Source organism: Croceibacter sp., from assembly GCF_002716225.1.
Classification (GTDB): domain Bacteria; phylum Bacteroidota; class Bacteroidia; order Flavobacteriales; family Flavobacteriaceae; genus Croceibacter; species Croceibacter atlanticus.
On record NZ_PAZX01000013.1, the window covers coordinates 461371 to 550766 of the forward strand.

Consider the following 89396-nt stretch of genomic DNA (forward strand, 5'->3'; position numbering starts at 1 on the left):
CTGAATATATTAAAACGTATTTTGAACGTGTTAAGGATATTAGAAACACGCCAGATGAAATCATAAAACCTTTTCAGAAGTTTTTAATTGAAGATTTTGAGGCAAAAACAACCGAAGACATTCAAACTTGGTCTACAAACCAAGCCTATCTTGCTATGGGCAATCTATTAACCATTTGTGCTTTAGAAGAGATTGATGCTTGCCCTATGGAAGGTTTTAAGCCTGAAGAATATGATAAGATTTTAGGACTAGACAAACAGAACTTAAAATCTGTTTTAGTGATGCCAATTGGGTATCGTGCAAAAGATGATATGTTTGCGAGCTTTAAGAAAGTGCGTCGCCCAATGGAAGAAACAATTATCGAAATAATAAAATAAACACTTAATTACAAGGTAAACAGGCGTGAATAAGTTTACCTTAAAATGAAATATACTTATGCCAGGATTTGAAGTTTTTGGAGAAGAAGAACGCAAACATGTTCAAGATGTATTAGACAGCGGTATTCTTATGCGCTATGGTTTTGATGGTATGCGTAACGGCCATTATAAAGCCCAAGAATTTGAGCAAAAGTTTGCAAAGCTTATGGGTGCAGAATTTTGCCAGATGACCTCTAGCGGTACGTCTGCATTAACAGTTGCCTTGGCTAGCGCTGGTATTGGAGCTGGAGATGAAGTTATCATACCTACGTTTACTTTTGTTGCCACTTTTGAATCTATAATTGCTTTAGGTGCTGTGCCTGTTCTTTGTGACATAGACGATACGCTTTGTTTAAATCCAGAAGCTGTAAAACAAAAAATTACCCAAAATACGCGTGCCATAATGCCTGTACATATGTGTGGCTCTATGGCAGACTTAAATCCACTTAAAACAATTTGCGAGGAGAACAACCTCATCTTGCTCGAAGATGCTTGCCAAGCAATTGGCGGCACATATAATGGCAAACAATTAGGAACAATAGGAGATTTAGGCTGTTTTTCTTTCGACTTTGTAAAAACTATTACTTGTGGTGAAGGTGGCGCTGTGGTTACCAACTCTAGAAGCTATGCTGAAAATGCAGACAAGTATCAAGATCACGGTCACGATCACGTAGGGAATGATCGCGGAGCAGAAACACATCCATTTTTAGGATACAATTACCGTATTTCAGAACTTCACGCTGCAGTAGGCTTAGGCCAATTAGAAAAATTTGATGATGTACTTAAAAAACAAAAACAGTATTATACAATCTTAAGAGAAGAACTACGTAGTATTCCAGAAGTAACATTTAGACGCGTACCTCAAGATGGTGAAGAAAGTCACGCTTTTTTAAACTTTTTCTTACCAGACGAAGACACTACCAGAAAAGCCCATAAAGCAATCTCTAATGCTGGCGTAGATGCCTGTTTTTATTGGTTTGATAACAATTGGCATTATTATAAAAAATGGGAACACTTAACAGAACAAAAAACTTTAGGAAGATTACCATCTGATGTAAGAGCTAATTTACAAGATTTTAAAACCACAGACTTTTCTGCAAGTGATGCCTGGATGAGTAGAACAATTTCATCTTTAATTAAAGTAGGCTGGACCGAAGATGAAATGAAACACCGAGCACAACAACTAAAGCAAGTAATTTTATCTGTATTATAACGACCTTTTAGTACGTTACATAATCTAAAATTTCTAGACCATAGCCTATCATACCAACACGTTTTTGTTGGGTGCTGTTAGACAGTAAGTTTATTTTATGAATACCAAGATCGTGAAGAATTTGCGCTCCAATACCAAAATCACGCTGATCCATCTGTATTGGAGGCGCCTTAACTTCTCCTTCTTTTTGGCGCGCTTTTAACTCAGACAATCTATTAAGTAAATTAAGCGCTTGAGATTCTTGATTTATAAAGACAATAGCTCCTTTTCCAGCTTTGTTAACAGCCTTAAACATATCATCTAACTTCTTGTCTGCATTATTTGTAAGCGTTCCTAAAATATCATTATTAACTAATGTAGAGTTTACTCTTACTAATACAGGTTCATTTTCTTCCCAAGTTCCCTTAGTTAACGCTAAGTGCAACTGGTCGTTTGTAGTTTGTTTATACGCTCTTAATCTGTAAGACCCAAAACGGGTTTCTATCTCAAAATCTTCTTTCTTTTCAATTAAAGAATCGTGTAGCATTCTATATGCAACAAGATCTTCAATAGACACTAGTTTTAAATCGAAACGTTTGGCTACCTCAACAAGTTGTGGTAACCTAGCCATAGTACCGTCTTCATTCATTATTTCAACAATCACACCTGCTGGTTGAAATCCTGCAAGCCTCGCAAAATCTATAGCTGCTTCTGTGTGACCGGTACGTCTTAAAACACCGCCTTCTTTTGCTTTTAATGGAAAAATATGGCCTGGTCTGCTAAGGTCATAAGGTTTAGTTTCACTTTTAATTAAAGCCTGAACTGTTTTAGCTCTATCTGATGCTGAAATTCCAGTAGTTACACCTTGTCCTTTTAAATCTACAGAAATAGTAAAAGCTGTTTCCATAGGATCTGTATTGTTCCCAACCATCATATTAAGGTTAAGTTCACTACAGCGTTCTTCAGATAGTGGTGCACAAATTAAACCTCTTCCGTGCGTTGCCATGAAGTTTATCATTTCTGGAGTTACCGCTTCGGCAGCTGCTAGAAAATCGCCTTCATTTTCACGATCTTGATCATCTACCACAATAATAACTTTGCCCGCTTTTACATCTGCAATAGCTTCTTCAATAGTATTAAGGGTAATGGTTTGTGAAAGTGTATCTGTCTCGCTCATGACTTCGTTTAAATTAAGCCACAAAGATAAGAATACTAGTCTTGAACTTGTTTCTTAGAGAAGTTTTTCTTGAAGAATGCCACAACTGGATGAAAAAATGTACCGATACTAAATAAGCCTTGGTCGGTTGTAGCTCTGTATGTGAAGTAAACTCCCAACGGAAGCATTATTATGGTAGATAACCAAGTAGCAATAAATGGACTAATACTACCATCTTCTGCACTATTCTTGGCAAAAATACCTATAAAGTGATATGTTAAAAATAATAATATAGCAATAACCATAGGTAATCCCATACCACCTTTTCTAATAATTGCGCCTAAAGGTGCGCCTACAAAAAAGAGTATAAAACAAGCAAATGCCAACACATATTTTTCATGTAAGGCAATCTCGTATTTGTTAAGTTTTATGTTTATCTGCTTTAAGCTGTTTTCTCTTGTATCAATTAAATTTCCTACGTTGGTCATATTATTAAATGCCAAAGTAACTACTCTTAGCTTACCTTCTAAATCGTATTCATCTAAAATTGTATTGCCTACTAAAGCTCTAACTTCTGTGGTATCTTTTTCTAACTCTAAAAAGGTATTCACGCCTGCTCTACTTGTTACATCTTGTCTTAAGACCTCTAAGTTTTTATTATAATTAACAGATACAGAGTCTAAGGTATATTGCAGCTCAGATATTTTAAGCATGTTACTACCACCAGTGTAATTTCTGTCTTCCATATCAACATTATTTAACGTTGATAAATCTACATTTATAGCATACTCCTTAAAGTAACTCTTAGCAAAAGGTTTTTTCTGAATTTCTTTAGGATCGTTAGATTGTATTTCATCATAATAATTACCATCTCTTAAGACCAAGCTTAACACATCTGAACCTTCACTACTAATTAACTCACCTTTATTGGCTTTAATAACGGTATAATTTCCAGCGCGTTTTTCGTTTTTCTTATGTATGATGACATCGGTTAAGTATTGTCCTCTATCTCCAGATTTTTCACCAACCTTTATATTTATATCGCCTATTTCATTAAACATACCTTCAGAAATTGCAGCTGCAGGTTTAAGCTTTGCAATATTCTTTCTTAGGTTAACAAATTCAAACTCTGCTCTGGGTATAACGTTATTAGCAAAGAAAAATGCAGTAATACTTAGTGCTGCAATAAATATAATTAAACCACGCATAGCTCTCTGAAGAGAAATTCCAGAAGATTTCATTGCAGCAAATTCATAATTTTCTGCAAAATTACCAAAGGTCATTATACTCGTAACCAAAATGGTTAGTGGTAAGACCAATGGTATTAATTTAGGCGCGACAAAACTTAAAAGCTTAAGTATGATAAAGCCATCTAATTCTCGACCAGCAAGTTCAGAAATATAAAGCCACACACTTTGTAATATCATAATGAACATCAAAATGACAAATACGACCACAAAGGTCTTTATGTAGCTGGAAAGTATGTACCGATCAAGTATCTTCAACCTAGTCTAGCCTATTGATATAATAATTTGAGTATTTAGACTCATCAAAAGTAAATAAAGTCTGTGATAACGGCTGGTTAACTTTAAAACTGTTTACAGTAATTGTAATCTTAGTTCCGTTATCTTGTGTTTGTATAAGATTGTAAATATTTTTTGTTTGCTTGTCTATACCTAAAAGGATAGATTTTACATCTGCATCACTATCAATAGGTGTTAACTTAATATATTGTATTTGTCTCCCTTTTACGTTTTGTGTGATATCCCATTTGTAAGTGTAACCTTCTTTATAAAACGTCATCATTTTAGAAGGTGTGATAGCGTTGTCATCTTCTTCAACATAAGTTGAAATATTAATCTCTTCGTCTTCTGGAATAATGGTATAAATTTTCTTACCGTCAAACATTTGCGTTGTTCCCATTAAGTTAAGAACATACTTATCTCCTAAAAGACTAGCATCACCACGCGTATCTTGTCTTATATTTTCTGCCGTATTTTCTAAAGAATATTTAAAATCTAGGACAATATTATCATAGGACTGCACTTTAGCAGAAACCTCATTTAATAGTGTTTTAGCTTTTTGACTGTCTTGTGCGCTCAATGTGAACATTGAAATAAATAATGCGCTAATTACTGTTAGTGTTTTCATAGTTATGTTATGATTCTTCATCGTTTAAATGTCTCTCTAATGACTGCAAGTCTGAAATTAAAACCTGTCTAGCTTTGCTTCCCTCAAAAGGACCTACAATATCCGCAGCTTCCAATTGATCTATTATACGACCTGCTCTATTGTAACCTATTTTTAACTTTCGTTGCAACAGAGACGCAGACCCTTGTTGCGCTGTTACCAATACCTCAGCGGCTTGATTAAACAGCGAGTCGCGTTCACTTATATCTATATCAAGACTTGTGCCACTATCCTCACTAATATACTCAGGAAGCTTGTGTGCGTCTGGATATGCTTTTTGGCTACCAATGTATTCACAAATCTTATCTACTTCTGGCGTATCAACAAAAGCACATTGTATTCTTATAAGCTCGTTTCCTTGTGTGTACAGCATATCTCCACGCCCAATAAGTTGGTCTGCACCACCATTATCTAATATGGTGCGAGAATCTATCTTACTCATAACCCTAAATGCAATACGTGCTGGAAAGTTTGCCTTTATCATACCTGTAATCACGTTTACAGATGGTCTTTGTGTGGCTATAATTAAATGTATACCTATGGCACGCGCTAATTGCGCTAATCTTGCTATAGGCGTCTCTACTTCTTTACCTGCAGTCATTATAAGGTCTGCAAATTCATCGACTACTAAGACAATATATGGTAAGAATTTGTGTCCGTTTTCAGGATTTAGCTTTCGTGCTTTAAACTTGGCGTTATATTCTTTAATGTTTCTTACATAAGCATCTTTAAGTAATTCATAACGCTCATCCATCTCTATACAAAGAGAGTTTAGCGTGTTTATTACCTTGGAGTTATCTGTAATTATAGCATCTTCACTATCTGGCAATTTTGCTAAGTAGTGTCGTTCAATTTTGTTAAACAACGTAAGCTCCACTTTCTTAGGATCTACTAAAACAAATTTTACCTCAGCAGGATGCTTTTTGTATAATAAAGAGGTAAGAATTGCATTTAAACCTACAGATTTTCCTTGCCCTGTTGCACCTGCCATTAGTAGGTGAGGCATTTTTGCAAGATCTACAACCAAGGTTTCATTACTAATGGTTTTACCAAAAGCAATTGGCAGTTCCATTTCTGCATTTTGAAACTTAGGAGATGCAATAGTACTACGCATAGAAACTATACGTGGATTTTTATTTGGAACCTCTATACCAACAGTTCCTTTTCCAGGAATTGGCGCAATAATACGTATTCCCAAAGCCGCTAAAGACAATGCAATATCATCCTCTAGGTTCTTTATCTTAGATATCCTGATACCTGCTTCTGGTATTATTTCATATAGTGTAACGGTAGGACCTACCGTTGCTTTAATATGATCTATACCTATCTTATAATTTTTAAGAGTTTCAACAATTTTATTTTTGTTTTCCTCTAATTCTTCTTGGTTTATGGTAATACCACCACTATTACTGTAGTCTTTTAAAAGCTCGATTGTAGGGAACTTATAATTACTAAGTTCAAGTTTAGGATCAAACTCTCCAAAATCTTCAACCAATTTATTTGCTTTAGTTTCTGAAACCTCTTCCTCTTCTGTTGTTTCTACTTCCATAGAGATATCATCCTCATTTGAAGCTTCAATAGTTGTTGAAGTAATCTTAGGCTCATCAACAATTGGCTCTAGTTGCTGTTCAATTACAACTTCTTCTGTAATAGTATTGTCTGAAGAATCTGGAACTATATCTTGTTTAACTGAAGCCTTCTCGTTAGCCATTGTATTAATAGGTGCTTCTTCATCTGAAGCAAACTCCTCTTTAATGTCTGAAGAGGCTTTCTTAAAGTAAACAGAAATACGTTCAGGCGTTATTTTAAGTCTAAAAACCAAATAAACTATTGCCAAGAAAAACATTAATAAAATGGTTCCTATTAACCCTAAGTAATCTTGCAGATAGTCATTTGTCTCAAACCCAACAGTACCGCCTAGCATAGCATTTTTCTCTGCAAAAAAACCAAAGAACACAGATAACCAAACCATTAACAACACACCCCAAAACCAGTAGGCCTTTAAACGTTGGAAGTTGAAGTTTAAAAAAAGATAAAACCCTGTAAGAAATGTAAGAATTGCCAATGAAAACGATGCAACTCCAAAGCCTTTATATATAAAGAAATTACTAATTCCTGCGCCAAAAGAACTTAACCAGTTTCTTGTCTGTACATTCCTATCACTTAATTGAGAAAGTTCACTTTGGTCTATTTGCCAATTGATTAGGAAGGATGAAAATGCAATTAATAATGCAAAACCAAAAAGCATAAGGAAACTACCTAAAACTACCTTTTGTTTTCTGGATAGCTTTAAACTAGGAAGTTTTACTTGTTTTTTAGGAGCCTTGCTCTTGGAAGGTCTTTTTTTGGTTTTCTTTCTGGCCATTAAGTAGTATTGGTCTCGCGCAAAAATACAAAACTCTAACGGACGAGAAGACTAAAAATTTTATGTGATTTTAGGAATATATATGATTCCTGCAATAATCACAGCAATTACAGCAGATATAAACACTGCTCCAGCGGCAACATCTTTAATGCGGCCTATTTTATTATGGTAATCTGGATGTATAAAGTCTGCAATATCTTCCACAGCAGTGTTTAGACCTTCTACACTCATTACTAATCCTATAGCTAACAGTTGCACCAACCATTCTGTACTGGATATATTGAAGTAAAAACCAGCCACAGTTACTAAAATTGCTATGCAAAATTGTACTTGTATGCTGGCTTCTGTCTTTAATAAAATTACTGCGCCTTTAAAGGCATAGCCAAAACCTCTAATACGTTTGACTATAAAAGTTTTCATTATGCCAATGCATTTAATGCGGCATCATAATCTGGCTCATTAGAAATGTCTTGCACACGTTCTGAATGTAGGATTACACCTTTTTCATCTAATACAATCACAGCTCTTGAGAGTAATCCCTCAAAAGGACCATCCATCATTTCTAGACCATAATCTTTTCCCATTGTACGTTCTCTAAAATCTGAAAGATTGGTAACGTTTGTTATACCTTCATCATCAATAAAACGCTTTAATGCAAAAGGTAGATCTCTAGAGATACAAAGCACCTCTGTGTTTTTTAATTTTTTAGCACGCTCATTAAATGTTCGTACAGAAGTTGCACACGTATTAGTGTCTATGCTAGGAAAGATATTTAAGATAAGTCTCTTTCCCTCAAAATCTTTTAACCTTCCTACAGAAAGGTCTGATTTTAATAATTCGAAATGTGGAGCCTTTTCTCCTATTTCTGGAAGCTCTCCATAAGTATTTACAGTATTTCCGCCTAATATTACTTGGGCCATAGTTTTAGTTTTTCAGTTAGTGTAAAAATAAAAGAAGCTATTTTTTAGTCCTGCCAAAATTTTCATAAATAAAAAAAGCCAACCCGAATAATCAGGTTGGCTCTTAATTTTTAATAGAGAATCCTCTATTTATCTATAGATCCTAAAACTTTTTTCACAAAGTTATTAGCAGCATCACGCTCTGGCATACCATCATCAATCATTTTGTGTACTTCGATAGCACCGCACATATTGGTGATTAGCTCGCCAATTACATCCATCTCTTCATCTGTAACAGAACGGTATTCTGTAAAAGACTCTAAAACAGACACTGCTTTTTCTAAAGCTTCAGCATCATTATTTTTCTGAAAATGTCTAATTACCGGTAACTTCATTTACTAGATCTTTTAGCACATCAAATTTATTTGTCTGTACTTGGTTCTTAAATGTTCCATTTTGAAATGTTGCAAATGTTGGTAAATTATCCACAGTTGCAAGCTTTCTAGATTCTGGAAATTTCTCTGCATCTACTATCACAAATTCAGCATTCTCGTTTTCAGTAGCCAATTTTTTAAATTTTGGCTTCATTACACGGCAGTTCCCACACCATCCTGCAGAAAACTGCACGATTACATTGTTGTGTTGAGACACTACATCTGCTAAATTATCTTGATCTAACTCCTTAATCATAATTATGCGTTTGTTTTAAGGTATTCTGCAACACCATCGCGATTAGCATTCATAGCATCCTTACCTTCTTCCCAATTTGCAGGACAAACCTCACCTTTTTCTTGTACGTGAGTATATGCATCTACCAATCTTAAGAATTCAGATACGTTTCTTCCTAAAGGCATATGGTTTACACCTTCGTGAAATACTGTTCCTTCTTCATCTATAAGGTATGTAGCTCTGTAAGTTACGTTATCACCATCTACAGTAATATCTCCTGTTTCTTCATCATAACGCTCGTTTGTTAAGTCTAAGATCCCTAAGCGAGAAGCTAAGTTTCTGTTAGTGTCTGCTAATAAAGGGTAAGTTACACCTTCTATACCACCATTATCTTTAGCTGTGTTTAACCACGCAAAGTGAACTTCAGCAGAATCACAAGATGCACCAACAACTAAAGTGTTACGTTTTTCAAACTCACCTAAAGCTGCTTGAAATGCGTGTAATTCAGTTGGGCAAACAAATGTAAAATCTTTCGGGTACCAAAATAAAAGGATTTTCTTTCCTTTAGATTTTGCTTCCTCTAAGATGTTTAATTTAAAAGTATCGCCCATATCGTTCATAGCGTTTACGTCTAAATTTGGGAATTGTTTTCCTACTAATGTCATATCTTTTTATTTTGATTTTTAAATTTGGTGCAAAAGTAATCATCTACTTCACGTTTAACTACCCAAGGCAATTACATCTTATTATTTTTTAATAGATAAAGTCGATACCTAACCAGCGTTTCTATAAACACCTTGCATAACGTTATTTTTCTTTGGAAAGCCAAAAAATTAGTCCTAATGCGGTTAGTCCTCTTAATATTCGTATTTTTGCAGTCTTAAATTAACTTTCTGAAATTACAATTATGAGCAAATTTGATGTTGCTGTTATAGGTTCTGGACCTGGTGGTTATGTAGCAGCTATACGTTGTGCACAACTAGGCCTTAAAACCGCTATTATAGAAAAATATTCAACACTTGGAGGCACCTGTCTTAATGTAGGCTGCATACCAAGTAAAGCACTTTTAGATTCTTCACACCATTATCATGATGCTGTTGCTCATTTTGAGGAGCACGGTATTGAAATCTCTGGAGATGTAAAAGTAAACCTAGAGCAAATGATGTCTCGCAAGGAAAAGGTTGTAAACCAAACTTGTGATGGTGTTAAGTTCCTTATGGACAAAAATAAAATTGAAGTATTTCAAGGTGTAGGTTCTTTTAAAGATACTACGCACATAAATATTGAAGATTCTGAAGGTAAGACTCAAACTATTGAAGCTGCAAAAACTATAATTGCAACGGGATCTAAACCATCTAGCCTTCCGTTTATAGATTTAGATAAAGAGCGCATTATAACCTCAACAGAAGCATTAAAACTGAAAGAAATACCTAAACATCTTATCGTAATTGGTGGTGGCGTTATAGGTTTAGAACTTGGTCAAGTTTATAAAAGACTAGGTGCAGATGTTACTGTGGTGGAATATATGGATCGTATAATTCCAACTATGGATAGCGCTTGTAGCAAAGAGTTAACTAAAATATTAAAGAAGCAAAAAGTAAAAATTGCAACATCTCATAAAGTAAGTGCTGTTACTAGAGATGGCGATAAAATTACAGTTAAAGCTACAGACAAAAAGGATAAAGAAGTTTCTTTTGAAGGTGATTATGTTCTTGTTTCTGTAGGAAGAAAAGCATATACAGACGGCTTAAATCTTGATGCTGTTAAGATTAAAGCAGATGACAGAGGACGTGTTGAAGTAAACGAACACCTGCAAACCAATGTAGAAAATATTTATGCTATTGGTGATGTTGTTAAAGGTGCAATGCTTGCTCATAAAGCCGAAGAAGAAGGTGTTTTTGTTGCTGAAACAATAGCTGGACAAAAGCCACATATAAATTACAACCTAATTCCTGGTGTTGTATACACTTGGCCAGAAGTTGCTGCAGTTGGTAAAACTGAAGAAGAGCTTAAAGAAGAAGGTATAAAATATAAGTCTGGACAGTTCCCAATGCGTGCTTTAGGACGTTCTCGTGCTAGTGGTGATATAGATGGTTTGGTAAAAATACTTGCTGACGAAACTACAGACGAAGTTCTTGGAGTACACATGGTTGGTGCTCGTGTTGCAGATCTTATAGCAGAAGCTGTAACTGCAATGGAGTTTAGAGCCAGTGCAGAAGACATTGCTCGTATGAGTCACGCTCACCCAACTTATGCCGAAGCTGTTAAAGAAGCGGCACTTGCTGCAACTGAAGATAGACCATTACACATTTAAGTAATTATTAGTAGATAATAAGCATAAAAAAACCAGCTCTAAGAGCTGGTTTTTTTATGCTTAGTCTTTTTTGTCATTCCGTAGTTGACACGGAAGCTATTACAAATATGAAATTCTAAATCGAGGTTAGAATAGCAAAAACAGATTAAATACCTGTATAACTTTGTGGAGTTATTACACGTAACTCCTTCTTAATATCTTCAGATACATCTAATGTTTCAATAAAATCTGCAATACTATCTGCAGTGATAGCTGTATTTGTTCTCGTTAAGCCCTTAAGAGCTTCATAAGGATTAGGGTAAGCTTCACGCCTTAATATTGTTTGAATTGCCTCTGCAACTACAGCCCAATTTTGTTCTAGGTCTTGTTGTAGTTTAGACTCATTCAGCAATAATTTATTTAAACCTTTTAGTGTAGACTTAAATGCAATTAAAGTATGGCCAAAAGGCACTCCTACATTTCTCAAAACAGTACTGTCTGTTAAATCACGTTGCAATCTACTTACAGGTAGTTTAGCAGATAAGTGCTCAAAAATAGCATTGGCAATGCCTATATTACCTTCGCTGTTTTCAAAATCTATTGGGTTCACCTTGTGTGGCATTGCAGAAGAACCTATCTCGCCTTTTTTAATTTTCTGCTTAAAGTAATCCATAGAAACATATGTCCACATATCTCGATCCAAATCTAAAACTATAGTGTTAATTCGTTTTAAACCATCAAACAAGGCAGCCATATGATCATAATGCTCTATCTGAGTTGTAGGAAATGAGTGTTGTAGCTCTAGTTTACCTTCTACAAAGTTCTTTCCAAATTCTTTCCAATCTATTTCTGGATACGCAACATGATGAGCATTAAAGTTTCCAGTTGCACCACCAAATTTTGCAGCACTAGGGATGTCATTCAATAAATCTAATTGTTCATTTAACCTAACCACAAAAACTTCTACTTCTTTTCCTAAACGTGTAGGCGATGCAGGTTGACCGTGTGTTCTTGCCAACATTGGTATGTTAGCCCAATCTTTAGACAATTCAGTCAAGCGCTCTTTAAGCTCAATAAACAAAGGAACATATACATTATTCATAGCATCCTTTATACTTAAAGGTACTGCTGTATTATTTATATCCTGAGAGGTTAACCCAAAATGGATAAACTCCTTGTAATCTGAAAGCCCTAATCCATCAAACTTTTTCTTAATGAAATACTCAACAGCTTTTACATCGTGATTGGTTGTCTTTTCAATTTCTTTAATTTCAGAAGCATCTATTGTTGTAAACTCTTCATAGATAGCTCTTAATTTCCCAAAATTATCTTGAGACACGTCTTTTAATTGCGGTAATGGCAATTCACAGAGTGCTATAAAATATTCAACCTCTACTTTAACACGGTACTTAATTAAAGCCTCTTCGCTAAAATAATTAGCAAGTTGTTCTGTCTTTCCGGCATAACGGCCGTCTATTGGAGAAATAGCACGTAAAGCGCTCATAATTTAGGTTTTGGAATTAAGGCAACAAATATAAGATTCTATGTTATAAGAACGCACATTACGAGAAGAAGTCTTTTTGTTTTAATACCTATATTCGTGAAATAATATTTACAACATATGACCAACTTAGAAACAGCTATAAAAAATTCTGAAACTCGATTTTTCAAAGCTGTGTTTCCAAATACTACAAACCACTACGATACACTTTTTGGCGGCCAAACGTTACATATGATGGATGAAGCTTCTTTTATATGTGCTACTCGTTTTAGCAGAAAAAAGGTAGTAACCGTATCTTCAGATCGTGTGGATTTTAATAAACCTATTCCACAAGGCTCTATAGTAGAGTTAATTGCCAACGTTACTAGAGTTGGCAAAACAAGCTGTACAGTTACTGTTGAAGTTTTTATGGAAGACATGTACAACTACAACAGAGAGAAGGTTGTTAATGGCAGCTTTACATTTGTAGCTATTGGAGAAGACAAACAACCAATTCCTATTTTTGATGGCGAAGATTAGAACTTACCTTAAATATATAGTAATTATTTGTGTAGCCATTTACACGGTTGTACTCTTTGTAAACTGGCGCGTTAACTCAATTGGAAAGCCCTTAATGTATAATGATATAAACAAGGCACCATCAAGCTATACTGTTATTGTATTAGGCGCAAGTGTATATGCAAACGGAAACTTATCTCCTATACTAAAAGACAGAGTTGACACTGCTCATGAACTTTACAAGTCCGGAAAAGCACAGCGATTTTTACTGAGTGGTGATCACGGTCAAGATAATTACGATGAAGTTAACGCCATGAAAGATTATCTAAACGCCAAAGGTGTTCCAGATGAAGTTATTTTCTTAGACCATGCAGGTTTTGATACCTATGACTCAATGTATAGAGCAAAACATATTTTTAAAGTAGATTCTGCAATTGTGGTAACACAGCAATTTCATTTACCTAGAGCTTTATACATTGCTAATGCGCTAAACCTTAATTACAAAGGTGTTACTGCAGATAAAAGAACATACCAATATTTAGAGAGTTTAGAACGCCGCGAAAAAATAGCTAACATTAAAGCTTATTGGGAAGTTCTTATAAACAAAAAGCCCACCTATTTAGGTGAGCCTGTTCCAATTACTGGAGATAGTAAGTTAAGTTATTAATTTACTATCAGTTTCTTTACCCAACTTGCTGTTTCATTATACAAAACAACAGTATAAATACCTGTATCCAGCGTTAATTGCAAAGACTGGTTAGGCGCTATGCTATTCTCCATAACCTTTTGTCCTAAAGTATTGAAAATAGTAATATTTGCAATTTGCTCTAAGCCCGCAACATTAAGTGTTCCATTACTAGGGTTAGGATGCATTACTAGTTGCTCGCTATCAAAGGTATTTATAGACAATGGTGCCTCATAGGGCATACCTTGCATGTTTCCCCAAATATGTTCTACCAATATCGGATCATCAATAAAAGGGTTTCTATTACGCTGCCAAGTATACACAACATTATTTCTGTTTAACTCAAAATCATCTGGAGGATCATTTCGGTGCCAATCTAACAATACGGTTAAGTCTCCTAATTGGAAATCTGTACTATCATCTGGATCACCTTCAACTAAAGTTAATGCGTCATAGCGTACCGCTAAAAACATAACCGCTCGAGCAACATCACCTTGCCAGCTACCTGCATTTCCTGTTGGACCACTATATTGCCCGTAATCTTGGTTACCTCTACTACTATTTTCTGGACCATCTGCAGCTCTTAAACCGTGACCATCAGAAAATGCGTGCCTTAAAGAATCTGGAGCAGTTTGTATAAATACATCCATTCCATCTGCAACTTCATCTACATCTTCAAGCTCTCCAAAATTTCCACGAGACTGAGGATATGTATGCTCTCTATTCCAAAGACCTACACTACTTCCTCCTTGATTTTGAAATTTAATTTTCTTACGTCCTTGCTCTGTGTACAACAACCAAACCTCATTAGAGTTTGCTGGATTTTGGTCTGCATCTTTTAATATGTTTACAATATCGGCATAAGTTTGAGTTCTTACTGTGTTTGGATCTGCTACTATGTCTTGCATTGCTTGTCTTAAAGCATCATCTGCCAAGCCTTCTAATGTATCATAATAACCATCTGGCTGTGTGCTCTGTACCATCCCAAATGTAGGAACTAGAGGAGTTCCCCAAGCAGCCATAGTAAAGTTTACGTCGTTTACAAGTACTTCAACGTTATCAATTAAACGATTATAACCTTCTGGAATAGCGCCTAAATCTATTTCAGCAAACTCATCGCCATCATTAGTATCATCATCTATAAGTTCTATACTTACAGTTGCAGAACTCTCACCTGTAGGAATAGTAAATGATGTTGTTCCTGTAAAATCATTACTATTAAAAGTGCCATTAATTAAGGTGAAATCTAAATTTAAATCATTGTCAACAGGAAATTCTGTTGTAAAAGTGATAACCATTGTCTCTCCTTCTTCATAATCTTCTTGATTGGTAGAAAAAGAAATTCCGTTAAAATCAAAACCACTACCATCGTTTAATGCGCCAGGAGTTGGTGTTGTTACTGTATATGTAGCATTTTCAAAAGTATCACGTTGAATAGACTCAGTTTCATCATTGCCGTTTTCATCTTCATTTATTTGAATACCTATCCCTAATAATGCCATTAATCCAGCATCATCTGCATCATTAGTATCATAAATAAGGGCATCTATTAAGTTTTCAGAAGTAGCTTGAGTTTGATCCGGAAAATCTGTATCGTCTCCTAAATAAACTGCAACGGCATCTGCTCCATTTTGAATAAATGCAGGTGGCACAATTACATCTGGAATAGGTGAAACACCGGTACTTCCTATTAAAAGTAAACCGTTTATATCTGTTGTAGTGCCATCTAAATCAAGTGTAAAATAGCTTCTGTCATCTCCGCTTGCTGAACCATTAAAGAATACCAGCACGTAACCATCTAATGGCGTGTTTGGCATTTCGCTACGTAATTCTACAAACTCCTCATAATCTTGTCCTGGTGTTTGTGTGTCAAATTCGTTTATCACGATAGTCTGAGAAAAACCTAAGACAGATAAAAATAGTGTAAGTACTAAAAGTAAATTTGTTTTCATGGGCTAATTTTTAACTTTGCAAAACTACCATTTACAACCCGTTATCTCGAAAAAAAGCCTACATATAACATAAATTTAATAGTTAAAAATCATAACTATATCATTTCGTTGAAATCCTGTTCATAACCACTAATTTTTCAAGCGAAAAATCTTTAGAAATAGCGTAAATTTGAACTTTGAAAATAACGCGTAACAACTTCCTGATGATTCAGTATTTTCCGACTTCCACAATGACCGTATATGCGGTACAGACTACAAAACAACTTTCTGCAGAAACACTTTCTAAACTACATTGGCTATTTGCAACCAAGCAGCCTGACAGCACCTTGCCTAAAGACTCTCTTACAGGAACTTTTATAGGTCCTAGAGCTGCAATGGTAACACCTTGGAGTACGAATGCTGTTGAAATCACCCAAAACATGGGCATTGAAGGTTTGGTGAGAATTGAGGAATTACTTCATGTAGATTCAAATTACTCAGATTTTGACCCAATGATTTCTCAACGTTTTGAAAATCCTGGACAAGATATTTTTACAGTAAATATCACTCCAGAATCTATCAAGAATATTGAAGATATCGCAAGTTATAATCAACATGAAGGCTTAGCATTAAACGCTGAGGAAGTCACATATCTAGAAAATTTATCTAAAAAACTAGGAAGACCGCTTACAGATGCAGAGGTTTTTGGATTTTCTCAAGTAAACAGTGAACACTGTAGACACAAAATATTTAATGGCACTTTTATCATAGATGGTGAAGAAAAACCATCGTCACTATTTAAGCTTATAAAAAAGACATCTGCAGAGTTTCCTAATGATATTGTTTCTGCATATAAGGATAATGTAGCTTTTATAAAAGGACCTAAGGCAGAACAATTTGCACCGAAATCTCCTGAAAAACCAGATTATTATCAAACTTCAGATTACAATTCTGTTATTTCATTAAAAGCAGAAACACATAATTTCCCAACAACCGTAGAGCCATTTAATGGAGCTGCAACTGGAAGTGGTGGAGAAATAAGAGACAGGCTTGCCGGCGGAAAAGGCTCATTGCCGTTAGCAGGAACTGCTGTTTATATGACATCTTACTCAAGATTAGCAGAGCAAAGACCTTGGGAACAAGGTATGGAAGAGCGCCAATGGTTATACCAAACACCAATGGATATCTTAATGAAGGCCTCAAATGGTGCATCAGATTTTGGAAATAAGTTCGGGCAACCACTTATTGCAGGATCTCTTTTAACTTTTGAACATACAGAAGAAGAACGTGCACTAGGATTTGATAAAGTAATTATGCTTGCTGGTGGTATAGGATACGGTAAAGCAGAGCAAGCTCTGAAAGACACCCCACAAAAAGGAGACAAGATTGTAATCCTAGGTGGTGATAATTATAGAATTGGAATGGGTGGCGCTGCAGTTTCTTCTGCCGATACTGGTGAGTTTGAAAGCGGTATTGAGCTAAATGCCATACAACGCTCTAACCCAGAAATGCAAAAGCGAGCAGCTAATGCCATTCGAGGCATGGTAGAAAGCGAAGAAAACCCTATTGTATCAATTCATGATCACGGCGCAGGTGGTCACCTAAATTGTTTATCTGAATTAGTTGAAGATACTGGCGGTAAAATTGACCTAGACAAACTTCCTGTTGGAGATCCAACACTTTCTGCTAAAGAAATTATTGGTAATGAATCCCAAGAACGTATGGGACTAGTTATAGGACAAAAGCATATTGAAAAACTGCAAAAAATAGCAGAACGTGAACGTTCACCAATGTATACTGTTGGAGATGTAGATGGTAGCCATCAATTTACTTTTGAAAGCAAAACTACTGGCCAAAAACCAATGGATTTAGCTTTGGAAGATATGTTTGGCAGCTCTCCTAAAACTATCATGAAGGATACTACTATTAATAGAAAGTACCATAGTATTGAATACCATTCTGCAGAAGTTACACATTATTTAGAACAAGTGCTTCAGCTAGAAGCCGTAGCTTGTAAAGATTGGCTTACTAACAAAGCAGACCGTTGTGTTACTGGTCGTGTAGCCACACAACAATGTGTTGGCCCACTACAGCTACCATTAGCCAATTGTGGTGTTATGGCTTTAGATTATAAAAACCATCAAGGTGTAGCTACATCTATAGGTCACTCTCCTATTAGTGGTTTAATAGATCCTAAGGCAGGTTCTAAAAACTCAATTGCAGAGGCTCTTACAAATATTGTCTGGGCACCATTAGAAAAAGGATTAACCTCTATTTCTCTGTCTGCAAACTGGATGTGGCCTTGCAATAATCCAGGCGAAGACGCACGTCTTTATGAAGCTGTTGAAGCCGTTTCAGAATTCGCTATCAATCTTGGTATAAATGTTCCTACAGGTAAAGATTCTTTATCTATGAAACAAAAATACAAAGACAGTGAAGTTATCTCTCCAGGTACAGTTATCATTTCTGCAGCAGGACATTGTAATGACATTAGAAAAACAGTTGTTCCTGTATTTAAGAAAGATGCAGGCTCAATTTATTATATAAACTTTTCTCAAGACGACTTTAAATTAGGTGGCTCTTCATTTGGGCAAATCTTGAATAAAGTAGGAAGCAACACGCCTACTATAACTGATGATGCTTTCTTTAAAAATGCGTTCAACACAGTTCAAGATTTGATAAAACAAGATCTTATTGTTGCCGGACATGATGTTGCTTCTGGCGGTTTAATAACTACTCTTTTAGAACTTTGTTTTGCAGACCAAGATCTTTCAGCTAATATAGATTTGACCAATTTAGCTGAAGCAGACGCCATTAAGGTTTTATTTTCTGAAAATGCTGGAATAGTATTTCAAGCTAAAGACAACTCAGTTGAAACAATTTTAAAATCAAATAACATACAGTTTAACACAATAGGATCTGTAATTTCTGGAAATACTATGACCGTTACAAATCATAGTGAAGAATTTAGTTTCGACATTCCAAAACTAAGAGATATTTGGTATAAAACTTCTTATCTTCATGACCAACGCCAAAGTGGTGGCGAGCGTGCTGGTGAACGTTATAGAAATTACAAAAATCAACCTCTTCAATTTAAATTTCCTGAACACTTTACTGGAAAATTACCAAGTATAGATAATTCTAAACCAAGACCTAAAGCTGCTATTATTAGAGAAAAAGGCAGCAATAGTGAGCGTGAAATGGCTAATGCTATGTATTTGGCAGGATTTGATGTTAAAGATGTTCATATGACAGATTTAATTAGTGGTCGCGAAGACCTAAAGGACATTAATTTTATTGCAGCTGTTGGCGGATTTTCAAACTCAGATGTTTTAGGTAGCGCAAAAGGTTGGGCTGGCGCATTTTTATATAATGACAAAGCCAACAAAGCACTTAAAGATTTTTTTAATAGAGAAGACACATTGTCTTTAGGAGTTTGTAATGGTTGCCAATTATTTATAGAACTAGGCTTAATAAACCCAGAAGATGTTCAAAAACCGAGCATGCTTCACAATGAATCGGGTAAGTTTGAGTGCACATTTACATCTGTTACCATTCAAAAGAACAATTCTATAATGCTAAGCAACTTTGAAGGATCTACTCTAGGAATTTGGGCTGCACACGGTGAAGGAAAATTTAGTTTTCCAAATCAAGAATCACACTACAACATTGTAGGTAAATATGGTTATGAAGGCTATCCAGCCAATCCAAATGGTAGTCATTTTAATGCTGCAATGCTTACAGATAAAAGCGGAAGGCATTTAGTAATGATGCCTCACTTAGAAAGAAGTACTTTTTCTTGGAACTGGGCACACTACCCTAACACTAGGAAAGATGAAGTATCTCCTTGGCTAGACGCTTTTATAAATGCAAAAAATTGGGTAGAAAAAAATTAAATTCACATTTAGGTAGGCAAATAATCTTAAAATATTCATAATATTTTCATAATTTGCCATTCGTAAATTATTGAACATACTATGACAGACATCAAAAGACTTTTTGACTTTCCATACTATACTTTAAAAAAATACAATCTTGAAAAAGCACTTGTAACAAAGTATGATGGTAAATGGGTAGCAACATCTTCTCAGGAATTTGTTGACAAAGGAAACCAATTAAGCCGCGGCCTATTAAAGCTTGGCGTAAAACCTAACGACAAGATTGCCATCATTTCTACAAACAATAGAACAGAATGGAATATTGTAGATATGGGTGTTTTACAAATTGGAGCGCAAGACGTTCCTATATATCCTACAATTTCTGAAGAAGATTATGAGTATGTTCTAAATCATAGCGAAAGCACCTATTGCTTTGTGTCTGATGAGGAAGTATTAAATAAAGTAAATAAAATTAAAGCAAATGTACCTTCTTTAAAAGAAGTGTACACTTTCGACTCTATTAATGGCGCTAAAAATTGGGATGAAGTTTTAAAACTTGGGGAAGACAAAGCCAATCAAGAAGAAGTTGAAACGCTAATGGCCAATGTTAAAGAAGACGATTTAGCTACTTTAATATACACTTCCGGAACAACAGGGAGACCAAAAGGTGTAATGCTATCTCACAAAAATATTGTTAGCAATGCATTAGCAAGTGCTACAAGACTACCTCTTAATCAAGGTAATGAAAAAGCATTAAGTTTTCTTCCCGTATGTCATATATACGAGCGCATGTTACAATACCTATATCAATACAAAGGTGTTAACATTTATTTTGCTGAATCTTTAGAAACTATAAGCGACAACTTAAAAGAAGTTCAGCCTCAAGTAATGTCTGCTGTACCAAGACTTCTTGAGAAAGTTTACGATAAGATTATAGCTAAAGGAACAGATTTAACTGGCGTCAAAAAAGCATTATTTTTCTGGGCTGTTGAGCTTGGTCTAAAATATGAACCTTACGGCCAGAACGGTTGGTGGTATGAGCAAAAATTAAAAGTAGCCCGCAAACTTATCTTTAGCAAATGGCAAGAAGCTCTTGGTGGAAATTTAAAAGCCATAGCCTCTGGAAGTGCTGCTTTACAACCAAGATTAGCAAGAGTCTTTAACGCCGGCGGTGTTCCTGTTATGGAAGGATACGGATTAACAGAAACAAGTCCCGTAGTATCTGTAAACGATATGCGTGATGGCGGTCTTAGGATTGGGACAGTAGGTAAACTTTTACCAGATGTTGAAGTTAAAATTGCAGACGATGGTGAAATATTAGTAAAAGGTCCTAATGTGATGTTAGGATATTATAAGGACACAGAAAAAACTGATGAAGTTTTAAAAGACGGTTATTTTCATACAGGTGATATAGGTGAGGTAGATAAAGATGGCTTCCTTAAAATTACCGATCGTAAAAAAGAAATGTTTAAAACCTCTGGCGGAAAATATATTGCACCACAATTGCTAGAAAACAAAATGAAACAATCGCGTTTTATAGAGCAAATTATGGTTGTGGGTGAAGGCGAAAAAATGCCAGCAGCTTTAATTCAACCTAATTTTGAATTCTTAGAAGATTGGGCTAAAAAGAAACATTTTAATATTGGTAGTACCAATAAGGAAATTGCAGAAAATGAAGAAGTTGTAAAACGCATTCAAGAAGAAGTAGATTTTTACAACCAAAGCTTTGGTCATTGGGAAAAAATTAAACGTTTTGAACTTACACCAGACGTTTGGAGTATAGAAGAAGAACACCTCACTCCTACTATGAAATTAAAACGTAGAGTTGTAAAGGAAAAGTACTTAGATCTTTATAACAAAATTTACGATCATAAATAACATAAAATATCACAAAAACAAAAAAACGCTTCTTATCTTTAAAGAAGCGTTTTTAGTTTTTCGCCAAAGTGTTAAATTATATAATTAAAATAAATTTTATTATGCACGCATAGTATAATTTGTTATATTTACATATTCAGAACAATATGAGAGAAAAAACTATTGATTACGTATTAAGAGCTACCTGGATGGCAGTTTCTAAAATGTATAATGAGCAAGCAAGTAAGGTAGATAGTACCATGGCTACAGGGTTTACACTTATAAGTATAGATCCAGATGAAGGCACACCATCAACATCTCTTGGGCCTAAAATGGGAATGGAAGCTACCAGCTTGTCTCGAACATTAAAATCTATGGAACAACGTGGTCTTATAGAGCGTAAAAAAAACCCACTAGATGGTCGCAGTGTCATCATAACGCTTACAGACTATGGTCATGAAATGCGCGAGTATTCTAAAAGCGTTGTCCTAAGTTTTGATGAGGCTATCAATAAAAATATTTCAGATGAAGATTTAGCAACGTTTAAAAAGGTAGCCAATAAAATGCTAGACCTCATCTCTTCAAAAAAAATTTACAACTAAAAACAGCTATTACTAATGGCAAAACGTAGAATAAATAAAATTGCAGTTATAGGATCAGGTATTATGGGAAGCGGTATAGCTTGCCATTTTGCTAATATCGGAGTAGAAGTTTTACTTCTGGATATTGTACCTAGAGAACTAAATGACAAGGAAAAAGCTAAAGGACTAACCCTTGAAGATAAGGTTGTGAGAAACCGTATTGTAAATGATGCATTACAATCTTCAATAAAATCTAAACCAGCTCCATTATATCATAAAGATTTTGCAAGTAGAATTTCTACTGGAAATCTTGAAGATGATATTGCTAAAGTAAAAGATGTAGATTGGATTATTGAGGTTGTTGTCGAGCGTCTTGATATTAAGAAACAAGTCTTCGAAAACTTAGAAAAACACAGAACAGAAGGAACTTTAATTACATCTAACACTTCAGGAATACCTATAAACTTAATGAGTGAAGGTAGAAGTGAAGATTTTCAAAAACATTTCTGTGGGACACATTTCTTTAACCCACCAAGATATTTAGAGTTATTTGAAATTATTCCAGGTCCTAAAACTTCACCAGAAGTATTAGATTTCCTAAATGGATATGGCGAAAAGTTTTTAGGAAAAACATCTATCGTAGCTAAAGACACACCTGCATTTATAGGAAACCGAGTTGGTATCTTTAGTATCATGAGCCTTTTCCACATGGTTAAGGAATTAGACATGACTGTTGAAGAAGTAGATAAGTTAACAGGACCTGTAATAGGAAGACCAAAATCTGCCACATTTAGAACAGTTGATGTTGTTGGCCTAGACACGTTAGTACATGTTGCCAATGGTATATATGACAAATGTGAAGAAGACGAGCGTCATGATCTATTTAAGCTTCCAGAGTTCATAGATACTATGATGACCAATAAATGGTTAGGAAGTAAAACCGGACAAGGTTTTTATAAAAAAGTAAAAAAAGACGATGGTTCAAGTGAAATCCTTTCTTTGGATTTAGATACTATGGACTACCGCAAGAAAAAAAGTGCATCTTTTGCAACGTTAGAGTTAACAAAATCTATAGACAATGTTGCAGATCGCTTTAAAGTTCTAGCAAATGGAAAAGATAAAGCAGGTGAATTTTATAGAAAGAATTTCTCTGCACTTTTTGCATACGCTTCAAATAGAATTCCAGAAATCTCTGATGAATTATATAAGATAGATGATGCTATGAAAGCAGGTTTTGGATGGGAACATGGTCCATTTGAAATTTGGGATGCTATTGGTGTTGAAAAAGGAATAGAATTAATGAAAGCAGAAGGTTATGAACCAGCTGCTTGGGTTAATGAAATGTTAGACAAAGGTGTAAAAGAATTTTACGATGTAAGAGACGGCAACACCTATTACTATGGCATTCCTGAGAAAACACATGTAAAAATACCAGGTCAAGACAGCTTTATCATATTAGATAACATTAGGAAGAACAAAGAAGTCTTTAAAAATTCAGGTTGTGTTGTAGAAGATCTTGGTGATGGTATCTTAAACTTAGAGTTTAGAAGTAAAATGAATACTATTGGTGGAGACGTTCTTAATGGACTTAACCGAGCAATAGATATTGCCGAAAAAGATTTTGATGGTCTTGTAGTTGCCAACCAAGGCAAAAACTTTTCTGTTGGTGCAAATATCGGGATGATTTTTATGATGGCTGTAGAGCAAGAATATGATGAGCTAAACGCTGCAGTGAAATACTTCCAAGACTCTGTTATGCGCTTACGCTACTCTTCTATCCCAACAATTGTTTGCCCTCAAGCAATGACATTAGGTGGTGGTTGCGAAATGACACTTCACGCAGATAAAGTTGTAGCAGCAGCAGAAAGTTATATTGGTTTAGTAGAGTTTGGAGTTGGTGTAATTCCTGGTGGTGGTGGCTCAAAAGAAATGGCGCTAAGAGCAGCAGATACTTTTGAGAAAAACGATGTAGAGCTTAACAGACTTCAAGAATACTTCTTAGCAATAGGAATGGCAAAAGTTTCAACATCTGCTTATGAAGCTTATGATACAGGTATCTTAAAACATGGTAAAGATATAGTTGTGGTTAATAAGAAACGTCAAATTGCAATTGCTAAGCAACAAGCAAGAATGATGGCAGACTTAGGTTACACACAACCTGTAAAGAGAACCGATGTAAAAGTACTAGGTAAACAAGCAATGGGAATGTTCTTAGTAGGAACAGACTCTATGGAAGCCGGTAAATATATAAGCGAACATGATAAGAAAATTGCCAACAAATTAGCTTACGTTATGGCTGGTGGTGATTTATCTGAACCTAACTACGTAAGTGAGCAATACCTATTAGACTTAGAGCGCGAAGCATTCTTAAGTCTTGCCGGAGAACGCAAAACATTAGAACGATTACAACACATGATTCAAAAAGGAAAACCTTTAAGAAACTAAAAAGGTCCTATTAAATTAAGAATCAAAACAAAATCAAACTAAAAGATGAATACAGCATATATTGTACAAGCATATAGAACAGCAGTAGGAAAAGCACCTAGAGGCGTTTTTAGATTTAAACGCCCAGATGAGCTTGCTGCAGAAACCATTCAGTTCATGATGGATAAATTACCAGACTTTGACAAGCATCGTATAGATGACGTTATAGTTGGTAACGCAATGCCAGAAGCAGAACAAGGTTTAAATATGGCACGCCTTATTTCTTTAATGGGGTTAAAAATAGAAGATGTACCAGGCGTAACTGTTAATAGGTATTGTGCTTCAGGAGTAGAAACTATTGCTATGGCAACAGCTAAGATTCAATCTGGTATGGCAGATTGTATTATTGCAGGTGGTGCAGAAAGCATGAGTTATATACCAATGGGAGGTTATAAACCAGTACCAGATTATAAACTAGCGCACAAAGGTCACGAAGATTATTATTGGGGAATGGGATTAACAGCAGAAGCTGTTGCAAATGAATTTAAAGTATCTCGAGAAGATCAAGATGAGTTTGCGTATAATTCTCATATGAAAGCCTTAAAAGCTCAAGAAGAAAATCGTTTTCAAGACCAGATTGTACCTATTGATGTTGAAGAAACTTTTGTAGGTGATAATGGTAAGAAACAAACCAAAACATACACAGTTAATAAAGACGAAGGTCCGAGAAAAGGAACTAACAAAGAAGCTTTAGCAAAACTAAGACCTGTATTTGCAGATGGCGGTAGTGTAACTGCTGGAAACTCTTCACAAATGAGTGATGGTGCTGCATTTGTAATGGTAATGAGTGAAGCTATGGTTAAAGAACTAAATCTTGAACCTATTGCAAGAATGGTAAACTTTGCAGCAGCAGGCGTACCTCCTAGAATAATGGGTATAGGTCCTATTAAAGCTATTCCTAAAGCTTTAAAACAAGCAGGATTAATACAAGACGATTTAGATTTAATTGAACTTAATGAAGCGTTTGCATCACAATCTCTAGCAGTTATAAGAGAGCTAGGCCTCAATAAAGATATTGTAAACGTAAATGGTGGTGCCATTGCACTTGGGCATCCACTAGGATGCACAGGAGCTAAATTAAGTGTACAGTTATTCGACGAGATGCGTAAACGCAATATGAAAGGAAAATATGGCGCCGTAACTATGTGCGTAGGTACAGGACAAGGTGCTTGTGGTATATATGAATTTTTAAATTAATAAACCATCTAGGTTTATTCTTAACAATCTTAATTAAATATGGAATCAAAAGAATTAAATAAAGATATGCTTCGTGGTGGGCAATTTTTAGTAAAAGAAACACCTTGCGAAAATATTTTTACTCCAGAAGACTTCTCTGAGGAGCAAAAAATGATGCGCGACTCTGTTAAAGAATTTGTAGACAGAGAAATTTGGCCAAATAAAGAGCGTTTTGAGAAAAAAGACTACGCACTTACAGAAGAAATCATGCGCAAAGCTGGTGAACTTGGTTTATTAGGTGTTGCTGTTCCAGAAGAGTATGATGGTTTAGGTATGGGCTTTGTAACTACAATGTTAGTATGTGATTATATTTCTGGCGCAACAGGATCTATAGCTACTGCGTTTGGTGCACATACTGGTATTGGTACAATGCCAATTACGTTATATGGTAATGAAGAGCAGAAGAAAAAATATGTACCGAAATTAGCTACTGGTGAGTGGTTTGGTGCCTATTGTTTAACTGAACCTGGTGCAGGTAGTGATGCCAATTCTGGAAAAACTAAAGCTGTTCTTTCTGAAGATGGTACACATTATAAGATTACTGGTCAAAAAATGTGGATTAGTAATGCAGGTTTCTGTAATCTATTTGTAGTTTTTGCTCGAATAGAAGATGACAAAAACATTACTGGTTTTATCGTAGAGAACAACTCTGAAAATGGTATCTCTATGGGTGAAGAAGAAAAGAAGCTAGGTATACACTCTTCTTCAACAAGACAAGTATTCTTTAATGATACTGAAGTCCCTGTTGAGAATATGTTATCTGAGCGTGGCAACGGATTTAAAATTGCAATGAATGCTTTAAACGTTGGCCGTATTAAGCTTGCTGCTGCGTGTTTAGATGCACAGCGTCGTGTGATAGACAGTGCAGTTAAGTATGCAAATGACCGTATACAGTTTAAAACTCCTATTTCTCAATTTGGAGCTATACAACAAAAATTAGCTGAAATGGCTACTGCTGCTTATGTAGGTGAAAGTGCTTCTTACAGAGCTGCTAAAAATATTGAAGACCGTATCGCTATTCGTATGGCAGATGGTGCATCTCACAGTGAGGCAGAACTTAAAGGTGTTGAGGAATATGCAATTGAATGTTCAATTCTTAAAGTTGCCGTATCTGAAGATATTCAAAACTGTTCTGATGAAGGTATTCAAATTTACGGTGGAATGGGCTTTAGCGCAGACACACCAATGGAATCTGCTTGGAGAGACGCTCGTATTTCTCGTATATACGAAGGAACCAATGAAATTAACAGAATGCTTGCCGTAGGTATGCTTGTAAAGAAAGCAATGAAAGGTCAAGTAGATCTTTTAGGACCTGCAACTGCAGTTGGCCAAGAGTTAACCGGTATTCCTTCTTTTGATACTCCAGATTTTTCTGAAGTTCTTTCTGAAGAAAAAGATATGATTGCTCGTTTAAAGAAAGTATTTTTAATGGTAGCTGGTAGCGCCGTTCAAAAATATGGGCCACAATTAGAAGACCACCAACAATTACTTATGAGCGCTTCTAATATTCTAATAAAAGTATATATGGCAGAATCTGCTATATTAAGAACCGAAAAGAACATTAAGAGATTTGGTGAAGACTCTCAAAAAGAACAACTAGCTATGAGTAAGCTTAATCTTTATCACGCAGTTGATGATATTGTTAAGAATGCTAAAGAGGCTATCGTATCTTTTGCTGAAGGAGACGAACAACGTATGATGTTAATGGGACTTAAGCGTTTTACTAAATACCAAAATCAACCTAACGTGGTTGCTTTACGTAAAACAATCGCTACAACCTTAACAGAAGCTAACACCTACTGTTACTAATAACATCTCTTACAGTGTAAAAAAAAACCCAATCTTTTTAAGATTGGGTTTTTTATTTTTTATAAGCTTTAAAATATTACTCTTCTTCAGAGCTAGCTTCGGTTTCAGAAAAATCTGTAACATTATTTTTAACTAGGAGGTTATACCATTGTATCACCTTTTTTATATCACTTATGTATACTCTATCCTCATCATATTCTGGTAATACTTCAGAGAAAAGGTTTTCTAATTCCTTTTTAGAAGACTTGTGAGAAATAGTTTCTTTAGCATCTTCTTTTTCTGCAATTTTCTGAAACACTTCTCTAAGTGGAACTTCTTCAGAATATGTATAAATAGCTATCTCACTTAACATACTTACATTGTTGTGAGCACCTACTGCCATTTTCTTACCATCTACTAAACTTTCTGCAACGAAACCTGCTCTTGTACGTGCCTTTAACTCATATAAACCTGGCTTACCAGAAATTGAAAGAATTTTATCTAAACTCATAAAGTTTTATTTTTTTGGATCGCAAATGTATAATAATAACTGTTATCTCCCTTTCTTAAGATTTGGAAATTTCATTCTGTAATCTACATCTACTTTACCCTTACTAATATTATTAAGTTTTCCTTTTATTAAACGTTTTTTTAATGACGATAGTTTATCTGTAAATAAAATACCTTCAATATGATCATATTCGTGTTGAATAACTCTTGCTGCAATTCCTGTATACGTTTCAGAATGTGCTTTAAAGTTTTCATCTACATACTCAATTGTAATATCTGGTTGTCTAAACACATCTTCCCTAACATCTGGAATACTTAAACAACCTTCACTAAAGGCCCATTCATCTCCAGTTTCTTCAGTAATAACAGGATTAATAAATAGCCTTTTTAAACCGGTTAATTGTTTACGTTCTTCTTCAGTTAACTCTTCATCATCTGCAAAGGGAGAAGGATCTATTACAAATAAACGTATAGGCAATCCCACTTGAGGAGCAGCCAAGCCAACGCCGTGTGCACCATACATAGTTTCCCACATATTCTCAATAAGTTCATCAAGCTTTGGGTAGTCTTTTGTAATGTCCTTAGCCTTTTTCTTTAAAACCGGATTTCCGTAAGCTACTATAGGTAAAATCATAACATTTAAATTCTTGCTTTACAACTTCTATTATCTGTAAAGATAGGTTTGTAAAATAATGGTAGCACTAATTTCGTCTACAAGTGCTTTATTTTGTCGTTGCTTTTTTTTCAAGCCACTATCAATCATAGTCTGGAATGCCATTTTTGAAGTAAATCTTTCATCTACTCGCTCAAACTGCATTGTAGGGAAAACTTTTTTAAACCTGTTTATAAAATGAATGATACGTTCCTCGTTTTCAGAATGGGTACCATCTACTTGTTTAGGCTCTCCAATAAGTACAAGCTCTACCTTTTCTTTTTCAAAATAGTCTTTTAAAAAACTCTCGAGGTCGTGTGTTCTTACAGTTGTAAGTCCAGAGGCTATTAGCTTAAGCTCGTCTGTAACCGCTATTCCTGTACGTTTAGCTCCATAGTCTATTGCTAAAATGCGCGCCATTACTATAATTTCGGCAAATGTAAGGTTTATTGATAAGGGTTGCAATCTTTAGATATTGCTTCCTATCTTTGTTTAAAAATAGACTACTTATGACCAATCTTCAGCAAATAATAGAGCACGCTTGGGATAACAGAGATGCCTTGACCACTACAGAAACACAGGACGCTATAAGAACTGTGGTAAACAAATTAGATTTAGGAGAACTACGCTGTGCAGAGCCAACAGTAAATGGTTGGCAAGTAAATGAATGGGTAAAGAAAGCTGTTGTGCTTTATTTTCCTATTCAGAAAATGGAAACTATGGAAGCTGGTATATTTGAATACCACGATAAAATTCCACTAAAAAAAGGGTATAAAGAAAAAGGTATTAGAGTTGTACCTCATGCTGTAGCAAGACATGGTGCATACCTATCTAAAGGCGTTGTTATGATGCCTAGCTATGTAAATATTGGAGCTTACGTAGATGAAGGCACAATGGTAGATACTTGGGCAACAGTAGGAAGCTGTGCTCAAATTGGTAAAAATGTACACCTTAGCGGTGGCGTTGGTATTGGCGGTGTTTTAGAGCCACTACAAGCCGCTCCAGTAATTATTGAAGATAACGCATTTATAGGGTCTCGTTGTATTGTGGTTGAAGGTGTTAGAGTAGAAAAAGAAGCTGTACTTGGTGCAAACGTAGTATTAACAGCATCTACTAAAATTATCGATGTTACCGGAGATACTCCTAAAGAAACTAAGGGCTTAGTACCTGCAAGATCTGTAGTGATTCCTGGAAGTTATACCAAAAAATTTCCAGCAGGAGAGTTTCAGGTTCCTTGCGCATTAATTATTGGAACAAGAAAAGAGAGCACTAACAAAAAGACATCTTTAAACGATGCTCTACGTGAATATAATGTAGCTGTTTAGAGCACAACCAGATTATGAAAGTTTTAATCATCCAAAAGAAAATGATTGGAGATGTTTTAACAACATCTATTCTTTTTGAAGCTCTCAAAAAAGAGTTTCCTAAAGCACAACTTCATTACTTAGTGATGAAACATACAACTCCAGTAATAAAAAACAATCCTTTTATAGATAGAGTCTTTATTATAGATAATGATAAAGACTCATCTATTACCAAAATTTTAAAAGCTGAAGGTTACGACATTATTGTTGACTCTTATTCTAAGGTTGCAACAGGACTCTTATCTTTAAAAATAGGCGCTAAAAAAAGAATTGGGTACAAAAAATGGTATTCTTGGTTAACCTATAATCTAGCCTATTCGCCTATACCTAAAAGTAAAAATGGTGTTGCACTGGCTATAGAAAATAGGTTTCAGCTTATTAGCTCTTTTGCTGAACAGATTGATTACTCAATAACACCTAAGATCTATATAACAGAAGAGGAAAAGCAAGCCGTGCGAAAGAAAATGGAAGCTTCAGATTTAGACTTTAACAAACCTATCTTTATGCTTAACGTATTAGGTAGTTCTGAAGATAAAACTTATCCTCTACACTATTTTGCAGAGCTAACAGATACAATTGTAAAACACACACCACACGCACAATTACTGTTTAACTATATTCCTAGTCAGCTAGAAAGTGCGAATGCTATTTACGACAAGTGTAAGCCAGAAACACAACAACAAATATTTTTTGATTTGTATGGCAACAGCTTAAGAGAGTTTATAATTCTTACTTCTTTTTGCACAGCACTTATTGGGAATGAAGGTGGCGCAGTAAATATGGCCAAGGCAGTAAACGTGCCTACATTTGCAATATTTTCTCCTTGGGTTCGTACAGAGACTTGGGCAATAGAGAAAGAACACACTACTAATAAAGCCATACACTTAAAACAATTCTTCCCAGAATTATTTACAGATTATAAAAGGAAGGCTTTTCATAAAAGACAAGCAGAATTATACAAGAAATTTACACCAGATTTAATTTCACCTAAACTCAATTCATTTCTAGACAACCTTAAATAGCTAAAAGGTTTTGTATTTTATTTAATTCCGAAATCTGTCTTTGTTTTATTATTTTTTTTAGTCTCAATACGTATTTTCATATTTAAATCGAAAGCATCTTGTGTTACTTTAGAGTTTATAGGAGATAGTTTTAAACACGTAGCGGAATACCTAATTTGTTTAGATTTAATACCATTATTAATTAAACGCTCACCCATTTCCCTTCCTTGATCACCATTAACCATACGTTCATCTACGCCGTTAATTGCTAATAGGTCTTTTTTCCATCCGCTAGAATTATGTACATTCCAAGTGGCGTTTGTAGGAACTACTTTGTTTAATATCTTAGCCTGAATTCCTCTAGCAGTAAGTTTTTGTGTCTTAAAAAATCGCTTTAAGCCTTTAGTTCTCAACCACTTTTTATCAAAACAATTTTGAGTTAGTATATCTTCTTTGGTAATTTCTGCTGAAATATTTTTAGGTAATTTAAACGTTCCTCCAGAAAGAAAATAACCTTCTTTTCTTAGCGCCATATGCTGCTCAACAAAATCTGATTTTGCCACACAATAACCCTCAACCATAATGATATAGTTAGATTGACTATTTACAATAGCTGCATTTAAAACCTGAGAAGCCAAAAGTTTTTTTGATGGCACTATCTGTTTTAAAGCAATATCACTTTCCTTTTTAAACTGAAGTATAAGATTTTCAATTTCAGAAGAAAGACTAAAAGAGTTAGCAATAATTATTTCAAAATCTTTATACGTTTGGCAGCTATAACTCCACAATGTTTTTTCCAACCAGGACATATCGTGGTGAGCATTAATTAAAACCGTAGCACTGTAAGGATGTTTCTTCATAAAGTTTTAATCTGTTGTGCTAACTGTTTATACCGTATTTGGTTTTAATAATTCGTTGTTTTTTGGTCTGGCTTCGTATTAGCAAGTTTGCTTTAAAAGCTTCATCATTCTTATAGGGACGATCGTGATGAAGATGAACGCAAACAAGGCTATATCTAGCCTGTATTGGTTGCACTCCATAATTTACCAATCGCTCACCCAACTCTCTATCTTCACCACCATATTGCATACGCTCATCAAAACCATTAACCGCTAAAATATCTTTTTTCCAACCAGAAACATTACAGCCATCCCAAGTTGCTTTTGTAGTAGTGAAGGTATTTAAAAACCATTCCTTAAATCCAAAAGACGTAAGTTTATTTATTTTAAAGGTCACATCTTGCCCTTTACTTTTTAACCATTTTGCATTAAAACAAGCCTGTTCTTTTATTATAGGAATTGTAATAGTTTCTGAGACTTGTTCATTAAGCTTATAATAACTTCCAGATAAAAAGTGATTATCTCTTCTCAACTCAATATGTTTTTTAACAAGGTCTTTTCTTGGTATACAATCACCATCTGTAAATAGCAGATAGTTTGAGTTTGACTGCAGTATAGCTTTATTTAAAATTTTAGTTTTCTGAAATCCTTGGTCCTTATGCCAAACGTGATTAATCTTAATATTATGCTTTTTAGAAAATTTAGCTAGCATTTGCTGTGTCTCTTCTGTGGAGCCATCATCTGCTATTATGATTTCAAAATCTTTTTCAGTTTGTTCTAAATAACCGTGTAGCACTAAAGAAAGATCTCTTGGCTTATTATAGGTACTTATGATTACTGAAAGCTTGGGTATTGTCATCATTCAAAAATAACTATTTTTACATAGAGAGCTTCAGGGAAATGTTAATCCATTTTTAAATTTTGATGCTAAATAACTTACAACTTCAACAGTCTTGATGATTAAACTTTCTGCAGTCATAATTACATTTAACGAGGCGCTTAATATTGAGCGTTGCTTAAAATCTCTTATTCCTGTAATTGATGAAATTGTGGTTGTAGATTCTTTCTCAACAGATAATACTAAAGAGATTTGTTTAAACTACAATGTTACCTTTATTGAGCAAGAGTTTTTAGGATACATACAACAAAAGAATTTTGCGCTTACTAAAACCTCTTCAAACTATGTGGTGTCTTTAGATGGTGATGAGGCATTGTCTGATACTCTTCAAAAATCAATATTAAAATTAAAATCTAACTGGCAGAAAGATGGTTATTACATTAAGCGTTACAACAATTTTTGTGGGCAATGGATTAATCATTCTGGTTGGTACCCAGATAAGAAACTAAGGGTTTTTGACAAAACTAAAGGTTCTTGGCAAGGTATAAATCCTCACGATTCTTATAAACTTTCTGCTAATTGTAGTTCAGGAAGTTTAGATGGAGACATATTACATTGGAACTATAAAACATACTCCGAATTTAATCTAAGTACAGAGAAATTTTCTACAATTTCTGCATCTTCATACTTCGAGTTAGGAAAAAAAGCACCGTTGTGGAAAATCATACTTAAGCCTACTTGGGCGTTTTTTAATGCCTATATAATTAGACTCGGAATTCTAGATGGCTTTAACGGTTTTGTAATCGCTGTACAAACAGCAAACATCACATTCCTTAAGTACATTAAATTGAGGGAACTCATCAAATTAAAACAATAGTTTACTCTCTATTTTGCCAGAATAAGAAACGCTTCTTTAAACGTCTTTTTCTATAAAACTTCATTTGAAAATCACTAGTTAACTCCCAAAGCGTCTTAAATATTCGGTCTTCTAATTCTCCAGAAAGCTTAGCATACTCATTAGCCATAATGGCAACCATTTCTTTTTTTGGTGTAAGACGTTTCATGTTTTCCATACGATCTTGAAAACTTAGCTTACCAAAAGTCATTCTATTAAGATCTACCAAATAAAATTTGTAATCGCCATTATTTACTGTGATTAATGTATTTCCTGGAGAGTGATCTTTAAAAAACACACCTGACTCATGCAGTTTAAACGTAAATGCAGTAAATGCTCTAAGTATAGCTTCGTGTTGAGGAAAATCTGGCTGCTCAACTAGCTCCCTATAAGTTAGGTCATAGTTAATATGTTTGCATATATAATAGCTATCTAAAAAAGATAACGCATTGCTATTCTGCATATAAGCAACAGGAAATGGCGTCCCAATATTTAAAGACAATAAAATATGGGCATGCTCAAAAGAACGTTGTGCCTTATTTTTTCTGAAGTAGTTATAAACTATACGATTAACAACGTTTGGCGTTTTAAAGGCCTTTACCGTTACCTTTTCACCTTCTAAGTCGAAAGTTTTAAGTGTGTTACGATCACCTCCATAAATTTTATGCCCTTGAGACCTAAAATTAGTAATGAAGTTAAGCAAGGTTGCTTTCTTAGATTGATATGCTTCTGAAACTACTGTTTTCACGACACAAAAATACAACTTTAGTCTGCATAGAAAATAATAAGAGAAACTGTTTCCTAAGATTTAAATAGTATAAAATTCAGCTACATCATACTTAAGGCTTTCAATCTTAATTAAATCCTTAAATTTGACCACACAAACTACTATACTATGCGACATGTTGGGTTAATACCGTTAAAAACGCATTCGGCTACCATTCCAAATAAGAACAGAAAGAAAATGTTGGGCAGACCACTTTTCTGCTGGATTCTTACTGAAGCTATTTACTCCAAATTAGACCTTGTTGTTGTGGCCACAAATGATGAGTGGATTACAAATTTTATAGCAACTCACTACAAATGGACAGATAAAGTAAAAGTTATAAACAGAAGTAAAGCTAGTGAAGAAGGTTCTTTAGAGAATGCTGCAATAGAGTTTCTTGAAAATACTTCTGAGCAGTTTGATAGTTTAAGCCTTTTACTTGCCACTAACCCATTTACAAGATCTAAGGACATTAATAAATGTTTAGAAGCAATTGTAGACGGGAATTCTTCAGCAGTAACCGTTGCTAATACTTTAAACTCAATATGGAACTCTAATGGAGAAGCTTTAAATGACAATGAAGGCTTTCAAGTTGAAAACTCGGGTGTATTCTCAACTACTGTAAACAACCTGAAAAACAACAAATCTCTTTTAACAGGTACTGTTGCTACAGTAGAAATGCCTAAACACGCAACAGCTACACTTTCTAACTTTAATGATTGGCAATTGGCAGAGCTTAGTCTTGCTAATTTATTAATTTCTAATAAAGAAAATAAAAAGATTAAATACCTTGTTTTAGATGTAGATGGTGTTTTTACAGATGGCGGTGTTTACTATGATGAAAATGGAGAAATGGCAAAACGATTTGATATGCGAGATGGTATGGGATTAGAGATAATGAGAGAACAAAATATTCAAGTTGTCATTATGACTAGCGAAGACTCTAAACTTGTAAGAAAGCGTATGGAGAAATTAAAACTTAAACATCTCTTTTTAGGTGCAAAAGACAAATACTCTTTATTAGAAAATTTTATACAAACACAACAAATAAGCAGATCTGAGATAGCTTATGTAGGAGATGATGTAAACGATCTAGCAAACCTTTGTTCTGTAGGCTGGTCTTTTGCACCTAAAAATGCAACAAACCAAGTATTACCTTTGGTAGATGTTGTCCTTTCTAAAGATTCTGGAAACGGTGCAATTAGAGAAGCTACAGAATTTTTATTACAATATAACAACCGTCAATTTAAAGCCTAAAGGCCCAACTATGAAAGAAGAACTAAATAAATGCCTTAACGTATTAAAAAAAGGAGGACTTATACTTTATCCTACAGATACTATTTGGGGAATTGGTTGCGATGCTACTAACTACGATGCTGTTCAAAAAGTGTTTGAACTAAAAAAGCGCGCAGAAAGCAAGGCTTTAGTATGTCTGGTTCATGACTATAAAATGCTTAACCAGTATATTGAGAATATTCCAGAAGTGGCTTATGACATTTTAAAATATGCTCAAAAGCCGACTACCATAATTTATGACAAAGCTAAATTAGTTGCAGAAAATGTTGTGGGAGAAGATGAAAGTTTAGCAGTAAGAGTTGCAAAAGATAAGTTTTGTAATGATTTGGTTAAAAAATTTAAACGCCCACTAGTATCTACTTCTGCAAATATTAGCGGCAAACCATCTCCAAAAAACTTTAAAGAGATAAGCGATGAAATTTTAAAAGGCGTTGACTATGTCGTAAATTTGCATCAGAATAAAAATATGGCGAAACCTTCTGCTATCATTAAGCTTGGTAGTGATGGTATGGTAAAAGTTTTACGTAAATAAGCTTTTCAAATTGCTATATGAATAGCTTGACTTAATGCCTGATACACTTCAAAAAAATTATAAAGACGCCTTAACACATCCCGTTTTTAAAACTATTGCAACAGCTTCTGAAGAATTGGGGCTTTCCTCTTACGTTATTGGAGGATTTGTAAGAGATTTTCTTTTAAAACGAGGTAATGCAAAAGATATAGATGTTGTAACCATTGGTAACGGCATAGCATTAGCTAAAAAAGTAGCTAACCTGCTACCCAACAAACCTAAGGTAAAAGTCTTTAAAACTTACGGTACCGCTATGTTAGAAACTGGCGATATAGAAGTTGAATTTGTTGGCGCAAGGAAAGAAAGTTATTCTGAAGATAGTAGAAATCCAAGTGTTGAGCCTGGCACTCTAGAAGACGACCAGAACCGAAGAGATTTTACCATAAACGCCTTGGCCTTAAGTTTAAACAAAGAAAACTTTGGTGACATTCTAGACCCATTTAATGGTATTGAAGATCTTGCTAATGGCATTATTAAAACACCGTTAAATCCAGACATTACATATAGTGACGATCCTTTACGAATGTTACGAGCTATTAGGTTTGCCTCACAGTTAGACTTTTTTATTCAAGAAGACTCTTTAAATGCAATTACCAGAAATAATGAGCGTATAAAAATAATTACCAAAGAACGTGTTGTTACTGAGATTAATAAAATATTATTATCCACCACACCTTCTAAAGGTTTTGCTCTTCTTAGAAAAACAGAATTGCTACCGCATATACTTCCTGAGCTAACAGCGTTACAAGGTATAGATGAGAAAGAAGGCCAACGCCATAAAGATAATTTTTGGCACACCTTGGAAGTTGTAGACAATATTGCTAAAAATACCGACAATCTTTGGTTACGTTGGGCTGCTTTACTGCACGATATAGGAAAAGCACCTACAAAGAAATTTCATAAGAAAATTGGATGGACATTTCACGGTCACGAGTTTGTAGGCAGTAAAATGGTATACAAACTATTTAAGCGCTTAAAGATGCCATTAAATGACAAAATGAAATTTGTCCAGAAAATGGTATTAATGAGCTCTCGTCCTATAGTAATTTCTGAAGACCATGTTACAGACAGTGCTGTTAGGCGTTTAATTTTTGATGCAGGAGACTACATTGAAGATTTAATGACATTATGTGAAGCAGATATTACAACCAAAAACCCAAAACGCTACAGGCGTTATCATAGGAATTTTGAAGTTGTTCGAACTAAAATAAAAGAAGTAGAAGAGCGTGACCATATTCGTAATTTTCAGCCTCCTGTTTCTGGAGAAGAAATTATGGAAACCTTTAATATTAAGCCAGGTCGCGAAATAGGACAGATCAAGGAATCTATAAAGCAAGCCATTTTAGATGGTAAAATTCCTAATGAATATGAAGCTGCTAAAGCTTATATGATTGAAAAAGGCGAAAGCTTAGGACTTAAGGCACACTAGTAGCTATGTACAGAACATTTCTCAAAATATCACTTATTCTTGTTTACCTTGTAATTATTGCTGGAGCAGTAGTTCGTATGACTGGAAGCGGAATGGGCTGCCCAGATTGGCCAAAATGCTTTGGATATTATATACCACCAACTGAAGAGGCAGAACTTCAGTTTCAACCAAACAGACTATACGAAGAAGGTCAGGTTATAATTGTCGATGAAAGCTTAAGGGTTGCCAGCTCAGATTTCACATCTGGAACTACTTACAACGAGGAGAACTGGTCTACATACGATCGTCATGACTATGCTATTTTTAATCCTTGGCACACATGGATAGAGTATGTAAATCGACTTTTAGGTGCATTAGCAGGTCTTGCAATGCTTATTATGACTGCTTTATCCTTTAAATATTGGAAATCTGAAAAGCACATTACCATAGTTACCATAGTATCACTAATCCTAATGTGCATACAAGGTTATTTAGGAGCAAAAGTTGTTTACTCATTATTAGCTCCAGTAAAAATTACCATCCATATGGTTATGGCATTAGTAATTGTTGCTGTTCTTAATTACTTGGTACACGCTACAAGCACTAAACGCATTGCTCATTTTAAAAGACCGTTTTTTCAAAATTTACTAATTATTAGTATTGTATTCACTTTAATCCAAATCATCCTAGGCACACAAGTAAGACAATTTGTTGACAACCAAATAGACATAGTTGGCTATACAGCAAAGGGACTTTGGCTAAAAGATCCTACTGTTAGTTTTTATATACATCGTACATTTTCTATTCTTGTAGTTCTTGTAAATGGTATGTTATGGTGGCAAAATAGAAAACTAGGTTATGGTTTTCAAAAACTAAACTGGGTATTGATTTTAATTGGGATTGAGATTATATCTGGAATTGCAATGTATTATATAGATTTTCCATTTGGAACTCAGCCATTACACTTAATTATAGCAACTGTATTATTTGGAGTACAGAGTTATATCCTAATGGAGTCTTTAAAAGCCACTAAGCTTCCTAAGATTGCAAAGTCTTAAATACCTAAAAGACTAAAAAAGGTTTAAAATCTTAATATAAGTTTTAGGCTTTCAATTTATTAATGATTTAAAAAAGGTTTAATTTTACTAAAAATTACAAACTGACTATGAGCACAAAAACTGAAAAAACAATTTTGTTGTCTGATATGATTCGCTTTAGAAAAAGTAAAGAAGCATTAGACGATTTAGACTTTACGTTTTTTGAAGATGTTGCAGAAGCACTAGAAATCTCTAAAGACGAATTAGAAGTTATATACGAAGGCACAAACTCTCCTACTCACCGTAAGGTATCAACAGAGCGTATCACACATTTTCATAGACTTTTATTAGCTATGGATATAGACAAAGAACCATCTACTAAAGATCTTGAAAAAGCTAAGAACTTTGGTTTTAGAATGGGCTTCCACGAATCTGCTATCGAACTTGTGATGGATAGTATGGGAGATTACCCAAATAAAGTACATACGCCAGGTGCGTTTCTTGAGATTTTCTCAGATTATTATGACAACGAGGAAGAGGAATAGTCTTTCTTTAAAAAAAACAAAAAGCCTCCAAAATTGGAGGCTTTTTGTTTTATGATTTAAATTTTTCTGCAAGTTTATTTAAATGTGCAATATCTCGTTCATTAATAATAGCACGTTGGGAGTCTTCCAATAGCGTTAAAGCTTCTTTATTAATAATATCATCATAATCCTTATGTGGTGTTGGCTGAATTTTTAAATACTCAAACATTAAAAATAGCTTTTGCACTACAGTAATATCTTGTTTGCAATACGTTCTTATAGATGCCATAACTTGATATAACAACTCTTCTAAATCAATAGTATTTAACTTTACGAGTGGTGTTTCATCTTTTGTTATTATTGTTTCATCTCGCTTTCGCATACGTAATGCAAACAACTCAGTAAGATAATCTATAGCATTAAGTGCTGTTCCAGGATCATTAATTCCAGGAGACATTGCTTTTACAATAATCTCTGTAATTTGTTTAAACGCCAAGGCATAATTATCTGCAATTAACTCTCCTCTAGAAAAATTAAAATTCGCTCTTATATCATCTGCCTCCTCATCGGTAAGTTCATTTTTACTTTTAAAAGCTGGAATGTTATTTAACACAAAAATACCTTTAACAGGAAGAATATGAAGACGGTTATCGTTCTCTTCACAGTGATCTAGTAGATTATTCATTGCTATGTTTTGAAAATAACCACTTTCCTTAATATTATATTCATACCAGTCTTCTGTGTCTTCAAAATCTGGTAGTTCCCCTTTATCATGTTCTGCATCAATCAGTTTTAATATTCTGCCTTTAGCTAGGATGAAGATGTTTTCAAGTATATTATTTATTTGAATACTTTGAGAGATATTGTGAATAAAGAAGATAAATGCGCAGATACAAACAATGGTAAATATGATGGACAACAAAATAGCTATTCCAGGCAAATCATATTTATCTCCAGAAGGCTCTATGGCAAACAAAATAAAGATGCTATATAGAATGGTTGCTAAGTAAATACCTAAAATTATCTGATGAACTTTATCTGAGATTAGTCCTGGCAATAAACGTGGCGAAAAATTACTAGAAGCCTGACTAAGCAAAAGCATAACCATTGAAAAGCTAAACACCATCATAGAAATTAATCCACCAATACACGCACTTATAATAGTTAATGCGGTATCTCCATCTTCAACTAATAACTGTGGGATTTTCTCAATTAGTGTTCTTGAAATTCCTTTCTTTTCAAGGAATAACATTAGGAAGGCAAAGTTAAAACCAAAGAAGGCTAACAATGTGGGATAAAAAGCAATCTTACTTTCAATAGTATTAAAGAAAGAAATTAGCCGGTTAAAGAGTTGTTTCATTCTTTAAATGTCTCACTATATACATAGAAAACGAAACACATTAACCTTTTTACAACAATTTTAGACAAAATGTCACCTTGTTTGTATTTAAAACTGCCGTAATGTCATAATAATTGAGTTGGTATCTATATTGCTATATACCTACTGAATTTAGATTACAAATTTTTAAAACACATATATTATGACACTTACAAAAAGAACAGTAGACAACAATTGGTTACCATCTATGATAGATGATATGTTTAAAACAGATTGGCTAGGTGGCACAAGCAATGTAAATAACATTGGTGTAAGCATTCCTGCAGTAAACATTATGGAGAGCGATGACGACTTCTCTGTATTAGTTGCTGCGCCAGGAAAAACTAAGGAAGATTTTAATATTGAGTTAGATAATGATGTTCTAACCATTTCTTCTGAAGCCAAAGAAGTTAAAGACAACACTAGTGAAGATGGTAAGTTTACCAGAAAAGAATTTAGCTACAACAGCTTTAAAAGAGCATTTAGCCTACCAGAGACTATAAATAATCAAAACATCTCTGCTACTTACGAGCAAGGCGTTTTAACGATTACATTACCTAAAAAAGAGGAGTCTAAGGTACAGGCAAAACGTATGATAGAGATATCATAAGTTAAAAAGCTTCCCAATTATGCGAGCCGTTTCATCTCGCGGGAAGAATTGGTTTAGTTAGTTACGAGAACGGCATCAAATAATTTGGTGCCGTTCTTTTTTTATTTAACGGTTACCAAGTGGGCTCCAAACATAAATGAGTCCTGCAAGCGCTCTAGCTTGTCATGAAATAGAGTTGAACTCATAATATATTGACATTTGGGAATACTTTCTGGTATGCGGTTTACCAAAGACAATTGAGTTCCTCTTGTCAAGAACTCAGCATCATCTATAATGTACATTTGCAATTGCGTAACATTTATTCCAGTTCTCTGAAAAAGCTCTGTTAGTCTTTTTGGAGTAGCAATAACAATATCTACACCATCATAAATTTCATCTTTTTGATGATCAAAACGCTGCTCATCATAAGCCAAATACAATCTTAAATCTGTTGGTTTTAAAAAAGGAAGAAATTGTGATTCTAGCTCTAAAGCTTTCTCTTTGTTCTCCACAATTATTAATGCTCTAGGCGCATCTTCAAAAGCTGATTTTAGTTTTTGAATAACTCCTATAATTAATGCAGTGGTTTTACCGCAACCTTCTGGACCAATTCCAAACAGATTTACACCACTTTTAATTTTAGAAATAGCTTGTTTCTGAAATTTTGTAGGCGCTATAAATTCCTTTTCTGTAAGGACTTGCTTAATTGAAGGTTCTAATTTTTTAAATGACAAGTTGTATGTTTTAATGAGTAAGGTACAAACCTAAACTTTTTGATTCTCTTTTTTCTGCTGCAGCATTTTAATTTCATCTCTAAACCTAGCGGCTTCAATAAAATCTAATTCTTTAGCAGCTTTTTCCATTGCTTTCCTAACCTCTCTTATGCGCTTGTCTAGCTGATCTTCTGTAAAGTAAGCCACTTCTTCTTCCGCAGCTTTTAAAGTCGGTGCTTTTTCAAATTTATAAGGTTCTACTTTTTTACCTGCCAATGCACTATCTATACCTTTTTTAAGAGCAGTTGGTGTAATGTTGTGCTTGGTGTTGTAGTTTATTTGTTTGGTTCTGCGGTATTCGGTTTCATCTATTGTTTTTTGCATACTGTCTGTAATCTTATCTGCATACATAATAGCTTTACCTTCTAAGTGTCTTGCAGCACGACCAATAGTTTGGGTAAGCGATCTGTTGCTACGCAAAAACCCTTCTTTGTCTGCATCTAAAATTGCTACTAAAGACACTTCTGGCAAGTCTAATCCTTCTCTAAGAAGATTAACACCTACAAGAACATCAAAAATACCCTTTCGTAAATCCTGCATTATTTCTACTCGCTCCAAGGTATCTACATCACTATGTATATACCTGCAGCGTATATCTATTCGAGTTAAATATTTCACTAACTCTTCTGCCATACGCTTAGTAAGCGTGGTTACTAATGTACGCTGATCTTTATCTACACGAGTTTGAATCTCCTCTATTAAATCATCTATTTGATTTAAGCTTGGGCGCACTTCAATAATTGGATCTAATAATCCTGTTGGCCTAATAACTTGCTCAACATAAACACCATCTGTTTTCTGTAGTTCATAATCTGCTGGCGTAGCACTCACATATATCACCTGATTTTGTAATGCTTCAAACTCTTCAAATTTTAAAGGTCTGTTATCCAAAGCAGCAGGCAACCTAAAACCATAATCTACTAAGTTTTCCTTTCGACTACGATCACCTCCATACATTGCATGTACTTGCGGAATAGTAACGTGACTTTCATCTACAACCATTAAATAATCTTCCGGAAAATAATCTAACAAACAGAATGGTCGTGTTCCGGGTTCTCTGCCATCTAAATACCTCGAATAATTTTCTATACCAGAGCAGTAACCTAATTCCTTAATCATTTCAAGATCAAAATTAGTACGTTCCTCAAGACGTTTTGCCTCTAGGTGTTTCCCTATGTCTTTAAAATATTCGGTTTGTTTTCCTAAGTCTAACGCTATGTTGTCTATTGCTTTATGTAAAACATCTGGCGAGGTCACAAACATATTGGCAGGATATATATTTAAGCGCTCATACTTTTCTATAACAGTATTTGTCTGCACATCAAACTGCTCAATATCTTCTATTTCATCTCCAAAGAAATGTATTCGAAACGCATCATCTGCGTAACTTGGATAAACATCTAATGTGTCTCCTTTAATTCTGAAGTTACCGTGATTAAATTCTCCAGTTGTTCTACTATAAAGACTTTGTACTAACTTCTTGAGCAATTCTGTTCTAGAAATTTGCTGATCTCTTTTAATAGAAATAACATTTTTCTGAAACTCAACCGGATTACCAATACCATACAGACAAGAAACTGAAGCTACCACAAGCACATCTCTCCTGCCAGATAATAATGAAGAGGTTGTACTTAGTCTTAACTTTTCAATTTCTTCATTAATTGAAAGGTCTTTTTCTATATACGTTCCAGATGTTGGTATAAAAGCTTCTGGTTGGTAGTAATCATAATACGAAACAAAGTACTCAATTGCATTATGCGGAAAAAAGCTTTTAAACTCTGAATATAATTGTGCTGCCAATGTCTTATTGTGCGCCAAAACTAATGTTGGGCGTTGCACTTCCTTTATAACATTTGCAACGGTAAATGTTTTACCCGAACCTGTTACACCAAGCAATGTAGAATATTGTTCATTTTCTTCAATATTAGACACTAATTGTTTTATTGCACCAGGTTGATCTCCTGTTGGCTTGTACTCAGATTCTATTGTAAACTTCATATCTTAAAATTACAGAAAAGATTATCTAATCAAGCTAAAATGACTGCGGTATTGGAAGCCATCTATAAATTCTGCTAAAAACCAGTAATCTGAAGCAGGCAAAGCCTTGCCATTAAACGTACCGTCCCAAGCAGATGCTGCAGAGTTTAGGGTAGTTAACAATTTACCATATCTATCAAAAATATAGATATGCTTCACTACTGGATTATTTCTATCTGCATTTAGCACACTCCATACATCGTTAAAACCATCACCATTTGGCGAGAAGAATTTTGGAAAATTAAGCACTCCAAAAGTAAACGGTGTGGTTCCACAAAACTCACTTCTCACAAATACGGTATGTTGTCCAGGTTCAACATTTTCAAAAACATTAGATTCCTGATACGGTCCACTACTATTATCCAATGCATAGGTATAATTTCCTTGCCCTTGTGCGTTAACCGTCACCGTTTGATTAGGGAAACCTCCACTTAAAGAAATTGAGATTTGTGCAGTAGAACCTTCTACAACTGATATTGTACGCGTTGCAGCACAACTTAATCCACTAGCATATGTATTTGTTACCGTAACAGTATAATCTCCAGCATCTGTTACAGATATCGTTGGTGTTGTAGCACCGTTAGACCATTTGTATGTTGCGTTTGCATTTGCCTGTACAACTCCAGCATCCAACATTACACTTGGTGTTTGACCGTCTGCACATAACGGCAAAATTTCATCATCTATTAAGATAGGTGTATCTCTTGAGAATAAAGTGACTTGTGAATTTTCGTAACACTCACTTGCATTTTCTATTACAACAATTAAAGTTTGCTGGTTTGCAGTTTCATTTATAAATGTTGTCGTAGTTATCTCGTTTGTACCACTTGCAGCATCATCTGTCGTCCTAAAATAACTATAGGTAGTGTTTGGCATTGTTTCGGCATCAAACAACGCGTCTATCTCGGATATCTGAAACTCAGAAAAACCGTTTTCTCCACATACTTCATAGTCTTGTGGCGGCACTGTTGTTGCTGGTGTTGTGGTTAGTAATACTTCTGCAATAGACACACAACCAGATTGATTTCTTACACGAGCATATACAATTTCGTTTGGTGTAGAGTTTTCGTATTGTGACGGATTTGTAATTTGACCACTATTCATTTCTGCAGTTTCCAATGTTGGAAAAAACATTGTGATTTGAAGGCTATTATCTCCATTTATAACTTGTGGCTCTGAGCTAAACAAACTGTATACAGCAATACCATTTGCATTAACATCACACTCTGTAAGTGTAGCATTTTCAACGTTTGGAGGCGTATCATACTCGACTATAATTTCGTCTTCTTGTGAACACCCATTACCAATACTAACCTCAACACGATAGGTACCAGGTTGCGATACTAAAAATTCATTAGAGACTTCTGGTTGTAATATATTATCCTGAAACCATCTGTATGTATAAGTTTCTCCAGGTGGCGCCTCAATAGCAGTTAAAGTTGTTTCTTCATCTGTACACAATGCCATATTGTTAGAAATTAACAAGTCTGGTCCTAAATTTACGTTTAACCCAAAGCTGTTAGCTTCAAGAAATACAGCAGAATCAAACCTAAAATTACCTTCGTCTGCAATTACTAATTTTATGTGGTATTGTGTATTTGGCACAACATCTGTTTCTGCAGTAAGTACAGCTGTTTGTCCATTAAAATTTATAGGTGCATTGTTGCCGTTAAAACTTCCAAAAAACTGTTCATTAATTGCAGGACAGGCTTGTTCTCCATTTTCTATAATCTCTGGCCTTACAGTAGTCACTAGGACAGGTGTGTTTGTTCCAGGAATTAACGCAATGTTTTCATATTGACCGCCAACAGGTCTTATTAAGAATCCGAAAGCATCTGAAAAATTACATGTTGATGAATTGTTTGCCCTGTATTCTTCTGAAGCAAAAATATACCTAAAGCTTAAGCTACTTGACAATGGCGTAAAGTCAAACTCTATTACAGTGGCATTAATTGTATTATTAATGTTAAGGGCATCTTCAAGATCTTGATCACCATTCCAGCCGTTTGCGTCATCATCGCTTAATGTGGTATTTGGACCTGGCACATTATTTAACCTGCCTGTACTTAAAACTACACCTTCCTCAAAAGGAAAACTGCCACCATTATTTTGAAAATAACCGTAGCTTAAATCTTGTGAAAATTGACCACTTACCGTATTGGTTACCTGAACATTTTCCACACAACCCATACCTACCAACACATCTTCAATTAACTGTTGCGATGTAAAAGACTGAGCATCTACACTAATATTTTGCGCATTGGCATAACCTAGACACCAAATGGCACAAATAAAAAGAAATAATTTATTGGGCACTTTCAATTTTTTTTTGCAAAAATACAACCTAGAATGTAGATTCTATGCAATTTAACAGGAGATTATAATCATTAATCATCGGGTTAAATACACCCAACCAACTTTAGTATCTGTTTTTTCTGGGTCTAATTGTAGCCAATAAAAATAGGTGCCAACTGGTAAACTCTTTTTACCTATTGAAGGCTGATTGCTAAAGCCGTCCCAATCTGCTGTGCTTTTATTTCCTTTATACACCAGCGTTCCCCAACGGTTATAAATTCTTAGCTCATAGTTTTCGTAGAAATTGTCTAATCCGGCTATCGTAAACGTATCATTGGTTTGGTCTCCATTTGGCGAAAATCCTGTAGGCACATCTATATCGCAGTTTTCTGTAGTAACCCTAAAAGTTTCAATAACAGAGCAATTCTCAAAACTAGGATTAGTAATGTTAACATATACTGTACGTGGTAATGTTTCTGTTTGAAACGTTGGATTAAGACCTATAGCATTTTCTTCCTGTTCTGCATCTTCTAGTGAAGTATAAAAAGACACAACTGCATTGGGATTATCATTCTCTATTTGCATTTGAATTGCACTAAAATTAAAAGCCACACTATTAACATTCTCAAAATCACAACTTGTTACATCTTGTATTGCAACAGGTACTGGTGGCTCCACAACAGACACTTGAAAGCTTGAAGTAATGGCACACGTTGGGTCACTAACAGAAAAAACACTATAGAAAATGGTTTGCAAAGATTCTGTTATTTCGAAATCTGAAGGGTTTAAAATAGCATTAGTAGAAGCTTCAGCATCTTCTAAAGTTAAATAATAAGTTACCTCAACATTGCTTTGATTTCCTATCACATCTATTTCTTGTTGTGTAATATCTAAAAACACGGTTTGTCCTGAATCACATAACTCTACATCTAATGCTTCTGTAACTATTGCAGGTAGCAATAACTCATAAGGTGCTTCATCTATATTATTTAGCTCATTACTTTCTGTAACTGTACCTTCACCAAAACCATTATCATCAACAGATGCAATTACAGTAGCAGTGTTTGGGGTATTTTCAGGAATCATAACAGAAATTGAATATGTTTCACTACCACCAATAGGAATGTTATTTTGGGTTTCAGATGTTGCCACCAACTCATCTTCTATATAAAAAGCAATTGGTGTGAAGGCAGGCAGAACATCTGTACTATTGCTATTAAAAACCGTGTAATTAAGATTCACAACTCTAGAAAAACAGTCTCGACTAATAGTATTTATTGCTATTGTAGCTTCTGGCAGCTGACTGTTTAATACTGTAATAACATTATTAATCATCACAAAATCTTGACCACTAGTAAGAGAAATCTCAGCACTTTGATCCCCTATTTCTATATTGTTCTGCAGGTCATATACATCTATATCCATATTATATAGATCTTGGTTTCCCGTAAAACTATTTGTGCCATTAAAAGCATTTGTACTAGGGTTTAGTGGTGGATTACCTATTACATTTCCATTTATCCTTAAAGATTCATTTACCGCTAAAGCCGAGTCACCTTCCCAAGCTACAAAACCTATTTTTGCACCTTCGTTATCTAAAACATTTAAATTATTAAGTGTTATGGTGAGCTCATCTGGGACACTTTGTAATCCGTCATAAATATTTACTTGATTTAATGGCAATACATCATTTTCATACACCACAACTATTGCCCAACCAGCAAAATTTGTTCCTGAGGAACAGTATGGTCCTATAGCATCAGTAAGATCTAATTGACTTAAAGTATAGTTTCCTGTTCCCGTATTAATTATTTGATCTGATACATCTGCAAATGCAGCAAAAAACTCCCGAGTAGCATCTAGGGAATCACTAAACGTACGTTCTGCAGTTATCTCAATATCGTTAAGCATTACGTTAAAATCACCACTACCAGAACCAGCCCAATATAAGTACGCCGCTATTATTTGAGAAGAATCATTTATTGTTAGAGTTGCAGAAGATTCTGTATTAATAACACAAACACCATTAGCACCATTTTCAAATTGGTTCATGGTATTTCCTATAGCTAAATAGTCATAACGCCCATTAAGTTGCTGCAACAAGGATATATCTTGCGCATTGGACATTAAAGAAACTAATACTAAGAAAGTTAAGATGTACCTCATAGACCAAATTGGTCTATAAAGTTAACGTTTTAGAGTAAAATTAGATCTGTATTGTGTACCATCTTCTAAAATAATTTGAAACCAATAATCTCCGGATGGCATAGGATTACCATTAAAATTACCGTTCCAGGAACCTGTTCCTGCAGCAAAAGATTTTAGCAATTTACCGTAGCGATCAAAAATATTTACTCTGGCATTGGCTTCGCGTTGTCTTGATACACCTACTAGTCTCCACACATCATTAAAACCATCTGCATTAGGCGTAAAGAATGTCATAAAACCTAGAACACCTATATCTAACCGAGCGCTAACACCACAACCATTTTTATCTCTCACAAAGATGTCATAAAAACCTGGTGGCACATTTGTAAATGTTGGGTCATCTTGAAATGGACCACTTTCAGAGTTTAGTGCAAACTCATAGTCTCCTACACTTTCTGTTCCCAAGTTGACCATAATTGTATTTTGCTCACTAAAGTCTGAAATCTCGAACGTGATGTTTTGCGCTTGGTTTGAAGCGGTAATAGTAAATGTTTTTTCATAACTACAACCAGTAATCGTGTTTGTGATTGTAACTGTATGAGTTACCAACTCTGTTGTAGAAATAGAAGGTGTTGTTTCATTACTTGGCTGCCATACAAATGAATAATCTTGTATCTCGGAAACTGGTATACCAGAGTTAAGTTGCACTGGTTCTGGTAAATCTTCTAAACAATAGATTATCTCTTCGTCATCTCCAAACTGAGAAATTGAGAATAGTTCAATTTCAAAACTTGTAGTATCAAAACAGTTTCTGTTATTAGTGTTTTCTACTCTTGCATAAATAGTTTGCAAGCTTTCTGATACTGTATAATTTGTATTAATAGGGTTTAAACCATTTTCTGCATCTGCTTGATTACTGTGGTAGGTCACCAAGAAGTTAGGATTTGTTTGTCCCGTTAAAATCTCTGCATTTTGAGCACCTAAATTATATTGTTCCTGGCCATCATTATCCTCATCACACAAACTTATACCCATAGGCATAGTAGCTTCAGGAGTTTCATAATAGGTAACTTCTGCAACACCAAACAATGGGCAATCGCCATTGTTTAAGTCTATCTCTAATCTGTAATTTTCTGTATAAGGTAAGGTTTCGCCATTATTTGGTCTGGAAATTTGCAAAGTATTATCTGTCTCTCCAGCAATTAAAACATCGTCTTTATACCAGACATAATTAACACCAGGAATATTTTCTGTTACAAGTGTGTAGTTATCACTTTCACATAACTCTAAATGCTCCTCAGTATCATCTGTTGAGGCTGTGTTGTTAATTATATTTACTTTGCTCGTTAAAAAAGACTGTATAAACGGTGGCAGTCCTAGCCTAGCTTCACCTCCTTGAAGGTTAATTGCGCCACCAGACACATCTGTTGCAAAATTTACATCGTTCCCTAATTCTTCAGGGTTATTAATAACCATTAAATTGTTTGAGCCGAATGAAGACACATAAATTTTCCCATTTGGCGCTAATTGCATAGAAAATAAAGAACCACCACCAGAAGGTCCAAACAACTCAACTCTTGAATTCGGAATATTAGAAGCTGTTAAATCCCATTGGTGTAAGGTTGAAAATAATTCTGGTGAGCTCATTGAGGCAAAAAGTCGTTCTGAGTTTGCTGAAAACTCAACTCCATATGCTGAAGCACCTTGATATAACTCCTGATTATTAGAAACTACACCTGTATTTCTATCAAAATCATATAAATACACACCACCATCACCTTCATCTGAAACATTTGGAGGAAAATAAGTAAATGTATTATGCGCAACTGCTATACGGTTTCCATCTGGAGAAGCTTTCATATAACCCAAAGCTGCTCTTCTGTAATTTGATGTTGTAACAGCTGGACCTACTTCTGAAATTACTGGAGTAGTATCCAGACCACTTGAGTCTACCTTAAAAGCGTAAAACTTATTTATAAAATGTGTAATTACCCAAACTTCACCACAAACTGCACCTCTTACAGCAGTGACTTTTTCTGAACATTTAAATTTGGCTTGATTATTAAAATTTGGATTGAAGGTTTCTAACTGAATATTTTTTTCTGAAGCTACAACATCTCCCAATCCATTATTTAAAGACATATCTACTACAGAATATGTAAATCCATTATTAAACCCATCATCTATATTTGGAACACCATCATTTACATCTGTATAATTACCGTCTCCAGTAGGGTTACCATTTTGGAGTGCTGGACCTTGTCCTGGAAATGCAGCTGCGTTGTCGTGATGAGGCTCATCTACAGCAAAAATGTAATAAATACCATCTAAACCTGGATGCGGTACTATTAAGGCACTCGAAGTACTAGAAGGATCTCCTAATAAACCTTGTCCAGTGTTGTAGTCTCCATTAGACATCTTTTGGTGGTTTCTGTTCCATACAGAACGCCCATCAGAATAAAATTGAAGATTTCCATTAACATCTGATATGGTTGAGCACCCTTCGGTGGTTACCAATCTTCCATCTGTTAGTGCACTTGGTGGTGTAGTATTAAATGTAACTCCAGCATTACCACCAAAGTACCAGTTATTTGCCTCACCTTGGGCATGCAGAGTTACCCCTAAAAATAAGGAGCATAAAATTAAGATATATTTTTTCATAGCAAGTTTCCAAATATATCAAATAATTACGTTTATAGGTCTCGCTTTTTAAGTAATCCTAAAGACATCCATACAAATAAGAATATCCAAACAGATACTATAATAATTTGATACCAGTGAATATCATAATCTTTGGTAAACGCTTCTCCTAACTGGTTGGCTGCAGATTGAACTGCTCCTAGTCTCGAGAATGGCTCTTTTATTAGATTAGACATTGCCTCTAAAGGAAAAAACTGAACTATAGACTCTGCTGTGTTTGAACCTTTAAAAACCTGAAATTTCAATAAAGCATAGATAATACTTTCTGCTATCCACCACACGAAAAGAAATCCTAATGCAAAAGCAGAACGCTTAACCAATACGCCTAAAAACATACAAAAAGAAAAGAATGCAGTGAGCTTAAAGAAATATGCCAGTAGGTAATCCATATCTCTTATAATGATGCTAAACTCTGTATAGTCTGAAAAGAAAGTTCCTAAAACAACAGATACCAAGAATACAAATACAGTTGAAATTAAGGCAAACACCAATACTGTATAAAATTTAGACAGCACAAATTCCTTTTTGCTCAACCCATCAATAAGGTTTTGTTTTAAGGTACGGTTACTATACTCATTACTCATCATAGATACAATTACAATTGCTAAAAACAATTTGAGCAATGCAGCTATGTAAGTGTTAAAATGCCATATAAATGGAAAATTGAAAATTCCTTGATCTGCAATTCTAAAATTTACATTTCCGAAATTAAACTCAATTGAAGCTATTAATGCTATAAAGGTGATTAATATAAAATAGATGATACTTAAGACACGTGCACTTTTGCTATATCTTAATTTTTGAAATTCAATATTTAAAAGTCGTAACATGTGGTTTAGCTAATTTGGTTTGTCAATTGTAGGAATTGTTCTTCTAGGCTTTCTTTTCTTTTATTTAAGTGAGATAACACTATACCATTCTCAAAGCATAATTTATTAAACTCAAAAGACTCCATCGGTTCATTTAGGAATGCTATAAGCAATCCTTCTTCTTTCTTTATTGAGCCGAAAGCTGTGTTAGTTTTTAAGAAAGTTTCAAGCTTTGTAGTATCTTCTGCTTTAAGTTCGAAAAATCCGTGACTTGCATTCATTTCATCTACTCGTCCAGAGTAAAGTTTTACGCCTTTTCTAATTATAACCACGTGAGAGCATACTTTTTCAACCTCATCTAATAAATGAGACGCCAGTAAAATGGTAGTGCCCATAGATGCTATTTTTCTTATAATCTCTCGTATTTGATGAATTCCTTGAGGATCTAATCCATTAGTTGGCTCATCTAAAATTAAAATTTCAGGATTATTTAATAACGCAGATGCAATTGCAAGACGTTGTTTCATACCTAAAGAAAAGGTGCTAAACTTACTGTTTTTTCTGTCTAGAAGGCCAACAATTTCAAGCTTCTCATCAATATTTGCGTGCTCTACATTTTTAATCTTACAAACCAGTTCTAAATTTTGTTTTGCAGTCATGTAAGGGTAAAAGTTAGGACGTTCTATAATTGCTCCAACTTTCTTCAAGGCATTATGTGTTGTCATGTTACCATCAAACCACTGAAACTCTCCAGAAGTCTTATTAACAACATTTAGCACGATACCCAAAGTAGTAGATTTTCCGCTTCCGTTTGGGCCTAGTATACCATACACATTACCTTTTTCAATTGTAAAAGATAAATCGTTTACTGCTTTTACAGGTCCAAAATGCTTGGTGAGATTGTTAAGTTTAAGAATTGTTTCCAAAATAATATAGGTTGGTTTAACTGTATGACGTCCTACTTGTTAAATTGTTACAAGTAAGGTTTTAGGTAAAACTACAAGAAATTATAACGCCTCAGCAAAATTATAATAAGAGATTCCGTACAAGATTATTAGCATTAGTTTATTATTTAAGTATTGATATTTAAAAGAATTAATCGTATTATTTCAAGATGGTAGAGGAAAAATTAATGTCTAAGAAAAAGCCTACGTTTCCTATAAACGAAAAGCTACAGGCGTATTTAGAAAAGTATAGCAGAAGCATAAAGATTCCTGTGTTTTATGATGATCTTTTAAGGTTTCAAGGGAGTGTTGTTGTCTATGACCAACACGACGAAGACACCTATTGGGTACGTTGCTATTACGCAGATTATGAACGTGATAGCATAGATGAAAGTTTAAAGAAAATTTACACCATCTTACATTCTGATGGTAGTGACGACTCCTTTCAATATTTAAATATCGATGCTATAGATTATTGTACGTTTGGAAACTCTAAGCCATTTAGAATTAAGATTAGAAATGTTTTAAATGATAGTTTTACATACTTTTATGTAAAGAAGGCAGATGCCTCTAGAATTTACGGGCTAGAGTTTGAACACCTTCTNTCTCCTCATCGAATTACATTTTTAGTNTATAAGGANACCTTAATTGAAGAACACATTGCAGGAATTCCTGGAGATGTTTTTATACAGAATGAGCTTCCGGAATGTGATGATCGCGCAAAAACACAAATTGCAAAACAGTTTGTAAAATTTAATGAGCGCTGCATGATTAGGTTGCTTGGCGATATGAGAAGTTATAATTATGTAATTGTACCAACTCACGATTTTGATCACGTAGAATACCAAATTCGCGCTATAGATTTTGACCAACAATGCTTTGAAGGCAAACTTAAAGTGTATAGACCACAGTTTTTCAAAGAAAATTTCACAATGGTTGAACTGGTGACAGACCATCTTGAAAACACCTCTATAGAGCAATATATTAAGGAAGAACGTTCCCTTATAGCAAAACGAATCATCTTATCTAAAGGCCGCTATAGAGAGCTTATGAGATGTATAAACAGTGATAACATTTCTAACAAAGAACATGTACATAAACTTAGAAAAGAGCTTTTAGATTTCACAAAGGATGTTAAGTTTAAACGNGCAAGATCTATGGGGCAAATATTAAAAACAGCTTTAGAGTTTGTGAAACGCAATTACGAAGATGTAAATATGCGCACTAAAATAAATTAATAGTNTAAGCTAATCTGCTTTTAAAATAGCATCACAGATAATAACGTTATCTTTACCGCTTCAAAAAATAAAACACAATACATGATTGCTTCCCAAATTACCTGGAATCCTTCTGAAGGTATCGACCTTGGTTTCTTCGTTATACGCTACTATAGCTTAATGTTTGTTATTGCCTTTACTATTGGCTGGTACTTAATGAAACGTATATATAACAGAGAAAATGTATCTCAAGAAAAACTAGACTCTATATTTATATATACAGTAATAGCCACCTTAATTGGTGCTCGATTAGGACATGTTTTATTTTACCAAACAGAATTACTTTGGGAAGACCCTTTAGCAGTTATACTACCAATACAAACACAACCTGAGTTTAGCTTTACAGGCTTTAGAGGCTTAGCAAGTCACGGTGCAGCCATTGCGGTAATTATAGCTATGTATTTTTATGCTAAGAACGTTCTTAAAAAACATGTGTTATGGGTGTTAGACCGTATTGTTATGCCTGTAGCAATTGGTGGTGTTTTTGTTAGATTAGGAAACTTCTTTAATTCAGAAATGATNGGTAAGCCAACCAATGGCGATTATGGTGTTATATTTGCTAAGTATGGTGAAACCTTTGCGCGTCATCCAGGTCAACTATATGAAGCAGCTGGCTATGTTATTGTGTTCATCATTCTAATGTTAGTGTATTGGAAAACAGAAAAGCGCAAGCAAACTGGTTTTATCTTTGGTCTCTTTTTAACCTTACTTTGGTCTGTAAGATTTATTGTTGAATATATAAAAGTAGAACAAGTTACAGGTCGTGAAGATTGGGTCTTAGGATTAAANACTGGCCAACTNTTAAGTATACCATTTATAATTGCTGGTATTTATTTTATGTTTTTNTATACNCCTAAACACAAAACTACGGTCTAATGAAGTTTGCATANATATGCNTTTTAAGCTTAGTNNTTATAGCTTGCAAAGATGAGCCAAAACCAAGTATAAGTGTTGAAGAACCACAATTTAAAAAAGAAGCTGAAGCATATTTAGTAAAAGCTACAGGTGATACNCTTACATCTNTAGATCTTGAGNTTGCAGATGATGANTACCAACGCCAAACTGGCTTAATGTANAGAAACTCGATGCAAGACAACCAAGGTATGCTCTTTGTTTTTCCTGATGAACAGTTGCGCAGCTTTTATATGAAGAANACACGNATACCTCTTGATTTACTTTTTCTAGATGAAGACTATAAAATTGTAGATTTTCAGGAAGATGTAAAACCTATGAGTGAAGCTTCATTACCGTCTAAAGTTCCTGCTAAGTTTGTTTTAGAGTTAAATGCAAAACAATCTGAAGCATTACAACTAGAAATTGGAGATTATCTTTTATTGAAAGATTAAACGCCCTGTAAAAAACTCTTCAACCTCAACAATAGGTGGTTGGTTTACAGAAATAACATCTCCTGTACTTCGTATTTCTCCACGTATAGACTGTTGTGGGTTTACAATAAATTTATTTGTACCTCGATGCAGNACACTTAAGTCTTGCACTATAAGATTTGGTGCATCTANACGACCATCGCCGCCATAAAAATTGGCCTGCATAGTATTAACAGTTCCAGACAGAAAGTAGTTTGTAATATTGTTGTTAACAAGTATGACTGTATCAGATTCAAGCTGNAGTATAAAATCGCCATCTGTATTAAATTCATCTTCATTGTTACCATCTTCAGANAACAAGACAAGNTTAGGGTAATCTANAACACCTATNCTTTCTAATGCATAACCACTACCGTTTCTAATACTTACTAAATTTGGAGAGGTTACAATAATTTTAACCTGCTCAAAATCTCTGAAAATATTACAACCATTTTCATTTTCTAAAAACAAAGTATTATCTACAACACTAACTTTTACATCATCAATTAAGTTTTCTCCAGTTTGAATTAAAACCTGTTGTTCTGGCCCGCTTTTCACAAAGACTTTAGTTCTGCTATTAGAAATAAGTTTGTCAAAAAACGGCACTTCGACTATTTGCTCAACAGCATCACCTTCAGACTTAAGACAATCATCTATATTCTTAGGGTTACACCCNAAAACAGTAATTGCTATAATAATTAATAGGAAGTGTTTTTTCATAATCTGTANCCTATTGAAAATTCTGCTGCTTCAGCTTTAGCACCATGAGAGTGTACACTTACACCNGCAAAAATGTGTTTTCCAAATTCACGCTGTAACCCTAATCTATTATAAACTCTGCCTTCAAAATCNTAAGGNTAATAAGCATANTATCCTAATTGAGATATAAATGACACTTTATTAAATGTTAGTAAGTGTCCTACAAAAACACCTACTCTATTGGAGTCTTCATCTCCTTGAACACCTAGTTCTGGATAAGCTACAGATCTAAATTTTATTAAACTTTTAAGCATAGGAGATATAAATACTTCTGCTCCTGCTTGAAATGTACTTTTTCTATTAATCTTTTTATCTGCATAAGCAGAAATAGTGTAATGCATAAATTGGCCTAAACCTATAACATCACTAGAGTTTACACCAGTCCTAAATGCAAGGTTATAATGTATAGGCTCTGTATATTTTTCTTTTTCACCTTGTGGTATGTATTCCGGAAGCTCTTCGTAATCTAAATTGTAATTAGCACCTACATTAAANACCCAAGTATTTGTGCTGTTATTTGGCGCCTTAAGATTAGCGTTTGAATAATGAATTATTGAAAACCCTGCTTGTAGTCCTAAGCCTTTATAAATGTTTTCCTTTTTATAGTTACCCATGATGTAGGTAGAGCTTAAAATAGATGATCCGTAGGCATTATTCCTAAAGTTAGATTCTTGGTCGTACGGGTTTGTGTTATAAGCAGCACCTTGACCAATACGCATCATTAAATGCCTATTAAAAAAATAAAAGTTAAAGTGTGCGTACACACCGTAGCTTTCTCCTAAAAACGTGTTTCCTAAATCTTGATAAATAAATGAGTAACCGTAATCTGGACTGTTATAACGTCTAGACCAATCCTCTAAACCAAATGTTTTAGTGTTATAACTTAAAATAACACCTTTTTGATGCTCTGTAATAAGATGTTGAATATCCGGATTATGCTCTAAGATTGTACCGTAAAAATAATTTACATCAAAAGAATGGTACTTTTTTGGNGTGTCTTGTGCATTTACAAAACTTACACAAAACAACACGATTACTAAAAGATACCTATACTGCATAATTGGGTTTACTCTAACAGTTACGAAGAAACAAAAATTAGGGTTTTAACCAACTGAGATTTCTGTATTTATTTTAACTAGTCTATAAAAATTACACGACCGGTATACAGTTCCTGTATATCCTGAATATCTGGACTATTATAACTATACACATTACCACTACCTCTTAACTCGGCTGTTAAGCTTTCCTGAGGGTTTATGTACATATGATTGCTGCTTACATGTCTTATCGAAACATTTTGAGCTATTAAATCTCTAGCTTCGAGTCTTGGCAACTCATCTGAGAAGCTAACATTTAAATTAGAAGTGGTTCCGTTTAAATAAAATACACTTGANCCGTTTGCGACAATAGAGACATNTTGNGCATTAAGTGTTANATGAAAATCTCCATTCTTACGAAGATCAAATCCTGGTATTACTAAACTTNTTAAACGTAGTGTTGGNTAATTTAATATGCCTTCACTTCTTATTTCATAAGAGGATCCATTTATAATGTCCTCAATATTTGGAGAAGTTACTATGAGTTTGGTAATTCCATAATCTCTAAATAAATTACACCCATTATTATCTCTAGCCACTAAAGTTTCATTATCTAAAAACACCTCAACGTCTGANCTNAGATTTNCTCCTGTTTCTAAAATAACCTGTTGAGANTGCCCNTGTCTTAGCAATAATTGTACACCTTCTTCTATCCTAATTTTATTAAATCCTGCCAGAATAATTTCCTCTTGTNGCAATTGTCCTTCGGTNTGAAAACAATCATTTGCATCTTCAGAACTACAACTATTTAATAAAACAGTTGATGAGCCTAGTATTATAAATGATATTAAGTATTTTACGATCTGCTTCATAATCTATATCCTAAACTAAATTCTAATGCTTCTGCTTTTGCACCGTGAGATTTTACAGAGATAACACCAAATATGTGTTTGCCAAATGTTCGCTTTAAGCCTAACCTGAAATAAACTGGACCTTCAAAATCATATGGGTAATAATAGTAATATCCTGCATGTGTAATTGCAGAATACCGCGCAAATTTTAATTCGTGACCAATAAATACGCCTGCACGTTTATAATCTTCATCTCCTGTTGCTTGGTTTGGAAATGCTATAGATTGGTATTTAATTTCCTCTTCTAAAAATTTAGAAATAAAGAGTTCTGTACCTAAAACCAGCCTACTTTTTCTATTTAAAACTTTATCTACATATGCAGAAAAAATATAAAACGGATAGGTGCCGTGACCAACTTCGTCTCCTTCATTAAATCCGGTTCTAAACGCAAAATTTAGCTTTAGAGGTTCTGTATATTTCTCTTTAACCTTAGGCACAAAGTTTGGCACGTCTTCTTCATTAAACGTATATGTTGCCCCAACATTAAAAGTTAATGAATTTGTGCTTGTATTTGGTGATTTTATTGAAGCATTAGAATAGTGAATTACTGCTATTCCCGATTGTATACCAAAACCGCCCCAAAATGGTTTTGACTTATAATTGAGCATTAAATATGTTGAACTTAATAAATGAGACCCATAAGCTCTATTTCTAAAATTATCTTCTAAATTAAAGGGATTAGTATTATAGGCTATTCCTTGCCCTACCCTAAGCATGAGGTTACGTTTTAAAAAGTAAAAGTTATAATGACCATATACTCCAAAATTATTACCAAGCTCTTCACTTTTCATATCTTGATAAGCAAATGAAAATCCCCAATCTGGATAGTTGTAACGTGACTCCCAAGAATTAGCTCCAAAAGTCTTTCTATTATAACTTAATATTACGCCTGTAGGATGACCTTTTATAAGATGACTTATATCTTTATTGTGCAGAAGTATTGAGCCATAAAACACATTTGCATCAATCTCATGTACAGGTTTGTCCTGAGAAAAAACGTGGAACCCACAAATAAGAAACACTAAAAGTAAAAGATTTTTCACGTGACAAAAGTAACGCAAAATGATGGTATGTTTAGAAGGAGTTACTCTATAAAACCAACTGCTGCAGTATTATTTGTATGTTGATCTATTAATATAAACGCACCATTTTGTTTGTGTTCTGTGTAAGCATCACTATAAATAGGCTTATTTAACTGAAGACTAACTGAAGCTAAATCATTCATTTTTAAAGATTTCACTGTATTATCTTGGCCAGAAAAATCTGGTTCAATTTTATGGTTTATTTGTTTCACCTTAGCAAGTACTTTATTTACACCATGTTGTAACACATACTTAGAACCTTCTTGTAATGTATTGGCATCCATCCAAGAAAGTGTTGCGCTTAACTGCTTTTCAACCTTCGGCGCTTTATTTACTTTTACTAACATATCTCCTCGACTAATATTAATATCGTCCAGAAGTGTTATAGAAACAGATGCTCCAGATAAAGCCTCTTCATATTGAGTATCATATTGATTTATGCCTTCTATTTTAGAAATTGTTCCTGAAGGCATGACCATAACAGAATCTCCTACCCTAAAAGATCCACCTTTTACTTTTCCTGCATAACCTCTATAATCATGATAGGCTTCTGTTTTTGGTCTAATAACGTACTGAACTGGAAAACGAGGTTGAACATGAGAACCTTCATTATTAGGCTGTAATTTCTCTAAGGCATTTAAAACAGTTTCACCTTTATACCAAGACATAGCCTCTGAAGGTTTAGCGACATTATCTCCTTTTAAAGCACTTATAGGCACAAAATTAATTTGCTGACTTTTAAAACTACTTTTCTCAATTATATCATTAAAAGATTGTTTAATCTCTGTAAAAACAGACTCAGAATAATTTACTAAATCCATTTTATTAACTGCTACAATAACATTAGAAACCCTAAGTAAATTATTAATGAAGAAATGCCTGTATGTTTGTTCACTCACACCATGTCTAGCATCTATAAGTATTATTGAAGCTTGAGAAGTAGAAGCACCAGTAACCATATTTCTAGTATACTCAATATGTCCAGGTGTATCTGCTATAATGTAACTTCGGTTTTCTGTTGAAAAATAAATATGAGCAACATCTATAGTAATACCTTGTTCTCGTTCTGCAACCAAACCATCTGTAGCAAGAGAGAAGTCTAAATAATCGTAACCATTTGTTTTACTTTTTTCCTCGATGGCCGCTAGCTTGTCTGTTGTAAGAGATTTTGTGTCGTATAACAACCTACCTATTAACGTACTCTTACCATCATCTACACTTCCTGCTGTTGCTATTTTTAATACATCCATAGTATGTTGGCTCATTACTAATGAGTTTTTCTTTTAAAGTTGATTTGATTTTTTTTTTAGAAGTAACCTTGCTGCTTGCGTTTTTCCATTGCAGCTTCAGAACGTTTATCATCTATTCTAGCGCCACGTTCTGAAATTGTTGACGCTTTTATCTCTTCAATAACAGAAGTTATAGTTGTAGCCTCAGAAGCTACTGCTGCCGTACAGCTCATATCGCCTACAGTTCTAAAGCGAACCATACGTTTCTCTACTGTTTCATCTTTATCTCGAAAAACAACATCATCATCAACAGACCAAATAAGGCCGTCTCTAACAAATGTTTCTCGCATATGTGCAAAGTAAATAGTAGGAATGTCTATTTGTTCTTTAGCTATGTAGTTCCACACATCTAACTCTGTCCAATTTGAAATAGGAAATACACGTACATTTTGACCATGGTCTATCTGTCCATTAAGCATATCAAACACTTCAGGTCTTTGGTTTTTTTCATCCCATTGTCCAAAATCATCTCTCACAGAAAATATACGTTCTTTAGCTCTTGCTTTTTCTTCATCTCGCCTTGCGCCACCAATACATGCATCAAATTTATAGTCATCAATAGCTTCTAAAAGAGTATTGGTTTGCAAGCTGTTTCTACTAGCATAACGGCCTTGTTCTTCTTTTACTTTTCCTGCGTCTATATCATCTTGAACATGCCTTACTATTAGTTCGACACCTAGTTCTTTAACAAGGTTATCTCTAAATGTTATGGTCTCTGGGAAGTTATGACCCGTATCTATATGCATTAATGGAAATGGAATTTTCCCAGGATAAAATGCTTTTTGAGCTAATCTTACTAAAGTAATACTGTCTTTACCTCCAGAAAACAACAGTACAGGTTTTTCAAACTGCGCAACCACTTCTCTAAAAATATAAATGGCTTCGTTTTCTAAAGGGTTTATTTGCGATGTATCTTTTATCATCTCTTAAAATTATTTATGAAGACCACATTCTCTATTTTCCAAAACCTTTGTAGGATCGTAATAAATGTGTTCATTGGGTAGATTGTGAAGATTTAAATAAGTGTCTAAATCTTCATCAGAAGAATTATAAAATGGACTCACTTTTACAATACCATTTGCATCTTGAGACACCATATCTATACTGTCTCTAAATGCTGTTTGACCTTTTCGTAAGTTGGTAAACCAAACATCTGGCTGGTGTTCTTGCATTGCTCTTGTAAAAGGCTCTAGCTTAACTTGCTGCGTAAAAAGCTTATGATTAGGGTCTGAAATATCTGGAATTCCCATAACTATATTTCTATAGCCAACTGTTTGTTTAGGAACATAAAGCTTGATATTTAGGTTTAACCTATTTATTAAATAATCTGCGTGCCTATATGTGTCTGGAGTATTATAACCCGTATCACACCATATAACATTAATATCTGGCTTTACAGTTGTTACAGCATGTAATATAGCAACCTCATATGGTCTAAAATTGGTTGTAATTACTGGGTTTCTTGAGTTACCTATAACGTAAGAAATAATTTCTTCTGTAGTTTTCCCTATTAAAAACTCATTTATTTCTTCAATAGTCTTATTCATTTTTTCCCCATTTTATTTGATTCCACGCACGTTCATGAAAGAAATACAACACCAGTTTAGAGATTAACTCTATGCCTCCTATTGAAAATGCAAGAGCTAATGTTCCTGTAATTATATAGGAAACCACAACCGTAGTTATAGTTCCTAGAGCACGCCAACTAAATGTTTTTAAAATACTTCGTTTTATATTTTCCTTTGGTAAGCTAGAAGCGTTTTCTACTTCATAAACATCTGCTTCTCCTGTTGTATAGTCTACAGTTTGACTCATTTTAATCTATTTTTACTATTACCCTATAGGATTAGTAGAGTATTATGCAAACTTAGTATTTTTATGTAGAACAGAAAACAAATGACTCTCTTTAAACTATTAGGTCTGCTAAAGATTTATTGTTGAAGATATCTAGAGTACTATCTCTAACTTCAATCATGAGTTTATGTACAGAACACGCGTGTTCATCTGGGCAATCATCACATTTTTCATAATAATTTAAGCTTACACAAGGCACCATTGCTATTGGACCTTCTAACACTCTCATTACATTCACCATAGATATATCTTTGGCTTCTTTAAGTAAATAATAACCGCCACCTTTTCCTTTTTTTGAGCTTAGGATGCCGTTTTTCTTTAAGGTAAGTAATATACTTTCTAAAAATTTCTGAGAAATATTTTCTGCTTCAGAAATAGTAGCGATTTGAACTGGCGCCTGATTTTCTTGTTTTGCCAAGTGTGTTAGCGCCTTTATCCCATATTTAGTTTTCTTAGAAAGCATATTACAAAAGTACACAATTCTTACACTAAGCTTCAACCAATTTAAAAGTGTTAAGCTGCTTAGCTATTTTTAATATATCTGTTAAGATACCTCTAGCTGTAACGGCACTTCCAGCGCCAGCACCTTGTATAACTAATGGTTGTTCTTTATAAGATTCAGAATAAATTTCGATGGCTGCATCTGCTTCTCTTAGTTGTCCAATTGCACTTGTTTTTGGCTCTAATACAAGTTTGGTTTGCAAGGTGCCATTTAAAACATCTAACTCTCCAATATATCTAAAGACATGGTTTGCTGATTTTTTTATTTTTAAATCTGAATAGTAACTATCTAATTCATTCAGCTTTAAATTGAAGTCATCCAAATAGTGAATTTCTTCTAATGAAGAAGGTAACAGAGACTCAACACCTATGTCTGAAAGTTCCTTTTGTAGTCCTATTTCCCTAGCTAAGATTAGTAATTTTCTGGCTACATCTTTTCCAGAAAGATCTTCCCTAATGTCTGGTTCTGTAAAGCCTTTTTGCTGTGCGCTTTGCAGCACCTCAGAAAACAACAGTTGCTTCTCTGAAAATGTATTGAATATATAACTTAACGATCCAGAAAACACACCTCTTATTTTATGGATTTGCTCGCCACTGTCTGAAAGCCTTCTTAAGGTTTCGATTATAGGCAAACCTGCACCAACATTAGTTTCATAATTAAAATGCGTCCAATTATTTAAGATTGTTGTCCTAAGAGAATTGTAATAGTCTAATGATAATGTATTAGCAATTTTGTTTGCAGTTACAATATGATAGCCTTGTTGAAAAAATGATTTGTAATGTTTTACAAATTTTCTGCTTGCTGTAGCATCTACAATTATAATATTACCAAGCTCCTCTTTTTGGATATAGCGTATAATATCATTTATTTTATAAGGAAAACCAAAAATCTCAAAATCGGTTTGCCAATTGTTTTTAATGCCATTTGTTTTAAAAAAAGCTGTGGTAGAGTTTGCTATAATTGGAATCTCTAAATTTAATCCTTGCTTTAAAGATATAGTAGCGTTTGTAGCTAGAACTTGCTTAATTAAAGTGCTACCAACATTACCTATTCCAAACAATATGATGTTTATGGTTGTGTTCATGAGTTTTAGTTTCAAAAATTGGTTTTAATATGTTTTGAAGTTGTGCTGTTTCAATTAAAAATGCATCGTGACCGTGAATGCTCTTTATTTCAGAAATAAACACATTATCCTTCTCTGTACAGAGATCTATATAGGTTTCCCAAATGTCTTCTGCCAAGAAAAACAAATCAGAATCTACACTTACAAGATGAATATCTGCTGAAATAACTTGCGATAAATCTTTAATAGAAGTGTAATTTCTAAGCACATTAGCGGTAGTTAACAGGTGATTCATTAATTTGTAACTGGCTAGTTGAAATCGGTTTTGCAATAGGTTTCCATGATACGAGAGCCAATTCTCTACTTTAAAAATTGAATCTTCATCTCTTTCTCTTTCAAACTTTTGTTTTAACGATCTTGGTGTTCTATAAAGTGTCATAGCATGCAACCGAGCATCATAAATTGGATTGGTTGAGTTATTAAGAATACTGTCTTGTATCTTACAATTTGCAAGCAACCAATCTGTGGCTTTCCAATCTGTTGCTATAGGTATTATATGCGCAATTTTTATTGCTTTTAAAGCTGCTAGCTCCCAAACCAGTTGGCCTCCTAAAGAACCACCAACCACTGCAAACAACTCATTAACACCTAAATGCTCTAAAATCCTAACTTGTATTTTAGCAACATCTACAAGTTGCCAATCCTTATAGTTTTTTATAGCATAATCACTGTTTACATTAAAGCCATTACCTGGAACATCTATACTTAAAATGGTAAACCTTTGTGTGTCTATAACTTTGTTATCACCCACTATTGCAGACCACCAACCTTTTGCTCCTGTTACATTTGAGTTGCCTGTTAATGCATGATTAATTAATACAATAGGTGCTGTTCCTAAAGCTTTACCAAATTGTTGATAGGTGGTTTTCACTAAAGTTTTCGACCCAGATGTAAGCTTAAAATCTTCTATTATAAATTCTGATATCATTTTCCTAGAGTTTCAAAAATTGTAAAGCAACCTCAACCACCACAAATGATGGTTGAGGCATTTATAGCTTTAAAGAATTTTAAATTAAATGGTATTGTTAGTCTTAATGTCCATTTAGACTAAATGCTTCAGCAGAAACCTTGGTGTCTAATTTTTGAAAAGCTTGAATTAAATCAGATTTCAAATCATCTAAATGCTCTAAACCTACACTTAATCTTATTAGATCTTTTGTAACTCCAGTAGATTCTTGCTCTTCATCTGTTAGCTGTTGATGAGTAGTGCTTGCAGGATGTATTATTAAAGATTTAGAGTCGCCAATATTAGCTAACAATGAAAATATTTCAGTTTCATTTGCTATAATTTTAGCACTGTTATAACCACCTTTTACTCCAAAAGTTACAACGCCACTTTGGCCATCTGGNAAATATTTTTTTGCTAACGAATTGTATTTGCTAGACTTAAGTCCTGGATAGTTAACCCAAGTTACCTCTTCCTGTTCTTGAAGCCAAGTTGCAAGATTTAGTGCATTTTTGCTATGCTTTTCAAGCCTTATCTCTAAAGTTTCTAATCCTTGTAAAATTTGAAAAGCGTTAAATGGACTTAATGCTGCACCGTGATCACGCAAACCTTCTATTCTTACTTTTGCTATAAATGCTGCTTCCTGCAATGCATCGTGATACACCAAACCGTGATAACCTGGTGATGGCTCTGTAAACTCTGGAAACTTCCCACTAGACCAGTCAAAAGTTCCGGCATCTATAATAACGCCTCCTAATGCAGTACCATTTCCGTTTATGTATTTTGTAAGCGAGTGAATAACAATATTAGCACCATAATTTATAGGGTTTAATAATGCTGGAGTTGCCACAGTGTTATCTACAATTAGTGGNACTTTATAAGCTTTTGCTTNAATAGAAATTGCTTCAATATCTAAAACATCTAGTTTTGGATTTCCTAAAGATTCAATAAAATAAGCTCGTGTGTTTTCCTTGGAAGCTTTCTTAAAATTCTCAGGATTTTGGGGATCTACAAAAGTTGTCGTGATACCAAATCTTGGCAAGGTGACTTTAAGTAAATTGTAAGTGCCGCCGTATAACGAATTTGAAGCTACAATATGATCTCCAGCTTTTAAAAGTGTAAGCAATGTTGTATTAATTGCTGCTGTACCAGATGCTGTGGAGACTGCAGCAATACCACCTTCAATATCTGCTAGTCGTTTTTCAAGAATNTCATTTGTCGGGTTATTTATACGTGTATAAATAAAGCCTTCTTCAGATAGGTTNAACAAATTTGCAGCGTGGTNTGCATCTTTAAAAACATAACTTGAAGATTGGTAAATAGGAACCGCACGAGTGTTTCCGTTTGTTGNTGTGTCGTGCCCNGCGTGCAACGCTTTGGTTGCTAAAGATTGTGTACTCATTTTTCTAATTTTTGAGTTAAAAATAAATTGAACCCAAAGCCAAAAAGCTCTCGAGAGCGCCTTGATAGAAAAATGTTAAAAAGAAAAAATAGCCACATCCCAGAAAGGGATTGGTTGTGGGTTATCTATCTGTACAAACCAGAAATGATTGGCTGTACTGTAGAATGTAGCACCTTCTTTCTAAGTGAAAGGGTTGCTAAGGCTTCATAGGGTCTATTCCCTCAGCCTTTCTTGATAACATCTTCAATAAAAGTTTGAACTTTGAGCTACAAAGATGAAACGCAAACACGACATAACAAAATTTTTTTGAACTTATTTTCATTTTTGAANATNTATATACTACGTATATAAAGTTTAANTTTANNNGAGAAGNCTTATAACTATCGCTGCATCATTCATTTCTATTAAGACAATTAAAGAGATTAAATCTTATTTCATACTTTTGCATCTCAAAACGAGGAAAGATTTGACTGATTGCAACCTCGATTTCTGTTTTCAAAAACAGTAACACTTTGATTTTTAAGTGTTTTAAAATGCTAAAGCAGTATACTTCAAAATCCTATTAAATTAATAGGATTTACTGTAAACTCCTTACGGCAATCTCGTCAAATCTTCTGTAATATAATTTAAAACTAAGATTACGTTTATGGCGTATTTATTTACTTCAGAAAGTGTTTCTGAAGGACACCCAGATAAAGTGGCAGACCAGATTAGTGATGCCTTATTAGATAATTTTTTAGCTTTTGATCCAGACTCTAAAGTAGCTTGNGAAACCNTAGTTACAACAGGGCAAGTTGTACTTGCTGGCGAAGTAAAAAGCGANACCTACTTAGATGTGCANCATATTGCACGTGAGGTTNTTAACAATATTGGTTACACCAAAGGTGCATATCAATTTAGCGGTGACTCTTGTGGCGTTATCTCATTAATACACGAACAATCTCAAGANATTAATCAAGGTGTNGATAGAGCTAACAAAGANGAGCAAGGTGCAGGTGACCAAGGAATGATGTTTGGTTATGCTACCAAGGAAACAGAAAACTACATGCCNTTAGCATTAGATATTTCTCATAAAATCCTTATTGAACTTGCAGCACTAAGACGTGAAGGAAAAGACATTACTTACCTAAGACCAGATGCAAAATCTCAGGTTACTATTGAGTACAGTGATGATAATATTCCGCAACGTATTGATGCTATTGTTGTTTCTACACAGCACGATCAATTTGATGAAGATGAAGTAATGCTTTCTAAAATAAAGGAAGACATTNTAAACATCTTAATACCTAGAGTTAAAGCTCAAATGCCAGAATATGTGCAACAGCTTTTTAATGATGATATNACNTACCANATTAACCCTACTGGAAAGTTTGTAATAGGTGGTCCTCACGGAGATAGTGGCCTAACAGGTCGTAAAATTATTGTAGACACGTATGGTGGTAAAGGTGCTCACGGTGGTGGTGCTTTTTCTGGGAAAGATCCTAGTAAAGTAGACCGAAGTGCAGCTTACGCAGCAAGACATATTGCTAAAAACCTTGTGGCTGCAGGCGTTGCAGATGAAATACTCGTACAAGTTTCTTATGCTATTGGTGTTGTAGAACCAACATCTATTTATGTTGATACTTATGGCTCTAAAAATGTAGCGCTTACAGATGGTGAGATTGCCAAGAAAGCTGCCGAAATATTTGATATGCGTCCAGCTGCAATCGAAAAACGTTTAAAACTTCGTAATCCTATTTATTTAGAAACTGCAGCTTACGGTCATATGGGTAAAGAACCAAAAACTGTAACNAAAGTATTTGAGTCTCCTTACTCTGGAAAAATTACTAAAGAAGTAGAGTTATTTACTTGGGAAAAATTGGATTTTGTTGATAACGTAAAGAAAGCGTTTAACCTTTAAGTTCAATTTTATTTAGACTTTTAAAAACCATCTGTATAAACAGATGGTTTTTTCTATTTTTATACAAATCATTTATCATGAAATTTACCTACTCATTTTTNTTACTATCAACATTCTTCTTAATTATTTCTTGTAAAACAAATTCTGAAGAAAAAGAGCAAGAAATACTTTGGACAGCCTATGATGAAACTTTAGAGCTTGAGATGCAACAGGAGCACCAAAACAGCCGCATGCAGTTTGAGTTGATACAATCAAAAGTTTTAGATAAAAATGAAGTATACCAACCGCTAAACAAGGAAGTTTCATCATTTACTAATGAAAGATATGAAGCCTTAAAGCCACTAATTTTAGAACAGGACATTCCTACAATTCAAANCCATATTAAAGANANGTCTTTAACTTATGANGAGCTTACACTGTTTTACCTAAAACGTATTTATAAATTCGAATTGGATTCAACCAAAACNTTAAATGCAATAATTGCTTTAAACGATGAGGTATTAAATGANGCCAGAGCTAAAGATAAAGACACTACNACCAACAAGCATCCTATATTCGGAATGCCAATTTTATTAAAAGATAATATAAATACTAAAGGAATGGCCACTACTGCTGGTGCGGTAGCTTTAAAAGATAATTACACAACAGAAGATGCCAAGTTAGTTGAAAATTTAAAAGCAAACGGTGCTTTAATTTTAGGAAAATTAAACCTGAGTGAATGGGCATATTATTTTTGCGATGGCTGTCCTCTGGGCTATAGTGCAATTGGAGGNCAAACACTTAACCCTTACGGAAGAAAAGCATTTGAAACTGGCGGAAGTAGCGCAGGAAGTGGTGTTGCAACTGCTGCTAATTATGCGGTTGCCNCAGTTGGTTCTGAAACTGCAGGATCTATCATATCACCTAGTAGCCAAAACTCTGTAGTAGGTTTAAAACCCACAATAGGCGTAATTTCTGGAGATGGTATTATCCCTATTTCACATACTTTGGACACTGCAGGACCTATGACCAAAAACGTAACTGATAATGCTATTGTTTTAGATGCTATGACCTCTGTTAATTANAAAAGNATTNTAGAGGAAAACGTNTCCCTAACNACTAAAACATTTGGAGTATACAAACGCTTACTAAATGATTCAATTTATAAATCTACAGTTAAATTTTTAGAAGATAGTGGCGCAACTATTGTCGAACTTGATGAACCAGAGCTTCCATTAGATGGATTCCTAACTCTACTCAACCTTGAAATGAAANATGATGTTCCTACTTACTTAAGTTCATATGCATCTAAAGATGTTACTGTTTCATCTCTTGAGGATGTTATGGCGTTTAATAAGAAAGATAGTGTTTTATATATGCCATACAACCAAGAACTTTTTGATGGTATTATAGCAGACTCTACTTCTGTAGAAGAATTTGAAGCAATNAAATCTACTCTTTTAAGTAATGGGAACGCGTTTTTTCAAGATGATATGAAAGCACATCAACTAGATGCAATTCTATCTATTAATAATTACCATTCTGCTTATGCAGCTGTAGGATTTCATCCTTGTTTGGCAATGCCTATGGGTTATAAAGATACTGGAGAACCTATTGCATTAACTTTTATAGGAGCGCCAAATACAGAGCGAGAGTTATTAAAAATGGGCCTTGCATTTGAAACTGCAAGACCCATTAGAGTACTTCCTGAAAATTACAAGGACTAGTTAGTCGCTGAAATTGCTAAATTATTCAAGGCGTTAGTAATATCTTCTAATGTGCTGTTTTGAGAATTAGAAATTAAGTGTCTAGATTTTAAAAAGTTNGGNTTGTTGTANGAAACTTTTACCTCTCCATTTTCATCTTCCCACACTAAGAATTTTTGTGGCAAATCTAATGCTGTAGTTTGAGAATCTTGCATTAGTGGTGTTCCTAAATTTGGGTTGCCAAAAACTATAACNCTTGTAGGCCTTAAGCTTAACCCTGCATTTTGGGCATTCTCTTGGTGGTTAAGTTCAAAAACCAATGATAAATTGGTATTATCTATGATNGAGTTTCTCAAATTATTATACGTGGTAGAAAAATTGTTTTGACTTACCAATGTAATAACACCTTGACCACTNTTTATACTNGCACTGGAGTTAGTAAGTACTTCATTTTGCGTAGTTGTATTAACAANACTCTCTAANGCAGATTCAATTTGTGGTAAAGTATTAGCACTTTGCACTCCATATCTTGTAGATAAATAATTAACAGAGTTATATGANGCAATAACCTCACTACTCGCATTTTCATACACTAAAATATGTTGAGGCAGATCTAAACCTGCTAATTGGTTTTCTTGCATTACTGGTGTACCTAAGGAAGGATTCCCGAAAAAGATAATTCTTGTATTACGCAATGACTGGTTAACGCTTTGTGCATTTGCTGTATGGTTAACTTCTGCTAAAACAGAAATATTACTATTACTTTGTAACGTGGCTCTTATACCATTGTAAGTAGTAATAAAATCGCTTTGACTGTTAGAATATGACAAGCCAGCAGTTGTGGGCTCATTAAATGCATTAGGATCTCCATTATCGTCATCTCCACCACAGGAAACAAGNACAAAACAAAGACTTAAAATAGATAGGATTGATTTCATTTTTTTATTTAAATTTTGGATAAATGTAACGGAGTAGTTACTACTTTTAATAGTATTTAACCGCCTTTAACAAGCCGATGTTAAGGAACTATAAAATATCATTAAAGTATTGGCCTAGAATTTGTATTTTCAACTCCTATATGAGACTATTTATTCTATTATTTTTAGCGTTTTGCTTTTCNACTTATGCTCAAGACATTGCTGTAAAAGCAATTAGCAAAACTACNGTAGAGACAGATACTTTTGTTGGTGTNGATGAGTACAANAGTTTATACCACATTAAGGATAATATTTTTTACAAAAAAGAAAGCGGAAAAACATACCAGTTTAATGATTTTCAATTGGGTGATCTTACACACGCAGATATATTAAACCCTCTTAAAATTGTATTGTTTTATGAGGATACAAACACCGCTGTAATTTTAGACAATACACTGTCTGAAATTAAACGAATTAATTTTAATCAGATTAATGAATTTAGAAACATACAATTTGCAACAACAGGCATAGATAGAAATCTATGGGTATTTAATCTTGACTTACAACAATTAGAACTTTATGATTATAATAGAGATGAAGTTGTAGCTAATACACAACCAATTTCTGAAACTATAGAACTTCAAAAATCTAATTATAATTTTTGCTGGTTACTCACAAAATCTGGAATCCAGAAATATAACATTTATGGCAGCTTGATGAGCGATTTTAAATTGCAGGACGTTATCACCTTTANTGAAAAAAATGGAAACCTAGTAATTGCAAATACTACGTCTTTATATTATCTAAAAAAAGGGAACACAGAATTTCAGCTCATAAAGCTCCCAAAAATTGATGTTAAACAGTTGTTTTTGGATATTGAAAACCTCTATCTTTACGATGGTGAAACACTTCATCATTACCAATTACAACTACCAAAAAACTAGACCATTATGCACGTTGCCATTGCCGGAAACATTGGTGCTGGAAAGACCACGCTCACAAAACTACTTGCCAAACACTATAATTGGGAACCAGAGTTTGAAGATGTTTTAGACAATCCTTACTTAGAGGATTTTTATAACAAAATGGCCAGATGGTCTTTTAACCTTCAGGTCTATTTTTTAAACAGTAGGTTTAGACAGGTTTTAGATATAAGAAAACATGGTAAAGATGTAATTCAGGATCGTACAATTTATGAAGACGCTTACATTTTTGCTCCCAACTTACATGCCATGGGATTAATGACAAATCGTGATTTTGAAAACTACAAATCACTTTTTGAGTTAATGGAGAGTGTTACAAAGGCACCAGATTTATTAATTTATCTGCGTAGTAGCATCCCTAATTTAGTAGGTCAAATACATAAACGTGGTCGTGATTACGAGAACACCATTTCAATAGACTATCTAAGCAGACTCAATGAGCGCTATGAAGCTTGGATACACGATTATGACAAAGGGAACCTACTTGTTATAGATGTAGATGATATTGACTTTGTTAATAGTCCTGAAGATTTAGGTGGCATCATAAATAANATAGACGCACAAATTAATGGCTTATTTTAAACAATAGACACAAATGAAATATTTTATAAGCCTTATATTAATTTGCAGTAGCTTTTTTGTAAGTTCTCAAACCATTGAGGATGCATTATCAACTGAAACTAAATTTTATAATGCTGTTGATAAATGGGTAGCTTTTCCTAGCCAAAAGAATGATTCTACCGCTGTATATGGNTTTATATATATTGATGAGCATGCAGGGTTTACTTTTAGGATGATTGGGGATTTTAAGATTGTAGACGGCGACTTCAAAAATATCCCAAATGATATTTATAAAACTACAATCTTTGCATCTAGACTATCTAAAAACTCCCGTTTATTTGCTCTTTTAAATGAAGAACAACAAAATCAGTTAAATTTACCTGTAACTCCAGACTGGCTCTCAGTATATAAATTACAAGCAGGTGATGTTTCATATCTCACAAATATTGGCAATAAATATAACGCAGTTGGAGCATCTCAAAATGCACTTGAGCCACTATTAAAAGCCTATGCCATAGAACCACATTTTGAAGGTTTAGAATTTGAACTTGGTTATGCTTATAATGCTTTATTCCAGTTCGAAAAATCAATTCCTATTTTAGAAAAAGCAATACAGTATGATACTAGTAATGAGTTATTATACAAAGAACTCGGTTTTGCATTTTTAAATCTAGAAGATATTGAAAAGGCTAAAGATGTTTATGTTAAAGGCATTTCAATTGCTTTAAGTGAAAATAACAAAATAGAAATGGCCTTTAATCTTACTTATGGCTACTATAAACAAATGGATAAAAGCAATTTTAATTTATGGGCGAAGAAAGTAAGGGAGATGGTCAAACAAGATTCACCATATATTGCATATTTAGTTCAAATGGAAGAACAATGGCCGGAATAACATTGATAACTAGAAAAATAAAAACATAGTTGATTACAAGCTTAACAAATTAACCTCAATTTCCTTGCGTGCTCTAATACTTCTTCTGAATCTTTAAACAAGAGTACTGGTACGTTAGTGTAATCTTTAATTAGACGNTGTATACGCAACATTCNTTTTTTNTGATTTACNGTTCTTATATAAATNGNTTTTATNCTATNTGGANANTGCTTGACAANATCTAGGTAAATATCNATNTCNTGNTCNCCAGCNTCACCNATTAANACAAACTNNNTNTTAGGATANGTNTTAATNATNTTTTTNATNTCNTGTTCTTTATGAGATNCTTTNCGTTTTTTAGTTTTATCNAAAGGTGTTCTAAAATCTCTTAAAAGTATTGGCCCTTTAGGGAAGTTATTATGCTTTAAGAAATACTCTAAATACCTATAAAGATTCCAAGGGCTGTTACTTACATAAAAAATTGGGTTTGCCTCTTCTCCACTTATACCTTGATGTAGTTTAGAATAAATAGTAGCTGCGCCAGCAAATGCCATACGGTTTTCTGCGTGCTTAAATAGTGAATTTACAAGCACTTTCCATTTTAACTTTGAAACTACACCAGTTTCTAACAGTGTATCATCTATATCACTTATAACACCAAATTTTGATGATTCAGAAGGTATGAGCATCTCTCCTGGAAATCTATTTTCAAGATTAATGAGCTTATCCTTAAACACATCATACGCTATTTCATAGTTTAACCAACCTTCTTCATTAATGCTATCTGTAAGATCATTTGTCTGCTCATCTACCAAATAATAACCTTCGCTATTGGTATCTGAGTACAACACCTGTTCATTTGGTAGTTGAATTTTTAATGTCTCATGCCTTACCTCATCAGTTTCAAAACGTTTCCATGTATTTCTTAAGAGACTTAAAAATCCTTTTTTAGATAAATCTATTGATTCGTCTTCGAGTGCTCTTCCTCTTAAATATAAATGAGTTTTAGTACCGTAACTCTGAAACGCTATAATTTGAAGTGGGTCTTTTTTAAACATGCAATGAAGATAGTTAGTCTATAGCATTACCAGCGAGTCTTTAAGAAAGCTATAATACAACTTTGATAAATTTTTTACATTTTACTACTAAAAAAACCGGTTGTTACATATAGTAACAACCGGCTATTTATTTAATTATAGTGTGTAACTACTCTTTATCTTTCACTTTAATCTTAATACCATCTACATCTTTTAACTGAGAGCGTACTTCTTCTTCTGTACCTCTAAAAGACTTCTCTTCGATAGTTGTTTCGCCATTTACTGTTCTTCTAATTTCAACGTTAGCAACAACTTCTCCGGTAGCGTCATTTTTTACCATCTCCACTACAGTTTCAGTTTTGTTATTAAGGTCTTGAGTGCCTTCAATAATAACGTTTTCACTAACCTCAATAGTTTCAACTTCATCTATATCAGTTTCAGCTGAATGACCACCTAATATAGGTGCTATCACTAATCCAATAAGACATGTTAGCTTTATTAATATGTTCATTGAAGGACCAGAAGTATCTTTGAAAGGATCTCCAACAGTATCTCCAGTAACTGCTGCTTTATGAGCATCACTCCCTTTATAGGTCATTTTTCCATTAATCATCACACCAGCTTCAAAAGATTTCTTAGCATTATCCCAAGCACCACCAGCATTGTTTTGGAAAATTGCCCAAAGCACGCCACTAACTGTAACACCTGCCATATAACCTCCAAGCATTTCTGCAATTGCTAAAGTGCTCATTCCAAAAAGCATTGGCACAAAAGCAATAATAAGTGGAAAGCCAATAGTTAATAAACCTGGCAACATCATTTCTTTTAAAGAAGCCTGAGTAGAAATTTCGACACATTTATCATATTGTGGTTTTCCTGTACCTTCCATAATTCCTGGAATATCTCTAAACTGTCTGCGTACTTCTTGTACCATTTGCATAGCTGCTTTTCCTACGGCATTCATAGCCAAGGCAGAAAATACAACTGGAACCATACCTCCTACAAACAACATTGCTAAAACCGGAGCTTTAAAAATGTTTATGCCATCTATTCCTGTAAAAGTAACATAGGCTGCAAAAAGTGCTAGTGAAGTTAATGCTGCAGAAGCAATAGCAAAACCTTTTCCTGTTGCTGCCGTTGTATTACCAACAGAGTCTAAAATGTCTGTACGCTCACGTACTATTGGTTCTTGTTCACTCATCTCTGCAATACCACCAGCATTATCTGATATTGGTCCAAATGCATCAATAGCTAACTGCATAGCCGTTGTTGCCATCATTGCTGAAGCGGCTAATGCCACACCATAAAATCCTGCAAATGCATATGACGCCCAAATGGCACCAGCAAATAACAATACAGATGGGAATGTAGAAATCATACCCGTTGCTAATCCTGCAATAATATTTGTTCCTGCACCTGTGCTAGACTGTTGTACTATTTTTAATATTGGTTTTTTACCAAGACCTGTATAAAATTCGGTTACAGAAGAGATAACTGCACCTACGAAAAGACCTACTAAGGTTGCATAAAACACACGCATAGACGAAATATCTTGAAGACCTTCACCAAAGAATTCCATTTTCATAGTTTCTGGCAACATCCAAGTCACTAATGCAAAACAAGAAATAGCTACCAATATAATTGACACCCAATTTCCTAAGTTTAACGCACCCATAACTTTATCTTCTTTAGCCTCATTGCTGTTAATTTTAACTAGCATAGTACCAATGATAGAAATGATAATACCAACACCTGCAATTGCCATTGGTAAGAGAATTGGGCCAATACCGCCAAAAGCATCTGTAATAGCGCCACCCATATCTTTTATCACATAGTTACCAAGAACCATTGCAGCTAGAACTGTTGCTACGTAAGACCCAAATAAATCTGCTCCCATTCCTGCAACATCTCCAACATTATCTCCAACGTTATCTGCTATTGTAGCAGGATTACGAGGATCATCTTCTGGAATACCAGCTTCTACCTTACCAACTAAATCTGCACCAACATCTGCTGCTTTAGTATAGATACCGCCACCAACACGAGCAAAAAGTGCAATAGATTCTGCTCCTAATGAAAATCCTGCTAAGGTTTCTAATACTATTGTCATATCCATAGTATTGGTCCAAGAAGCGCCCATAAACGTATGGAAGAAAATGATAAAAAATGCTGTTAATCCTAACACTGCTAAACCGGCTACACCTAATCCCATTACAGTACCACCACCAAAAGATATCTTAAGAGCTTGAGGCAAACTTGTTTTTGCTGCCTGCGTAGTTCTTACATTGGTTTTAGTAGCGATTTTCATACCTATATTTCCTGCGAAAGCAGAAAAGACTGCTCCAAATATAAATGCAACTACAATTAACCAATGGGTAGTAGGTACAACAATTGAAACTATAGCGAGCAGAAAACTTACTACAACAACAAAAATTGTAAGTAATTTGTACTCTGCGCTAAGAAATGCTAGTGCACCTTCGTAGATATGGTCTGAGATTTCTTTCATCTTACCATCTCCAGCGTTTTGTTTCATTACCCAAGATTGTTTAACCCACATGTAGATTAAACCTAAAACTGCCATTGCAATTGGCATGTAAATCATAAATGACTCCATAATATATTTGATTAGTTATTTTTAAGAAAATCAAATGTAAGACAATGACATAAATAAAAAAAGCAATAATTTTTTGAGAATTATTGCTTTTTTTAACCGGTAATAAATGAATTATTTATTTTATACTAACTTCCTCTGCAGGAATATCACTTTCTTGATATCTTATGATACATTTAGAAACAATTTCTTTTGCTTCATTAACGTCTCCCCAACCACCAACATCTACTTTCTTCTCTTCTAAATCTTTATATACTTGGAAAAAATGCTCAATCTCCTTTATTAAGTGAGGATTAAGTTCATTTAGATCATTTACATTGTTTGCAATAGGATCACTTATTGGAACACAGATAACTTTCTCATCTGGTCCTTTTTCATCTGCCATATGAAAAACTCCAATTGGCTTAACCTCTATAACACAACCAGGAAATGTTGGCTCTGTTACAAGCACCAATACATCTAAAGGATCTCCATCTAATGCTAATGTTTCTGGCATAAAACCGTAATCTGCAGGATACATCATAGATGAAAATATCATACGATCGTAACGAATTTTCTTTAATTGAAAATCGTATTCATATTTGTTTCTGCTTCCTTTTGGAATTTCGATAAGCACATCGAAAGTTTTAATCTTACTTGCTGTCATTATGTTTTGTTTATAAACTTCGTCATTTTTGGGGGTGCAAAAATACGCATTTGTTTCAGAAGTAAAATCATACTTACACTTTATTATTAGGTTAAATAATATCTAAGTTGCAGTATGGCAAGTGTATTGAGATGTTTTAGTTATGAAACTTCATATAATTTAGAAGACAATGCAAAGTTTATAAGTTCAGACATTGTATTCATATGTAGTTTCTTTTTAATATTCTTTTTATGAACCTCAACTGTATGAGCAGAGATATTTAGATTATCTCCTGTTTCTTTTGCAGTTTTCCCAGACGCTAATACAATTAGCACTTGTTTTTCTCGCTTGGTAAGCTCCTCTATTTGTTCTGAATAACGAGCCACTTCCTCAATGCCTTCGACTTCTTTCTTGTAATTGAGCATAGCAAGATCTATGGTTACTTTTAGCTGTACCTCATCAAACGGTTTAAGAAGGTATGCGAATGGCAGTACTTTTTTTGCTTTATTTATAATGTCCTGATCGCTATATGCTGTTAGAAACACCACAGGTATACTTTTTATTTCTTTTAGTTGTGATGCCACATCTATTCCATCTTTCTCCTCATTCAAGTTTATATCTGTAAGTAAAAGTTGATAGTCGTTTACAGAGAACAACTCATAGGCTTCCTTAAAATTCTTAGCAGTATCTACTTTAATCTTGGCGTACTTCTCTAAGGTTATCTTAATATCCTTTGCTATAATAAACTCATCTTCAACCAGAAGAATTCTTTTAATGTTTTCCATTATTTACAATCTATTTTAATGCTATTTACAACACCGTTATCGGTATTGGTTTCTAGGGCTCCATCCAATTGCGATACCATATCTGAAACCAATCCTACGCCCAAAGAGCTCGATTTAATTTCATCTAAGGTATATCCGCAACCATTATCTTCTAGTGTAATGAGTAATGTATGGTTTATTTTTTCACAAGAAATTTTCAAGTAGTTATCCTTATTATATGTTTTAAAGGCATATTTAAAGGTATTTGTAACCAGCTCGTTGAGTATTAACCCCAATAAGGTGGTATTAACTTCACAAAATCCTGTTCGCTTTAAGTTATAAATTATTTCGAACTTCATCAAACCGTCATCTGCTAAAAGCTGAAGTATTCTTGGCACAAACTCTTCAATAAACTTTTTAACGTTTATCTTTTTCTGGTCTATTTGAATTTCATTCTGAATATAAGCAATAGCTAAAATTCTATTTTTGGCTATTAACAAACTATCCTTTGCCTGACTATCAACCGTGGCAGATTGTATATTTAACAAACTGGAAATTATCTGAAGATTGTTTTTTACTCTATGATTTAGCTCCTTCATAAGAAAGCTAATATTATCCTTTTGTTGAGAAGTTTTTTTATTGGCTTTTTCTAAAGCTTTATTTTTAAGCAATAAGTCTTGAGTGCGCTGATCTACCAACCTAGAAAGTTTTTCCTTATCTCTCTTTAAAGCATTAGTTTCTCTTAATACTATATACACACCCATTGCAAAAATGCATAANACAAGCAGTATTTTAAAAACTATNGTTTGGTACCATAATGGCTTAANAACTATGTTTAACACCTTAGGNTCGCTCCATTGCCCTGTCATTTGTGAAGCAGANACATAAAANGTATANTCTCCAGGATTTAANTTTGTATANGTAGCGTTTTGACGNTGTGTAGACGGACTCCAACTTTCATNAAAATNNTNAAGNTTGTACCTGTAANANGTTTTTTCTGGNTTTAAATAACTTAATGATGAANANTTAAGTGTNATTACATTTTCATCACTTTTAAAATATAANGTGTCATTATTTCGCAGAGTAGATTCTATTGGAGNGTTAAACAACTCGACAGATTCAAAATANACTTTAGGTTGGTATGGATAATCCTTAATTTGAGATGGCTGAAACTTATTAAAACCATCTATACCTCCAAAGTAAAAATAGCCGTCTTTATCCTTATAGCCAGACTTCCCATTAAACTCATTATTTTGCAAACCATCTTCACTCGTATAGTTTTTAAACTCTTTAGTTTTGGAGTTTAAAACTGATATTCCCTTATTAGTAGAAACCCAAACATTATTAGCCTCATCGATTAATAAGCTATAAACAAAATCATTAGGAAATCCTTTTTGCTTTATAAACTTTTCTGTCTGTAAGGTGNTTGTGTTTAACTTAGTGATTCCAGAACTGGTACCTATCCAAATAAAACCGTNATTATCTTCATTAATTGCAAANATTCTATTACTAGTCAAGCTCTTTTCCTTAGCAGCAGTTTCGGTAAAATGATGCTCAAACTCTAAGCTACTATTTAATTTATAAAGACCTTCATCTGTNCCTAACCATAAATTACCTTTACTATCNTTAAGTGAAATTCTTGCTCTGTTTATTCGCTTACCATTTATTAATATAGGTGTAAATNTTTCTGTCTCCGTATTAAATTCAGAAATTCCGCCAGTCCAGGTACATANCCATAACTTGTTANCTGGCATTGGTATTATTTCTAATACCTCATTATCGGGCAACGTGTTTTCTTTATAAGGATGTTTTAAATACTGCTTAAACCTATCTTCTGAAGGTATGTACTTTAAAAGTCCATCAAAAATACCTCCAGCCCAAAGTGTATTACTTTCATCTTTGGCAAACGCATAAATTATATTTGCATTTTTATGTTTATATAATTTATAAGTGTTCTTGTAGGTGTTATGTTTTACAACTCCAAATGAGCTTCCCAACCATAATANTGAATCTGTATCCTTATAAAAAGGAAAAATATTAATGTTAGTAGACTTTAATACATCATTTAAACGAACTCTATTGGTTTCAAATTTTTTCTGAAAACTATTATAATGTACTACACCATCTCCTTCTGTACCAAACCAAGTATTTCCATTTTCATCTGAAACAATCTCATTGGCTGTAAAAGGCTTATAAATCTTTTTTGAAGTGTCTTTTACGATATAGGAAGTTACGCCATCACCTACATTGAACTCTAACAACTTAACTTGAGTTGCAATAAAAAATGTGCCTTCAGATTTTTTCGAGATATGGTTTACAGAAACACCATCTACATATTTCTTTAGTGATTTAAATTGCTTGTCTACTGTATAAATTCCCGTTATGGTACCAATTAAAAAACCNTCGGCTAGGGCTTCAATTTGAGTGATAAGTTCTAAACCTTCAATTTTAAATGGTTTAACAATACCTGTTTTTATATTAAATACCAGTGGACCAGAAGCCGATGTCGTAAANATGTACTCTGTCTCNTTAATAGCATCTACATCTAGTACTCGACTTTCTCNNGANTTAGTTGGCAGCTTTACTATTACCTCGCGTTTAGTTTTAGTATTGTAAACAGTTGCATAATTTTTAAATGAAAACAGTAAGAAGTCTTCATTTAACGGAAAGATACCATAGCTTATACCTAGGTTAAGGTTTTTATTATTTTTCTTTAAAGCAAAGAATGTATTTTTTGAGAGTTGGTATCCTAAAATACCTTTNGTGTTAGAGGCTATCCAAAGCGTATCTCCTTTTGCGTATAAACCTCTTATGTGATCGTCTTGAATAGAGTTAGAATCATTAGGGCTTGCAGTGAACAGTTTAAATTCATAGCCATTAAATCTATGAAGACCATCTTCTGTTCCTACCCATAAAAATCCNTTTTCATCTTGAGTAAGTGCGTTAGCATTTAATTGCACCAGGCCTTTATCTTGACCTAAGTGATTAACCATTAANGTATCACTTAATATTTGAGAGACTCCTGTTTGGCAATGCATAAAAACACAAAGGCCANCTACAATTATTTTAAATATGCTGTAAGGAAACTTCAACTAAATTAAGGTAATGCTTAACATCATCGCTAATATAGTTGATTTATAAGTAATTATCTTCTAAATGCAGAAATTATAGCCCTATATAAGGCCTCTGTGGCGCTCTCTTGCTAAAAGAGTGTTTTTCAGCAACATAGCGATTGTCATTGGCCCTACACCACCAGGAACAGGTGTAATAAAGCTTGCTTTTTTGCTAACATTTTCAAAATCTACATCGCCAGTAAGGTAATATCCACGTTTTTTTGTTTCATCTGGAACACGTGTAATCCCTACATCAATTACCACAGCATCGTCTTTTACCATTTCTGCTTTTAAGAAGCCAGGCACGCCTAATGCTGTAATTATGATATCTGCTTGAGATGTAATTTGAGTAATATTTTTTGTGCGGCTATGTGTTAATGTTACAGTTGAGTTTCCTGGAAATCCTTTTCTACCCATTANGATACTCATAGGTCTTCCAACAATATGACTACGACCAATAACAACGGTATGTTTTCCGCTTGTCTCTACCTCATAACGCTCTAANAGCTCTAAGATACCAAATGGCGTTGCAGGAATAAACGTTGTCATATCCAGCGCCATACGNCCAAAGTTTGTAGGGTGAAAACCATCTACATCTTTATCTGGATCTACCGCCATTAGCACTTTTTGTGTNTCTATTTGTTTTGGTAACGGTAATTGCACTATAAACCCATCTATATCTGAGTTTTCGTTAAGTTCTTTTATCTTTTTAAGCAATTCTGTCTCACTAGTTGTGGACGGCATTCTTACCATTGTTGACTCAAANCCTACACGCTCACAAGATTTTACCTTGCTATTTACATACGTTAAACTTGCACCATCGTTACCAACAATAATAGCTGCCAAATGAGGNACTTTCTCATTATTAGCCTTCATTTTATTAACTTCTTCAGTTATCTCTAACTTAATTTTTTCTGAAGTTGCTTTACCGTCTAGTATGGTCATTATATTTGGTTTATGTAGTAACTATGTGTGAACTATAACTCTTATTAATAGTACTTATTTAGGTTATTAATGAAACAACTGTAGGACAAGCTTAACGCATTTTGCCCATCATTTGCATCATTTTCTTTCCGCCACCACCTTGCATCATCTTCATCATTTTACTCATTTGAGTAAACTGCTTTAACAGTTGATTTACTTCCTGAACACTAGTTCCCGAACCTTTAGCAACACGCTTTTTTCTACTAGAGTTTATAATACTTGGGTTTGAGCGTTCTTCAGGTGTCATAGAATGTATTATAGCTTCAATACCTTTAAAAGCATCATCATCTATATCNATATCCTTCATCATTTTTCCAGCTCCAGGAATCATTCCCATAAGATCTTTCATAGACCCCATTTTCTTAACCTGTTGTATTTGCTTTAGGAAATCATCAAATCCAAATTGATTTTTAGCAATTTTCTTCTGTAGCTTNCTAGCTTCTTCTTCGTCATATTGTTCTTGTGCACGCTCAACAAGAGACACAACATCTCCCATTCCCAAGATACGATCTGCCATACGAGATGGATAGAAAACATCGATAGCATCCATCTTTTCTCCTGTACCAATAAATTTTATTGGTTTATCTACAACAGATTTAATTGANATTGCAGCACCACCACGNGTATCACCATCTAATTTAGTAAGGATTACACCATCAAAATTTAAGGTATCATTAAACNCTTTTGCAGTATTTACAGCATCTTGACCTGTCATAGAGTCGACCACAAATAATGTTTCTTGTGGCTGTATNGCTTTATGAATGTTAGAGATNTCTGTCATCATCGCTTCATCTACAGCTAAACGACCTGCGGTATCAATAATCACAACATTATGACCATTTTGTTTAGCGTGCGCTATTGCAGCTTTAGAAATGGCAACAGGATCTTGGTTTCCTTCATCACTAAACACCTCAACACCAATTTGCTCACCTACGACGTGTAATTGATTTATTGCTGCTGGACGATAAATATCACAAGCAACTAATAAAGGTTTCTTTGTCTTTTTATTCTTAAGGAAGTTTGCTAGCTTACCGGAAAANGTGGTTTTACCAGAACCTTGTAAACCAGACATAAGAATTATGCTTGGATTACCAGAAAGGTTTATACCTTCTACCTCACCACCCATAAGTTCAGTTAGCTCATCTTTTACAAGCTTAACCATTAATTGGCCTGGCTTAAGGTCTTTTAATACACCTTGTCCTAATGCCTTTTCTTTTACNGTAGAGGTAAATTCTTTGGCTATTTTATAGTTAACATCGGCATCAACTAAAGCACGACGTACTTCTTTTAATGTTTCTGCAACGTTTACTTCTGTAATTTGGCCGTGTCCTTTTAGGACGTGAAGGGCTTTATCTAACTTATCACTTAAACTATCGAACATATTCGGTCTTCCTTGAAATTTTTAGAGTGCAAATTTAGGGAAACCCATTAAGATTGTAAAGTTTTTAAGTCGTCATATTATTGACAAACATTAAACTATAGCCATTTAATTGAAAAATTAATATGCTTTAGCAAAAGTTACCAATTCTTAAACCTTTTTAACTTGAAATAAACTAATAAAAAAAGGAGACTACATTCTTACAGGAACCTGTATTCCCAATAAGCTAAAAGCATCTTTAATTAGTTCAGAAACTTTAAAAGACAATGCTACCCTAAAGGTTTTTAGCACCTCATCATCTGTTCCTAAAATTGTAACATTTTGATAGAAGGAATTAAACTCCTTAACCAAATCATAAGTGTAATTTGCAATTAATGCAGGACTGTGTTGTTGCGCCGCCTGCTGAATAACTTCAGGGAATTGTAACATTATTTTTAACAACTCCTTTTCCTTTGGGTGTAAACTCTTAGGAGTTTCTGCAACAGGAGCGTTTGTATCTAACTTAGATTTTCTTAGGATAGATTGTATTCTGGCATAGGTGTATTGTATAAACGGACCTGTATTACCTTGAAAATCGACTGATTCTTCTGGGTTAAATAAAATTCGTTTTTTTGGATCTACCTTTAAGATGTAATATTTTAATGCACCTAAGCCTATTGTTTTATAAAGTTCTTCTTTTTCTTCTGTAGAGTAACCATCTAGCTTTCCTAAATCTTCAGATAAGGTTTTAGCAGTTTGCGTCATATCTACCATAAGATCATCTGCATCCACCACAGTACCTTCACGAGATTTCATCTTTCCGCTAGGCAAATCGACCATACCATAACTTAGGTGGTACAGATACTCTGCCCAAGAATATCCTAATTTCTGTAAGATTAAAAAGAGAACCTTAAAGTGATAATCTTGCTCATTACCTACTGTATAAATCATACCTCCTACATCTGGGTAATCTTTAACACGCTGTACTGCTGTTCCCAAGTCTTGAGTCATATAAACTGCAGTACCATCACTTCGTAACACTAGCTTTTCATCTAAACCATCTTCCGTAAGGTCACACCATACAGAACCATCTTCTTTCTTAAAAAACACACCTTTCTCTAAGCCTGTTTCTATAATATCTTTACCTAAAAGGTAAGTGTCACTTTCATAATAATACGTGTCAAAATCTACACCTAAATTAGTATAGGTTTCCTCGAAGCCTTTGTAAACCCAACCGTTCATCATTTTCCAAAGATTTACTACATCTTCATCTCCTGCTTCCCATTGTTTAAGCATAGCTTGTGCTTCCAACAACAACGGTGCTTGTGTTTTCGCTTCTTTTTCTTCTGTGCCAGTTGCTACAATCTCAGCTACTTGTTTCTTATATTCTTTATCAAACCTCACATAATAATTTCCAACTAACTTATCTCCCTTAAGGCCTGTACTTTCTGGCGTTTCTCCTTCTCCAAATTTCTGCCAAGCCAACATACTTTTACAAATGTGTATGCCACGATCGTTTATAATTTGAGTTTTATAAACGTTCTTACCTGAGGCTTTTAATATTTCAGAAACAGAATATCCTAACAGATTATTTCTTATGTGCCCTAAATGAAGTGGTTTATTTGTGTTAGGTGAAGAATACTCAACCATTACAGCATCTCCTTCAGCTTTCTTAAATCCAAAATGTTTTTCTGAAAGTATCTCTTGAAAAGCAGCATTGTAATATAAATCTGATATTACAATATTTAAAAACCCTTTTACAACATTGAATGCTGAAACCTCTTCAACGTGTTCAACTAAATAGTCTCCAATTTGATTACCAATTTGGACAGGATTGCCTTTTACAACACGTAACATAGGAAACACCACAACAGTAATATCGCCTTCAAACTCCTTTCTGGTAGCCTGAAATTCAACTGATTCTAATGTTGCATCATATAAAGATGATACTGCGTTTTTAACGTGAAGGTCTAAAGTCTCTTGAAGTGTCATTTACTTAGGGTTTTTCCGTTTGCAAAGATAGTATTTTCAGAAGGTTGAAAATATAAAGCTTAAACAGATTTTAAGAATTGGTAGATAATAGAAACTTTAGTTCAACTTTAAAATTTGTTTCATCATAATTAACGTGTTACTAATTATCTTTACTAGACTATGCTAAGAAACATTTCGTATAACAATCCTAAGATTAAAAAGGAAATTGAAGCTGCTATTGGTAAACCATTTACATTATCACAACGCTTTAAAATGAACGGCATAGGTTCTTCTAAGCTATGGATTACAGCGACCAGCATTGAAATTCACAACTTACTCATTTTAGACAAATACAATAATGTATGTAATATAGAGATGAGACCTAACGGAATTATTATTGGATTTAGAAGCTTGTTAGAATCTTACGGCTTAATTATACCGTATTGGAAACTTAAGATTTACAAAGGCAAAGCAGAAGAATATAGTTTATACTGCGACAAACATTTTATAAAAATTAGAGCCAAGAAGGGCGACAAAAGCACCCATAAGTTTATTAAGAAAGTCATTAACTACAAAGCAGATCACCTACCTTCACAAATAGACGATTTATAGTTAGCGTTTTCTAAATGCAATGCCACCTATTAGTGCTAAAATACCTAAGCCAATCATAGCATAAGATTGTGTATTATCTCCTTGTGCCTGAACTTGCAATGGACCAGCATCTAAAGAAACTTCTGGAGTTATGGCTGTATATAAACCGTATCCTATTAAAACGACTCCAGCAATTAAAAGCACAAATTTAAGCGTATTATTCATTATAAAAATCTTAGGTATTGTTTTATACCAAGATACGTATTTATTGTGTAACTTCTTTTAAAATTATCACTATGAAAATATTATTAACAGGCGCCAACGGCTACATTGGTATGCGATTGCTACCTCTACTCTTAGAAAAAGGACATGATATTACGTGTGCCGTAAGAGACAAAAGCAGGTTGTCTGTTGATAAAGAGACGCTTAAACAAATTAAGATTGTAGAAGTAGATTTTTTAGAAGAGGTTAACACGTCAGAATTTCCACAAAATTTTGATGCTGCCTACTATTTAATACACTCTATGTCTGCCTCTACCTCAGATTTTGATGAACAAGAAGCTAAATCTGCAGAGCATTTTAATGCATATATGGCTTACGCAAATGTTACGCAAGTAATTTATTTAAGTGGAATTGTTAATGAGGAAAACTTATCCAAACACCTAGAGTCTAGAAAACAGGTTGAAAATACATTATATAAAGGTGATTTTAACCTAACTGTTTTGAGAGCTGCAATTATTGTTGGCTCAGGTAGTTCTTCGTTTGAGATTATAAGAGATTTATGTGAAAAACTTCCTCTAATGGTAACACCTAGTTGGGTAAAAACTAAAACGCAACCTATTGCTATTAGAGATGTACTTTCATTTTTAACTGGTGTTTTAGGCAATACTAAATGCTATAATGATTCTTTTGATATTGGCGGTCCAGATGTGTTGACTTACAAAACCATGATGAAACAATACACAGAAGTAAGAGGACTTAGCCTTACTATTATAGACACACCGTTTTTATCTCCAAAACTATCATCATATTGGCTATACTTTGTCACCTCTACATCTTATAAACTAGCTTTAAACCTAGTAGATAGTATGAAAATAGAAGTTATTACTAAAGACACAAGATTACAGGAACTATTAGATATACAGCCTATAAATTACAAAGAAGCTATACGCCTTGCTTTTGAAAAGATTGAACAAAATCAGGTTGTTTCTAGCTGGAAAGACTCTATGATTAGCGGTAGATTTTCTAAAAACTTAAATAAATATGTACAGGTTCCTAAATACGGTTGCCTTAAGGATGCCCAGCAACAAGAAACAGATCATCCAGAAAGAGCATTAGAACGAATCTGGTCTATAGGTGGAAAAACGGGTTGGTATTACGGCAATTGGCTTTGGAAAGTAAGAGGATATATAGACAAGCTTTTTGGAGGTGTTGGTTTAAGGCGTGGACGTACTCACGACACTCAAATATTTACTGGTGACTCATTAGATTTTTGGCGAGTACTTTTTGCAGATAAAGACGAGAAACGTTTATTACTATTTGCCGAAATGAAAATACCTGGAGAAGCTTGGCTAGAATTCTGTATAGATGAAAATAACATAGTACACCAAACTGCGACATTTAGACCAAAAGGCCTTTGGGGCAGATTATATTGGTATGCTATGTTACCTTTTCATTTTTTTATCTTCAAAAATATGCTGAATAAGATCGTGAGGTAAATTAAGCTTTAGGCAAGAATACTTCTGCCATCATACAACGCGCACTTCCACCACCACACGTTTCTATTGTTGTTAAGTCGCTACTTAAAATTTGGCAGTGAGCTTCTATTTTTGAAATTTGATCTGCATTTAAACTATCATGAGCAGCTTTACTCATTACTAAGTACTTAGCATCCTTACCTTGTACTTGTAACATATTACCAGCAAACTGATGCATTTGAGCTTCTGAAATAGCAATGACTTCTTTACCGTCTTTTCTTAAGTGATCTAACACATTTTTACGCTCCTTCTTATCATCAATAGTATCTAAACATATAACTGAAAAGTTTTCAGCAAGACACATCATTACGTTGGTATGGTAAATTGCTTTTCGCTCACCATCTACAGTTTGGTTAGCAGTAAATATTACTGGAAATAATTCAAAATCTTCACAAAACTCTATTACTAAATTTTCATCTGCTCTATCTGAAAGAGCACAGTATACTTTCTCATTAACACGATCTATTAATAGGCTTCCTGTACCTTCTAAGTAAAGCGCTTCGTCTTCTGCAGAAGTATAGTCTACAATATTGTTAATCTTAAACCCTTCAGACTCTAATCGCGCAATAATATCTTCGCGACGTTCTCTACGTCTATTTTCAGCAAACATTGGGTAAAGTGCAACATCTCCGTTTTTATGAAATGACACCCAATTGTTAGGAAAAATTGAATCTGGTGTATCTAACTCTAATTTATCATCTTCAACAATAACATTTACACCTACAGCTCTTAATTTTTCTGCAAAAGCATCAAACTCGTCTTGAGCTTTTTTATTTATTTCAGCATTCTTAATGTCTAAGCTTTCCTGAAAGTAATTGTTTACTGCAGTCTCTTCATTCATCCTAAATTGAACAGGACGAATCATTAATATAGTATTGGTAATTTGTGACATAGTCTTTTATTTAATCTCTTATTAATGGCATTGTACTACAACGTAACAAACCTTCTTGTTTTGCTATTTCTGCATAGGGCACTTCTTCAACAGTAATTCCTTGTGCTCTTAGCCATGTGTTTAACCTTGTGAAGTTTTTTTCTGAAATAACTACATCTTCTGAAATACTGAAAATATTACTATTCATGTGATACATTTCTTCTTTTGTAATTTCGAAGACATTGTCTTTACCAAA

Annotated in this window: 77 protein-coding genes, 1 pseudogene and 1 riboswitch (1 of these 79 running past the window's edge); of the genes and pseudogenes, 29 read left to right on the plus strand and 49 right to left on the minus strand. The window is 34.2% G+C overall.

Annotation, left to right across the window (positions count from 1 at the left end; translation table 11 throughout):
* Both CL818_RS11935 and CL818_RS11940 read left to right on the plus strand, forming a co-directional pair.
* Window positions 1–377, plus strand: partial view of an NAD(P)H-dependent oxidoreductase gene (locus CL818_RS11935; RefSeq protein WP_272973449.1) — the 3' portion only. The gene continues 268 nt to the left of window position 1, outside the view; 377 of the gene's 645 nt are visible here — the last part of the coding sequence; its start codon lies off the left edge, out of view; it ends in the stop codon at window positions 375–377.
* 58 nt (window positions 378–435) lie between these two features.
* Entirely contained in the window at window positions 436–1629 is a 1194-nt protein-coding gene (locus CL818_RS11940) for a DegT/DnrJ/EryC1/StrS family aminotransferase (protein WP_286973154.1), read from the plus strand.
* 7 nt (window positions 1630–1636) lie between these two features.
* Here the strand turns inward: CL818_RS11940 and ribB are convergent, their stop codons facing one another.
* The 9 genes from ribB to CL818_RS11985 form a co-directional block, all read right to left on the minus strand.
* Window positions 1637–2785 carry a 3,4-dihydroxy-2-butanone-4-phosphate synthase gene (gene ribB, locus CL818_RS11945; protein WP_013187013.1) on the minus strand — a complete coding sequence of 383 codons (1149 nt, stop codon included), beginning with the start codon at window positions 2783–2785 and terminating at the stop codon, window positions 1637–1639.
* Between the two features lie 35 nt (window positions 2786–2820).
* On the minus strand, window positions 2821–4269 hold the full coding sequence (locus CL818_RS11950) for an LptF/LptG family permease (protein ID WP_219359690.1): 1449 nt from the start codon (window positions 4267–4269) through the stop codon (window positions 2821–2823).
* Between the two features lies 1 nt (window position 4270).
* On the minus strand, window positions 4271–4915 hold the full coding sequence (lolA1, locus tag CL818_RS11955; protein WP_041241137.1) for an outer membrane lipoprotein periplasmic chaperone LolA1: 645 nt from the start codon (window positions 4913–4915) through the stop codon (window positions 4271–4273).
* A 7-nt stretch (window positions 4916–4922) separates the two neighbouring features.
* Window positions 4923–7319 carry a DNA translocase FtsK gene (locus CL818_RS11960; protein WP_272973447.1) on the minus strand — a complete coding sequence of 799 codons (2397 nt, stop codon included), beginning with the start codon at window positions 7317–7319 and terminating at the stop codon, window positions 4923–4925.
* 60 nt (window positions 7320–7379) lie between these two features.
* A complete protein-coding gene (locus tag CL818_RS11965; RefSeq protein WP_013187009.1) occupies window positions 7380–7739 on the minus strand; it encodes a diacylglycerol kinase in 360 nt (119 codons plus the stop codon).
* Window positions 7739–8239: a thiol peroxidase gene (tpx, locus tag CL818_RS11970; protein ID WP_013187008.1), complete on the minus strand. Its 501-nt coding sequence runs from the start codon at window positions 8237–8239 to the stop codon at window positions 7739–7741. The genes CL818_RS11965 and tpx overlap by 1 nt, the downstream gene beginning before the upstream one ends.
* A gap of 125 nt (window positions 8240–8364) precedes the next feature.
* Complete coding sequence (locus CL818_RS11975) at window positions 8365–8613, minus strand: DUF6952 family protein (RefSeq protein ID WP_013187007.1); 249 nt, start codon at window positions 8611–8613, stop codon at window positions 8365–8367.
* Complete coding sequence (locus tag CL818_RS11980) at window positions 8594–8908, minus strand: thioredoxin family protein (RefSeq protein ID WP_272973446.1); 315 nt, start codon at window positions 8906–8908, stop codon at window positions 8594–8596. Before CL818_RS11980 ends, CL818_RS11975 begins: the two co-directional genes overlap by 20 nt.
* A 2-nt stretch (window positions 8909–8910) precedes the next feature.
* Complete coding sequence (locus tag CL818_RS11985) at window positions 8911–9552, minus strand: peroxiredoxin (RefSeq protein ID WP_013187005.1); 642 nt, start codon at window positions 9550–9552, stop codon at window positions 8911–8913.
* A 242-nt stretch (window positions 9553–9794) separates the two neighbouring features.
* Here CL818_RS11985 and lpdA point away from each other — a divergent pair, with 242 nt between their 5' ends.
* Window positions 9795–11201 carry a dihydrolipoyl dehydrogenase gene (gene lpdA, locus CL818_RS11990; RefSeq protein ID WP_286973162.1) on the plus strand — a complete coding sequence of 469 codons (1407 nt, stop codon included), beginning with the start codon at window positions 9795–9797 and terminating at the stop codon, window positions 11199–11201.
* 145 nt (window positions 11202–11346) lie between these two features.
* Here the strand turns inward: lpdA and purB are convergent, their stop codons facing one another.
* Entirely contained in the window at window positions 11347–12684 is a 1338-nt protein-coding gene (gene purB, locus CL818_RS11995; RefSeq protein WP_013187003.1) for an adenylosuccinate lyase, read from the minus strand.
* A gap of 117 nt (window positions 12685–12801) precedes the next feature.
* Here purB and CL818_RS12000 point away from each other — a divergent pair, with 117 nt between their 5' ends.
* Both CL818_RS12000 and CL818_RS12005 read left to right on the plus strand, forming a co-directional pair.
* Window positions 12802–13200 (plus strand): acyl-CoA thioesterase, encoded by a 399-nt coding sequence (locus CL818_RS12000; protein ID WP_013187002.1) that lies wholly within the window; start codon window positions 12802–12804, stop codon window positions 13198–13200.
* Complete coding sequence (locus CL818_RS12005; RefSeq protein ID WP_272973444.1) at window positions 13187–13846, plus strand: SanA/YdcF family protein; 660 nt, start codon at window positions 13187–13189, stop codon at window positions 13844–13846. Before CL818_RS12000 ends, CL818_RS12005 begins: the two co-directional genes overlap by 14 nt.
* On the opposite strand, the gene CL818_RS12010 is transcribed toward CL818_RS12005, so the two are convergent.
* Window positions 13843–15816: an endonuclease gene (locus CL818_RS12010; protein ID WP_286973167.1), complete on the minus strand. Its 1974-nt coding sequence runs from the start codon at window positions 15814–15816 to the stop codon at window positions 13843–13845. The two genes, CL818_RS12005 and CL818_RS12010, sit on opposite strands and share 4 nt — an antisense overlap.
* Before the next feature lie 203 nt (window positions 15817–16019).
* On the opposite strand from CL818_RS12010, the gene purL reads away from it, so the two are divergent.
* From purL to CL818_RS12040, 6 genes are all read left to right on the plus strand, one after another.
* Entirely contained in the window at window positions 16020–19691 is a 3672-nt protein-coding gene (purL, locus tag CL818_RS12015; protein WP_272973710.1) for a phosphoribosylformylglycinamidine synthase, read from the plus strand.
* Window positions 19692–19772: 81 nt separating this feature from the next.
* Window positions 19773–21551, plus strand: a complete 1779-nt coding sequence (locus tag CL818_RS12020; RefSeq protein ID WP_272973442.1) for an AMP-dependent synthetase/ligase — start codon at window positions 19773–19775, stop codon at window positions 21549–21551.
* 146 nt (window positions 21552–21697) lie between these two features.
* Window positions 21698–22132 (plus strand): MarR family winged helix-turn-helix transcriptional regulator, encoded by a 435-nt coding sequence (locus CL818_RS12025; protein ID WP_013186997.1) that lies wholly within the window; start codon window positions 21698–21700, stop codon window positions 22130–22132.
* A gap of 15 nt (window positions 22133–22147) precedes the next feature.
* On the plus strand, window positions 22148–24556 hold the full coding sequence (locus CL818_RS12030) for a 3-hydroxyacyl-CoA dehydrogenase/enoyl-CoA hydratase family protein (RefSeq protein WP_272973441.1): 2409 nt from the start codon (window positions 22148–22150) through the stop codon (window positions 24554–24556).
* A 45-nt stretch (window positions 24557–24601) separates the two neighbouring features.
* Entirely contained in the window at window positions 24602–25792 is a 1191-nt protein-coding gene (locus CL818_RS12035) for an acetyl-CoA C-acyltransferase (RefSeq protein ID WP_286973170.1), read from the plus strand.
* A 39-nt stretch (window positions 25793–25831) separates the two neighbouring features.
* Window positions 25832–27640 carry an acyl-CoA dehydrogenase FadE gene (locus CL818_RS12040; RefSeq protein ID WP_272973439.1) on the plus strand — a complete coding sequence of 603 codons (1809 nt, stop codon included), beginning with the start codon at window positions 25832–25834 and terminating at the stop codon, window positions 27638–27640.
* 76 nt (window positions 27641–27716) lie between these two features.
* On the opposite strand, the gene CL818_RS12045 is transcribed toward CL818_RS12040, so the two are convergent.
* From CL818_RS12045 to ruvX, 3 genes are read right to left on the minus strand one after another with little or no spacing between them, the layout of a single operon-like run.
* The gene (locus CL818_RS12045; RefSeq protein ID WP_013186993.1) at window positions 27717–28130 is read right to left on the minus strand and encodes a DUF5606 family protein; all 414 of its coding nucleotides are present in this window, start codon (window positions 28128–28130) and stop codon (window positions 27717–27719) included.
* A gap of 42 nt (window positions 28131–28172) precedes the next feature.
* The gene (gene def, locus CL818_RS12050; protein ID WP_272973438.1) at window positions 28173–28763 is read right to left on the minus strand and encodes a peptide deformylase; all 591 of its coding nucleotides are present in this window, start codon (window positions 28761–28763) and stop codon (window positions 28173–28175) included.
* Window positions 28764–28793: 30 nt separating this feature from the next.
* Window positions 28794–29201: a Holliday junction resolvase RuvX gene (gene ruvX, locus CL818_RS12055; protein ID WP_013186991.1), complete on the minus strand. Its 408-nt coding sequence runs from the start codon at window positions 29199–29201 to the stop codon at window positions 28794–28796.
* 89 nt (window positions 29202–29290) lie between these two features.
* Here ruvX and CL818_RS12060 point away from each other — a divergent pair, with 89 nt between their 5' ends.
* Together CL818_RS12060 and CL818_RS12065 are read left to right on the plus strand one after the other, a co-directional pair.
* Window positions 29291–30106, plus strand: coding sequence for a 2,3,4,5-tetrahydropyridine-2,6-dicarboxylate N-succinyltransferase (locus tag CL818_RS12060; protein WP_286973174.1), 816 nt, complete (start codon window positions 29291–29293; stop codon window positions 30104–30106).
* Between the two features lie 14 nt (window positions 30107–30120).
* Complete coding sequence (locus CL818_RS12065) at window positions 30121–31167, plus strand: glycosyltransferase family 9 protein (RefSeq protein WP_272973436.1); 1047 nt, start codon at window positions 30121–30123, stop codon at window positions 31165–31167.
* Between the two features lie 17 nt (window positions 31168–31184).
* Here CL818_RS12065 and CL818_RS12070 read toward each other — a convergent pair whose 3' ends face one another.
* A complete protein-coding gene (locus CL818_RS12070) occupies window positions 31185–32006 on the minus strand; it encodes a glycosyltransferase (protein WP_272973435.1) in 822 nt (273 codons plus the stop codon).
* 19 nt (window positions 32007–32025) lie between these two features.
* A complete protein-coding gene (locus CL818_RS12075) occupies window positions 32026–32844 on the minus strand; it encodes a glycosyltransferase family 2 protein (protein ID WP_272973709.1) in 819 nt (272 codons plus the stop codon).
* A gap of 97 nt (window positions 32845–32941) precedes the next feature.
* Between CL818_RS12075 and CL818_RS12080 the strand changes: the two genes are divergently transcribed.
* Window positions 32942–33700, plus strand: a complete 759-nt coding sequence (locus tag CL818_RS12080; protein WP_272973434.1) for a glycosyltransferase family 2 protein — start codon at window positions 32942–32944, stop codon at window positions 33698–33700.
* A 1-nt stretch (window position 33701) separates the two neighbouring features.
* Here the strand turns inward: CL818_RS12080 and CL818_RS12085 are convergent, their stop codons facing one another.
* Window positions 33702–34466 (minus strand): Kdo domain containing protein, encoded by a 765-nt coding sequence (locus CL818_RS12085; RefSeq protein ID WP_272973433.1) that lies wholly within the window; start codon window positions 34464–34466, stop codon window positions 33702–33704.
* A 147-nt stretch (window positions 34467–34613) separates the two neighbouring features.
* On the opposite strand from CL818_RS12085, the gene CL818_RS12090 reads away from it, so the two are divergent.
* The 5 genes from CL818_RS12090 to CL818_RS12110 all read left to right on the plus strand — a co-directional run bounded on the left by CL818_RS12090 (window position 34614) and on the right by CL818_RS12110 (window position 39341).
* On the plus strand, window positions 34614–35741 hold the full coding sequence (locus CL818_RS12090) for a cytidylyltransferase domain-containing protein (RefSeq protein WP_272973432.1): 1128 nt from the start codon (window positions 34614–34616) through the stop codon (window positions 35739–35741).
* Window positions 35742–35751: 10 nt separating this feature from the next.
* Entirely contained in the window at window positions 35752–36312 is a 561-nt protein-coding gene (locus CL818_RS12095) for an L-threonylcarbamoyladenylate synthase (RefSeq protein WP_013186983.1), read from the plus strand.
* Between the two features lie 34 nt (window positions 36313–36346).
* Window positions 36347–37780 (plus strand): CCA tRNA nucleotidyltransferase, encoded by a 1434-nt coding sequence (locus CL818_RS12100; protein WP_272973431.1) that lies wholly within the window; start codon window positions 36347–36349, stop codon window positions 37778–37780.
* 5 nt (window positions 37781–37785) lie between these two features.
* Window positions 37786–38817, plus strand: a complete 1032-nt coding sequence (locus CL818_RS12105) for a COX15/CtaA family protein (protein WP_013186981.1) — start codon at window positions 37786–37788, stop codon at window positions 38815–38817.
* Window positions 38818–38924: 107 nt separating this feature from the next.
* Window positions 38925–39341, plus strand: coding sequence for a hypothetical protein (locus CL818_RS12110; protein WP_013186980.1), 417 nt, complete (start codon window positions 38925–38927; stop codon window positions 39339–39341).
* 49 nt (window positions 39342–39390) lie between these two features.
* Here the strand turns inward: CL818_RS12110 and CL818_RS12115 are convergent, their stop codons facing one another.
* Entirely contained in the window at window positions 39391–40680 is a 1290-nt protein-coding gene (locus CL818_RS12115; RefSeq protein WP_272973430.1) for a DUF2254 domain-containing protein, read from the minus strand.
* 181 nt (window positions 40681–40861) lie between these two features.
* On the opposite strand from CL818_RS12115, the gene CL818_RS12120 reads away from it, so the two are divergent.
* Entirely contained in the window at window positions 40862–41308 is a 447-nt protein-coding gene (locus tag CL818_RS12120) for an Hsp20/alpha crystallin family protein (protein WP_013186978.1), read from the plus strand.
* Window positions 41309–41409: 101 nt separating this feature from the next.
* Here CL818_RS12120 and CL818_RS12125 read toward each other — a convergent pair whose 3' ends face one another.
* From CL818_RS12125 to CL818_RS12155, 7 genes are all read right to left on the minus strand, one after another.
* Window positions 41410–42021 (minus strand): DEAD/DEAH box helicase, encoded by a 612-nt coding sequence (locus tag CL818_RS12125; RefSeq protein WP_013186977.1) that lies wholly within the window; start codon window positions 42019–42021, stop codon window positions 41410–41412.
* Window positions 42022–42051: 30 nt separating this feature from the next.
* The gene (uvrB, locus tag CL818_RS12130; protein ID WP_013186976.1) at window positions 42052–44058 is read right to left on the minus strand and encodes an excinuclease ABC subunit UvrB; all 2007 of its coding nucleotides are present in this window, start codon (window positions 44056–44058) and stop codon (window positions 42052–42054) included.
* A 21-nt stretch (window positions 44059–44079) separates the two neighbouring features.
* On the minus strand, window positions 44080–46413 hold the full coding sequence (locus CL818_RS12135) for a choice-of-anchor L domain-containing protein (RefSeq protein ID WP_272973429.1): 2334 nt from the start codon (window positions 46411–46413) through the stop codon (window positions 44080–44082).
* A gap of 75 nt (window positions 46414–46488) precedes the next feature.
* Window positions 46489–48558, minus strand: a complete 2070-nt coding sequence (locus CL818_RS12140) for a T9SS type B sorting domain-containing protein (RefSeq protein WP_272973428.1) — start codon at window positions 48556–48558, stop codon at window positions 46489–46491.
* 21 nt (window positions 48559–48579) lie between these two features.
* Complete coding sequence (locus CL818_RS12145) at window positions 48580–51201, minus strand: T9SS type B sorting domain-containing protein (RefSeq protein WP_272973427.1); 2622 nt, start codon at window positions 51199–51201, stop codon at window positions 48580–48582.
* A 32-nt stretch (window positions 51202–51233) separates the two neighbouring features.
* Window positions 51234–52070, minus strand: a complete 837-nt coding sequence (locus CL818_RS12150; protein WP_219359696.1) for an ABC transporter permease — start codon at window positions 52068–52070, stop codon at window positions 51234–51236.
* 5 nt (window positions 52071–52075) lie between these two features.
* Window positions 52076–52975 (minus strand): ABC transporter ATP-binding protein, encoded by a 900-nt coding sequence (locus CL818_RS12155; RefSeq protein WP_013186971.1) that lies wholly within the window; start codon window positions 52973–52975, stop codon window positions 52076–52078.
* 188 nt (window positions 52976–53163) lie between these two features.
* Between CL818_RS12155 and CL818_RS12160 the strand changes: the two genes are divergently transcribed.
* From CL818_RS12160 to CL818_RS12170, 3 genes are all read left to right on the plus strand, one after another.
* On the plus strand, window positions 53164–54231 hold the full coding sequence (locus tag CL818_RS12160; RefSeq protein WP_286973183.1) for a hypothetical protein: 1068 nt from the start codon (window positions 53164–53166) through the stop codon (window positions 54229–54231).
* An 81-nt stretch (window positions 54232–54312) separates the two neighbouring features.
* Entirely contained in the window at window positions 54313–55146 is an 834-nt protein-coding gene (gene lgt / locus CL818_RS12165; protein WP_286973185.1) for a prolipoprotein diacylglyceryl transferase, read from the plus strand.
* The gene (locus tag CL818_RS12170; protein WP_286973187.1) at window positions 55146–55616 is read left to right on the plus strand and encodes a DUF192 domain-containing protein; all 471 of its coding nucleotides are present in this window, start codon (window positions 55146–55148) and stop codon (window positions 55614–55616) included. Before lgt ends, CL818_RS12170 begins: the two co-directional genes overlap by 1 nt.
* On the opposite strand, the gene CL818_RS12175 is transcribed toward CL818_RS12170, so the two are convergent.
* The 12 genes from CL818_RS12175 to CL818_RS12230 all read right to left on the minus strand — a co-directional run bounded on the left by CL818_RS12175 (window position 55602) and on the right by CL818_RS12230 (window position 66539).
* Window positions 55602–56354, minus strand: a complete 753-nt coding sequence (locus tag CL818_RS12175) for a head GIN domain-containing protein (RefSeq protein ID WP_286973189.1) — start codon at window positions 56352–56354, stop codon at window positions 55602–55604. The two genes, CL818_RS12170 and CL818_RS12175, sit on opposite strands and share 15 nt — an antisense overlap.
* Window positions 56351–57451: an acyloxyacyl hydrolase gene (locus CL818_RS12180; protein ID WP_286973191.1), complete on the minus strand. Its 1101-nt coding sequence runs from the start codon at window positions 57449–57451 to the stop codon at window positions 56351–56353. Before CL818_RS12180 ends, CL818_RS12175 begins: the two co-directional genes overlap by 4 nt.
* 77 nt (window positions 57452–57528) lie before the next feature.
* Complete coding sequence (locus CL818_RS12185) at window positions 57529–58302, minus strand: head GIN domain-containing protein (RefSeq protein ID WP_286973193.1); 774 nt, start codon at window positions 58300–58302, stop codon at window positions 57529–57531.
* The gene (locus CL818_RS12190) at window positions 58299–59384 is read right to left on the minus strand and encodes an acyloxyacyl hydrolase (protein ID WP_336380109.1); all 1086 of its coding nucleotides are present in this window, start codon (window positions 59382–59384) and stop codon (window positions 58299–58301) included. The genes CL818_RS12185 and CL818_RS12190 overlap by 4 nt, the downstream gene beginning before the upstream one ends.
* A 41-nt stretch (window positions 59385–59425) precedes the next feature.
* Window positions 59426–60673, minus strand: a complete 1248-nt coding sequence (locus tag CL818_RS12195) for a sulfate adenylyltransferase subunit 1 (protein ID WP_272973707.1) — start codon at window positions 60671–60673, stop codon at window positions 59426–59428.
* A gap of 56 nt (window positions 60674–60729) precedes the next feature.
* Window positions 60730–61635: a sulfate adenylyltransferase subunit CysD gene (gene cysD / locus CL818_RS12200; RefSeq protein WP_272973424.1), complete on the minus strand. Its 906-nt coding sequence runs from the start codon at window positions 61633–61635 to the stop codon at window positions 60730–60732.
* Between the two features lie 9 nt (window positions 61636–61644).
* On the minus strand, window positions 61645–62259 hold the full coding sequence (locus CL818_RS12205; RefSeq protein ID WP_272973423.1) for a phosphoadenosine phosphosulfate reductase domain-containing protein: 615 nt from the start codon (window positions 62257–62259) through the stop codon (window positions 61645–61647).
* Window positions 62252–62527, minus strand: coding sequence for a DUF2061 domain-containing protein (locus tag CL818_RS12210; protein WP_013186960.1), 276 nt, complete (start codon window positions 62525–62527; stop codon window positions 62252–62254). The genes CL818_RS12205 and CL818_RS12210 overlap by 8 nt, the downstream gene beginning before the upstream one ends.
* A 91-nt stretch (window positions 62528–62618) precedes the next feature.
* Window positions 62619–63029 carry an RrF2 family transcriptional regulator gene (locus tag CL818_RS12215; protein WP_272973422.1) on the minus strand — a complete coding sequence of 137 codons (411 nt, stop codon included), beginning with the start codon at window positions 63027–63029 and terminating at the stop codon, window positions 62619–62621.
* 25 nt (window positions 63030–63054) lie between these two features.
* Window positions 63055–64152 (minus strand): homoserine dehydrogenase family protein, encoded by a 1098-nt coding sequence (locus CL818_RS12220; RefSeq protein WP_286973197.1) that lies wholly within the window; start codon window positions 64150–64152, stop codon window positions 63055–63057.
* Window positions 64112–65119 (minus strand): alpha/beta fold hydrolase, encoded by a 1008-nt coding sequence (locus tag CL818_RS12225; protein WP_272973420.1) that lies wholly within the window; start codon window positions 65117–65119, stop codon window positions 64112–64114. Before CL818_RS12225 ends, CL818_RS12220 begins: the two co-directional genes overlap by 41 nt.
* Window positions 65120–65222: 103 nt before the next feature.
* Window positions 65223–66539 carry an O-acetylhomoserine aminocarboxypropyltransferase/cysteine synthase family protein gene (locus tag CL818_RS12230; RefSeq protein ID WP_286973198.1) on the minus strand — a complete coding sequence of 439 codons (1317 nt, stop codon included), beginning with the start codon at window positions 66537–66539 and terminating at the stop codon, window positions 65223–65225.
* 118 nt (window positions 66540–66657) lie between these two features.
* Window positions 66658–66780: riboswitch (SAM riboswitch) on the minus strand.
* A 405-nt stretch (window positions 66781–67185) separates the two neighbouring features.
* Between CL818_RS12230 and metK the strand changes: the two genes are divergently transcribed.
* Both metK and CL818_RS12240 read left to right on the plus strand, forming a co-directional pair.
* On the plus strand, window positions 67186–68439 hold the full coding sequence (metK, locus tag CL818_RS12235; protein WP_286973199.1) for a methionine adenosyltransferase: 1254 nt from the start codon (window positions 67186–67188) through the stop codon (window positions 68437–68439).
* A 230-nt stretch (window positions 68440–68669) separates the two neighbouring features.
* Window positions 68670–70145, plus strand: a complete 1476-nt coding sequence (locus tag CL818_RS12240) for an amidase family protein (RefSeq protein WP_502692255.1) — start codon at window positions 68670–68672, stop codon at window positions 70143–70145.
* Here the strand turns inward: CL818_RS12240 and CL818_RS12245 are convergent.
* Complete coding sequence (locus CL818_RS12245) at window positions 70142–71062, minus strand: DUF302 domain-containing protein (protein ID WP_286973201.1); 921 nt, start codon at window positions 71060–71062, stop codon at window positions 70142–70144. The genes CL818_RS12240 and CL818_RS12245 overlap by 4 nt on opposite strands.
* A gap of 929 nt (window positions 71063–71991) precedes the next feature.
* On the opposite strand from CL818_RS12245, the gene CL818_RS12250 reads away from it, so the two are divergent.
* Window positions 71992–72606 (plus strand): deoxynucleoside kinase, encoded by a 615-nt coding sequence (locus CL818_RS12250; protein ID WP_286973202.1) that lies wholly within the window; start codon window positions 71992–71994, stop codon window positions 72604–72606.
* 211 nt (window positions 72607–72817) lie between these two features.
* Window positions 72818–73480 carry a tetratricopeptide repeat protein gene (locus tag CL818_RS12255; RefSeq protein ID WP_502692256.1) on the plus strand — a complete coding sequence of 221 codons (663 nt, stop codon included), beginning with the start codon at window positions 72818–72820 and terminating at the stop codon, window positions 73478–73480.
* Window positions 73481–73521: 41 nt separating this feature from the next.
* Here CL818_RS12255 and CL818_RS12260 read toward each other — a convergent pair.
* From CL818_RS12260 to argS, 8 genes and pseudogenes are all read right to left on the minus strand, one after another.
* Window positions 73522–74517, minus strand: a pseudogene (locus tag CL818_RS12260) (App1 family protein phosphatidate phosphatase).
* A 148-nt stretch (window positions 74518–74665) separates the two neighbouring features.
* Window positions 74666–77110 (minus strand): sodium-translocating pyrophosphatase, encoded by a 2445-nt coding sequence (locus CL818_RS12265; RefSeq protein ID WP_272973411.1) that lies wholly within the window; start codon window positions 77108–77110, stop codon window positions 74666–74668.
* Window positions 77111–77225: 115 nt separating this feature from the next.
* Complete coding sequence (locus CL818_RS12270) at window positions 77226–77753, minus strand: inorganic diphosphatase (protein ID WP_013186947.1); 528 nt, start codon at window positions 77751–77753, stop codon at window positions 77226–77228.
* Window positions 77754–77893: 140 nt separating this feature from the next.
* Complete coding sequence (locus tag CL818_RS12275) at window positions 77894–78517, minus strand: response regulator (RefSeq protein WP_286973204.1); 624 nt, start codon at window positions 78515–78517, stop codon at window positions 77894–77896.
* On the minus strand, window positions 78517–81534 hold the full coding sequence (locus CL818_RS12280; RefSeq protein ID WP_286973206.1) for a ligand-binding sensor domain-containing protein: 3018 nt from the start codon (window positions 81532–81534) through the stop codon (window positions 78517–78519). Before CL818_RS12280 ends, CL818_RS12275 begins: the two co-directional genes overlap by 1 nt.
* 135 nt (window positions 81535–81669) lie before the next feature.
* Window positions 81670–82554: a bifunctional 5,10-methylenetetrahydrofolate dehydrogenase/5,10-methenyltetrahydrofolate cyclohydrolase gene (locus tag CL818_RS12285; protein ID WP_286973207.1), complete on the minus strand. Its 885-nt coding sequence runs from the start codon at window positions 82552–82554 to the stop codon at window positions 81670–81672.
* Between the two features lie 91 nt (window positions 82555–82645).
* Window positions 82646–83974, minus strand: coding sequence for a signal recognition particle protein (gene ffh, locus CL818_RS12290; protein WP_286973209.1), 1329 nt, complete (start codon window positions 83972–83974; stop codon window positions 82646–82648).
* A gap of 189 nt (window positions 83975–84163) precedes the next feature.
* Window positions 84164–85942, minus strand: a complete 1779-nt coding sequence (gene argS / locus CL818_RS12295) for an arginine--tRNA ligase (RefSeq protein WP_272973407.1) — start codon at window positions 85940–85942, stop codon at window positions 84164–84166.
* Between the two features lie 159 nt (window positions 85943–86101).
* Between argS and CL818_RS12300 the strand changes: the two genes are divergently transcribed.
* Window positions 86102–86533: a hypothetical protein gene (locus CL818_RS12300; protein WP_272973406.1), complete on the plus strand. Its 432-nt coding sequence runs from the start codon at window positions 86102–86104 to the stop codon at window positions 86531–86533.
* On the opposite strand, the gene CL818_RS12305 is transcribed toward CL818_RS12300, so the two are convergent.
* Entirely contained in the window at window positions 86534–86737 is a 204-nt protein-coding gene (locus CL818_RS12305) for an LPXTG cell wall anchor domain-containing protein (RefSeq protein ID WP_013186940.1), read from the minus strand. It abuts the gene before it with no gap.
* A gap of 71 nt (window positions 86738–86808) precedes the next feature.
* Between CL818_RS12305 and CL818_RS12310 the strand changes: the two genes are divergently transcribed.
* A complete protein-coding gene (locus CL818_RS12310) occupies window positions 86809–88230 on the plus strand; it encodes an SDR family oxidoreductase (RefSeq protein ID WP_272973405.1) in 1422 nt (473 codons plus the stop codon).
* Between the two features lies 1 nt (window position 88231).
* Here the strand turns inward: CL818_RS12310 and ctlX are convergent, their stop codons facing one another.
* Together ctlX and CL818_RS12320 are read right to left on the minus strand one after the other, a co-directional pair.
* Window positions 88232–89161 (minus strand): citrulline utilization hydrolase CtlX, encoded by a 930-nt coding sequence (gene ctlX, locus CL818_RS12315; protein ID WP_272973404.1) that lies wholly within the window; start codon window positions 89159–89161, stop codon window positions 88232–88234.
* A gap of 10 nt (window positions 89162–89171) precedes the next feature.
* A partial coding sequence (locus CL818_RS12320; protein WP_286973213.1) for an arginine deiminase family protein occupies window positions 89172–89396 on the minus strand: 225 nt, incomplete at its 5' end.

What these genes read in the sequence shown, in the direction of transcription:
- CL818_RS12040 (WP_272973439.1), top strand. Translation starts at nt 25,832, where the DNA reads ATGGAATCAAAAGAATTAAATAAAGATATGCTTCGTGGTGGGCAATTT.
- ruvX (WP_013186991.1), bottom strand. Translation starts at nt 29,201, where the DNA reads ATGGCGCGCATTTTAGCAATAGACTATGGAGCTAAACGTACAGGAATA.
- CL818_RS12065 (WP_272973436.1), top strand. Translation starts at nt 30,121, where the DNA reads ATGAAAGTTTTAATCATCCAAAAGAAAATGATTGGAGATGTTTTAACA.
- purB (WP_013187003.1), bottom strand. Translation starts at nt 12,684, where the DNA reads ATGAGCGCTTTACGTGCTATTTCTCCAATAGACGGCCGTTATGCCGGA.
- CL818_RS12150 (WP_219359696.1), bottom strand. Translation starts at nt 52,070, where the DNA reads ATGTTACGACTTTTAAATATTGAATTTCAAAAATTAAGATATAGCAAA.
- CL818_RS11960 (WP_272973447.1), bottom strand. Translation starts at nt 7,319, where the DNA reads ATGGCCAGAAAGAAAACCAAAAAAAGACCTTCCAAGAGCAAGGCTCCT.
- CL818_RS12045 (WP_013186993.1), bottom strand. Translation starts at nt 28,130, where the DNA reads ATGAGTTTAGATAAAATTCTTTCAATTTCTGGTAAGCCAGGTTTATAT.
- CL818_RS12195 (WP_272973707.1), bottom strand. Translation starts at nt 60,673, where the DNA reads ATGGATGTATTAAAAATAGCAACAGCAGGAAGTGTAGATGATGGTAAG.
- CL818_RS12275 (WP_286973204.1), bottom strand. Translation starts at nt 78,517, where the DNA reads ATGGAAAACATTAAAAGAATTCTTCTGGTTGAAGATGAGTTTATTATA.
- tpx (WP_013187008.1), bottom strand. Translation starts at nt 8,239, where the DNA reads ATGGCCCAAGTAATATTAGGCGGAAATACTGTAAATACTTATGGAGAG.
- CL818_RS12105 (WP_013186981.1), top strand. Translation starts at nt 37,786, where the DNA reads ATGTACAGAACATTTCTCAAAATATCACTTATTCTTGTTTACCTTGTA.
- lolA1 (WP_041241137.1), bottom strand. Translation starts at nt 4,915, where the DNA reads ATGAAAACACTAACAGTAATTAGCGCATTATTTATTTCAATGTTCACA.
- CL818_RS12080 (WP_272973434.1), top strand. Translation starts at nt 32,942, where the DNA reads ATGATTAAACTTTCTGCAGTCATAATTACATTTAACGAGGCGCTTAAT.
- CL818_RS12300 (WP_272973406.1), top strand. Translation starts at nt 86,102, where the DNA reads ATGCTAAGAAACATTTCGTATAACAATCCTAAGATTAAAAAGGAAATT.
- CL818_RS12205 (WP_272973423.1), bottom strand. Translation starts at nt 62,259, where the DNA reads ATGAATAAGACTATTGAAGAAATAAATGAGTTTTTAATAGGGAAAACT.
- CL818_RS12060 (WP_286973174.1), top strand. Translation starts at nt 29,291, where the DNA reads ATGACCAATCTTCAGCAAATAATAGAGCACGCTTGGGATAACAGAGAT.
- CL818_RS12210 (WP_013186960.1), bottom strand. Translation starts at nt 62,527, where the DNA reads ATGAGTCAAACTGTAGACTATACAACAGGAGAAGCAGATGTTTATGAA.
- CL818_RS12095 (WP_013186983.1), top strand. Translation starts at nt 35,752, where the DNA reads ATGAAAGAAGAACTAAATAAATGCCTTAACGTATTAAAAAAAGGAGGA.
- CL818_RS11980 (WP_272973446.1), bottom strand. Translation starts at nt 8,908, where the DNA reads ATGATTAAGGAGTTAGATCAAGATAATTTAGCAGATGTAGTGTCTCAA.
- CL818_RS12115 (WP_272973430.1), bottom strand. Translation starts at nt 40,680, where the DNA reads ATGAAACAACTCTTTAACCGGCTAATTTCTTTCTTTAATACTATTGAA.
- CL818_RS12215 (WP_272973422.1), bottom strand. Translation starts at nt 63,029, where the DNA reads ATGCTTTCTAAGAAAACTAAATATGGGATAAAGGCGCTAACACACTTG.
- def (WP_272973438.1), bottom strand. Translation starts at nt 28,763, where the DNA reads ATGATTTTACCTATAGTAGCTTACGGAAATCCGGTTTTAAAGAAAAAG.
- CL818_RS12305 (WP_013186940.1), bottom strand. Translation starts at nt 86,737, where the DNA reads ATGAATAATACGCTTAAATTTGTGCTTTTAATTGCTGGAGTCGTTTTA.
- CL818_RS12030 (WP_272973441.1), top strand. Translation starts at nt 22,148, where the DNA reads ATGGCAAAACGTAGAATAAATAAAATTGCAGTTATAGGATCAGGTATT.
- argS (WP_272973407.1), bottom strand. Translation starts at nt 85,942, where the DNA reads ATGACACTTCAAGAGACTTTAGACCTTCACGTTAAAAACGCAGTATCA.
- CL818_RS12220 (WP_286973197.1), bottom strand. Translation starts at nt 64,152, where the DNA reads ATGAACACAACCATAAACATCATATTGTTTGGAATAGGTAATGTTGGT.
- CL818_RS12225 (WP_272973420.1), bottom strand. Translation starts at nt 65,119, where the DNA reads ATGATATCAGAATTTATAATAGAAGATTTTAAGCTTACATCTGGGTCG.
- CL818_RS11940 (WP_286973154.1), top strand. Translation starts at nt 436, where the DNA reads ATGCCAGGATTTGAAGTTTTTGGAGAAGAAGAACGCAAACATGTTCAA.
- lpdA (WP_286973162.1), top strand. Translation starts at nt 9,795, where the DNA reads ATGAGCAAATTTGATGTTGCTGTTATAGGTTCTGGACCTGGTGGTTAT.
- CL818_RS12070 (WP_272973435.1), bottom strand. Translation starts at nt 32,006, where the DNA reads ATGAAGAAACATCCTTACAGTGCTACGGTTTTAATTAATGCTCACCAC.
- CL818_RS12145 (WP_272973427.1), bottom strand. Translation starts at nt 51,201, where the DNA reads ATGAAAAAATATATCTTAATTTTATGCTCCTTATTTTTAGGGGTAACT.
- CL818_RS12270 (WP_013186947.1), bottom strand. Translation starts at nt 77,753, where the DNA reads ATGACAGCAAGTAAGATTAAAACTTTCGATGTGCTTATCGAAATTCCA.
- CL818_RS12120 (WP_013186978.1), top strand. Translation starts at nt 40,862, where the DNA reads ATGACACTTACAAAAAGAACAGTAGACAACAATTGGTTACCATCTATG.
- CL818_RS12140 (WP_272973428.1), bottom strand. Translation starts at nt 48,558, where the DNA reads ATGAGGTACATCTTAACTTTCTTAGTATTAGTTTCTTTAATGTCCAAT.
- cysD (WP_272973424.1), bottom strand. Translation starts at nt 61,635, where the DNA reads ATGATAAAAGATACATCGCAAATAAACCCTTTAGAAAACGAAGCCATT.
- uvrB (WP_013186976.1), bottom strand. Translation starts at nt 44,058, where the DNA reads ATGAAGTTTACAATAGAATCTGAGTACAAGCCAACAGGAGATCAACCT.
- CL818_RS12090 (WP_272973432.1), top strand. Translation starts at nt 34,614, where the DNA reads ATGCGACATGTTGGGTTAATACCGTTAAAAACGCATTCGGCTACCATT.
- CL818_RS11985 (WP_013187005.1), bottom strand. Translation starts at nt 9,552, where the DNA reads ATGACATTAGTAGGAAAACAATTCCCAAATTTAGACGTAAACGCTATG.
- CL818_RS12110 (WP_013186980.1), top strand. Translation starts at nt 38,925, where the DNA reads ATGAGCACAAAAACTGAAAAAACAATTTTGTTGTCTGATATGATTCGC.
- CL818_RS12000 (WP_013187002.1), top strand. Translation starts at nt 12,802, where the DNA reads ATGACCAACTTAGAAACAGCTATAAAAAATTCTGAAACTCGATTTTTC.
- CL818_RS12035 (WP_286973170.1), top strand. Translation starts at nt 24,602, where the DNA reads ATGAATACAGCATATATTGTACAAGCATATAGAACAGCAGTAGGAAAA.
- CL818_RS12075 (WP_272973709.1), bottom strand. Translation starts at nt 32,844, where the DNA reads ATGACAATACCCAAGCTTTCAGTAATCATAAGTACCTATAATAAGCCA.
- CL818_RS12010 (WP_286973167.1), bottom strand. Translation starts at nt 15,816, where the DNA reads ATGAAAACAAATTTACTTTTAGTACTTACACTATTTTTATCTGTCTTA.
- CL818_RS12020 (WP_272973442.1), top strand. Translation starts at nt 19,773, where the DNA reads ATGACAGACATCAAAAGACTTTTTGACTTTCCATACTATACTTTAAAA.
- CL818_RS12255 (WP_502692256.1), top strand. Translation starts at nt 72,818, where the DNA reads ATGATTGGGGATTTTAAGATTGTAGACGGCGACTTCAAAAATATCCCA.
- CL818_RS12310 (WP_272973405.1), top strand. Translation starts at nt 86,809, where the DNA reads ATGAAAATATTATTAACAGGCGCCAACGGCTACATTGGTATGCGATTG.
- CL818_RS12025 (WP_013186997.1), top strand. Translation starts at nt 21,698, where the DNA reads ATGAGAGAAAAAACTATTGATTACGTATTAAGAGCTACCTGGATGGCA.
- CL818_RS11965 (WP_013187009.1), bottom strand. Translation starts at nt 7,739, where the DNA reads ATGAAAACTTTTATAGTCAAACGTATTAGAGGTTTTGGCTATGCCTTT.
- CL818_RS12265 (WP_272973411.1), bottom strand. Translation starts at nt 77,110, where the DNA reads ATGGAGTCATTTATGATTTACATGCCAATTGCAATGGCAGTTTTAGGT.
- ribB (WP_013187013.1), bottom strand. Translation starts at nt 2,785, where the DNA reads ATGAGCGAGACAGATACACTTTCACAAACCATTACCCTTAATACTATT.
- CL818_RS12005 (WP_272973444.1), top strand. Translation starts at nt 13,187, where the DNA reads ATGGCGAAGATTAGAACTTACCTTAAATATATAGTAATTATTTGTGTA.
- purL (WP_272973710.1), top strand. Translation starts at nt 16,020, where the DNA reads ATGATTCAGTATTTTCCGACTTCCACAATGACCGTATATGCGGTACAG.
- CL818_RS11975 (WP_013187007.1), bottom strand. Translation starts at nt 8,613, where the DNA reads ATGAAGTTACCGGTAATTAGACATTTTCAGAAAAATAATGATGCTGAA.
- ctlX (WP_272973404.1), bottom strand. Translation starts at nt 89,161, where the DNA reads ATGTCACAAATTACCAATACTATATTAATGATTCGTCCTGTTCAATTT.
- CL818_RS12100 (WP_272973431.1), top strand. Translation starts at nt 36,347, where the DNA reads ATGCCTGATACACTTCAAAAAAATTATAAAGACGCCTTAACACATCCC.